The 115,343-nt window shown below is 56.0% G+C and carries 100 protein-coding genes (1 of these 100 running past the window's edge); 29 read left to right on the top strand and 71 right to left on the bottom strand.

The features are described 5' to 3' along the window. Together ppk1 and ppx are read left to right on the top strand one after the other, a co-directional pair. Positions 1–1,574, top strand: the 3' portion of a protein-coding gene (ppk1, locus tag AK59_RS0105650; RefSeq protein WP_013098243.1) for a polyphosphate kinase 1. The gene continues 487 nt to the left of window position 1, outside the view; 1,574 of the gene's 2,061 nt are visible here — the last part of the coding sequence; the start codon falls outside the window, past its left edge; it ends in the stop codon at positions 1,572–1,574. Positions 1,575–1,577: 3 nt separating this feature from the next. Then, the gene (gene ppx / locus AK59_RS0105645; RefSeq protein WP_020689986.1) at positions 1,578–3,116 is read left to right on the top strand and encodes an exopolyphosphatase; all 1,539 of its coding nucleotides are present in this window, start codon (positions 1,578–1,580) and stop codon (positions 3,114–3,116) included. Positions 3,117–3,120: 4 nt separating this feature from the next. Here the strand turns inward: ppx and AK59_RS0105640 are convergent, their stop codons facing one another. Beyond that, a complete protein-coding gene (locus AK59_RS0105640; protein WP_029882261.1) occupies positions 3,121–5,361 on the bottom strand; it encodes a bifunctional diguanylate cyclase/phosphodiesterase in 2,241 nt (746 codons plus the stop codon). 352 nt (positions 5,362–5,713) lie between these two features. On the opposite strand from AK59_RS0105640, the gene AK59_RS1000000124270 reads away from it, so the two are divergent. Beyond that, the gene (locus AK59_RS1000000124270) at positions 5,714–5,902 is read left to right on the top strand and encodes a YfgG family protein (RefSeq protein WP_154819463.1); all 189 of its coding nucleotides are present in this window, start codon (positions 5,714–5,716) and stop codon (positions 5,900–5,902) included. Between the two features lie 30 nt (positions 5,903–5,932). On the opposite strand, the gene AK59_RS0105630 is transcribed toward AK59_RS1000000124270, so the two are convergent. Beyond that, positions 5,933–6,658: an SDR family oxidoreductase gene (locus tag AK59_RS0105630; RefSeq protein WP_013098247.1), complete on the bottom strand. Its 726-nt coding sequence runs from the start codon at positions 6,656–6,658 to the stop codon at positions 5,933–5,935. Between the two features lie 212 nt (positions 6,659–6,870). On the opposite strand from AK59_RS0105630, the gene AK59_RS0105625 reads away from it, so the two are divergent. Beyond that, the gene (locus AK59_RS0105625) at positions 6,871–7,332 is read left to right on the top strand and encodes a DUF6130 family protein (RefSeq protein ID WP_013098248.1); all 462 of its coding nucleotides are present in this window, start codon (positions 6,871–6,873) and stop codon (positions 7,330–7,332) included. 11 nt (positions 7,333–7,343) lie between these two features. Next, entirely contained in the window at positions 7,344–8,087 is a 744-nt protein-coding gene (locus AK59_RS0105620) for an alpha/beta fold hydrolase (RefSeq protein ID WP_013098249.1), read from the top strand. A gap of 89 nt (positions 8,088–8,176) precedes the next feature. Here AK59_RS0105620 and iolB read toward each other — a convergent pair whose 3' ends face one another. The 10 genes from iolB to AK59_RS0105570 all read right to left on the bottom strand — a co-directional run bounded on the left by iolB (position 8,177) and on the right by AK59_RS0105570 (position 21,300). Beyond that, the gene (gene iolB / locus AK59_RS0105615; protein WP_029882259.1) at positions 8,177–9,001 is read right to left on the bottom strand and encodes a 5-deoxy-glucuronate isomerase; all 825 of its coding nucleotides are present in this window, start codon (positions 8,999–9,001) and stop codon (positions 8,177–8,179) included. A gap of 9 nt (positions 9,002–9,010) precedes the next feature. Then, positions 9,011–9,901, bottom strand: a complete 891-nt coding sequence (gene iolE / locus AK59_RS0105610; protein ID WP_029882258.1) for a myo-inosose-2 dehydratase — start codon at positions 9,899–9,901, stop codon at positions 9,011–9,013. An 11-nt stretch (positions 9,902–9,912) separates the two neighbouring features. Then, the gene (locus AK59_RS0105605; RefSeq protein ID WP_013098252.1) at positions 9,913–11,817 is read right to left on the bottom strand and encodes a bifunctional 5-dehydro-2-deoxygluconokinase/5-dehydro-2-deoxyphosphogluconate aldolase; all 1,905 of its coding nucleotides are present in this window, start codon (positions 11,815–11,817) and stop codon (positions 9,913–9,915) included. Positions 11,818–11,829: 12 nt separating this feature from the next. After that, a complete protein-coding gene (locus AK59_RS0105600; protein ID WP_029882256.1) occupies positions 11,830–12,963 on the bottom strand; it encodes a Gfo/Idh/MocA family protein in 1,134 nt (377 codons plus the stop codon). Between the two features lie 8 nt (positions 12,964–12,971). After that, positions 12,972–14,000, bottom strand: coding sequence for an ABC transporter permease (locus AK59_RS0105595; RefSeq protein ID WP_013098254.1), 1,029 nt, complete (start codon positions 13,998–14,000; stop codon positions 12,972–12,974). Positions 14,001–14,011: 11 nt separating this feature from the next. After that, positions 14,012–15,559 (bottom strand): sugar ABC transporter ATP-binding protein, encoded by a 1,548-nt coding sequence (locus AK59_RS0105590; RefSeq protein WP_029882255.1) that lies wholly within the window; start codon positions 15,557–15,559, stop codon positions 14,012–14,014. A gap of 48 nt (positions 15,560–15,607) precedes the next feature. Next, on the bottom strand, positions 15,608–16,537 hold the full coding sequence (locus tag AK59_RS0105585) for a sugar ABC transporter substrate-binding protein (RefSeq protein ID WP_029882254.1): 930 nt from the start codon (positions 16,535–16,537) through the stop codon (positions 15,608–15,610). 31 nt (positions 16,538–16,568) lie between these two features. Next, entirely contained in the window at positions 16,569–17,555 is a 987-nt protein-coding gene (gene iolG / locus AK59_RS0105580; protein ID WP_029882253.1) for an inositol 2-dehydrogenase, read from the bottom strand. A gap of 302 nt (positions 17,556–17,857) precedes the next feature. Continuing rightward, entirely contained in the window at positions 17,858–19,783 is a 1,926-nt protein-coding gene (gene iolD / locus AK59_RS0105575; protein ID WP_029882252.1) for a 3D-(3,5/4)-trihydroxycyclohexane-1,2-dione acylhydrolase (decyclizing), read from the bottom strand. A gap of 11 nt (positions 19,784–19,794) precedes the next feature. Further along, entirely contained in the window at positions 19,795–21,300 is a 1,506-nt protein-coding gene (locus AK59_RS0105570; protein WP_029882251.1) for a CoA-acylating methylmalonate-semialdehyde dehydrogenase, read from the bottom strand. A gap of 292 nt (positions 21,301–21,592) precedes the next feature. Here AK59_RS0105570 and AK59_RS0105565 point away from each other — a divergent pair, with 292 nt between their 5' ends. Beyond that, positions 21,593–22,426: a MurR/RpiR family transcriptional regulator gene (locus tag AK59_RS0105565; protein ID WP_029882250.1), complete on the top strand. Its 834-nt coding sequence runs from the start codon at positions 21,593–21,595 to the stop codon at positions 22,424–22,426. A gap of 590 nt (positions 22,427–23,016) precedes the next feature. Continuing rightward, positions 23,017–23,937, top strand: a complete 921-nt coding sequence (locus AK59_RS0105560) for a hypothetical protein (protein WP_229059873.1) — start codon at positions 23,017–23,019, stop codon at positions 23,935–23,937. 115 nt (positions 23,938–24,052) lie between these two features. On the opposite strand, the gene guaA is transcribed toward AK59_RS0105560, so the two are convergent. Next, positions 24,053–25,630, bottom strand: a complete 1,578-nt coding sequence (guaA, locus tag AK59_RS0105555; protein WP_013098264.1) for a glutamine-hydrolyzing GMP synthase — start codon at positions 25,628–25,630, stop codon at positions 24,053–24,055. 67 nt (positions 25,631–25,697) lie between these two features. Then, positions 25,698–27,164, bottom strand: a complete 1,467-nt coding sequence (guaB, locus tag AK59_RS0105550) for an IMP dehydrogenase (RefSeq protein WP_013098265.1) — start codon at positions 27,162–27,164, stop codon at positions 25,698–25,700. Between the two features lie 159 nt (positions 27,165–27,323). On the opposite strand from guaB, the gene xseA reads away from it, so the two are divergent. Beyond that, entirely contained in the window at positions 27,324–28,697 is a 1,374-nt protein-coding gene (gene xseA, locus AK59_RS0105545; protein ID WP_029882248.1) for an exodeoxyribonuclease VII large subunit, read from the top strand. Here the strand turns inward: xseA and AK59_RS0105540 are convergent, their stop codons facing one another. Then, positions 28,698–29,831, bottom strand: coding sequence for an MFS transporter (locus AK59_RS0105540; protein WP_029882247.1), 1,134 nt, complete (start codon positions 29,829–29,831; stop codon positions 28,698–28,700). A gap of 162 nt (positions 29,832–29,993) precedes the next feature. On the opposite strand from AK59_RS0105540, the gene AK59_RS0105535 reads away from it, so the two are divergent. Continuing rightward, positions 29,994–31,013, top strand: a complete 1,020-nt coding sequence (locus AK59_RS0105535) for a M4 family metallopeptidase (RefSeq protein ID WP_023620379.1) — start codon at positions 29,994–29,996, stop codon at positions 31,011–31,013. Then, complete coding sequence (locus AK59_RS0105530) at positions 31,014–31,364, top strand: protealysin inhibitor emfourin (RefSeq protein ID WP_013098269.1); 351 nt, start codon at positions 31,014–31,016, stop codon at positions 31,362–31,364. Here the strand turns inward: AK59_RS0105530 and AK59_RS0105525 are convergent. The 16 genes from AK59_RS0105525 to AK59_RS0105450 all read right to left on the bottom strand — a co-directional run bounded on the left by AK59_RS0105525 (position 31,361) and on the right by AK59_RS0105450 (position 54,616). Continuing rightward, positions 31,361–31,582 carry a zinc ribbon domain-containing protein gene (locus tag AK59_RS0105525; RefSeq protein WP_020690017.1) on the bottom strand — a complete coding sequence of 74 codons (222 nt, stop codon included), beginning with the start codon at positions 31,580–31,582 and terminating at the stop codon, positions 31,361–31,363. The two genes, AK59_RS0105530 and AK59_RS0105525, sit on opposite strands and share 4 nt — an antisense overlap. Before the next feature lie 52 nt (positions 31,583–31,634). Then, on the bottom strand, positions 31,635–33,179 hold the full coding sequence (locus tag AK59_RS0105520; protein WP_029882246.1) for a peptide MFS transporter: 1,545 nt from the start codon (positions 33,177–33,179) through the stop codon (positions 31,635–31,637). A 297-nt stretch (positions 33,180–33,476) separates the two neighbouring features. Continuing rightward, entirely contained in the window at positions 33,477–34,952 is a 1,476-nt protein-coding gene (gene der / locus AK59_RS0105515; RefSeq protein WP_029882245.1) for a ribosome biogenesis GTPase Der, read from the bottom strand. A gap of 112 nt (positions 34,953–35,064) precedes the next feature. Beyond that, positions 35,065–36,243, bottom strand: coding sequence for an outer membrane protein assembly factor BamB (gene bamB, locus AK59_RS0105510; RefSeq protein ID WP_029882244.1), 1,179 nt, complete (start codon positions 36,241–36,243; stop codon positions 35,065–35,067). 10 nt (positions 36,244–36,253) lie between these two features. After that, entirely contained in the window at positions 36,254–36,874 is a 621-nt protein-coding gene (locus AK59_RS0105505) for a YfgM family protein (RefSeq protein WP_013098275.1), read from the bottom strand. A 13-nt stretch (positions 36,875–36,887) separates the two neighbouring features. After that, the gene (gene hisS, locus AK59_RS0105500; protein ID WP_013098276.1) at positions 36,888–38,162 is read right to left on the bottom strand and encodes a histidine--tRNA ligase; all 1,275 of its coding nucleotides are present in this window, start codon (positions 38,160–38,162) and stop codon (positions 36,888–36,890) included. An 81-nt stretch (positions 38,163–38,243) separates the two neighbouring features. Continuing rightward, the gene (ispG, locus tag AK59_RS0105495) at positions 38,244–39,362 is read right to left on the bottom strand and encodes a flavodoxin-dependent (E)-4-hydroxy-3-methylbut-2-enyl-diphosphate synthase (RefSeq protein WP_029882243.1); all 1,119 of its coding nucleotides are present in this window, start codon (positions 39,360–39,362) and stop codon (positions 38,244–38,246) included. Positions 39,363–39,388: 26 nt separating this feature from the next. Then, positions 39,389–40,402 (bottom strand): cytoskeleton protein RodZ, encoded by a 1,014-nt coding sequence (rodZ, locus tag AK59_RS0105490; RefSeq protein WP_029882242.1) that lies wholly within the window; start codon positions 40,400–40,402, stop codon positions 39,389–39,391. A 291-nt stretch (positions 40,403–40,693) separates the two neighbouring features. Beyond that, complete coding sequence (locus AK59_RS0105485) at positions 40,694–41,860, bottom strand: bifunctional tRNA (adenosine(37)-C2)-methyltransferase TrmG/ribosomal RNA large subunit methyltransferase RlmN (RefSeq protein WP_013098279.1); 1,167 nt, start codon at positions 41,858–41,860, stop codon at positions 40,694–40,696. A 169-nt stretch (positions 41,861–42,029) separates the two neighbouring features. Beyond that, on the bottom strand, positions 42,030–42,461 hold the full coding sequence (gene ndk / locus AK59_RS0105480; protein ID WP_003860625.1) for a nucleoside-diphosphate kinase: 432 nt from the start codon (positions 42,459–42,461) through the stop codon (positions 42,030–42,032). Positions 42,462–42,585: 124 nt separating this feature from the next. After that, positions 42,586–43,461, bottom strand: coding sequence for a 4Fe-4S binding protein (locus AK59_RS0105475; RefSeq protein WP_029882241.1), 876 nt, complete (start codon positions 43,459–43,461; stop codon positions 42,586–42,588). Beyond that, a complete protein-coding gene (locus AK59_RS0105470; protein WP_029882240.1) occupies positions 43,461–44,249 on the bottom strand; it encodes a dimethyl sulfoxide reductase anchor subunit family protein in 789 nt (262 codons plus the stop codon). Before AK59_RS0105470 ends, AK59_RS0105475 begins: the two co-directional genes overlap by 1 nt. Further along, positions 44,242–44,871, bottom strand: coding sequence for a DMSO/selenate family reductase complex B subunit (locus AK59_RS0105465; RefSeq protein WP_013098282.1), 630 nt, complete (start codon positions 44,869–44,871; stop codon positions 44,242–44,244). The genes AK59_RS0105470 and AK59_RS0105465 overlap by 8 nt, the downstream gene beginning before the upstream one ends. Beyond that, positions 44,868–47,246 (bottom strand): DMSO/selenate family reductase complex A subunit, encoded by a 2,379-nt coding sequence (locus AK59_RS0105460; RefSeq protein ID WP_029882239.1) that lies wholly within the window; start codon positions 47,244–47,246, stop codon positions 44,868–44,870. The genes AK59_RS0105465 and AK59_RS0105460 overlap by 4 nt, the downstream gene beginning before the upstream one ends. A gap of 88 nt (positions 47,247–47,334) precedes the next feature. Continuing rightward, positions 47,335–49,662, bottom strand: coding sequence for a peptidoglycan glycosyltransferase PbpC (gene pbpC, locus AK59_RS0105455; RefSeq protein ID WP_029882238.1), 2,328 nt, complete (start codon positions 49,660–49,662; stop codon positions 47,335–47,337). A 1-nt stretch (position 49,663) separates the two neighbouring features. Next, positions 49,664–54,616 (bottom strand): alpha-2-macroglobulin family protein, encoded by a 4,953-nt coding sequence (locus AK59_RS0105450; RefSeq protein ID WP_029882237.1) that lies wholly within the window; start codon positions 54,614–54,616, stop codon positions 49,664–49,666. A 274-nt stretch (positions 54,617–54,890) separates the two neighbouring features. On the opposite strand from AK59_RS0105450, the gene AK59_RS0105445 reads away from it, so the two are divergent. From AK59_RS0105445 to AK59_RS0105430, 4 genes are all read left to right on the top strand, one after another. After that, positions 54,891–56,435, top strand: coding sequence for a PTS transporter subunit EIIC (locus AK59_RS0105445; RefSeq protein ID WP_029882236.1), 1,545 nt, complete (start codon positions 54,891–54,893; stop codon positions 56,433–56,435). A 12-nt stretch (positions 56,436–56,447) separates the two neighbouring features. Continuing rightward, positions 56,448–57,815 (top strand): 6-phospho-alpha-glucosidase, encoded by a 1,368-nt coding sequence (locus AK59_RS0105440; protein WP_023620126.1) that lies wholly within the window; start codon positions 56,448–56,450, stop codon positions 57,813–57,815. A 90-nt stretch (positions 57,816–57,905) separates the two neighbouring features. After that, entirely contained in the window at positions 57,906–58,751 is an 846-nt protein-coding gene (gene sseA / locus AK59_RS0105435; RefSeq protein ID WP_029882235.1) for a 3-mercaptopyruvate sulfurtransferase, read from the top strand. Continuing rightward, complete coding sequence (locus AK59_RS0105430) at positions 58,751–59,521, top strand: MurR/RpiR family transcriptional regulator (RefSeq protein ID WP_013098289.1); 771 nt, start codon at positions 58,751–58,753, stop codon at positions 59,519–59,521. Before sseA ends, AK59_RS0105430 begins: the two co-directional genes overlap by 1 nt. Before the next feature lie 17 nt (positions 59,522–59,538). Here the strand turns inward: AK59_RS0105430 and sseB are convergent, their stop codons facing one another. The 11 genes from sseB to trmJ form a co-directional block, all read right to left on the bottom strand. After that, positions 59,539–60,315 (bottom strand): enhanced serine sensitivity protein SseB, encoded by a 777-nt coding sequence (sseB, locus tag AK59_RS0105425; protein WP_029882234.1) that lies wholly within the window; start codon positions 60,313–60,315, stop codon positions 59,539–59,541. A gap of 111 nt (positions 60,316–60,426) precedes the next feature. Beyond that, entirely contained in the window at positions 60,427–61,713 is a 1,287-nt protein-coding gene (gene pepB, locus AK59_RS0105420; RefSeq protein ID WP_013098291.1) for an aminopeptidase PepB, read from the bottom strand. Between the two features lie 53 nt (positions 61,714–61,766). Next, a complete protein-coding gene (iscX, locus tag AK59_RS0105415) occupies positions 61,767–61,967 on the bottom strand; it encodes a Fe-S cluster assembly protein IscX (protein WP_003860650.1) in 201 nt (66 codons plus the stop codon). A 1-nt stretch (position 61,968) separates the two neighbouring features. Then, on the bottom strand, positions 61,969–62,304 hold the full coding sequence (gene fdx / locus AK59_RS0105410) for an ISC system 2Fe-2S type ferredoxin (protein WP_003860652.1): 336 nt from the start codon (positions 62,302–62,304) through the stop codon (positions 61,969–61,971). 1 nt (position 62,305) lies between these two features. Continuing rightward, a complete protein-coding gene (hscA, locus tag AK59_RS0105405) occupies positions 62,306–64,156 on the bottom strand; it encodes a Fe-S protein assembly chaperone HscA (RefSeq protein ID WP_029882233.1) in 1,851 nt (616 codons plus the stop codon). A 14-nt stretch (positions 64,157–64,170) separates the two neighbouring features. Then, complete coding sequence (gene hscB, locus AK59_RS0105400) at positions 64,171–64,686, bottom strand: co-chaperone HscB (RefSeq protein WP_020690034.1); 516 nt, start codon at positions 64,684–64,686, stop codon at positions 64,171–64,173. 80 nt (positions 64,687–64,766) lie between these two features. Next, on the bottom strand, positions 64,767–65,090 hold the full coding sequence (gene iscA, locus AK59_RS0105395) for an iron-sulfur cluster assembly protein IscA (protein ID WP_003860659.1): 324 nt from the start codon (positions 65,088–65,090) through the stop codon (positions 64,767–64,769). Positions 65,091–65,103: 13 nt separating this feature from the next. Continuing rightward, positions 65,104–65,490 (bottom strand): Fe-S cluster assembly scaffold IscU, encoded by a 387-nt coding sequence (iscU, locus tag AK59_RS0105390; RefSeq protein ID WP_003860661.1) that lies wholly within the window; start codon positions 65,488–65,490, stop codon positions 65,104–65,106. Positions 65,491–65,514: 24 nt separating this feature from the next. Continuing rightward, a complete protein-coding gene (gene iscS, locus AK59_RS0105385; protein WP_003860663.1) occupies positions 65,515–66,729 on the bottom strand; it encodes a cysteine desulfurase in 1,215 nt (404 codons plus the stop codon). A 117-nt stretch (positions 66,730–66,846) separates the two neighbouring features. Beyond that, entirely contained in the window at positions 66,847–67,338 is a 492-nt protein-coding gene (gene iscR, locus AK59_RS0105380) for a Fe-S cluster assembly transcriptional regulator IscR (RefSeq protein ID WP_013098294.1), read from the bottom strand. A gap of 239 nt (positions 67,339–67,577) precedes the next feature. Next, complete coding sequence (gene trmJ / locus AK59_RS0105375; RefSeq protein ID WP_013098295.1) at positions 67,578–68,303, bottom strand: tRNA (cytosine(32)/uridine(32)-2'-O)-methyltransferase TrmJ; 726 nt, start codon at positions 68,301–68,303, stop codon at positions 67,578–67,580. A 131-nt stretch (positions 68,304–68,434) separates the two neighbouring features. Here trmJ and suhB point away from each other — a divergent pair, with 131 nt between their 5' ends. Further along, positions 68,435–69,238, top strand: coding sequence for an inositol-1-monophosphatase (suhB, locus tag AK59_RS0105370; protein WP_013098296.1), 804 nt, complete (start codon positions 68,435–68,437; stop codon positions 69,236–69,238). 61 nt (positions 69,239–69,299) lie between these two features. Here the strand turns inward: suhB and AK59_RS0105365 are convergent, their stop codons facing one another. Both AK59_RS0105365 and AK59_RS0105360 read right to left on the bottom strand, forming a co-directional pair. Continuing rightward, a complete protein-coding gene (locus AK59_RS0105365) occupies positions 69,300–70,280 on the bottom strand; it encodes a nickel/cobalt transporter (protein ID WP_029882232.1) in 981 nt (326 codons plus the stop codon). Further along, positions 70,271–70,909: a DUF1007 family protein gene (locus tag AK59_RS0105360; RefSeq protein WP_029882231.1), complete on the bottom strand. Its 639-nt coding sequence runs from the start codon at positions 70,907–70,909 to the stop codon at positions 70,271–70,273. Before AK59_RS0105360 ends, AK59_RS0105365 begins: the two co-directional genes overlap by 10 nt. Positions 70,910–71,034: 125 nt before the next feature. Between AK59_RS0105360 and csiE the strand changes: the two genes are divergently transcribed. Further along, positions 71,035–72,312 (top strand): stationary phase inducible protein CsiE, encoded by a 1,278-nt coding sequence (csiE, locus tag AK59_RS0105355; RefSeq protein ID WP_029882230.1) that lies wholly within the window; start codon positions 71,035–71,037, stop codon positions 72,310–72,312. Here the strand turns inward: csiE and AK59_RS0105350 are convergent, their stop codons facing one another. Then, positions 72,313–73,452 (bottom strand): 3-phenylpropionate MFS transporter, encoded by a 1,140-nt coding sequence (locus AK59_RS0105350; RefSeq protein ID WP_020690043.1) that lies wholly within the window; start codon positions 73,450–73,452, stop codon positions 72,313–72,315. It abuts the gene before it with no gap. A gap of 172 nt (positions 73,453–73,624) precedes the next feature. On the opposite strand from AK59_RS0105350, the gene AK59_RS0105345 reads away from it, so the two are divergent. Beyond that, positions 73,625–74,047: a DoxX family protein gene (locus AK59_RS0105345; RefSeq protein ID WP_013098301.1), complete on the top strand. Its 423-nt coding sequence runs from the start codon at positions 73,625–73,627 to the stop codon at positions 74,045–74,047. 53 nt (positions 74,048–74,100) lie between these two features. On the opposite strand, the gene glyA is transcribed toward AK59_RS0105345, so the two are convergent. Next, positions 74,101–75,354, bottom strand: a complete 1,254-nt coding sequence (gene glyA / locus AK59_RS0105340) for a serine hydroxymethyltransferase (protein ID WP_013098302.1) — start codon at positions 75,352–75,354, stop codon at positions 74,101–74,103. A 303-nt stretch (positions 75,355–75,657) separates the two neighbouring features. Between glyA and hmpA the strand changes: the two genes are divergently transcribed. Continuing rightward, positions 75,658–76,848: an NO-inducible flavohemoprotein gene (hmpA, locus tag AK59_RS0105335; RefSeq protein WP_029882229.1), complete on the top strand. Its 1,191-nt coding sequence runs from the start codon at positions 75,658–75,660 to the stop codon at positions 76,846–76,848. A gap of 81 nt (positions 76,849–76,929) precedes the next feature. Here hmpA and glnB read toward each other — a convergent pair whose 3' ends face one another. The 5 genes from glnB to purL form a co-directional block, all read right to left on the bottom strand. After that, positions 76,930–77,268 (bottom strand): nitrogen regulatory protein P-II, encoded by a 339-nt coding sequence (glnB, locus tag AK59_RS0105330; protein ID WP_003860685.1) that lies wholly within the window; start codon positions 77,266–77,268, stop codon positions 76,930–76,932. 80 nt (positions 77,269–77,348) lie between these two features. Beyond that, complete coding sequence (glrR, locus tag AK59_RS0105325) at positions 77,349–78,686, bottom strand: two-component system response regulator GlrR (RefSeq protein ID WP_013098304.1); 1,338 nt, start codon at positions 78,684–78,686, stop codon at positions 77,349–77,351. Beyond that, complete coding sequence (gene qseG / locus AK59_RS0105320; protein WP_029882228.1) at positions 78,673–79,410, bottom strand: two-component system QseEF-associated lipoprotein QseG; 738 nt, start codon at positions 79,408–79,410, stop codon at positions 78,673–78,675. The genes glrR and qseG overlap by 14 nt, the downstream gene beginning before the upstream one ends. Before the next feature lies 1 nt (position 79,411). Continuing rightward, positions 79,412–80,839: a two component system sensor histidine kinase QseE/GlrK gene (gene qseE / locus AK59_RS0105315; RefSeq protein ID WP_029882227.1), complete on the bottom strand. Its 1,428-nt coding sequence runs from the start codon at positions 80,837–80,839 to the stop codon at positions 79,412–79,414. A gap of 529 nt (positions 80,840–81,368) precedes the next feature. Continuing rightward, on the bottom strand, positions 81,369–85,256 hold the full coding sequence (purL, locus tag AK59_RS0105310; protein ID WP_029882226.1) for a phosphoribosylformylglycinamidine synthase: 3,888 nt from the start codon (positions 85,254–85,256) through the stop codon (positions 81,369–81,371). A 267-nt stretch (positions 85,257–85,523) separates the two neighbouring features. On the opposite strand from purL, the gene mltF reads away from it, so the two are divergent. Then, positions 85,524–87,074, top strand: a complete 1,551-nt coding sequence (gene mltF / locus AK59_RS0105305; protein WP_013098308.1) for a membrane-bound lytic murein transglycosylase MltF — start codon at positions 85,524–85,526, stop codon at positions 87,072–87,074. On the opposite strand, the gene tadA is transcribed toward mltF, so the two are convergent. From tadA to murQ, 4 genes are read right to left on the bottom strand one after another with little or no spacing between them, the layout of a single operon-like run. Further along, on the bottom strand, positions 86,962–87,501 hold the full coding sequence (gene tadA, locus AK59_RS01000000123595; RefSeq protein ID WP_032618416.1) for a tRNA adenosine(34) deaminase TadA: 540 nt from the start codon (positions 87,499–87,501) through the stop codon (positions 86,962–86,964). The genes mltF and tadA overlap by 113 nt on opposite strands. A 24-nt stretch (positions 87,502–87,525) precedes the next feature. Further along, complete coding sequence (yfhb, locus tag AK59_RS0105295) at positions 87,526–88,161, bottom strand: phosphatidylglycerophosphatase C (protein WP_013098310.1); 636 nt, start codon at positions 88,159–88,161, stop codon at positions 87,526–87,528. A gap of 3 nt (positions 88,162–88,164) precedes the next feature. Beyond that, positions 88,165–89,526: a PTS transporter subunit EIIC gene (locus AK59_RS0105290; RefSeq protein WP_029882224.1), complete on the bottom strand. Its 1,362-nt coding sequence runs from the start codon at positions 89,524–89,526 to the stop codon at positions 88,165–88,167. A gap of 13 nt (positions 89,527–89,539) precedes the next feature. Next, on the bottom strand, positions 89,540–90,433 hold the full coding sequence (murQ, locus tag AK59_RS0105285; protein ID WP_029882223.1) for an N-acetylmuramic acid 6-phosphate etherase: 894 nt from the start codon (positions 90,431–90,433) through the stop codon (positions 89,540–89,542). Positions 90,434–90,551: 118 nt separating this feature from the next. Here murQ and AK59_RS0105280 point away from each other — a divergent pair, with 118 nt between their 5' ends. Both AK59_RS0105280 and AK59_RS0105275 read left to right on the top strand, forming a co-directional pair. Then, positions 90,552–91,400: a MurR/RpiR family transcriptional regulator gene (locus AK59_RS0105280; protein WP_013098313.1), complete on the top strand. Its 849-nt coding sequence runs from the start codon at positions 90,552–90,554 to the stop codon at positions 91,398–91,400. A 56-nt stretch (positions 91,401–91,456) separates the two neighbouring features. Continuing rightward, positions 91,457–91,717: a YfhL family 4Fe-4S dicluster ferredoxin gene (locus tag AK59_RS0105275; RefSeq protein WP_020690052.1), complete on the top strand. Its 261-nt coding sequence runs from the start codon at positions 91,457–91,459 to the stop codon at positions 91,715–91,717. Here the strand turns inward: AK59_RS0105275 and acpS are convergent. The 12 genes from acpS to rseD all read right to left on the bottom strand — a co-directional run bounded on the left by acpS (position 91,714) and on the right by rseD (position 101,166). Continuing rightward, positions 91,714–92,094, bottom strand: coding sequence for a holo-ACP synthase (gene acpS / locus AK59_RS0105270; protein ID WP_013098314.1), 381 nt, complete (start codon positions 92,092–92,094; stop codon positions 91,714–91,716). The genes AK59_RS0105275 and acpS overlap by 4 nt on opposite strands. Then, positions 92,094–92,825, bottom strand: coding sequence for a pyridoxine 5'-phosphate synthase (gene pdxJ / locus AK59_RS0105265; protein ID WP_013098315.1), 732 nt, complete (start codon positions 92,823–92,825; stop codon positions 92,094–92,096). The genes acpS and pdxJ overlap by 1 nt, the downstream gene beginning before the upstream one ends. A gap of 75 nt (positions 92,826–92,900) precedes the next feature. Beyond that, positions 92,901–93,608: a DNA repair protein RecO gene (gene recO, locus AK59_RS0105260; RefSeq protein ID WP_013098316.1), complete on the bottom strand. Its 708-nt coding sequence runs from the start codon at positions 93,606–93,608 to the stop codon at positions 92,901–92,903. A 17-nt stretch (positions 93,609–93,625) separates the two neighbouring features. After that, positions 93,626–94,531, bottom strand: coding sequence for a GTPase Era (gene era / locus AK59_RS0105255; protein WP_013098317.1), 906 nt, complete (start codon positions 94,529–94,531; stop codon positions 93,626–93,628). Further along, complete coding sequence (gene rnc, locus AK59_RS0105250; RefSeq protein WP_003860711.1) at positions 94,528–95,208, bottom strand: ribonuclease III; 681 nt, start codon at positions 95,206–95,208, stop codon at positions 94,528–94,530. The genes era and rnc overlap by 4 nt, the downstream gene beginning before the upstream one ends. Positions 95,209–95,430: 222 nt before the next feature. Then, the gene (lepB, locus tag AK59_RS0105245; RefSeq protein ID WP_013098319.1) at positions 95,431–96,405 is read right to left on the bottom strand and encodes a signal peptidase I; all 975 of its coding nucleotides are present in this window, start codon (positions 96,403–96,405) and stop codon (positions 95,431–95,433) included. A gap of 15 nt (positions 96,406–96,420) precedes the next feature. Further along, complete coding sequence (gene lepA / locus AK59_RS0105240) at positions 96,421–98,220, bottom strand: translation elongation factor 4 (protein WP_013098320.1); 1,800 nt, start codon at positions 98,218–98,220, stop codon at positions 96,421–96,423. 185 nt (positions 98,221–98,405) lie between these two features. Next, the gene (rseC, locus tag AK59_RS0105235; RefSeq protein ID WP_029882222.1) at positions 98,406–98,882 is read right to left on the bottom strand and encodes a SoxR-reducing system protein RseC; all 477 of its coding nucleotides are present in this window, start codon (positions 98,880–98,882) and stop codon (positions 98,406–98,408) included. Then, positions 98,879–99,832 carry a sigma-E factor regulatory protein RseB gene (gene rseB / locus AK59_RS0105230; protein WP_013098322.1) on the bottom strand — a complete coding sequence of 318 codons (954 nt, stop codon included), beginning with the start codon at positions 99,830–99,832 and terminating at the stop codon, positions 98,879–98,881. The genes rseC and rseB overlap by 4 nt, the downstream gene beginning before the upstream one ends. Continuing rightward, entirely contained in the window at positions 99,832–100,482 is a 651-nt protein-coding gene (rseA, locus tag AK59_RS0105225) for an anti-sigma-E factor RseA (RefSeq protein WP_023620106.1), read from the bottom strand. The genes rseB and rseA overlap by 1 nt, the downstream gene beginning before the upstream one ends. A 31-nt stretch (positions 100,483–100,513) precedes the next feature. Then, positions 100,514–101,089 carry an RNA polymerase sigma factor RpoE gene (rpoE, locus tag AK59_RS0105220; protein ID WP_006176728.1) on the bottom strand — a complete coding sequence of 192 codons (576 nt, stop codon included), beginning with the start codon at positions 101,087–101,089 and terminating at the stop codon, positions 100,514–100,516. Further along, complete coding sequence (gene rseD, locus AK59_RS1000000124915) at positions 101,086–101,166, bottom strand: rpoE leader peptide RseD (RefSeq protein ID WP_225368419.1); 81 nt, start codon at positions 101,164–101,166, stop codon at positions 101,086–101,088. The genes rpoE and rseD overlap by 4 nt, the downstream gene beginning before the upstream one ends. A gap of 349 nt (positions 101,167–101,515) precedes the next feature. On the opposite strand from rseD, the gene nadB reads away from it, so the two are divergent. Continuing rightward, positions 101,516–103,135: an L-aspartate oxidase gene (gene nadB / locus AK59_RS0105215; protein WP_013098324.1), complete on the top strand. Its 1,620-nt coding sequence runs from the start codon at positions 101,516–101,518 to the stop codon at positions 103,133–103,135. On the opposite strand, the gene trmN is transcribed toward nadB, so the two are convergent. Further along, the gene (gene trmN, locus AK59_RS0105210) at positions 103,120–103,857 is read right to left on the bottom strand and encodes a tRNA(1)(Val) (adenine(37)-N(6))-methyltransferase TrmN (protein ID WP_013098325.1); all 738 of its coding nucleotides are present in this window, start codon (positions 103,855–103,857) and stop codon (positions 103,120–103,122) included. The two genes, nadB and trmN, sit on opposite strands and share 16 nt — an antisense overlap. Before the next feature lie 132 nt (positions 103,858–103,989). On the opposite strand from trmN, the gene srmB reads away from it, so the two are divergent. Then, a complete protein-coding gene (gene srmB, locus AK59_RS0105205) occupies positions 103,990–105,318 on the top strand; it encodes an ATP-dependent RNA helicase SrmB (protein WP_013098326.1) in 1,329 nt (442 codons plus the stop codon). A gap of 53 nt (positions 105,319–105,371) precedes the next feature. Here srmB and grcA read toward each other — a convergent pair whose 3' ends face one another. Further along, positions 105,372–105,755 (bottom strand): autonomous glycyl radical cofactor GrcA, encoded by a 384-nt coding sequence (grcA, locus tag AK59_RS0105200; protein WP_013098327.1) that lies wholly within the window; start codon positions 105,753–105,755, stop codon positions 105,372–105,374. A 314-nt stretch (positions 105,756–106,069) separates the two neighbouring features. On the opposite strand from grcA, the gene ung reads away from it, so the two are divergent. After that, positions 106,070–106,759, top strand: coding sequence for a uracil-DNA glycosylase (ung, locus tag AK59_RS0105195; protein WP_029882221.1), 690 nt, complete (start codon positions 106,070–106,072; stop codon positions 106,757–106,759). Between the two features lie 38 nt (positions 106,760–106,797). On the opposite strand, the gene AK59_RS0105190 is transcribed toward ung, so the two are convergent. Continuing rightward, positions 106,798–107,883, bottom strand: a complete 1,086-nt coding sequence (locus AK59_RS0105190; protein WP_023620103.1) for a tRNA/rRNA methyltransferase — start codon at positions 107,881–107,883, stop codon at positions 106,798–106,800. Between the two features lie 204 nt (positions 107,884–108,087). Between AK59_RS0105190 and trxC the strand changes: the two genes are divergently transcribed. The 5 genes from trxC to AK59_RS0105165 all read left to right on the top strand — a co-directional run bounded on the left by trxC (position 108,088) and on the right by AK59_RS0105165 (position 113,809). Continuing rightward, the gene (gene trxC / locus AK59_RS0105185) at positions 108,088–108,507 is read left to right on the top strand and encodes a thioredoxin TrxC (RefSeq protein WP_013098330.1); all 420 of its coding nucleotides are present in this window, start codon (positions 108,088–108,090) and stop codon (positions 108,505–108,507) included. Positions 108,508–108,577: 70 nt separating this feature from the next. After that, positions 108,578–109,276, top strand: a complete 699-nt coding sequence (tapT, locus tag AK59_RS0105180) for a tRNA-uridine aminocarboxypropyltransferase (RefSeq protein WP_029882220.1) — start codon at positions 108,578–108,580, stop codon at positions 109,274–109,276. Positions 109,277–109,311: 35 nt separating this feature from the next. Beyond that, entirely contained in the window at positions 109,312–111,975 is a 2,664-nt protein-coding gene (locus tag AK59_RS0105175; protein ID WP_029882219.1) for a bifunctional acetate--CoA ligase family protein/GNAT family N-acetyltransferase, read from the top strand. Between the two features lie 110 nt (positions 111,976–112,085). Continuing rightward, the gene (gene pssA, locus AK59_RS0105170; protein ID WP_029882218.1) at positions 112,086–113,441 is read left to right on the top strand and encodes a CDP-diacylglycerol--serine O-phosphatidyltransferase; all 1,356 of its coding nucleotides are present in this window, start codon (positions 112,086–112,088) and stop codon (positions 113,439–113,441) included. A 44-nt stretch (positions 113,442–113,485) separates the two neighbouring features. Further along, the gene (locus AK59_RS0105165; protein WP_020685902.1) at positions 113,486–113,809 is read left to right on the top strand and encodes a YfiM family lipoprotein; all 324 of its coding nucleotides are present in this window, start codon (positions 113,486–113,488) and stop codon (positions 113,807–113,809) included. On the opposite strand, the gene AK59_RS0105160 is transcribed toward AK59_RS0105165, so the two are convergent. Further along, positions 113,806–115,101: an MFS transporter gene (locus tag AK59_RS0105160; protein ID WP_013098335.1), complete on the bottom strand. Its 1,296-nt coding sequence runs from the start codon at positions 115,099–115,101 to the stop codon at positions 113,806–113,808. The two genes, AK59_RS0105165 and AK59_RS0105160, sit on opposite strands and share 4 nt — an antisense overlap. Positions 115,102–115,343 lie beyond the last annotated feature (242 nt).

Here is a 115,343-nt window from a genome sequence, read left to right as displayed (position 1 = left end):
GCGGTGAATCCATCCGTTACGCGCTGCTGGAGATCCCGTCCGACAAGGTGCCACGCTTTGTGAACCTGCCGCCGGAAACCCCGCGCAGACGCAAACCGATGATCCTGCTGGATAACATCCTGCGCTACTGTCTGGACGATATCTTCAAAGGCTTCTTCGATTACGACGCGTTAAACGCCTACTCGATGAAGATGACCCGTGACGCCGAATATGACCTGGTGCACGAGATGGAAGCCAGCCTGATGGAACTGATGTCCTCCAGCCTCAAGCAGCGTCTGACGGCCGAACCGGTGCGCTTTGTCTATCAGCGTGATATGCCAGACGCGATGGTGGAAATGCTGCGCGACAAGCTGACTATCTCGCGCTATGACTCCATCGTGCCGGGCGGTCGTTACCATAACTTTAAAGACTTTATTGGCTTCCCGAACGTCGGCAAAGCCAATCTGGTGAATAAACCGCTGCCGCGCCTGCGTCATCTCTGGTTCGATAAGTTCCGTAACGGTTTCGATGCCATCCGTGAACGCGACGTCCTGCTCTACTATCCGTATCACACGTTTGAACACGTGCTGGAGCTGCTGCGTCAGGCCTCCTTTGACCCGAGCGTGCTGGCAATCAAAATCAATATTTACCGCGTGGCGAAAGACTCCCGCATCATCGACGCGATGATCCACGCCGCGCACAACGGCAAAAAAGTAACCGTGGTGGTTGAGCTGCAGGCACGTTTCGACGAAGAGGCCAATATCCACTGGGCGCGCCGTCTGACGGAAGCAGGTGTACACGTTATCTTCTCCGCCCCGGGGCTGAAAATTCACGCCAAGCTGTTCCTTATCTCCCGTAAAGAGGGTGACGACGTGGTGCGCTATGCCCACATCGGTACCGGGAACTTTAACGAGAAAACCGCACGAATTTATACCGACTACTCGCTGCTGACCGCCGACGCGCGCATCACCAACGAGGTGCGCCGGGTGTTCAACTTTATTGAGAACCCGTACCGCCCGGTGAGCTTCGATTATCTGCTGGTGTCACCGCAGAACTCGCGCCGCCTGCTGTACGATATGATCGACAAAGAAATTGCCAACGCCCAGAAAGGCTTGTCGTCCGGCATCACGCTGAAGCTCAACAATCTGGTCGACAAAGGTCTCGTGGACAGACTCTATGCGGCGTCCAGCTCCGGCGTTCCGGTTAACCTGCTGATCCGCGGCATGTGCTCCCTCATCCCGGAACTGGAAGGTATCAGCGATAATATTCGCGTCATCAGCATTGTCGACCGCTACCTGGAGCACGATCGGGTCTATATTTTCGATAATGCGGGAGATAAACAGGTCTATCTCTCTTCGGCAGACTGGATGACGCGCAATATTGATTATCGAATTGAAGTCGCAGCGCCGCTGCTGGATCCGCGCTTGAAACAGCGTATTCTCGACATTATCGAGATTCTGTTTAGCGACACGGTGAAAGCGCGCTATATCGACAAAGAACTCAGTAACCGCTATGTACCGCGCGGCAACCGCCGCAAAGTGCGGTCGCAACTGGCGATTTACGACTATATCAAATCACTCGAGCAACCCGATTAACCTATGCCGATAAATGATAAGACCCCACGACCACAGGAATTCGCCGCGGTCGACCTTGGTTCTAACAGTTTCCACATGGTCATCGCCCGTGAGGTGGATGGTGCGCTGCAGATCATCGGTCGTCTGAAGCAGCGCGTACACCTGGCAGATGGTCTTGATGAACGCAGCATGCTCAGCGAAGAGGCGATGGAGCGCGGCCTGAACTGCCTTTCGCTGTTTGCCGAACGCCTGCAGGGCTTCTCACCCTCCAGCGTCTGCATTGTGGGAACGCATACCCTGCGCCAGGCGCTGAATGCCCCTGAATTCCTCAAGCGTGCAGAAAAAGTGATCCCCTATCCCATTGAGATCATCTCCGGTAACGAAGAGGCGCGTCTGATTTTTATGGGCGTTGAGCACACGCAGCCGGAAAAAGGCCGCAAGCTGGTGATTGATATCGGCGGCGGCTCCACAGAGCTGGTCATTGGTGAAGACTTTGAACCGCGTCTGGTGGAAAGCCGCCGTATGGGCTGCGTCAGTTTTGCCCAGATGTATTTCCCGGGCGGTGCGATTTCGCGGGAAAACTTCCAGCGGGCGCGCATGGCCGCCGTTCAGAAGCTGGAAAATCTGGCCTGGCAGTACCGTATCCAGGGCTGGAACGTCGCGCTGGGAGCCTCGGGCACCATCAAAGCGGCCCATGAAGTGCTGCTGGCGATGGGTGAAAAAGACGGTTTTATCACCCCCGAACGCCTGACGTTGCTGACCGAAGAGGTGCTGAAACATAAAAGTTTCGACGCGTTAAGCCTGCCGGGTCTTTCCGACGAGCGTAAAGCGGTGTTTGTACCGGGGCTGGCTATCCTGTGCGGCGTATTCGATGCGCTGGCCATTAAGGAGCTGCGTCTCTCTGACGGCGCGCTGCGTGAAGGCGTGCTGTATGAGATGGAAGGCCGCTTCCGCCATCAGGATATTCGCAGCCGCACCGCGCAAAGCCTGGCAAACCAGTACAACATCGACCGCGAACAGGCGAAGCGGGTGCTGGAAACGACCGTTCAGATGTACGATCAGTGGCAGGAGCAGAATCCGAAGCTTGCCCATCCGCAGCTTGCCGCCCTGCTGAAATGGGCCGCGATGCTGCACGAAGTGGGGCTGAACATCAACCACAGCGGCATGCACCGTCATTCCGCCTACATTCTGCAAAACAGCGATTTGCCGGGCTTCAACCAGGAGCAGCAAACCATGATGGCGACGCTGGTGCGCTATCATCGCAAAGCCATTAAGCTCGACGATCTGCCGCGCTTCACGCTGTTCAAGAAAAAGCAGTTCCTGCCGATGATTCAGCTGCTGCGTCTGGGCGTGCTGCTGAATAACCAGCGTCAGGCCACTACCACGCCGCCCACGCTGAAACTCAAAACGGATGACCATCACTGGACGCTGAGCTTCCCGCACGACTGGTTTAGCCAGAATGCGCTGGTTCTGCTGGATCTGGAAAAAGAGCAGCAGTACTGGGAAGCGGTCACCGGCTGGATGCTCAAAATCGAAGAAGAGAGCGCCGACGTCGCGGCGTAACGGCTCAGGCGTCCGCTACGGACGCCTCTGCCTCCAGCAGTGAATCAAGTGCCACCGGCCGACCTATCAGATAGCCCTGCACATAGTCGATACCGAGCGCGTGAACCGCGCTACGTATCTCTTCGGTCTCCACATATTCCGCAACCACCAGCATCTTTTTCATTCGCGCTAAATGGCAAATAGAGGCCACAATCTGGTAATCCAGGCTGTTGCTGACGATATTGCGAATAAAGCTGCCGTCAATCTTGAGGATGTCTGCGTCCACGCTTTTCAGCCGCGCATAGCTTGCATAGCCGGTACCAAAATCATCTATCGCAATGCGTACGCCCATTTTTTGTAGCTGCCGGAGGGTATGCATCGCCTGCTCCGCGCTGCCGAAGGTACTGCACTCGGTCACCTCGAAGATCAACTGCCACGCCTCCACGGCGTATTTATTCAGCAGACGGCTCACCTCCAGCGGGAACTGAACCCGACAAACGGTTGAGGGCGCAAGATTAATGGCAAAGCGCTGGCCGGGCAGCCTGTCACGGTGTTCGGCCAGGAAACGCAGCGTGCGCTCCAGCACCCACAAATCGACCCGCGACGACAGGCCAAACTCCTGAGCGACGGGCAGGAACCGATCGGGAGTAAGTAATGCGCCGTCCGCATCCGGCATCCGCAGCAGCACTTCATGATAGCGATCGCCACGCAGGCCACGAACGGGCTGCGCCAGCAGGGTGAATTCGTTGTTGTCGAGCGCCTTTTGCAGGCGGCTCATCATCGCGATTTTATCCTTCAGGCTGCGCTGCAGATGGACAGCACCACGCTGCTGAAGGTTTTCCGGGTGGTTGGTTGAGAGCGAAAGATCGGCAATAACCCCTAACTCCCCCAGCACCAGATAGAGATGGTTCACGGGTGAGCGTACATAGCAGTAACTCATGCCCACCTGCGGCTGTAGCGGCATGCCATCCCAGATAAAACGGAACTGTTTGATATGCTCATCCAGCGTTTCGATTCGCTGCTGGTGCGATTCCGCGTTGAGTCGCACTGCCAGATCATACCCGGTAAGGTGATACACCCGCTCATTGGGCTGGAGTGTGCCATTAACCCACTGTGCCAGCTGCTGTTTGTACAAAATTCGCAGCAATACGCCATAATTTCGGCCCAGCACTTCCAGTTCAGGAATACGCAGTAAACAGAGCGCCGACCACGGGTTCCGGGCCAGATCGCGTAACAACGCCCGCAGGTTAGGCATATGGACAACCGGGTCGAGGAGCGCCAGCCTGCGGGAGCGCTTATTCACGGCACGCTGGCGGGTCGACAGCATCGACATATAGACCACCACAAACGAGAAGACCAGGTAGCTGGAAGAGGTGATCGCCAGTTGAATGTCGTAGCCCTGATTCACAGGGATATAACGGTAAAAATAGTGAATAGAGACCAGCAGGACCGGCGTCCAGATGAGGGATGTCAGCCTGTAACCAAAGCGCATCGCGCCCCAGAGCATCACCGGCATCAGGAGCGACAGCGTGTAGTTAGTGGTGAAGATAGAGCTGTTCTCATTCATTGGTATCAGCAGCAACAGCAGCAGCCCGCCCAGTATGATCAACCAGACCAAAAACTCGATGAGCGTCACCTTTTTATCGATCTGCGCGCGGCTCTGAGAAATCAATGTCCTGAAATAACGCGGATGGCGAATCAGCCGGATTATCAGGTAACTCAGCGGTACGCCCGTTAAGCCGCTGACCAGCAGCGCCTGATAGTTGATCAGCGTGTGAATATTAAGCGGGTTCAGCCCCGCCAGGCTCTGGCGACTCTCATACACGCCCAGATAAACCGCAAACTGAAACAGCACCAGAAACAGCGTTGCCGGACATAACACCTGCCAGAAAATGCGCTGCGCCATCAGCCGTATATCGCCGTAAGCCGTCATATTGCGTCTGGGGGCAAAGACGCGATAACCGCCCCAACTCAGCACTAAGGGAATAATAAAATGGAAGATCCCGGCAACGGTTTCAAACAGCCCAACTTGCGGGTAATAGCGAATAAACAGCGACAGCACTATTCCGGGAATCGCCCCAACGCCGAAAAAGAGCATTAAGGTGAGCAGGAAAAAGAGCGGCAGATAATAGAGTGCCACTATGCCGTCGCCCAGTTGCGTCAGGGTATTGGCCGCGCTCAGCACAGGCAGCAACACCACCGGTAAAATAAGCGGCAGCGCCCACCAGCGGTCTTTATTCTGTTTCAGGAAAGCAATAGTGTTCATAGATGCCCGGTTAAACCCCCTTTCTCCTGAGGGAAAATGAAGACAGGCATCCGACCTGACGTACGTGCTGCCCGCTAACACCCGGGGCAAGCAGTATGGAGGAGGGATTTTAAATACCACTGCGGGGAATCCGTTGACTTAAATCAAACTATTTAATTCAAAATTTCCTTTCTTCTGTTTTTTTCCGGTTAATTTTCTTCGTGTTATCAATATCGTAAATGCAATTATTATTTTTAATAACATCGGTTAATGTATATGTTGACGGTTATTTACACATCGCAGAATTGACCCACCCTTCCCGCTGTGCCTTAATATCCGCGTCGCCCAAAAGGGTATGTCCAGGAAAAACACAGTGAGTCAGGCCACACGTATGCGAAAACCACATCGATTTAACACTCGAATGACCCGCATCATATTGCTTATCAGCTTCCTGTTTTTCTTTGGCCGCTTCGTTTATTCCTCCATTGGTGCCTGGTATCACCATCAGGACAAACTCCAGTCGCAGCAAACGGGTCTGGTGGTCGACGCACCCGTGCGCTAGTCAGAATGTCGGGCTTCCCTGCCCCTGCAGTTAAAGCACGAATCCACCGTCAATCGTCAGGCTCGCGCCTGTCATATATCCAGACTCTTCTCCAGCAAGCCATGCGGCAAGTGATGCGATCTCCTCAGGCTGCCCAATCCGTTTTAAAGGGATATGTGCGGTGATCTGCTCCGCCATTCCGGCCGTCATATCCGTGGCGATGGGGCCGGGCTGGATATTGTTAATTGTGATCCGCTTCGGAGCCAGATCCAGCGCCAGGTTTTGCACCATGGCTGCCACCGCAGCTTTACTCATCGCATAAACGCTACTACCCGCATGCCCGGTTCGCACAGCGGTATTGCTGCCAATGGTGATCACCCTTCCCCCTTCCCTCATTCGTTTAACTGCCGCCTGCACAGAGAGGAAAACGCCGCGCACGTTCACCGACAGCGTGGCATCCAGATCGTCCACTGAATAATCCTCAAGCATACCCAGCCGCAGTACGCCTGCGTTCACTACGGCAACATCCAGCCTGCCGTAATGGTTGATCGTGGCATCAACCGCAGCCTGAATTGCACTTGCATCTGCGCTATCAGCGTTAATCGCCAGCGCCACCCCGCCCGCATCAGTAATGGATGAGACCAGCGCATTAGCCCGGTCCGGACGTGATACCCATGTCACGGCAACGCGATATCCTTCCTTCGCCAGTCGTGCCGCTATAGCCGCACCAATTCCACGTGCGCCGCCGAAAATCAACGCAACTTTTTCACTATTCATGATGTTTTCTCCGGGAAGTCTCCGCATCCGATGGATGCGCCTGAAGACACCATGCCAGCAAACTTCTCGTCATGCCCGGGGGAATTGTATCGCACTGTATCTCCCCCATCTGGCTTACGCATCGATACAAAAATCCCGCATCAGCAAACAGACGCGATACATAAAAATGGTCTGCTGTCTCTCGTGACATGACCCCACGAGGAGAGACCAAAATGATTCGCCAGCATCTGTTGCTTCCTTTACTCGCGCTAACGTCTTCCGTCTGCGCCGCGCCCCTGAGCGGCCTCAGCGCCGCCGACGTCAACGGTCCGGCTGCCGTTGCCCCGCTTGAGCAGCCCCAGCCGCCCGCCAGGCTGATTGTCGATCCGCCGCTGGCAGGCCCGCTGAGTAAGGGGGCTGTCTTTATTCAGTACCGTGTTGAAAACCTGCGCATAGAACCTGTCTTTGGACCCGATGCGCTGAAAGTCACTCCGCGCATCGGCCATATTCACGTTGTGGTGGATGACGCACCCTGGCACTGGGCGGACACCAGCGGTGAGCCGGTGATTCTGGTGGGACTGCCCGCCGGAAAACACAAGGTGACCATTATTCTGGCCGACCCGACGCATAAGCCTCTCGACCATAAAACCCTTGAATTCACCGTGCCGCCGCATGCGCCGGTCCACCATTTCTGAGGAGCCTGAAGATGAAAACATTATCGATACTGACGGCGGGTCTGCTGGCGATGTCGGCCAGCGCCTTTGCGCAGAGTGAAACCAGCGTGGTGCTGGTGCATGGCGCCTTTGCCGACGGCAGCAGCTGGAACAAGGTGATTTCCCTTTTGCAGAAACGCCACACCGAGGTTATAGCCGTCCAGCTGCCGCTGACCTCACTAAAAGATGATGTAGCAGCCACCCGGCGCGCCATCGCTCGCGCACACGGGGACGTGGTACTGGTAGGTCACTCCTGGGGCGGCACCGTGATTAGCGAGGCCGGCAACGATGCGCGGGTGAAATCACTGGTGTATGTGGCGGCGTTCGCGCCGGACGCCGGTCAGTCAACGGCAGAGCTGGCGAATAGCTACCCGGCGCCACCGGGGAGCGCCGGTATCGCAAAAACCGCGGACGGCTTTTTATACCTGCCGCCTGCGTCGGTCAGTAAGGACTTCGCACCGGATGTGAAACCGGGTGAACAACAGATCATCGCCGCCACACAGGGGCCAATAAAGGGCGATGCGTTTGGCGAAAAAGTCACTCGCGCGGCGTGGCACGCGAAGCCGAGCTGGTATGTGGTAAGCAAGAACGACCGGATGATCAATCCTGAGCTTGAACGCGCGATGGCGAAGGCCATCCACGCGAACACCACCGAGGTCGCGGCAAGCCACGTGTCGATGGTGAGCCAGCCGGAAGCCATTGCCCGCACGATTGAGCAGGCGAGGCAGATGCACTGAAGACAATTCGGCCAGCGGCGCTGTGCTTGCGCGAGCCTACGGTTTCGTAGGTCGGGTCAGCACAGCGCCACCCGACAAGAAAGGCCGCTTCAGCCCCCATTCTCTGCGGGATAATCCCGGTTAATCCACGCGTGGTCCTCTTCCCACGTGAACATCCATTTGCGCACCGGCCCGGCCATCACGTTGAGGTAGTAGCTGTCATACCCCGCCAGGGTTGCCACCGGGTGGTAGCCCTTCGGCACCATCACCACGTCACGGTTGTAGACCGCCATGCATTCATCCAGCGTTCTGTCGTCAGTGTAGACCCGCTGCATGCAGAACCCCTGCTCCGGGTTGAGGCGATGGTAATAGGTCTCCTCCAGATACGTCTCCTGGGGCGGATTATCCGTGTCGTGCTTATGGCTCGGGTACGAGCTGGTGCAGCCTTCGTTGGTCCAGACCTCCACCACCAGCAGGCTGTCAGCCGGTTTGTCTTCCGGCAGAATGTTGTGCACATAGCGCTGGTTATGGCCTTTGCCGCGCGCTTCAGCGTCGATATCCTGCGGTGCAATCAGCCGCGTCGGCCAGCTACCTTTACCCGGAGCGGCACAAATCGCCAGTTCCAGCTTCGTGAGCGCCTTCACCTGCACCGTCTCCTGCGGGGTAACGTACACCGCCCACGGCTTGATGCGCTCGAACGGGCTCATCCGCTCGCCAATATCGTTAAACTGCGCGGAAGGCGTGCTGATGGAGGCGCGCCCGGCCACCAGCACCAGACAGCGCTCTTCGCTGACGGCGGGTAGCGTCAACTGCTGCCCCTCCTGCAACTCATAGGCCTCAAAGCCAACATATCCCCACCCGGCGCGTTCCGGCGTGACGGACTGGGTCCGCCCTTCAGCGTTCGGCTGTTGCCAGCGTGATAGCAGACGTGACATGTCACCTCCTCAGATAAGCCCGGCGTCGCGCGCCAGACGGCTCAGGTTGTTATACCCCAGACGGGCATAGGTCAGCGGATGGGCAATCGCAGGATCCTGCTCCGCCTCCACCACCAGCCAGCCGTGATAATCCTGCGCTTTCAGCAGTTGCATGATCGGCGGATAATCCACGCAACCGTCGCCCGGCACGGTAAACACGCCGCTCAGCACCGCATCGAGGAAGCTGGTTTTGCGGTTTTTGACATCTGCCAGCACGTCGGCACGCACATCTTTGCAGTGAACGTGGTTGATGCGCGACGCCCAGCGCTGCGCCACCGTCAGCGGATCGGCCCCGGCAAAGGTCAGGTGACCGGTGTCCAGCAGCAACCCGACCTCTTCGCCGGTATGGGTCATCAGGTTGTCCACGTCGTCAGCAGACTCAATCACCGTCCCCATATGGTGGTGATAGGCAATCTGCACCCCCTGCTGCTGAGTGTAGCGGGCAAATTCCGTGAGCTTCTCGCCATACTCCTTCCAGCGTGCCTGCGGGAAGCGCGGGCGCAGATGCACCGGCGTCTGTTGCTCGCCGTGAATGCAGCCGCTCACCTCCGCAAATACCAGCACCTTTGCCCCCAGCTCACGCAGCAGCGTCAGGTGGGACTGCACGGCGGCAATCTCCTCTTCCACGCTGCGCTCCAGCAGGCGGCCGGAGTACCAGCCAGAGACCAGCTGCAGATCGTGGTGCTGCAAAATGGGGCCAAGCAGGCGCGCTTCACGCGGGAATTTGTTGCCCAGTTCGAAACCGGCAAAACCGGCCTCTTTCCCCTCGCTCAGACAGGTCTCCAGCGGCGTTTCGGCACCAAGGGAAGGCAGATCGTCGTTAGTCCACGTCAGGGGGTTAATGCCTAATTGCACACTCATTGTCGTCTCCATTATGCGTGTCCGCGCTCGCGCCACCAGGCGATAAGCTGCAGGTAATTGTCCCGGATGCGCGCCACCAGCTGCGCATCGTCGATATCGTGTTTCAGCCATGCGCGGGAAGCTTCGCCAAACAGCGTGCGCCCCACGGCAAATCCTTTCACCAGTTCGTGCCCTGCCGCGGCGTTAAACCCGGCACGCAGCTGCTCGGCAGGCGCATCCAGCCCGAGGATCACCACCCCACGGCAGTGCGGATCCCGACGCTGGATAATCTCGCTCAGTGCCGTCCAGCCATCGGACGTCAGCGGCGGCAATTTCCACCAGTCCGGGTAAATACCCAGGTTGTAGAAGCGGGAGATGGCACGCAGATAAAGTTCATCGCTGCGCGGCATGCTGGCGGGCAATATCACCTCCAGCAGCAGCTCATGCCCGGACTGGCAGCAGGCGTGGTAGACCTCGGCAATTTTCTGCTCCTGCTCCAGGCGCAGGCCGTGGGCATCTTCCGGGTGGAAAAAGACCAGGCACTTCACCACATGCTCCTGCGGCCAGCTGATAAGCTGGGTGCCGATGTTGCCGTGCTCCATCTCCAGCGGACGGGAGCCCGGCAGCTCAATGGGTCGCCCGATCCACCACCCTTCACCGGTAATGGCGTTGAGCGCGTCCTGACCAAACGTACCGTCACACAGCAGGCCCGCTTTGCCTGCCAGCCCGGCACGGCTCGCCGCCTCGCGGCTGGCCTGCAGGATCAGCTGCTTGAGCGCCGGAATACGTTTGAGCGACGCCCCGCACTGCAGCGCCATATCTTCAAGCTGGCTGCGGTGATCGAACGCCATTACGCACAATTCCGGCCATTCGCGGCGGCGGGTGGTGACCCGGTGCAGATGGTTCAGACGCGGGTCGAGATCCGGGCGTGGAACGAGCGCGGCGCGCGAGAGATAATCATCCAGCTCAATTTTGCTCGGCATCGCCGGGGCGCAGCCGTGGCGCGAGACCACCAGCGCGCCGCAGGCGTTGGCATAGCGGCACGCCTGCTCCCAGCCCTCATCGTTCAGGTAGCCGCGCAGCAGGCCAGACATAAAGGCATCGCCCGCGCCGAGGACGTTCAGCACCTCCACGCGCACGCCGGTCACCGTCAGGCCGTCATCCAGACGGGCCGGAATGGCACCGGTATAGACCGAACAGCCAAGCGCGCCGCGTTTGCAGACCAGTGTGGCCTGACTCACGGCACGCACCTGCGCCAGCGCCAGCAGGGTGTCCGTGCTGCCGCCCGCAATGTGGAACTCCTCCTCGGTGCCGACAATAACGTCGAAGAGGTGCAGCACCTCCTGAAGTTCACGGGTGACCTGATCGGCCGCGATAAAGCGCGTTTCGCCGTCGCCTAAGGAGGTCAGCCCCCACAGCACCGGGCGGTAATCAATGTCCAGCACCGTGCGCACGCCGTGACGACGGGCATAGCCCAGCGCCGTCAGCACCGCCTCGCGGGTCTGCGGATGAGAAAGGTGAGTCCCGGTGATGGCAAGACACCGTGCGGAGGCGATGTAGTTTTCGTCCACATCGCTGGCCGTAATGGCCATATCCGCGCAGTTATCGCGATAAAAAATCAGAGGAAAGGTGTCCCGGTCTTTAATGCCGAGTAGCACCAGCGCCGTGAGGCGTGTTTTATCGGTGATCAGATGGCTGGTATCACAGCCCACCTGATTTAGCTCTTCGCGCAGGAACCGGCCCATATGCTCGTCGCCCACGCGCGCCAGCATCGACGAACGCAACCCCTGCCGCGCCGTGCCGTACGCCACGTTGCCGGACGAGCCGCCGAGATATTTGGCAAAGCTCGACACATCCTCCAGACGCGCACCAATCTGCTGACTGTAGAGGTCTACCGCCACGCGGCCCATGCATATCACATCAAACTGCTTTTCCACGTTGATACCTCTTCAGACAATGTCATTCACGTTCAGCCAGCGGCCTTGCTGGTGTGAGAGTGCGATGGCGTCCAGCACGCGCGAGACCTTCCACCCCTCTTCAAAGTCCGGCCACATCGGTGCGTCGGCGGCAATGCCATCCACCAGGTCACGCACTTCCACCGTTTTTTGATCGTTAAAGCCAATACCGTGGCCTGCGCCCATACAGAACGCGCCGTAGTCCGGGTGTGCCGGGCCAACCAGCAGCGTGCGGAATCCCTGACGGTTGACCGGATCGTCATGCAGATAGAGCTTCAGCTCGGCCATGCGCTCCTGAGTGAAGCTGATGGCGCCTTTCGTTCCGGTGATCACATATGACAACCCCATCTTGCGGCCGCAGGCGACGCGGGAGGTTTCAATCACACCCTGCGCCCCGCCCGCGAAACGTACCATCGCGTGGGCCTGGTCCTCGTTTTCGACGGCAATCATCTCCGACGACCCGGCCTTCGCCGGACGTTCCGGGACCACAATCTTCAGGTCGCCGCAAACCTGCTCAATCTCCCCCACCAGGTACTGCGCCATATTGACGATATGCGCCGCCAGATCGCCCAGCGCCCCCAGCCCGGCAGTCTCTTTGAAGCAGTGCCAGTGAATGGGCGAAAGCGGGTCAGCCATGTAGTCTTCGTTGTGGGTGCCGTAGAAGTGGATCACCTCGCCTATTTCGCCGCGGGCGATAATCTCTTTCGCCAGCTGCGCCGTCGGGTTTTTCATGTAGTTGAAGCCCACCAGGGTTTTCACCCCTGCCCGCTTAGCGGCCTCGACCATCTCACGCGCGTCGTGGGCGTTCAGCGCCAGCGGTTTTTCCGAGTAAACGTGCTTGCCGTGGCGGATCGCCTCCAGCGCCATCTCTTTATGCAGATGGTTGGGCGAGCAAATATCCACTACATCAATGGCCGGGTCGGCCACCAGCGCCCGCCAGTCTCCCGTTGAACGGTTAAAGCCAAACGCCTGCGCGCGCTCTGCCGCCAGCGTCGGGTTTACCTCGGCCACCATCTCACGCACCAGCTTGCCGCGCAGGTTGAACACCGTCGGGGCCTGGGCAAAGGCGATGGCATGCGCCTTGCCGATATACCCGGTGCCAATTAATCCAATACGAACCTCTTTCATCGTGATCCTCACAGTGCGCCGCGACGGCTCTTGGCGTAGGTGTCGAACGCCACCGCCAGAACGATAATTAACCCGGTGATAATCTGCTGGTAGTAAGCCGAGACGTTCATCAGCACCAGGCCGTTAATCAGAATGCCCATAATGATGGAGCCGATAATGGTGCCGCCGATGCGTCCGTAGCCGCCCATCAGCGAGGTGCCACCAATCACCACCGAGGCAATGACGCGCAATTCAAAGGAGATCCCGGCCACCGCCTCGGCGCTCCCCAGACGCGCGCTGAGAATAAAGCCCGCCAGCCCCGCCAGACAGCCAATCAGCACATAGACGCTGACCAGTACGCGCTTTACGTTCACACCCGCCAGACGCGCCGCCTCCGGGTTGCCACCGATGGCGTAAACGAAGCGCCCCCAGCGGGTTTTGTGCAGCGCCAGATAACCGCCAACGGCGACGATGGCGAAGATCCAGATCGGAATGGAGATACCGAGCAGCTCGCCCCGTCCCCACCAGCGGTAGCCCTGATCGAAACCGGCGATTGGCGCGCCGTCGTTAATCACCAGGGTCAGGCCGCGCCAGATGGTCATCCCCCCGAGGGTGACGATGAACGGCGGCAGGCGCAGGCGGGTGACGCCCAGGCCATGCAGAAAACCAATCGCCGTGCCCATCGCCAGACAAATCCCCAGCCCTATCAGCCAGCTCATGCCGCCCCAGGCGTTCGGGTCGACGGTGGTAAAGTTGTCGCCTTTAATCACGTACGCCGCGGTCATGGCGCACACCGCCAGAATGGAGCCGACGGAGAGGTCGATCCCGGCGGTCAGGATGACGAAGGTCATCCCCACGGCCATGATCCCGTAGATGGAGACTTCGGTCAGAATGTTGAAAATGTTGCGTTCAGAGAAAAAATTGCTGTTCTGCGACTGGAAGAAGATCAGCAGCAGGATCATGAAAATCAGCACCCCAAAGCGCTCGAAGAAGGCGATGGGATCGATGCGTCCGGCGCGTTTGACCGGGGCCTGCGTTTTAGAAATCATCTGCGTCATGAGAAACTCCGTTATGCCGCGTTCAGGGCGTTGTGGTTGATGGCCATCATCGTCATCAGCCGCTCTTCGTTGGCATCATCGCCGTGGATCTCGCCGGTGACCCGGCCTTCGCTCAGGGTAATGATCCGGTCGGACACCGCCATCACTTCAGGCAGATCGGAGGAGATCACAATCACCGCCACGCCCTTTTTCGCCATGTCAAACAGCACCTGGTGCACTTCTGATTTGGTCCCCACGTCGATGCCACGCGTTGGCTCATCGACAATCAGCACCCGCGGGTTGAGCGCCATGCAGCGCGCGAGGATCACTTTTTGCTGGTTACCGCCGGAGAGCTTGCGCACCTCCTGCGCACTGTTGACCATTTTGATCTGCAGCGCCTGGCGGTAGGACTCAATCAGATCGTCCTCTTTGCGGGTATTGACGAACCAGCGCCAGTGCAGCAGTGACGAAAGGCAGGAGAGCGACAGGTTGTCGCGAATCGACAGCCCCAGCACCGCCCCCTCTTTTTTGCGATCTTCCGGCACCAGCGCCACGCCCTGATCGAGGGCATACAGCGGGTCGCGCGGCTGGTACGGCACGCCGTCAAGCTCAAAGCTGCCAGAGGTAAACGCGTCTGCGCCAAACAGGCAGCGGGCCACTTCGGTGCGTCCGGCCCCCACCAGTCCGGCGATGCCCAGCACCTCACCCGCGTGGACATGGAAGCTAATGTCATGCAGGGCAATACCGTGCGGATCCAGCGGCGGCTTTTCGCGGCTTAGCCCCTTCACGGCCAGACGGATGGGTTTATCCTCATGGTGGGTTTCACTGGCGGGACGGCGGTTAAACGCCACGTCGCGCCCGACCATCAGGCGGATCAGCTGCTCTACGTTCGTTTCTGCCACCGCGCCGGTGCCGGTGAAACGGCCATCCTGGAAAACGGTGAAACGGTCGCAGAGCTGGAAAACTTCATGCAGGCGGTGTGTCACATAGATAATGCTCACCCCGCGGTTTTTAAGCTCCCGCACCACACGGTGCAGGCTTTCTACTTCGCTGTCGCTCAGCGCGGCGGAAGGTTCATCCATGATGATCAGCCTGGCGTTGAGAGTCAGTGCTCTCGCGATCTCGACCATCTGCTGCTGGGCCACGCTCAGGCGGGCAACGGGTGTGGTCGGCGCGACGTTCAGCTGCAGGTAATCGAGAATGACCTGCGCCTCCTGGTTTACCGCTTTTTCATCGACGATCAGGTTCCGCTTGCGCGGCTCGCGCCCAAGGAACATGTTTTCCGCGACGGTCATGTTGGGCAGCAGGTTAAATTCCTGATAGATGGTGATAATGCCCTTGTTCTGTCGTTCCACCGGGGAGTCATCTACCGGCAGCGTTTCGCCGTTGAACCAGATCTCCCCGCGCGTTTGCGGCTGCGCGCCCGCAAGCGCCTTCAGCAGCGTGGATTTTCCCGCCCCGTTTTCCCCCAGCAGGGCGTGGATTTCTCCCGGCCCGACGGTCAACTGGGCATTGCTCAGCGCCCAGACGCCGGAAAAGCTTTTCGCCAGCTCGGTCACTTTCAGTAAGGGTTGCGACATCAGTCTGCTCCTCCTCATGATGAGCCGCCAAAGGCGGCTCGGGACATATTAGTTACCGGCCTCACCGATACGCTCAGCCTGCTGCAGGTTCTCTTTGGTGATAAGCGTTGGCGGGTAGTCCGCGCCGGTGATGGCTTTCTTCTCACGCACGTTGGCCACCAGCTGGCTCATTGCCGTTTGCACCGCAAAGCCCGGGCGCTGATCCGCAGTCACCGCCAGCCAGCCGTCACGCACGCGAGCCAGCGCTTCAGGAACCGCATCAAAGCCGGTTACCAGGATTTCACCGGGCTTCACGCCCTGGCTCTGCAGGGCTTCAATCGCCCCCAGCGCCATATCATCGTTGGCGGAAAGGATCACCTGCGGGCGTTTCGGCAGTGACGGCAGAACGCTTTCTACAATGCGCATCCCTTCAGAACGCATCCAGTTGCCGGTCTGATCGGCGACGATCTTGTATTTATCGCCACCCGCTTTCAGGCTTTCGCGGATCCCTTTGGTGCGTTCGATGTTGGAAGAGGAGCCCGGCTGACCGGTGAGCAGAATGATCTCTGCCCCGTCGGGGAATTTGCTTTTCACGAAGTCGCCAATCGCCTGGCCGCCTTTGTAGTTGTTGGCGCCAAAGTGCGGCACTTTCTTCTGGCTGTCGACGGAGCGGTCAAGGGTGACCACCGGCAGCTTCGCATCCTGAATTTCATCCACCGCGCTGGAGACCGCGTTCACGTCGTTCGGGGAGACGATGAACCCCTGCGCTCCGCGGGTGATGGCGTTTTCCAGGTCAGCCACCTGTTTTGGTGAACTGCCCTGCCCGTCCAGCACCTGCAACTTGACGCCCATCTCTTTTGCGGCTTTCACTGCCGTGCGCTGCATGTGAACTTCAAACGGCATCGCCAGGTTTGGCGTACTGAAAACAATTTGCTCGTTTTCGGCGAGGGCAGCCCCGGACGTCATGGCGATGAGGGCGGCTAAGATCAGCTTTTTCATTATTATGTCTCTCTGTGTAGGGTGGTTGTGTTTAGAGGACGATCTCGCGCTGGCTACGCAGCGACTCCAGCGCTTTATCCGCGAGGTACAGCGCACGTTCACCATCATCGCCGCTGCAGTCAGGCACCGCTTCGCCGCGCAATACCGCAACAAAGTGTTCCCATTCCGCGGCGTAAGCGGATTTGTAGCGCTGCAGGAAGAAGTGTTCCGGCAGCGCGCTGGTGCAGCCCTGTTTGCCGTAGTGCTGCACCTGATTTTCAAGAATATTGCCCGCGCAGAGCAGCCCTTCAGAGCCGTGCAGCTCCAGGCGCTGGTCGTAGCCGTAAGAGGAGCGGCGGCTGTTGACGATGGTCGCCATTGCGCCGGAGGCATATTTCAGAACGATAAATGCGGTGTCGATGTCCCCCGCCTCGCCAATCGCCGGATCCACCAGGTTACTGCCCTGGGCATACACTGACACCGGCTCTTCACCCATGATGAAGCGCGCCATATCAAAGTCGTGAATGGTCATATCGCGGAACATGCCGCCAGAGACGCGGACATACTCCGCCGGTGGTGGAGACGGATCGCGGGAGATGATCAGCAGCGATTCCGGTTTGCCGATACGCCCGGCCTGCGCGTCGGTTTTCACACGGCGGAACTGCGGGTCAAAGCGACGGTTAAAGCCGATGAACAGCGGCACGCCGTACTCTTTGACCACTTTCAGGCAGTCACGTACGCGGGCGAGGTCGAGGTGTACCGGTTTTTCACAGAAGATGGCTTTGCCATGACGGGCGGCCATTTCAATCAGGTCCGCATGGGTATCGGTCGCCGAGGCGATCAGCACGGCATGAACGTCAGGGTCGGTCATCGCCTCAATCAGGCTCTGCTGGCGGGCCTGATACTGCGTGGCGAGACGGGTGGCAAATTCCTGATTCGGGTCAACCACGGACCAGAGTGTGGTCGCGCTGTGGCTGGCGATGTTAGCTGCATGTACCTGGCCAATTCGGCCAGCGCCCAGTAAAGCAATGTTAAACATAACGGCTCCCGGTGTTGGTGAATGCTGTGAACTAACGACCCTTTAAATAAAACATTTATTTCATTTTTATAAATAGTGAAAATTATGTTTTTGAGTGTGGGTTAACACTTTTGAGATGAATGAGATAAATTTTGTTATCAATCTCACAACATGGGAGGGAGGACATCTTCCCCTCACCCCGGCCCTCTCCCTCAGGGAGAGGGAGGGAAAACCGCACCGAACTATCCCCTCTCCCGGTGGGAGAGGGTTAGGGTGAGGGGAAAAAGAAAAATGAAATGAAAATTTCGTTACGGCGGGAAATCTTAATACTGACGTGCTTTTTTCACCTGCGCCTGCGTCTGCGCCGCGGCTTCGCGCACGGCAGGAGACGCCGCTACCTGCGCATCGCCGGTTCGCCACCAGGAGGCGTAATCGTGGGTCATGGTCTTCGGCAGCACTTTGATGTCCAGCAGCGTCGGGCCTGGATGGGCGCGGGACGCCTCCAGCGCCGCCAGCAGGCTTTGCTCATCATGTACCCGCCACGCGCGACAGCCGTAGCTTTCCGCGTTTTGCGCGAAATCGACCTTCACCAGCGGCCCGTCAAGCTGCCCGGTCTGCGGGTTACGGTGGCGATTTTCCGTGCCAAAGCTTCCCATTCCATGTCCCATCTGCAGGTTATTAATGCAGCCAAAGCTGGCGTTATCAAACAGCAGAACGGTGATTTTAATGCCCTCCTGCACCGCGGTTTGCAGCTCGGAGTGCAGCATCATGTAAGAGCCATCCCCCACCATGGCGTAAACCGGTTGCCCGGGTCGGGCAAGCTTTGCGCCAAGCGCTGCCGCAATCTCGTAACCCATGCAGGAGTAACCGTACTCCAGATGATAGGTATCAGGCGTTTTGACCTGCCAGAGGCGCTGTAAATCTCCCGGCAGCGAACCGGCTGCGCCCACCACGATGGCGTTATCTTCAACATGCTGATTAATCAGCCCCAGCACCCGCGTCTGGGTCAGGCGGGTGTTGAGCGTCTCGCCATATTCCGTCAGCTGGGCATCAAGATGGCCCGCCACTTCCGGTGCCTCGTCCGGGCGCCACTGGCGATCCCAGAGACGGCGGCACTCGTCGTGCCAGGCGGCATTCGCCTGCGCAATCTCCTCTCCCCAGCCGCTGCGATACTCCCTGAGCGAGTGGGTTAAGGCCTGCAGTCCGGTCCGGGCATCGGCAATCAGCGCGGTGGCGTCAAGCTTCAGGGCGTCAAACTCGGCCACGTTCAGCAGCAGGAATTCCACGTCCGGATGGGAAAAGAGCGCCTTGGAGCCGGTGGTAAAATCGGTAAGACGTGTCCCCACGCCAATCACTAAATCTGCCTGCGGCGCAAGCTGGTTGGCGGCCATTCCGCCCGTCACGCCCACCCCGCCCATATTAAGTGGGTGGTCACTTACCAGCGCCCCTTTTCCGGCCTGGGTTTCGGCAAACGGCAGATGCAGCGTTTCGACAAATTCGCGCAACGCCTCATGCGCGCCGGAGTAGCGTACACCGCCGCCGCACACCACCAGCGGACGGCGTTTACGCGCAATCAACGCCTGCGCCTGCGCCAGACGCTGCGGATCTGGCGGTCGACGCTCGATGTGATGCACGCGACGCGCGAAGAAGCTCAGCGGGTAATCCCAGGCTTCGCCCTGCACGTCCTGCGGCAGGCAAAGGGTTACCGCACCGGTATCTGCGGGGTCAGTGAGCGTTCGCATCGCATTTAACATGGCGCTCATTAACTGCTCCGGGCGATTGATGCGGTCCCAGTAGCGGGAGACCGGGCGGAAGCAGTCGTTGGTGCTGATGCTGAGATCGTGATACTGCTCGATCTGCTGCAACACCGGGTCCGGCTGGCGGCTGGCGTAGATATCCCCCGGCAGCAGCAGCAGCGGAATACGGTTCGCCGTGGCGGTCGCCGCCGCGGTGATCATATTGGCGGCTCCCGGCCCGACGGAAGAAGTCACGGCGAAAATGCGCTGACGGCGATGCTGTTTGGCGAATCCCGTCGCCATGTGGGCGATGCCCTGCTCATTACAGCCCTGCATTACCTGCAGATGGCCCGGATCCTGTTCCAGCGCCTGGCCGATGCCCAGCACGTTGCCATGACCAAAAATGGTCGCCACGCCTTCCACGAAGGGCGTTTCAATGCCATCAATGCTGACGTACTGTTGATTAAGGAACCGGACCAGCGCCTGGGCCATGGTCATACGTTCGGTTTGCATAAAACCTCCTGTCAGCCCAGCGTCGGCATGGAGAACGCAGCGCCTGTCTCCTGCTGCATTTCCGGCCAGCGTGCGGTGACGGTTTTCATTCGGGTGTAGAAACGCACGCCGTCGTTACCGTGAACGTTGAGTGCACCAAAAATCGAGCGCTTCCAGCCGCCGAAACTGTGGAACGCCATCGGCACCGGGATCGGCACGTTAACCCCTACCATACCCGCCTGCACCTCTTCGCAGAAGCGGCGCGCGCAGCCGCCGTCGCGGGTGAAAATGGCTGAACCATTACCATATTCATGGCGGTTAATCAGATCCACCGCGCTGGCGTAATCTGCTACGCGCACCACAGAAAGCACCGGGCCGAAAATTTCTTCCTTATAGATCGTCATCTCCGGGGTGACGTTATCGAACAGCGTCGGCCCGACAAAATAGCCCTTCTCGTGACCCTGCACGCTAAAGCCGCGGCCGTCCACGCGCAGATTCGCCCCCTGCGCTTCCCCGCTGTCGATGTAGCCCAGCACCTTGCTGCGATGTGCGGAGGAGATAAGCGGCCCCATTTCGTTTTCTGGCGTCTGGTCCAGCCCTGGCCCAACGCGCAGCGCGGCAATCTGTTTTTCCAGACGGGCGCAGAGGTCATCGGCGGTTTTATCGCCCACCGCCAGTACCACTGAAAGCGCCATACAGCGTTCCCCCGCCGCGCCGTAGGCCGCGCCCATAATGGCGTTGGTTGCCATCTCCATGTCGGCATCCGGCATTAAAATGCAGTGGTTTTTCGCCCCACCCAGCGCCTGACAGCGTTTGCCGTGGGCGGACGCGGTCTGGTAGATATATTCCGCAATCGGCGTAGAGCCAACAAAGCTCACGGCCTGCACGCGCGGGTCGGTCAATAGCACATCAACGGATTCTTTATCCCCCTGCACCACGTTAAACACGCCGTCCGGCAGGCCGGCCTCTTTCAGCAGTTTTGCCAGCGCGAGCGCCAGAGAGGGATCTTTTTCTGATGGTTTCAGCACGAAGGTATTGCCGGTCGCCAGCGCAATCGGGAACATCCACATCGGCACCATCGCCGGGAAGTTAAACGGCGTGATCCCGGCGCAGACGCCGAGCGGCTGCATTAGCGAGTGGCTGTCCACACCGGTGCCCACGTTGGCAGAGTGTTCACCCTTTTGCAGATGCGGGATGCCACAGGCGAACTCCACCACTTCCAGGCCACGGGTCAGCTCGCCTACCGCGTCGGAGAAGACTTTACCGTGCTCTTCGCTGATAAGACGGGCCAGACGTTCCATATTCTCTTCCAGCAGCGCTTTGAAGCGGAACATCACGCGCGCGCGCTTAAGCGGAGAATGACGCGCCCACGCCGGAAACGCCTGCTGCGCGGCGGCAATCGCCTGCTCCGTTTCCTGTGCCGTACTCATCACCACCTGACGGATCTGCTCGCCGGTGGCCGGGTTGAAGATCGCCTGAACGCGCTGGCCTGAACCGGTGACACATTCGCCGTGAATAAAATTCGCTACCGTCTCCATCCTTAACCTCTCGCTGTTGATACGTGACTGTTACCTGAACACTGTGTACTGAACACTATATATGAAACAAATATTCCATTTTAAGTTGAAATAAAATAAATGATGATTATTGTGATCAAGGATGGATTTTTATGTTAACAGCCAACAACACTGACGCAGCGTGCGCTATTAAGGATTTTCAGGCGATGAAATGAGTGAAGTTTCTGTTTCATTTTTGCTGCCAGATGGATGGCCAACATTTAAAAGACGCGGTTTTGCGTTTAGAATCATAAGACTGTATTTGGGGGATAACATGACGACAGCAACCAGCCTGAACGAACTGCAGCAGCAAATCCGCGATCGCTACGATAGCCTGAGCAAGAGGCTGCAGCAGGTCTCCCGCTATGTACTGGATAATACGAACAGTGTGGCGTTTGATACGGTTGCGGTCATTGCCGAGCGTGCCGATGTGCCGCCCTCGACGCTGATCCGTTTTGCCAATGCCTTTGACTTTACCGGCTTCAACGAGATGAAACAGCTGTTTCGTATGAACCTGGTGGAGGAGACCGCCAGCTACAGCGATCGTGCGCGGCTGTTCCGCGAAATGGAGAGCGAAGCCGTGCCGGAAACGCCGCTCGATATCCTGCAGGAGTTTGCCCGCTCGAACGCGCAGGCGCTGCAGCAGCTGGCCGCCCGCGCCGAACCGGAGATGCTGGAGCGCGCCGTACAGCTTCTGGCCGACGCGGACACCATTTACATTGCCGGACTGCGCCGCTCCTTTAGCGTCGCTGCTTATCTCACCTATGCTTTAAGCCACCTGGAGTGCCGCCCGATTCTGCTCGACGGCATGGGCGGCATGCTGCGTGAGCAGATCAGCCGCATTAAGGCGCGCGACATTGTGGTGTCGATCAGCTTCTCGCCGTACGCGGAAGAGACGGTGATGGTCAGCGAAACCGCCGCCAGCGTCGGCGCGCGGCAGATTGTGATTACGGACAGCCAGATTAGCCCACTGGCGACGTTTAGCGATCTCTGCTTTGTGGTGAAAGAGGCGCAGGTGGATGCGTTTCGATCTCAGTCGGCAACGCTGTGCCTGGTGCAGTCGCTGGTGGTGGCGCTGGCGTATAGGTTGGGGAGTGGGGCGAAATAGTCTGCATTGCCTTACCCGGCCGGAAACGGCACAGCCGTCACCCGGCATTTTGGTAAGTTCTTTTATTCAAAGGGCTATCTGAGCCTTTTATTGAAGGCATTTATAGTAGAAAAATCAATCAGTTTACTATCTCGAAGGTTGCGAGATTGCGGTTTGATAGATGATGATTTGAGAGAATAATATGTCAAACAACAGGAACATCCTGTTGACATAATTCAACTAACAATTCAACAACTAAATATAATAGTTTGGCGTATTTATGTTTAAACTCTACGCTGAAATTTCTTCATTTCATTGGGACTTATGTATTGGTCTGAGATGAGCATAACCCCTAAGTCCACGAGGACAAATTCAGTGTGCCACTACACTAACGCTTACAAGACTACGCGAAATGCATACTCTTCTGGCTAATTCATTTATTGCAGTGATGTAAATATATCCTGCAGCGTTAACCATGCAGGGTTTAGAATAATCAGTCTCATAACGATCCCTAGTGGAATTTTAAAACTCTAATCCTCTGAACAATTTCCTTGATGCAGAAATGTTCAACAAAGTATAATCCTAGGACGTGGAATAATAGATGATATGTTATGGATACAATGAATATTGGACTAACTGAAATTTTATCATTTGCCGCATTAATTGTATCGGCATTAAGTATGCTATATGCAAAAAAGCAAAGTGATTTTGCGAAGAAAGATCATTTCAATGACTATCGTTCACATTTATCTCAATCTCATTTGAAATATAGAAGTGCACTAACTGAAACACAAAAAAAACATAAAAATGATCTTATTAAATTAAGTAGACTAGCTGGGGAAACATTAATAAGAATAGTTAACCACTTCGATCAATATGATACCAATCAGCATGCAGAGAGATATCTACGACATTTACTGCATGAAAGTTCAGAAATGGTTTTCCGTACATTCCAAGGGCAACTCGCTTGGCAAACCTCAGAAAACATATCACATAGATTCTACCAAATATCCTTCATTGAGGATAACCTTAATCCTATTAAAAATATATTTGGAGATTGTTCTTTCAGGGAGAAAATTCATTCAAAGTATGATTTAGATCCAAATGCATATCTAGAGGCGGATTTAGTGAATGATACTTATTTTTGCAATCTGGTTTTAGAGATGAAAGCAAGAGTTGATCAATCTAAACTGCAAGAACTGATGAGCAACGTTCAAAAAGAAATGATTAACTTTAATACGTTGCACAACAATCTAAAAGCCGATCTCTCCATAAGTGCTAATTATCTTGACGATTTAATCCTTCAGGGAAATAAAGAGCACTTCCAACTGAGAGAATCTCCACAACTTTATTCTGAAATAAAAAGAACAAAAACACAATTGAAAACGTTAGGTTATATAAATATGCCTGAGGACTTGGATAAATCTTTTAGTGGGAGGAATTATTTCTCAATATCCAAAAGTATTTATTTATGTGCTCTCCTTCATGCAATACAATGCTTACATTCATGGGGCTGGGATTATGAACAATAAGGTATTATAAATTTGATTCGGACATTTAAATCTTTAACTTTTTTAAAAAGAACACCAATAGATAAAATTTATTGGTGTTCTTTTATTAAGTCAGGCGATGAAAAAACTTACTCCATCATTCCCACTCAATCGTAGCCGGTGGCTTACCGCTGATGTCATACACCACGCGGGAAATACCGTTCACTTCGTTGATGATGCGGTTAGACACACGTCCCAGGAAGTCATACGGCAGGTGCGCCCAGTGCGCGGTCATGAAGTCGATGGTTTCCACCGCACGCAGGGAAACAACCCAGTCGTACTTACGGCCATCGCCCATAACGCCGACGGAGCGAACTGGCAGGAACACGGTGAACGCCTGGCTCACTTTGTTATACAGGTCAGCTTTGTGCAGCTCTTCGATGAAGATAGCATCCGCGCGACGCAGCAGGTCGCAGTACTCTTTCTTCACTTCGCCCAGTACACGCACGCCCAGACCCGGACCCGGGAACGGGTGACGGTAGAGCATGTCGTACGGCAGACCCAGTTCCAGACCGATCTTACGCACTTCGTCTTTGAACAGCTCACGCAGCGGTTCAACCAGACCCATCTTCATCTCTTTCGGCAGGCCGCCCACGTTGTGGTGAGATTTGATGACGTGTGCTTTACCGGTTGCGGATGCCGCAGACTCGATCACGTCAGGGTAGATTGTGCCCTGTGCCAGCCACTTCACGTCTTCCAGCTTCAGCGCTTCTTCGTCGAACACTTCCACGAAGACGCGGCCGATGATCTTACGTTTGGCTTCCGGATCGTTGACACCGGCCAGCGCGTCCAGGAAGCGCTGTTCGCCTTCCACGTGAACGATGTTCAGACCGAAGTGGTCACCAAACATGTCCATGACCTGCTGGGCTTCATTCAGACGCAGCAGACCGTTGTCCACGAATACACAGGTCAGGTTTTTACCGATAGCGCGGTGCAGCAGCATCGCGGTTACGGAGGAGTCAACGCCACCGGACAGGCCGAGAATAACTTTGTCATCGCCAACCTGCTGACGGATACGCTCAACGGCGTCGTCGATGATTTTAGCCGGGGTCCACAGCGCTTCACACTGGCAGATATCGCGCACGAAGCGCTCCAGCATGCGCATACCCTGACGGGTGTGGGTCACTTCCGGGTGGAACTGCACGCCGTAGAAGCGTTTCTCTTCGTTCGCCATAATCGCGAACGGGCAGCTTTCGGTGCTGGCAACGGTCACGAAGTCGGACGGGATAGCGGTCACTTTATCGCCGTGGCTCATCCACACGTCCAGCAGCGGTTTGCCGTCTGCGGTCAGGGAGTCTTCGATACCGCGCACCAGCGCGCTGTCGTTCACCACTTCAACCTGTGCGTAGCCAAACTCACGCTCGTTGGAGCCTTCTACGTGGCCGCCCAGCTGCATTGCCATGGTCTGCATACCGTAGCAGACGCCGAATACCGGCACGCCCGCTTCGAACACATACTGCGGCGCACGCGGGCTGTTCTCTTCGGTGGTGCTTTCCGGGCCGCCGGACAGAATAATGCCGCTTGGATTGAATTCGCGAATCTGTGCTTCCGTGACATCCCACGCCCACAGTTCACAGTAAACGCCCAGTTCACGCACGCGACGCGCCACCAGCTGAGTGTACTGAGAACCAAAGTCCAGGATGAGAATGCGATGTTTATGAATGTTTTCCGTCATTGACGCTAATTCCGAGGCAAGTGAAACAAAAACAGAGCGCCCGGCATGAGCCGGGCGCGGAAACTTATCAGGAGCCCAGACGGTAGTTCGGGGACTCTTTGGTGATCGTCACGTCGTGAACGTGGCTCTCCTGGATACCCGCACCGCTGATGCGTACGAATTCCGCTTTAGTACGCAGCAGGTCAATGGTACCACAGCCGGTCAGACCCATACAGGAGCGCAGGCCGCCCATCTGCTGGTGAATGATCTCTTTCAGACGGCCTTTATAGGCAACGCGACCTTCGATACCTTCCGGCACCAGTTTGTCAGCAGCGTTATCGGTCTGGAAGTAACGGTCAGAAGAACCTTTGGACATCGCGCCCAGAGAGCCCATACCGCGGTAAGATTTGTAAGAACGGCCCTGGTAGAGTTCGATTTCACCCGGGGATTCTTCAGTCCCTGCCAGCATGGAGCCAACCATCACCGCGGAAGCACCTGCGGCGATCGCCTTAGCGATGTCGCCAGAGAAGCGGATACCGCCGTCTGCGATGACCGGAATGCCGGTGCCTTCCAGCGCTTCAACCGCGTCAGAAACCGCAGTGATCTGCGGAACACCTACACCGGTCACGATACGGGTTGTACAGATGGAGCCTGGGCCGATACCCACTTTCACCGCGCTGCAACCTGCGTCAGCCAGCGCGCGAGCACCTGCGCCTGTCGCCACGTTACCGCCGATGATCTGCAGATCAGGATATTTCGCACGGGTGTCGCGAATACGTTGCAGAACGCCTTCGGAGTGGCCGTGGGAGGAGTCAATCAGCAGCACGTCAACGCCTGCGGCAACCAGCGCATCAACACGCTCTTCGTTACCGGCACCTGCGCCAACCGCAGCGCCTACGCGCAGACGGCCATGCTCGTCTTTACAGGCGTTAGGTTTACGTTCTGCTTTCTGGAAGTCTTTAACGGTGATCATACCGCGCAGGTGGAAGTTCGCATCCACAACCAGCGCTTTCTCAACGCGTTTTTCGTGCATTTTTGCGAAGACAACATCACGCGCTTCACCTTCACGCACGGTCACCAGACGCTCTTTTGGCGTCATATATACGCTAACCGGCTGGTTCAGGTCGGTCACGAAACGCACGTCACGGCCGGTGATGATACCCACCAGCTCGTTCTCTTCGGTCACCACCGGGTAACCGGCAAAGCCGTTACGTTCGGTCAGGGCTTTCACTTCGTGCAGGGTGGTGGTTGGCAGAACGGTCTGTGGATCGGATACGATGCCGGATTCATGCTTCTTCACGCGGCGAACTTCTTCAGCCTGACGCTCGATAGACATGTTTTTGTGAATAAAGCCAATGCCACCTTCCTGTGCCAGGGCAATAGCCAGGCGCGCTTCAGTCACGGTGTCCATTGCCGCAGAGAGCATAGGAATGTTCAGGCGAATGGTTTTCGTCAACTGCGTGCTGAGATCGGCAGTATTCGGCAGAACGGTGGAGTGAGCGGGAACGAGGAGGACGTCGTCAAACGTCAGTGCTTCTTTAGCGATACGTAGCATGGGCAATATCTCTGACCTGGGTGGTTAAATATTGCCGTGGCATTATACAGAGCGTAACCGATTGCATCCACACTTTTTTATAAAAAAACCTTGCACTCACCTCTCAGCAGGTTACTATCGACTGAATAACTTGCTGATTTAGAATTTGATCCCGCTCACATGTTATCCTCTCAATCCCCCTCAATTTATACTGTCAGCCGCCTGAATCAGACGGTGCGTTTGCTGCTTGAGCAGGAAATGGGGCAGGTCTGGATCAGCGGTGAGATCTCTAACTTCACGCAGCCCGCTTCCGGCCACTGGTACTTTACGTTAAAAGACGACACCGCCCAGGTGCGCTGCGCCATGTTCCGCAACAGCAACCGCCGCGTGACGTTTCGTCCTCAGCATGGCCAGCAGGTGCTGGTGCGCGCCAATATTACGCTGTATGAACCGCGCGGCGACTACCAGATCATCGTCGAGAGCATGCAACCTGCGGGCGAAGGCTTACTCCAGCAGAAGTATGAACAGCTTAAGGCTGCGCTTTCGCAAGAGGGGTTGTTCGACCAGCAGTATAAAAAGCCCCTGCCCTCACCAGCCCACTGCGTTGGGGTAATCACCTCGAAAACCGGTGCCGCGCTGCACGATATTTTGCACGTCCTCAAGCGTCGCGATCCTTCCCTGCCCGTTATCATCTACCCGACCGCTGTTCAGGGTGACGATGCGCCAGGCCAGATTGTGCGTGCCATTGAGCTGGCGAACGCGCGTCAGGAGTGTGACGTATTAATCGTTGGGCGTGGCGGCGGCTCGCTGGAAGATTTGTGGAGCTTCAACGACGAGCGCGTGGCGCGGGCGATTTTTGCGAGTGCTATTCCCATCGTGAGCGCGGTCGGGCATGAAACGGATGTGACGATAGCCGATTTCGTTGCGGATTTACGCGCGCCTACGCCGTCTGCTGCGGCAGAAGTGGTGAGCCGCAATCAGCTGGAGCTGCTGCGTCAGATCCAGAACGGCCAGCAGCGCCTGGAGATGGCGATGGACTACTTCCTCGCTAACCGTACCCGCCGCTTTACCCAGCTTCATCACCGCCTGCAGCAGCAGCATCCACAGCTTCGCCTTGCGCGTCAGCAAACCGTGCTGGAGCGTCTGCGCCAGCGGATGAACTTCGCGCTGGATAATCAGCTCAAGCGCGCGATGTCGCGTCAGCAGCGCGTGACGCAGCGCCTGAATCAGCAAAACCCGCAGCCGAAAATTTACCGCGCACAAACGCGCATTCAGCAGCTGGAGTATCGTCTGGCAGAAACTGTCCGGGCACGACTTAGCACCACCCGCGAACGCTTTGGCAATGCGGTGACCCATCTTGAAGCGGTTAGCCCACTTTCTACCCTGGCACGCGGCTATAGCGTTACCACCGCCACTGACGGCAAAGTGCTGAAGCAAACCAAACAGGTGAAAGCCGGAGACGTGCTGACCACCCGTCTGTCGGACGGCTGGGTGGAAAGCGAAGTGAAAGGCGTGATGCCGGTAAAAAAACCTCGCGCCCGTAAAAAGGCGTAATCAGCGATGGCTCTCTGGCGTGACGGCTAGCATCAGCCAGGACATGCCTGAAAAAATCGCCAGCGCAGCCACTGCGCTCGTTAACCCCAGAAGCAGGCCAAAAAGGATAGCCCCCACAACCTGCCCGCCTGCCAGCATCAGAAAGGCCAGGCTGACTCCAGCCGCAGGTGAAGGATGTGCGATCTCTGCCCCCTTCACCAACAATACCCCGGACAAAATCACATACCCCGCGCCGCTCATGGCCACTGCCGGAATAAGCCACCAGGAGAAACCGTGGCTTACTGTCAGAACCGCCAGAGAAATGGCCATGAAGATCTGGGATAAACGATAGACCCCCCGCATGCCGATACGCCTTGCCATACTTCCGGTAAATATGGCAATAATCCCCGCCCCGCCGCTTATCAGCCAGAGAATATTGGTCGCTGCGCTATCCAGCTCCGTGTGACGCATAAGTATTTCCGGGCCAAAGCTCCACCATGCGGCGCTGGCCATACCGCTGATAAAGGCAATCCCCAGCAGCCGAAACATGCCGGGTTTGCGTACGATAGATAGCACCTTTGGCGTTGAATCACGGGCTTTCGCCGCAGATGACGGCAGATACCGCCACAAAGCCGGCAGGCACAGCAGCGCCATAATGGCGAACACAACACAGGCTGCCCGCCAGCCCCCGGGCATGAAAAACAGAACGGGCACCGAGAGAATGATCCCACCGCTCGTTCCGGCATTGATGGTGGTATTCACATGGAGCTGACGGTCAGGGGCGATCCTGTCATTAACCGCCCCGGCAAGGGCCGGTGAGGCCAGGCCCGAGCTCAGCCCGGCAATAAATAAACCTGTCGCCAGCATCGTTGAATGCGCCGAAGTCGCGAGAATGAACAACCCCGCGGCGGCGGCGATGGCCGCCAGCAAGGCGGGCAAACGAGGCCCAACGCGCGCAATAAGGTATGAGGCCATAAATATCGACATGCAATACGCCGCATAACTACAGGAGGCTATAAACCCCGCCACCTGCGGGGTGAAAGGGATAGCCTGGCGGATATCAGGCAGCATCAGGCCCCACGAAAACCTTGCCATACCATAGGTCACCGCGATGATTGAAAACCCGGTTATGCTCAGCGAAGTCTGTCTGTTCATTACGCTCCTCTTACTTAATGCCGTTTAAAAAACCTAAACGGTGGTGAAGCGTTGCGCCAGTTTTTAAGGAGACGAATTGTCCGACTTACAACCAGCACCGGTTTAATGTTTTACACTTAAGAAGATTCTTTTTTCGGCATTGCCAGAAAACAGGAGAGTTGCATGACCCGAATTCACAGCGTGATCCCCCCTTATATTCTTCGTCGTATTATCGAAAGCGGTTCAGAGCCGCAGCAGCGCTGCGCCCGCCAGACTTTAACCCATGTTCAGACGCTGATGGCCCACATGCCTGGCAAACCTGCCGCGCCGCACGTGAGCAAAGCCGGACAGCTGGAGCGCGATATCTACGATGCGAAACAGACCCAGGAGCTGCCGGGCACGCAGGTGCGCTATGAAGGCCAGCCATCCAATGGGGATGTGGCCGTCGATGAAGCCTATGACTATTTAGGCATCACCCACGATTTCTTCTGGAAAGAATACCAGCGTGACTCGCTCGATAATAAAGGGCTGATCCTCACCGGCACCGTGCACTATGGCCGGGAATACCAGAACGCCTTCTGGAACGGTCAGCAGATGGTCTTTGGCGATGGCGACGGGGAAATATTTAACCGTTTTACCATTGCCATCGACGTTGTGGCGCACGAACTCAGCCATGGCGTTACCGAGACCGAAGCCGGGCTGATCTATTTTGAACAATCGGGTGCGCTGAATGAGTCCCTGTCGGACGTGTTTGGCTCGCTGGTTAAACAGTATCACCTGAAGCAAACCGCCGACCAGGCCGACTGGCTGATTGGCGAAGGTCTGCTGGCGAAAGGGATTAACGGCAAAGGGCTGCGCTCCATGTCGGAGCCGGGCACCGCCTATGACGATCCTCTGCTCGGTAAAGATCCGCAACCGGCGCACATGAAGGATTTCATCAAAACGCGTGAAGATAACGGCGGCGTCCATCTTAACTCCGGCATTCCCAACAGGGCGTTTTATCTGGCCGCAACGGCAATCGGCGGCTATGCCTGGGAAAAAGCGGGTTATGCCTGGTACGACACAGTTTGCGATCGCAATCTGCCACAAGATGCGGATTTTGATGCCTTCGCAAAACTGACGATAGCCCACGGCGAAAAGCGCTCGGGCAGCGACGTTGGGGCGGCGATAAGACAAGCCTGGGAACAGGTGGGAGTGCTGTAAATGCAGGTTCCGGAACTGACGGATGACGCCGTGGTTGAGCTGGCCCGGGAAGGCGGCGTCGCTTTTATTCCCAGGCTGAGCGGCCAGCGCACCATCACGCTCTCATCTCTCAATGAGGCGCAGCGTCAGCGCGTGGTAAGTATTCTGGAGCAAGCCATTCCGCGTGGGCAACCGCCTGGTCAGACGTCGTCACCAGGCAGCGGTGACCAGCGTTATTTTCGTATCCAGATCTTCTGGACCCGGCACAACGAAGCGCAGTATACCGATATTATTGTGCTGGTACCGGAGCAGGAAGCGCCCGAATCGCTGGTTGAACTCTGGCAGAAAGGCGAAGGCTGCGTGTGTGATTAAGCCCCGACAGGGACGAACTCCACGCGTTTTTTAGAGATCAGGCCGTGGCCGTTCTGGCAGAAATAGTCCACCGCACCGCAGGCCTTTAATACCTGGAGTGGCTGATGGCACTCCGGGCAGCGGGCTTCGAGCGCAATATCTTTGTGACAGTGTTCGCAGTAAGCCACGCCGTTTTGCGGCTCCAGCTCGGCATGGCAGGTTGGACAGGCGATCGACATAGTAACTCCTTAAGCAGGTTGCCGGGGCGAAGCGGTCGCCCCGGCGGATCGATTATACCGCCTCAGTGGCAGGTTTCGTCCGGGCATTTTCCAGCATGCGACGAACCGGCACAATGAGAACGATCAGTACCGCAGCACAAATCAGCAGCGCGATGGAGCAACGCGCGAAGAGATCTGGCAACATATCCAGCTGGTCGGCCTTCACGTGGCCGCCAATCAGACCGGCAGCCAGGTTACCCAACGCACTTGCGCAGAACCACAGCCCCATCATCTGACCGCGCATTCTTTCTGGTGCCAGCAGGGTCATGGTAGCCAGACCAATAGGGCTCAGACACAGCTCACCCAGCGTCAGCATCAAAATACTGCCTACCAGCCAGAACGGCGAAACGCCTGCCCCGCCGTTGCTCAGCACATTCTGCGCCGCCAGCATCATCAGGCCAAAGCCCGCCGCCGCACAGAGAATACCAATAACAAACTTGGTGATACTGCTCGGGCGAATGTTCATGGTGGCAAGCTTCGGCCACGCCCAGCTGAATACCGGCGCCAGCAGAATGATGAACAGGGCGTTGATCGACTGGAACCATACGGCCGGAATTTCGAAATCACCGATCATGCGATTGGTGTAGTCGTTGGCAAACAGGTTAAAGGAAGTCGGTTTCTGTTCAAACGCGGACCAGAAGAACGCAGCGGAAACCAGCAGGATAAAGCAGACCAGCAGTCTGGCGCGCTCTTTACGGGTCAGGCCGGCGAAGATGAACAGATAAATAAAGTAGAGCGCAACGGATGCCGCAATCACATAGACCAGCATACTGGCCACCGCGACCGGGTTAATCACAATGACCCCCTGGGCGATCAGCGTGACGAGAACCGCCACCCCAACCGCCAGCGCCATCAGCCACGCGCCCACGCCGTTGCGTTTGACCACCGGGCTGTTCCAGGTGGAATCGAGGCCCACTTCGCTGTCGTAGCGCTTCATAGACGGGACAGCAAACACGCGGAAGATAATCAGCGCCACCAGCATCCCTATGCCGCCAATACCAAAGCCCCAGTGCCAGCCGTGGGTTTTAATCAACCAGCCGGAAATCAGCGGCGCAATGAACGAGCCCATGTTGATGCCCATATAGAACAACGAGAATCCGCCGTCACGACGCGCATCGCCTTTTTTATACAGGGTGCCGACCATCACGGAGATACAGGTCTTGAACAGGCCCGATCCCAGCACAATAAACATCAGGCCGATAAAGAACAGGTTGTTCCCCATCACCGCCGAGAGCGCAATCGACAGGTGGCCGAGCGCAATCAGAATCGAGCCGTACCAGACGGCTCGCTGCTGGCCGAGCCAGTTATCGGCCAGCCAGCCACCCGGCAGCGCGGCCAGGTACATGGTACCGGCGAAGATACCGACAATCGCCGAGGCGTTTTCACGCGCCAGCCCCATGCCGCCGTCATAGACGGTGGCGGCCATAAAGAGGATCAGTAACGGACGAATGCCGTAAAACGAGAAACGCTCCCACATCTCGGTAAAGAACAGCGAACCGAGCGGATAAGGATGGCCGAAGAACGTTCGGCTTTCTTTTTGATTAACAGAGGATTGCATAATTCTCCCGAAAGGTATGTCGTTGTGCTGAAAGCACCGCGCGTACGCCGGCCAGTTACGTATCTGACCGATTTTTTACATGCGGCGAAAAATGAGTTAACCATTTGATAACCAGGCGCTAGTTTTGTCTAGTACCAGACCCTGGACTTTAAGATGAAAATTCGACGATTGTCTACTTTCTTAGATTTAAACATGGTTAAAAGCGAATAGTGATTGACTTCACACAAGGAAGGCAGGCGTTTTGTATAGGCGAAAAAAACCCGCGACAGGCGCGGGTTTTTGTGAGACAGGCAAAGTTTATTTGCTTTTCTTAATGTGCTTAATCAAACGCTTACGCTTACGCATCTGGTTTGGCGTCAGGGTGTTACGCTTGTTAGCAAACGGGTTATCCCCTTCCTTGAACTGGATACGGATAGGGGTGCCCATCACGTCCAGCGATTTACGGAAGTAGTTCATCAGATAACGCTTGTAAGAATCCGGCAGGTCTTTCACCTGGTTGCCATGAATCACCACGATTGGCGGGTTATAGCCACCGGCGTGGGCGTATTTCAGCTTCACGCGACGGCCACGTACCAGCGGCGGCTGATGGTCTTCTGCTGCCATGTTCATGATGCGGGTCAGCATAGCGGTGCTCTGACGACGGGTGGAGCTGTCATACGCTTCACGCACGGAGTCGAACAGGTTACCCACACCGCTGCCGTGCAGCGCAGAGATAAAGTGCACGCGAGCAAAATCGATGAAGCCCAGACGGAAGTCCAGCGTCTCTTTCACCTGCTCACGAACTTCATTGCTCAGGCCATCCCATTTGTTCACCACGATAACCAGTGAGCGCCCACTATTGAGGATAAAGCCGAGCAGCGACAAGTCCTGATCGGAGATACCTTCACGCGCGTCGATAACCAGCAGCACAACGTTGGCATCTTCAATCGCCTGAAGGGTTTTAATGACGGAGAATTTCTCCACCACATCGGTGATTTTTCCGCGCTTACGCACGCCCGCGGTGTCGATGAGTACATACTCACGCTCATCACGCTCCATCGGGATGTAGATGCTGTCACGGGTGGTGCCCGGCATGTCGTATACCACCACACGCTCTTCGCCCAGAATACGGTTAGTGAGCGTAGACTTACCTACGTTTGGACGCCCCACAATGGCCAGTTTAATCGGCAGATCCTGCGGGTTGAATGTCTCTTCAGGCTCTTCTTCTTCGCCTTCTTCACCGTCTTCGAACTGCGCCCAGTATGCCGCGTCTTCGTCCACCTCTTCCGGCGGGTTCACTTCGTCAACCCACGGCAGCAGAACGGTTTCCAGCAGGCTGGTCACGCCGCGGCCATGCGATGCGGCGATCGGGTAGATATCACCCAGACCTAAAGACCAGAAATCGGCGATCGCCTGATCGGCATCGATACCGTCAGTTTTGTTCGCCACCAGGAAGGTCGGTTTTTCACGCGAACGCAGATGTTTAGCAATGGCGGAATCCGCAGGCATCAGGCCAGCACGGGCATCCACCATAAACAGCACCACGTCTGCCTCTTCGATGGCCAGCAGAGACTGCTCCGCCATGCGGGTTTCAACGCCGTCTTCTGTCCCGTCGATACCACCGGTATCGATACAGATGAACTCGCGTCCTTCCACCTCTGCACGACCGTACTTACGGTCACGCGTCAGCCCCGGGAAATCCGCAACCAGCGCATCACGGGTGCGTGTTAAACGGTTAAAAAGAGTGGATTTTCCAACGTTAGGGCGCCCGACAAGCGCGACCACAGGTACCATGTTTGAAGCCTCATAAAATTCAAAATAACGTCGCTTTCGCAGCGTTTTTAAAAATGTCAAAACGGCTCCTGAGTGAACAGGAGCCGTTTAGTATACTACAACCGCCGGGTAATTAACGCGTGATCGCGTACAGCGTGCCGTCTTTTGCCTGAATCAGCAGTTTGCCGTCAGCCACAACCGGGTCGGTGAGGAAGCCAGAGCTGTCGACTTTTTGCTGCGCAGTAAAGCGGCCCGTCTCCGGATCGATCCAGTGCATGTAGCCTTCGCTATCACCCACCACCAGGCTACCGTTGTACAGCGCCGGTGCGGTCAGCAGACGGTGCAGCAGATCGCTTTGCGTCCACAGCGTCACGCCGCCATCGGTGCTCAGCGCCAGCAGACGGTCATTCTGGTCAACCATATAGATGCGGTTACCATCAACAATGAAATCATTCACTGAGCCCAGTTCACGTTTCCACATGATCTGACCACTGCGCAGATCCAGCGCGGTCAGGTTGCCGTTGTACGCCAGCGCATAAACCACACCGTTGACGATAACAGGCGTCGTGTCGACGTCGTTCAGACGGTCGATTTCAGTTGACCCCGTCGCCTGAGAGATACGCTGCTGCCAGATCATCTGACCTTGCTGCATCAGCACCGCGCTCACGCGACCGTTATCACCACCCACAATGGCAGCACCAAAGGCTGTCGCCGGGGCAGATTCGCCGCGCAGGGAGAGTGATGGCATATCCAGGTTGACGGTCCACTTCACCAGACCATCGGCTTCGTTCAGCGCCTGCAGCTGGCCGTTGCTGGTGTGGATCAGCACCAGGCCGTCGCTCACCACCGGACGAGACAGAGACTCACCGGCAACCGTGGTTTGCCAGGCAACAGAACCGTCGCTGGTGTTCAGGGCATAGACCTGTGCTTTTTCGCTTCCCACGTATACGTGACCACCGGCAACGGTCAGGCCGCCAGACAGCAGTGCAGGTTTACGGGAGAACCAGCCGTCTTTTTCCGCCAGGTTAACGGACCACACTTCTTTTCCGTCATCGGCGTTAAGCGCTTTTACGGTACCTTTACGGTCAGCCGCATAGATAACGCTGTCAGCAAAAGCCGGGTGCAGGTTGGAATAGAAATCACCAATTCCATCCCCCACGGAAGTACTCCACGCGGTTGACGGGGTAAACTGGTTTTCAACCGTCGGCAGCGGGGACATTTTCACAACGTCTTCTTCGCCACTGAACAGTGAACAGCCACTCAATAACGTAACAGAAAGCAGTCCTGGCAGAAGTAATTTACGCAATTGCATCGGGTCCCTCTCAGACGGACAAATTATTTATTTTCATCTGCATCATTTCGCTCAGCGCAGGGGATGCATTGCTATCTACACCAGCTTGCCACGCTTTACGCGCGCCCGCTTTATCACCTTTGCTCAGCAGTGCTTCACCGCGCAGATCGGCAACGATGGCAGCAAAACCTTCGCCTTTGATGGTATCGAGCGTTTTCAGCGCTTCATCAGCTTTTTTCTGCTGAACCTGGATACGGGCCAGGCGCAGATTGATAACCGCTTTCAGGTTGTCATCGCTGGCGGCCGCAAGCCCCTGCGACAGCTGGGCAGCCGCTTTATCCAGTTCGTTCTTGTCGATGTACTGCTGAGCCACTTCCAGCGCGGCCAGCGCACCGTAGGTGTTTTTGTTGTCAGCGGCAAATTTCTCTGCTGCCGTCAGCGTTTGCGGCTGATCGGCACGAATGGCGCTCACGGTATTTTCATAGGACAGAGACGCGCCGCGCGCGGAATCCGCCTGATGATTGTTCCAGTAGCGCCAGCCAATCAATGCACCTACACCTAAAATAACCCCAACAACCAGCGCTTTGCCGTTTTCAGCAAAGAAGCGTTTGATCGCGTCGACCTGGTCGTGTTCGTTCTCGTAAATTTCCACGCAGTCCTTCTCCTTAGCCCAATAGAGTGCGCAAGTGCGCCGCAACGCCGTCCTGCGTTACCGTTGTCTGCTCACCAGAGCGCAGGTCTTTCACTACCACTTCGCCGTTGGCCACTTCGGACTCACCCAGCACCAGTGCAATACTTGCGCCCCACTTATCGGCACGAGCAAACTGTTTTTTGAAGTTGCCGCCGCCATGGTTGGTCATCAGCTTAACCTCCGGCAGTGCATCGCGCACGCGTTCAGCAAGCTGCATCGCCGCAGACTGCGTTTCCGCGCCTGAGGCCACCAGGTATATATCGACAACGGAATCTGCTTTAAATTCCGGATTAACTGCCTGAACCAGCAAAACAAGTCGCTCAAGGCCCATTGCGAAGCCAACCGCAGGCGCGGCACGGCCGCCAAGCTGCTCAACCAGACCGTCATAACGGCCGCCAGCACACACGGTGCCCTGCGAACCGAGGCTGGTGGTAACCCACTCAAACACGGTACGGTTATAGTAGTCCAGACCGCGCACCAGGCGCTGATTAACGGTATAGGCAATGCCTGCTGCTTCGAGCAGTTTGCAAAGACCAGCAAAGTGTTCGCGAGACTCGTCGTCCAGATAATCGCCTAATGCAGGCGCATCGTTCAGCAGCGCCTGCACGTCCGGATTTTTGGAATCAAGCACGCGCAGCGGGTTGCTGTACATACGACGTTTGCAGTCTTCGTCCAGCTTCTCTTTGTGCTCTTCAAGGAACGCCACCAGTGCATCGCGGTAGTTGGCACGCGCTTCCAGAGAGCCGATAGAGTTCAGCTCAAGAGAGACGTGCTCAGAGATGCCCAGCGCGCGCCACCAGCGGGCGGTCAGCATGATCAGCTCAGCGTCAATGTCGGGGCCTTGCAGGCCAAACACTTCTACACCCAGCTGGTTGAACTGGCGATAACGACCTTTCTGCGGACGTTCGTGGCGGAACATCGGGCCGATATACCACAGGCGCTGCTCCTGATTGTACAGGAGACCATGTTCGATGCCGGCGCGTACGCAGCCCGCCGTACCTTCAGGACGCAGCGTCAGGCTGTCGCCGTTGCGGTCCTCAAAGGTGTACATCTCTTTTTCAACCACGTCGGTCACTTCGCCGATCGCGCGTTTGAATAACGGGGTCTGCTCTACAATCGGCAAACGGATTTCGCTGTAACCGTAGCTGCCGAGCACCTGTTTCAGTGTGCCTTCAATGCGCTGCCAGATGGCGGTTTCGCCAGGCAGATAATCGTTCATGCCGCGGATGGCTTGAATGTTTTTTGCCACGTTTATTCTCTTTCTATATACAAAAAAGAACCCAAAGAATGGGTTCAATCATACATGGGAAGCACTTCGCTTCCCATCACGTTATTTTTCAACCTGCTGAACGCTGATGCGCTGCGCTTCGTCCATCATCGACGCTTTGGCACGAATGCGCGCTTCAAGCTGGTCGATCATATCACTATTATCCAGACGATCTTTACGAACGCCATCTTCATAGAGACCACTTTTCTTGTTACCGCCGGTGACGCCCAGCGTTGACACCAGCGCTTCACCCGGGCCATTCACCACACAACCGATGATGGAGACGTCCATTGGGGTGATGATGTCTTCAAGACGCTGCTCCAGGGCATTCACGGTTCCGATGACGTCAAACTCCTGACGTGAACAGGTTGGACAGGCAATGAAGTTGATCCCACGTGCGCGGATACGCAGTGATTTCAGGATGTCGAAGCCAACTTTGATCTCTTCGACCGGATCGGCCGCCAGCGAAACGCGCAGGGTGTCGCCGATCCCTTCCGAGAGCAGCAGACCAAGGCCAATGGCTGATTTGACAGAGCCACTGCGCAGGCCACCCGCTTCGGTGATCCCAAGGTGCAGGGGCTGATCGATCTCCTTTGCCAGCAGACGATAGGACTCTACCGCCAGGAAGACATCGGAGGCTTTTACGCTGACCTTGAACTGATCGAAGTTAAGACGATCCAGATGATCAACGTGGCGCATCGCGGATTCAAGCAGCGCCTGCGGCGTGGGTTCGCCGTATTTTTCCTGCAGATCTTTTTCCAGAGAACCGGCGTTCACGCCGATACGGATGGGGATGTTCTTATCGCGTGCGCAGTCCACCACCATGCGGATACGCTCTTCGTTACCGATGTTGCCTGGGTTGATACGCAGGCAGTCGACGCCGTATTCGGCAACTTTAAGCGCAATGCGGTAGTCGAAGTGGATGTCTGCAACCAGCGGCACACTGACCTGCTGTTTGATCAGTTTGAACGCCTCTGCGGCGTCCATGGTCGGCACGGAGACGCGAACAATGTCCGCGCCTACGCGTTCTAAGGCTTTGATTTGGTTGACCGTCGCTTCCACATCCGTGGTGCGCGTATTGGTCATCGACTGGACGGCGATAGGCGCCCCATCGCCGATTGGCACATTCCCAACGTAAATCCGTTTTGATTTTCTACGTTGAATCGGAGCCTGGTTATGCATGAAAAATCTCCCGCGTAGCCCGTCTGTTACTGTGCTGCTGATTGTTCGGCATTAACGGTAAGACGTGCAACCTGGTTAGTTCTGATAAAGCGGCTCAGATCGACAGGTTTTCCTTGATACTGGATCTGTACCGCTGCCGGAGCGCCGATTTTAAGTTTATACGGTGCCTGACCGGTTAGGTTTAACGTGCCATCTTTACGCTGCAGGCCGCTGAACAGTTTTTTACCTGTTGCGTCAGTGACTTCTAACCAGCAGTCAGCAGTGAAATTCATCACCAGCGCGTTAGGGTCAACCGCGGGCGTTGCGACAGCTGCCTGATCGGTCGGCAGAGGTGCAGCGGTGTTCGCCGCCGGTGCGTTCGTTGCGGTATCCACAGGAGCCTGAGAAGGTGCAACCACCGCGTTTTGATCCTGCGCTGGAGCCTGCGTCTGAGGCGCTGACGTGTTAGCCGTTGCCGCTGGGGTCTGCGCAGCGTCGGTAGCTGGCGTATCGGTCGTCGCGGTTTGTGGCTCGCTGGACGTTGCCGCGCTTTCAGTGCTCAGTGGAACGCTCTGCGCGTTACCGTTTCCGGCCTGGTTAAGTTCGGCAGAGGATTGATCGGCCATCGTGGTGATCTCTTCCTGCTGCGCCTTGTGGTTTTGCCACCACCATGCGCCGGTCAGGCCGACCACCACAAACAGCACCAGCCAGGTGAAGCTCATCAGCCAGCCATCACGTTTTTTACGACGTTTGCCCAAAGAGAAGCTCTGCATCGGTGCAACTTTGGCTGCACGAACCGGTGCCTGCTTCTCCATCATTGGCAGTAATTCGTCTTCGGGGATGTGCACCAGTTTTGCGTAAGAGCGGATATACCCGCGCAAGAATGTTGAAGCCAGATCGGCAGGTGCCTTATCTTCTTCAATATCGCGAACCGTGGAAACCTTCAGGCACAAGCGTTCTGCAACGGCTTGCTGGCTGAGTCCGAGTTGTTCACGGGCGTTGCGAAGACGAACGCCAGTGGAGAGTGCTTCATGTTGGTCGTGAGTGGCTTCAGTATTCATTCGCTACAACTACTGGTACGTGAAAAATAAGGGTTCAGGTGCCGGTGAGTCACAATGCCACCCGCACCGCGAAACTTCTGGTCAGTTAACCTTGAACAGTCAGTATAAGACTGTCAGCCCGGAGATGACAGTGCGCCCTGCCCGTGAAGCTAAACTGTTGTTACGTCGTTACATACTGCCCGAAAGTCGTATGAAACGCACCGTAATTATTACTCAGTCATCACGAATCTGACTGATTATTCAGTAAGATTATGCTTCACGGCGCAATAATGCGCCGTGATTGCATAATAATCAAACAGCTTTGACCGCAATCGTCTCGCCCTGCATGCGTTTACGCAGGGTACGTTTGGTTCGGTCAATCACATCACCCGCCAGCTGACCGCATGCGGCATCGATATCATCACCACGGGTTTTACGCACGATGGTGGTGAAACCGTACTCCATCAACACCTTCGAGAAACGGTCGATACGGCTGTTCGAGCTGCGGCCATACGGCGCTCCCGGGAACGGGTTCCATGGGATCAGGTTAATTTTGCACGGCGTATCTTTCAGCAGTGCAGCCAGTTCATGCGCATGCTCGGTACCGTCGTTCACGTGGTCGAGCATCACATACTCGATGGTTACGCGGCCCTGGTTGGCGTTGGATTTTTCCAGGTAGCGACGCACCGCCGCAAGGAAGGTTTCGATATTGTACTTTTTGTTGATCGGCACAATTTCGTCACGGATTTCATCGTTTGGCGCATGCAGAGAGATGGCCAGTGCCACGTCAATCATGTCGCCCAGCTTATCCAGAGCCGGCACCACGCCTGACGTAGAGAGCGTCACGCGACGTTTGGAGAGGCCAAAACCGAAATCGTCCAGCATGATTTCCATTGCCGGAACCACGTTAGTCAGGTTCAGCAGCGGTTCACCCATCCCCATCATCACCACGTTGGTAATTGGGCGGGTTCCGGTCACTTTCGCCGCGCCAACGATTTTCGCGGCACGCCAGACCTGGCCAATGATTTCCGATACACGCAGGTTACGGTTAAAACCTTGCTGCGCGGTTGAGCAGAATTTGCACTCCAGCGCACAGCCAACCTGAGAAGAGACGCACAGCGTGGCGCGATCGTCTTCCGGGATATACACGGTTTCAACACGCTGATCGCCAACGGCAATCGCCCATTTGATGGTGCCATCTGAAGAGCGTTGTTCTTCCACCACTTCCGGTGCGCGGATTTCAGCCACTTCTTTAAGCTTGTTGCGCAGCACTTTGTTGATGTCAGTCATGTCATCAAAATTGTCGCTGCAATAGTGGTACATCCATTTCATGACCTGATCGGCACGAAACGGCTTCTCGCCCAACTCTTTAAAGAACTCGCGCATCTGCTGACGGTTCAGATCCAGCAGGTTAATTTTTCCATTTTTATTTGGAACCGCAGGCGTGGCGACTTCGGAGGTATTCACTAATTCAGACATAATATTTTCCGGCCTCGTTGTTACACGTTATGGCCCATGGAGGGTTGAAAAGAAACGCCCCGGAAAGCGTTCTGCTCGTCCGGGGCGTTGCATTGTACAAAGTCTGGCGCAGGGATGCCACGTTTGCACGTGGCATTTACGAAAATAATGTGTAAACGAAACCGTTAAATTAACGGGTACGTGGACACACTTCGCCTTCTGCGAAGAAGAAAGCGATTTCGCGCGCTGCAGATTCAACAGAGTCAGAACCGTGGGTGCCGTTCTCGGTGAAGCTGTCAGCGTAGTCAGCGCGCAGCGTACCTGCCAGCGCGTTATCCGGGTTGGTTGCACCCAGCAGGTCACGGTGACGCTGTACCGCATTTTCGCCTTCCAGCACGGATACAACGATCGGGCCAGAGGTCATGAACTCAACCAGACCGTCAAAGAATGGGCGACCTTCATGCTCAGCGTAGAAACCGCGAGCCTGCTCAACGGTCAGATGCAGCATTTTGGTGCCAACGATCTTAAACCCTGCTGATTCAAAGCGAGCGAAGATGCTGCCAATAACGTTTTTTGCCACCGCGTTTGGTTTGATGATGGAAAAAGTACGTTCAATAGCCATTGATAACCTCTGTAAAATGTTCTGTTGTTTTTGCATACCTGAGTATGGTGTGGCGCGGATTATAAAGAGCAATAGCGCCATTGCCTATGGTTATACATAACATTTTTTTAAAATGAGACGAAGATTAGCAACAGGACAGATTTCGCATCCCGTAGTGATGGTGGAAACAGAGCGGGCACTGCTTTTCTTCAGGCGTAAATGACCAGAACCGACGACGGCACGTCTGGCAATTGGCCTCATATGCGGGCATGGTTACCGTTTTCGCTATTCCCTCTGTTTGTGTCACTTTTATCGCCGCATGCTGGCAAACCGCTTCACAACCACCGCAACCGGTGCAATATTCGGTTTCCACCCTCAGACTGGCGCTCTCAAAACGAATCGCCTTTTCCTGACAGCTTCGCCAGCACGCCCCGCACAGCACGCACTTTCCGGCGTCGAGAGCGATCTCTGCCTCGCTAAACGCGGGAAAAGCCCTTCGCAACTCAGGCAGGCCGGGCATGACGCAACAGGCACGAACATCCTCGCGGGGAACGTGCATTAGCGCACGGCGGGCGAGATTCACCTCGTTGTGCGGGATGAGCTTAAATGCCCACGCCGCTTCACCGCGTCGGCGAAGCGTAAGATTAAGCCGGGCAAGCGTCAGCAGCCAGTCAGGATGATGCTCCACCTCAATACTGATAAAACGAACGCGGTATTGCGCGTGCCACAGTAGCAGCTCATTCACTCCAGGTGCGCGTTCCGCAAACGGCCCGACAAGCGTATCTCCACGCAAAAAGCGTTTTCGCGGTACGATGCCGGTAATGGCTCCGGCTGGGCAGACAAACAGGCAGTCACCGCATTCAATACATCGGCTGTCATCAATCAGAACGCCCGAGTCCGTAAAAGAGAACGCCTGCACAGGGCAAGCGTCCGCACAGGCGTGGCAGGAGGCATGGCGGAAACGGCGACGAACGCAAGCATGCGTCACGTCCATCGCCGGGATAAGCGTTAATCCGGCCATCAGCCAATACTGAAGAAAACGAAGCGCAGCATTAGCTCACCCACAATCAGTAATGCGCTGCCCAGCAGCACCGGGCCTCGCGCGGCCTTCAGACCGCCCGCGGCAAAACACAGCATGCCCGCAACGGAAACGCACCAGCTCAGCAGATGCACCGTGCGCAGTTGCTCCAGCATCCGTAACGGAGCGTGAGGGAGTGTCACCACGGTGTTGTCCATGGCTGTAATGTCTGCCAGCCAGACGGGCTGCATCACCAGACGCACAAGCACCAGCAGCGTAATAATCACAACCGCCGCGCGCAGGTTAATCCGGGAAGGCGCCCCAACGGCCACGCAGGCTGAGCCAATGATTCCCACCGAGCCGATGAACAGCACCAGCGTGTTGATGTGCTGCCAGGTGACAACCGACGTATGGATATAAATCTGCGCCATGCAGAACACGTCCACCAGCCCGACAAGACCCGCCACCGCCAGAAGCGGCTTCCAGCCTGGTTTTTTCGCGAACATCAGCAGCGTCGCAAGACCAAGCGCCGCAAGATAAAGGCTGGCAAATACAATCTCACGGCTCAGCCAGGAGCTGGATACGTGGCGCAGCGCGTTGAGAGCATTGAGCGGGTAGCCCATATGCAGCGTCGAGGCGAGCAGCCCCAGGCAGGCCAGCACGAATGCCCCGGCAGCAGGCAGCAGCGCGTTACGCGGCAAAGCCTGCGCGCCTCCGAGCGCCAGCCAGAGCGTAACGCCTACCGATCCCTGAAGGAACAGGGTAAAAATCAGCAACGGTAACTCATGCATGACGTGTCCCCTCTTTCTCTGCGCCCTGATGTGCTTTGATCACCAGGTTCGGTTTGGTGATGGAGGAATCAGGCAATCCCTTCACGTCACAGACCACACCGTATTTCGCCCGAAGTTCATCAATCGGCCCGAATTTGATCGCTTCAAGGGGACAGGTTGCCACGCAGACAGGTTGTTCGCCTTTCGCCTGCAGATCCACGCAAAAATCGCATTTGGACATCTGCCCGGTCTGCTCGTTGAGCTGCGGCGCGCCATAGGGGCATGACCACGCACAGTATCCACAGCCGACGCACTTATCCGTATCGACGCGCACGATGCCGTCACCCGGACGCTTATGCATCGCGGTGGTCGGGCAGTTTTTGGTGCAGACAGGATCCGCACAGTGGTTGCAGGAGACAGAAAGTGTGTAGGCAAAAACGTTATTGCTGACGCCGCCCTGGCCGGTTGGGATGAAATTCCCGCCGTTGATTTCGTACACGCGACGGAAACGACGCCCGGGTTCAAGGTTGTTTTTATCTTTGCACGCCACCTGGCAGGCCTTGCAGCCCGAGCAGCGGGATGAGTCGATATAGAAGCCCAGCTGTTTGTCGCTCACCGGCGCGTAGTGTTTAAACTGACTCATGCTTTTGCTACCTCCACCAGCATGCTTTGATGAGAATTCCCTTTCGCAAGTGCGGTAATGCGGGCGGAGCTGAGCACGTTCGCGCAGCCACCTTTATCAATGCCCCGCTCGTCCGGCTGCCACCAGGCGCCAGCCTGCATGGCAACAACGCCAGGAATGATGCGCGGCGTGACTTCGGCCGGGATTTCACATATCCCCCGTGCATTGTGAATACGCACGGTATCTCCCTGCGCAATACCGCGTTTTTGCGCGTCCTGTGGGTTAATCCATAACTTTTGCTGCTGAACCTCAATCAGCCATGGGTTGGCATACTGAGTGGAGTTGGCGCGGTTTTTCCCCTTCCAGGTAATGAGCTGTAGCGGGAACGTCTTCGCCAGTTCATCCTCCGGTCCTTCATGGGCTGGCACGTAATGCGACAGCGCAGGGATTTCCGGGTGATGCATGTCGTAAAGACGCTTCGAGAAGATCTCAATTTTTCCGGAGGGCGTCGGGAAGGGATGATTTTGCGGGTCGCGAATATTGTCCTCAAAAGCGACATACGGTGCGCTTTTGAAGAGATGTTGCCGCGTCTTTTGCAACGTCGCGAAGTCAGGCAAGTTTTCCTCTGGCATCGCCAGGCGTGTCTGCTCCCATATGTGTTCAATCCACGCCTTTTCATCCCGCCCCTGGCTGAAGGCCGGTTCGATACCCAGCTTAGCGGCTACTTCGCGCAGCCAGTCATAGTCTGAACGGCGTTCAAATTCGGGTTTGATCAGCTTTTCCGACAGGATCAGATAGCTTGCGGTCCCCCAGGTTTCACCGATATTCCAGCGTTCCATAAAGCTGGTTTCCGGCAGCAGAAGATCGGCATAGCGGGCACTCGGCGTCATGAAGAGATCGCTTGCCACGATGAACTGAATTTTCGACTCGTCTTCCAGTACCCGTGTCGCCTGGTGCAGATCGGGGTTCTGGTTAGCAAGATAGTTACCCGCCAGAGAAAACAGAATGCGGATATTACTGTCGAGCTTTTCAGCATCCTTCAGGCCGACATCCGGTGTGACCTGTGAGGCATCGTCAGCGGCCTGAACCCAGTTCATCACCGATATTTTTGCTTTGACCGGGTTATCCGGCATGTCAGGACCGACCGCAAATTTCCGGTTGGCACAACCACCATATCCTGCAGCCCACCCACCTTTTACGCCAACATTGCCCGTCAGCGTTGCCAGCAGCGTAGAGCCACGCGCGGTGCGTTCGCCGCAGTTGTGGCGCTGTGGACCCCAGCCCTGAATTAACGCGGCAGGTTTTGTTGTGGCATAGTCGCGTGCCAGCTGCCGGATGGTCTGCGCTGGCACATGGGTAATTTGCTCTGCCCATTCGGGAGTTTTCACCACTCCATCTTTCGCACCGGTCAGATAGGCGACAAGAGACTCGTTGGCGGGCACACCTTCAGGCATTGAGGCTTCATCGAAGCCCAGCGTATAGCGCTGAATAAATTCACGATCGTGCAGGTTTTCCGTGACGATAACGTACATCATCGCGTCCATCAGCGCGTTATCGGTCGTCGGTAATAAGGGGATCCATTGATCGGCAAGGGATGAAACGGTATCTGAGTAGCGTGGATCGACCACGATAAAACGCGTGCCGTTTTGCTTCATCCTCTGGAAATAGTGGTTGCTGTGACCAAAAATGGTCTCCGTTGGGTTATGACCCCAGAGGATCACCAGCCGGGTATCCTGCAGTGTATCCAGCGAACTGCCGCTGGCGGCGGTGCCGTAGGTGTAAGGCGTCGCGGCAGCTGTATTGCCCATACTGACCGAATGATAGCTTTCAAGGTATCCGCCGGTTAAGTTGAGCAAACGACGGACCATCTTATCCCCGGAAAAGGTGCCCCCGGAAACCGCCGTACCCACATGAACATAGCGCGAGGCTGCGCCATATTGTTGCGTGATCGTTTTTAACCGTTCGGCAATAAGCGTGGTAGCTTCATCCCACGAAATACGTTCAAATTTTCCTTCACCGCGCTTACCCACGCGTTTCATCGGATATTTTAAACGGTCAGGATGGTAAACAAATTTCCGGTAAGCCCGGCCACGAACGCAGGCGCGCATCACCGGCATTTGCGGATCCAGCTCATTATCCGGGCGCGTAGAAATTCGGGTCACCACGCCATCGTTGACGTGGGCCCGAATATCACACTTCCCCCCGCAGTCAAATGTGCTGCAGGTCTGAATAATGTTTTCCGCAGGCTCGTCTTGTGCGGCGGTGCCTTCACTCGCCTTTGCTTTGCCAACGCGGGCGACAAACGGCAGGGCAGCAAGCGCCGACCCGGCCTGGATAAACTGACGTCGGGATACAGCGGGTAAAAGGCCGTCTCCCTGGCTTTTTATTTTTGTCATTGCTCATTCCTTCAAATAAAAACGCATTCTCGTTTTTTCGCAGGAACGAACATTGATTATTATCAAGCTAATTAATAGGGAGTAGGGGTTAGCGGCTTAATTCAAAATTAAGCGTAGCCAATTTCCCGGCCTCATCCATGGCAACTAATTGATATTTACCGGGCAAAGATAACTGCATTGAAAAATTCCGATTTTTATGTTCAAGAGGCTCGCCATTTAAAAACCACCATCGCTGCCCTTCTCCCCCGCTGGTCGTGACGGAAATTGTCACATTGTCCTCACCCGGAAGACGTTTAATGACCGCCCCCTCTCTGACACCCGAAATCATTAGCGGTGCCGCATTGTTATCATCCAGCGGTGGACAAACCGTTGAAGGTGCCGGAAGACGTGCCGCTCTTTTTTCTGCTGCAGGCAGCCACGGCTCCAGGGGTAGCGGCCAGACGTCCAGCACTTTCTCTGTGGCATCCGGGCAATCTGCCGCAACGCGTTTGCCAGTTTTATCCAGCCAGATCGGGAAACGGATCCCGCGGATGCCCTCCTGCTCCGGCAGCAACAGCGTCGGCGGCTCACTCCCTTCCAGCAGCCAGGTCGACAGGCGTCGACGGCAGTTTTCACTGCCCTCCGGCAACGATTGCCCACCAGGCCAGCAGATCACGCCTCGCCCGACGCTTTCCGGGCGCGGATCGAGTGGCAGGCGCGCTTCGTCTATCGTTGAGCGCGACTGAAGCAGGTTATTCACCTGATTTAACAGCGGCACGGCACTGGCAAAACCAAACTGTCCCGCCACGGGCGTGCCGTCTGGCCTTCCGGTCCAGATGCCAATCACGTAACGCGCATTCAGGCCAATGGCCCAGGCATCGCGATAGCCGTAGCTGGTGCCCGTTTTCCATGCCAGCGGCGCAACCTGCGGCAGTGCGTTATCCGGTAACGGTTGGGCTTCATTCGCCAGAATACGGCGAATAATCCAGGCCGAGCCGGGTGACAACAGCGGACGTTCAACCAGCGTATCACCTGGCTGCAAGCGCAGCCTTCCCGCTTTACCGTGGCGGGCAAAAGCGCTGTAGGCAGCAGTAATATCAGCCAGCCGCGCTCCCGCCCCGCCCAGGATCAACGACAGATTTGGCTGCGCCCCCGCAGGCAAAATAAGCGGCAACCCTGCGTTGCTGAGCATGCCGGCAAAACGCTTAGGCCCGTACGCCTCCAGCACCTGCACGGCAGGCAGATTAAGGGAGCGCACCAGCGCTTCGCTCATGCTCACCGGCCCATGGAATCCGCTGTCAAAGTTACCGGGACGATAATCACCGGTTTTCCTGGGGACATCCTGAAGCAGCGAAGCGGGATGGATCAGTCCATCGTCGAGCGCCATACCGTAGATAAAAGGTTTCAGTACCGATCCCGGGGATCGAATCGCATTCACCATATCCACATGGCTGAAGCGGGTGTCATCGTTAATATCCACCGAACCGACCCAGCCGCGCACTTTCATATTGGTATGATCCACGACGATCATCGCCAGCGAACTGCGCGCCGGCAGGCGGGATTTCCAGTTCATTGCCAGCTCTTCCAGCTGCCGTTGTAAGGCGGCATCCAGAGTGGTGACAATTTTGGTATCACGGCTTTTTCCCAGCATCATGCGTGCGAAGAGCGGCGCCAGCTGGGGCATCTGCCGGGGAGCCAGCCATACCGGCTCTTCACGGGATTCGTTAACCTGTCGGGCTGACCAGACGCCCTGCGTTACCATCCGGTCGAGCACTTTGTTGCGCGCCGCCTCCGCCCGCGCTGGCCAGCGGTCCGGGCGTAAACGGCTGGGGGCCTGAGGTAGCACCGCCAGCAGGGCCGCTTCGGAATAGCTGAGCTGTGATGGCGGTTTACCCAGATAGGTCCAGCTTGCGGCACCTATTCCCTGGAGCGTCCCGCCAAACGGGGCGCGGTTGAGGTAGAGGGTGAGGATCTCGCGCTTGGAGAGATGCCATTCAAGCTGCATCGCCCGCCAGAGTTGACGAATTTTACCGCCAAAGGTGCGCGGATGCGGATCCAGCAGACGCGCAACCTGCATGGTCAGTGTACTGCCGCCGGAGACAACCTTACCGGACGTCAGATCCTGCCAGGCGGCGCGCAGCACAGAGAAAGGATTCACGCCTGGATGCTCCCAGAACCAGCGATCTTCATACTGGATCAGGGCCTCAAGATAGCGAGGAGAGACCTCTTCAATCGTGACCGGATAACGCCAGATCCCTTCGCTGTCGGCAAAACGCCAGAGCGGCGTGCCCTTCTCATCCACCACCACCCGGGCGGGGTTAACCTCTTTCAGCGGCAACGGCCAGAGGCGGTCGGCGGCGACAATCAGCCCCCATAAAATGAGAAGCGCCCCCGCCAGCCACAGCCAGCGGGAGCGTATCAGACGTGCAACTGACATATTACGGTACAACAATCAGCGGGCCACTGGCCGCACCCGTTGCCCGCCACTGCGGAACATACATGGACTCCACCAGCGGCACCGGTACCTGGTACGTTCCCGGCGTCACGGCGCGCGCCAGATAAACCAGCGTAACCGGCTGCCCTTCGTTCACCGGCACTGCGGCCACAAAGCGGTCGTCGCGGAACTCCATATGCTGAATATCCGCCTGCTGCATCTGGCTAAGCAGGTTCTGCACTTCGCTGCCGCTGTCCTGCAGGCTGGCGCTGCTGCTCGCCAGGTTCTGGTTCTCCAGCTCCAGACCCGCCGGGAGGAGATCCACCACCAGCGCATCCGGCACGTTCTGGCTGGCCTTCACTTCCAGCCATACCAGCACCAGCTCACCGCTCTTCAGCGAAGAGAGCGATTTCGAACTGCCGTCGGTTGCCAGAATATGGCGTTCAATCTGCAGAACATTCGAGGATGGCTGAGGGGCTGAGTCCGGGTAACCGGTGCTATCCAGACGCACCCACAGCGGTGCCGTGCCGGTGTTGGTCACCTGCAGCGCACCAAGCTGATCGCCATTCATATTCTGCACCAGCGCCTTGTCACCGCTCAATGCGCTACCCGAGAGTGAGGTTTCCGCCTGCCATGCTCCGGACAGAGTTTGTAGCGAACGTCCGGCCAGGAACAGCGCGTTACTCTCCTGCGTAGACAGCCAGCGCTGGCTGAAGGCCTGTTCAGACAGGGCATTCAGCAGCCTATTTTGCGCATCCGGCAGCAGCTTGTACTCCTCCAGAAGGGAGAGCATCAGCGCGTTATCACGAAGTGCGCTACCGTAATCCGCCATCCAGTTTCTGCTGTCGTTGCGCGGCGTTTTGAGGGCCAGATCCAGCGCCTGCTGGCTGCGCGGGGCATCCCCCATCAGTTTGAGTGCCATACCGAGCTGCATCAGCGGCAGACCGGAAGCCGCCTGCCCGTGACGATCCCAGATTTCACGCAACGCACCCAGCGGGGCTTTTTGCTGGCGCGCCAGTACCAGTGCGGCATAGGCCTGCACGGCAAATTTGCTGGCCTGGGTATCGTCGCTGTAGCGGATGGACATCATGCCCGGATCCTGCAGGTAGCGGAGCAGTCGGCTATTGGCATTATTGACCGCATCCGTCGGCACGCTGTAGCCCTGCTCACCGGCACGCACCAGGAAGTCAGTGACATAGGCAGTCAGCCAGTACTCTTCCGGACCGTTTTTATCCCAGAGCGCAAAACCACCGTCATCACGCTGCATCTGCAGAAGGCGGGAGATGCCAATATCAATGGCAGCACGACGTTTGTCGTCCGTGTCGCCTTTAATGCCAAGCGCCTTCAGCTGTGACGCGTTGGTATAGAGCGACGGGAACAGGCCACTGGTGGTTTGTTCAAGACAGCCATAAGGATATGCCTGCAGCTCACGGATATAGCGCGCCAGATTAAGCGGCGGTTTGCCGCTAAGCAGCAGTTGTCCCTGCAATGTAGCGGGAGAGAAGCCGTTGATATGCTGCCCTGGCGCAGTCCAGGACTCACCCGGGTTCAGCATGGCCCCGGTATTCACCGTCTGCGCCGGGAACGCAGGACGGACGCCGATTTTCCAGCTCTTCTGCTGCGGAGCGAAGGTCTCGCCAGGCAGCTGAAGTCCTGTTACCTGCGCCGTCACTTCGCCGTCACCGTAACCTTCCAGTGCACGCACCGGAATAAACAGCGTGCTGCGCGCACCCGGTGGCAGTTTGACAGGCTGCGGCTGTGCCCCTTCCAGCGACAGCTTGCCGGTCGTGGTTAAGGCCACATTTAGCGTTTGCGGCTGATCGGTCAGGTTAGTGAGATCCAGTGTCAACCGTGAGGTATCGCCGCTTGCCAGGAAGCGCGGCGTATTAAGCTCGGTAATGACCGGCGCGGCCACAATCACTTTGCTTTCGCTGCTGCCGAAATCCTCTTCCGTCCAGGCCTGCGCCATCAGACGCAGCTCACCGTTGAAGTCTCCAATTGGCAGGGTGATGGACCCTTCACCATTCGCATCAAGCGTCACAGGCTGTGCCTGCTGGGCGATAATGGTGACATGGTTCACCGGCGGCTTACCGCCGCGTTTAAGCTCATCGCCGTCACCACCAAAACGCAGCGCGGCCATACGTCCCTGGCCTTCAATCACCTGGCCGTAGATATCGTAGATATCCGCGCCATAGCGCTTCTGACCAAAGAAGGCCTGCCACGGATCCGGCGTGACGTAATCGGTAATGTTCAGCACGCCGCTGTCCACCGCGGAGACCAACACGTTCACTTTCTGTGGTACCGGGCCCTCTTTCACGCTGGCTTTTACTTTCACGGAAAGCGTCTGGTTAGGGCGCATTTTCTGCGGGTTATCCAGCGCGATATTCAGACGGCGATTTTCATCCCCCATCGGCAGATGCAGCAGGCCAACCGCCCGCTTCGGCGTGGCGGATTTGGATTTATCGCCAGGGCGAACCACCAGCGTGCTGAGATAGAGGTCGTGGCGTTTCCAGGCTTTGTCTACCGGAATAGAGAGATCCAGTCCGTTGGCCGGAACGTCGATCTCTTTCCACCACAGCGGCCCTTCGCTGGATTCGATCATCGCATAGCCTTTACCCGCGGCAGGTGCGGCGATATGCAGCTGGATGGTGTCACCCGGCTGGTAAGAAGGCTTATCCAGTTTCAGGGTCACGCGGTCGGGGCGCGCGGCTCCCGTGCCGTCACTGTTATCCTGCCAGCTGTACCCGGCCCAGAAACGTACGCTGCTGACCATGTCATCAGGCGCTTTCACTTCCAGACGATAGGAGCCCCACTCTACCGGGAACGTCACTTTGCCCGTTTCATCGGCCTTGAGGGTCAGCTCCTGCTCGCCTTCAATGAGATCTTTTTGATCAAACTGAGACTGCCAGCCATCGCTTTCTGACCAGTTCCAGTAGTAGTCGCGGCGTTCGCGGATCAGGCGCACCTGTAACCCGGACACAGCCTTTTTCGCCCCACTGGCATCGGCATAGACAATGTCGAAACTGGCGTTGCCGTTTTCATCGACAATAGGCTGGTTAACGGTGGTATCGGTGCGGTAATCATACACCGCCTTGCTGGCGAACTGAGGACGAATACCCGGTAATTCGGCTGCTGGCCAGATAGCCTGTTCAGCACGACGCGTCACCGGACGACCGCCTGATTCCAGCAGGCTGGCCTGCAGGATCAGCTGAAGCGGAGAGTGCACCTCTTTCCACTGACTTTCCGTAGAGACCTGCCCACGCCCCTGTTCATCAAGCGTAAGCTGCACTTCATCCAGGCTGCGACTCAGGTTGTCTTCGGCGATATCGCCAAACTGGAAGCCAGGCAGCGCCGGAACCGCTTCACGCAGTGGACGCAAAAAGAGCTGCCCCTGCAGGGCATTACCGTTGGCCGGTGCGCCGTACAGGTAATATCCCACCACGTTAAAGTGGACGTTATCCTGCGGTGAAACCGGCGTTTTTTGTCCGCTCAGATTCAGCGCCATACGCTCTGGCATAAAATCTTCGACATGGAAGTCCCACAGACGCTGCTGGTTATCGCCCGTATTGGCGCGGATATGCCACATGCCGGTTTGCGCCCCGCTGTCCAGCGGATAGTTAAAGCGATAGAGACCGTTCTCCGGCTGGACGACGACGGTACGCGCTACCTGCCCGTCCGGACGAAGCACATCCAGCTTCACCGGCTGCGCGGGCAGCGGTTTACCGTCGCTGTCGCGCAGTAAGCCGTTCAGGACCACCGTTTCGCCTGGGCGATAGAGGTCACGCGGGCCAAACATAAAGAATTGCTTGCTGTAACCCGGGCTACCGGCAATGTCGAACTCCGCCAGATCGAGCGCCGGCAGCTTGAGGTCAAGCAGCGTAGTCTGGCCATCTTTACTGGCAAGGATCAGCGCGGCTTCTTTGTCCGTTTCGAGCTTTGCATGGCCGTCGGCATCGCTGTTCGCCTCAGCCAGGGTCTGCCCTTTATCGTTTAACAGCGTGACGGTTACACCGGATTGCGCCGCACCGTTTTCCAGGCTCTGGGTGAAGATATCGAGACGGTTATGATAACGGTGAGCGGACAGCCCAATATCGCTTAAGGTGAAGAGCGTGGCGGCATTGCTGTAGTTGTAGTGCCCTGCCTGATTCATCACTGCAATATAGACGCCCGACTGCTGGAGCGGCTTGATATCTTTCAGCGGCAGCAGCAGTTTTTCACGCGTGTTGCGTGCCGGGTTAAGATCGAAACGACCGGTATAAACCAACTCGGCCATCTTCAGCAGATTGTCAGATTCCCAGTTGGTCAGCGAGTTACGGTATTCCCACTGGCTGACGAATGAAGCCAGCGACTCCGGTTTCACGCGATAGAAGTTCACGTCCACGTTATTGACGTTGAGCGCCATGACCGGCAAGCCTTCCACGACTTTCCCCGGCAGCAGTGACCCGCGGCTGGCGAAGCCGACCGTCGGCTCGACATCCCGGGTGGTCAGGGCTTTTTCGTAGTCGATGCCAAAAGTCGCTTTGTTTAACGCCTGCAGATCGCGTTCCACGGTGACGACCAGATTGCGGTTAGGCTCCAGATGGCGCAGACGAAGCTCTTTCAGGTTCGGCGCCAGTTCCCACGCCCCGTCAACCTTGCCGCTTTTCTTATCCACGACATGCACGGTTTTCGAGAAATCCTGATCCGGATTCAGTGGAACAGAAAATGTCAGCACCAGCGTAGCGGCGCCGTCCAGCTGCACTTCAGAGGCATCAAGCAGAGTGAGCGCTTTGCCCTGACTTTGTGCCGCCAGTTTTGCCAGCTTGTCAGCGTCTGGCTTTTCGGCCGCTTTTGGTGTGGTTGCTGTAGATGCCGCGGGAGCCGCAGCCTGAGGTTTATCGTCGCTGTTATCACAGCCGACAAGCGTAAACGTGGTGAGCAGCGCAAGAGAGAGCGCGGCTAAGCGAAACGGTTTCATCCTTTGTCCCTGGCCCATGGAGCCTGTTGGTCGTCTTCCGGATAAGTATTATCCGCAAGTTTCGTTAATACAAAAAGTCCATTTTTAGAATCTGGAAGGCGGCTCGCATCGTCAACGTGGTGATGTTACGCCGATCACAACGTCAAACGTCACATGTTACCTTTGACGTCATTTGTTTTTAAAACAAGAAGATAGCTGGATAAGCTCGCCGGGAGCCTGCTAGTTTTAAGCTCAAGACGCACCCCGAGTGCGCGGTTCAATAAGAGAGAAAGCCATGAAACGAGCCGTGAACGCCCTACAAAATTTCGGAAAATCATTGTACGGACCGGTACTTATTTTACCGATCGTCGGTCTGTTTATCGCCTTTGGCAATGTGCTGGGCAATGGCAACCTGGCCGAGTATCTGCCGTTTCTCGGCCATCCGCTGATCCAGAACATCGGCCAGCTGATCGCCAAATCTGCCGTGTCGGTGCTGGTTAACCTGGCCCTGGTGTTTGCAGTCGGCATCCCGATTGGTCTGGCAACACGGGACAAAGGCTACGCGGCGCTGATTGGGCTGGTGACGTTTGTGGTGTTTATCAACGCCATGAACGTCACGCTACAGCTTCAGGGCGAACTGGCACCCGCAGCACAGATGAAAGCCGCCGGGCAGACCATGGTGCTGGGCGTTCAGGTGCTGGAGATGGGCGTGTTCGCCGGGATCCTGACCGGCGCGCTTGCCGGATACCTGTACAACAAATACTCCGGCGTACAGTTTAACGGCGCGATGGCGATTTACTCTGGTCACTGTTTTGTCGCCATTGTGATGCTGCCCGTTTCCATGCTGCTCGGCGTAGTGATGAGCGAGCTGTGGCCGTTTGCCCAGCACGGCATTAGCGCAATGGCGCTTGCCATCAAAGGTTCTGGTCCGTTCGGCGTGGCGATCTACGGCTTCCTTGAGCGCATTCTGGTGCCCACCGGCCTGCATCATCTGGTCTATACCCCGTTCCTGTATACCGAACTGGGCGGCACGCAAGAGGTGTGCGGTACGGTTTATCAGGGCGCGCGCAACATTTACTTCGCGGAGATGGCCTGCCCGGAGGTGAAACAGCTCAGCAGCACGGTGGTATGGGATGCGCGCGGCATCAGTAAGATGTTTGGCCTGCCGGCGGCGGCGCTGGCGATGTACATGACCGCAAAGCCGGAGCGTAAAGCGGCAGCAAAAGCGATTCTGATCCCGGCGGCGCTCACTTCGCTGCTGGTCGGCGTCACCGAGCCCATTGAGTTCTCCTTCCTGTTTGTCGCCCCGCTGCTGTTCGTGGTGCACGCGGTGTTGACGGGTATCGGGATGATGCTGTTCTCCCTGCTGGGTGTTCACGCCATCGGCGCTAATGGGATTATCGATTTTATTCTCTACAACCTGCCGCTTGGCACGGAGAAGTCCAACTGGCCGATGTATATCGTGGTCGGGCTGATCATGTTTGCCCTCTACTTCGTGGTGTTCCGCTTCCTGATCCTGCGTTTCAACATGAAAACGCCAGGCCGTGAAGATGAGGACCAGGAGACGCGCCTTTACAGCAAACAGGAGTACCAGGCGAAGGGCAATAACGACGGGCTGGGTGAATCCATCGTCGTCGGTCTGGGCGGCCGGGAAAATATTGAAGTGGTGGATAACTGCTACACCCGCTTACGTGTGACGGTGAAGGATGTCGCCATCATTGATGAGCCGCGCCTGAAAGCGACCGGCGCAAAAGGGATTATCAAACAAGGTAACAACGTTCAGGTGGTCTACGGGCTGCATGTCAAAAAAATGCGAGAAGCCGTTGAGACGTTTCTCTGAAAGGAGCTAAAGATGTTTACACCCCCATTCATTCTGTCGATTGCTGGCGGCGGTAGCACCTACACGCCAGGTATTGTGAAAAGCCTGATGGTGCGTCTGCAGGACTTCCCGCTGGCCGAAATCCGCCTTTACGACATCGACGAGGCGCGTCAGAACACGATTGCCCCGGTGGTGGAAAAAGTGATCCGCGACCACAGCCAGAGCATCAAATTTACCGTCACCAATGACCCGGAAGTGGCCTTCAGCGGCGCACACTTCGTCTTCGCCCAGATGCGCGTTGGCCAGTATAAAATGCGCGAGCAGGATGAGAAGATCCCGCTGCGCCACGGCGTGGTTGGTCAGGAGACCTGCGGCCCCGGCGGGCTGGCTTATGGGCTGCGTACGATCCTGCCAATGGTCGAGCTTATCGATCTGGTGGATCGCTACGCGCATGAAAAAGCATGGATCGTAAACTACTCCAACCCGGCGGCAATCGTCGCAGAGGGGGTGCGTCGCCTGCGGCCAAATGCCCGCGTACTGAATATTTGCGATATGCCGGTTGCCGCAATGCGTAACATGGGAGCCATTCTGGGGGTCGATCGCCGCAAGCTGGAGGTGGACTACTTTGGGCTGAATCACTTCGGCTGGTTTACCCGTGTGTTGGTGGACGGCGAGGACAAGCTGCCGGAGCTGCGTAAACATATCGCGAAGTTTGGTCTGCTGACGGAAGATGCCGCCAAAACCGACCCGCAGCACTCCGATCCGTCGTGGGTGAAAACCTGGCGCAACATCAAGCCGATCATGGATAACTTCCCGGAGTATCTGCCGAACCCGTATCTGCAGTACTACCTGATGCCGAACCAGATTGTTGAGCATCAGAACCCGGACTACACTCGCGCTAACGAAGTGATGAACGGGCGTGAGAAAAAGCTGTTTGCCGCAGCCGAAGAATATAAGCGTACCGGGATCCTGCCGGATGCCTTCCACGTTGGCGTTCACGGCGAGTTTATCGTCGATGTCGCCTGCTCGCTGGCCTTCAACCTGCGGAGCCGTCATCTGGTGATGGTGGAAAACCGCGGGGCAATTACTAATCTGCCGTACGATGCGGTCGTCGAGGTTCCCGCTTATATTACCTCCGAGGGGCCAGAGCCTGTCCGCGTGGGCCAGGTGCCGCTGTTCCATCAGACGCTGCTGCAACAGCAGCTCGCCTCTGAGCAACTGCTGGTGGAAGCAACCATTGAAGGGAGCTATGAGAAAGCGCTGCAGGCATTTACCCTGAACCGTACCGTGCCGACCATGGAGCACGCGAAAGCGATTCTGGATGAGATGATCGAGGCAAACCGCGAGTACTGGCCTGCGCTGCAAAAAGCCTGGCAGAACGGCGAAGCGGTGAAAAAATAGGGGCTTGCTCGCGAGTTGAACGTGGTTTGCTTGTCGGTGTCAGAAAAAACACCGACAATCCTTTTTTACGGAAAAGAATGGAGGCAACCCATGTCCACCTCATATTTTGTCTCCGCCGACTGGCTGATTGAGCACGGCGACGATCCTGAAGTGCAGATTATTGACGCGCGTATGGCTCCTCCGGGTCAGGAGCATCGTGACGTACCCGGTGAATACCGCGCAGGGCACCTGCCGGGCGCGGTATTTTTTGATATCGAAGCCCTCTCAGATCACACCTCCCCTCTGCCGCACATGCTGCCGCGCCCGGAAGCCTTCTCCGTAGCGATGCGCGAGCTGGGCATCAGCAAAGACAAACACCTCGTTGTTTATGATGAAGGTAACCTCTTCTCTGCCCCGCGCGCGTGGTGGATGCTGAAAAACTTCGGCGTCGAGAAAGTCTCGATTCTGGCGGGGGGTCTGGCTGGCTGGAAGCGCGACGAACTGCCGCTGCAGCAGGGGGACGTGACGCTGCCGGAGGGGGATTTTGACGCGACGTTTGACGCAAATGTGGTGAAACGCCTGACCGACGTGCTGGTCATCAGCCATGAAAACACTGCTCAAATCGTCGATGCGCGTCCTGCCGCACGTTTTAACGCTGAAGCGGACGAACCTCGCCCTGGCCTGAAACGCGGACACATTCCGGGAGCATTGAACGTGCCGTGGGGCGATCTGGTGTTTGAGGGCGAGCTGAAAACCACCGATGAGCTACGCGCGATTTTTGATCGTCAGGGCGTGGATTTACACCGTCCGATTATTGCCAGCTGCGGTTCCGGCGTAACGGCCTGCGTGGTGATCCTGGCGCTCGCCACGCTCGGCGTAAACGACGTCACGCTGTACGACGGTGCCTGGAGTGAGTGGGGTGCGCGGGACGATCTGCCGGTTGAACCCGCGAAATAATGGATAACCGCCTGGCCACGCTGTTAACGCGCGGGGAATCGCTGACCCGCGCGGAGTATCGCGTACTCGCCCACCTCACGGAGCATCCGCTGCTGGTGGGCAACATCACGGTGCGGGAACTGGCGCAGGCGACATTTGTCTCTACCGCGACGATTATGCGGCTGTGTCAGAAGCTGGGGTTCAGCGGGTTTAGCGAGTTTATCTGGCACTGCAAACAGCTCCTCACCGACACGCCGCATATTACGACGCAAGGAAACGCCCTTCCGCAGTTGCCTGCGCTGTTCAGCCAGTTTATTGCCAACTATCAGCAGACATTCCAGTGGGTGACCGATGAGAAGCGCCTGCAGTTTGCCGACCTGCTGCGTCACAAAGAGAGCTTCTTTCTCTACGGAGCCGGGTTTTCCTATCTGTTTGCCGAATACCTGACCAAAAAACTGCAGGTGCTGGGGAAAACGGCGTTTATCTCCGGGCCGGGTGACAGCCGGAACATTTTCCTCAGCAACGCCGCCCGTTATCAGGTATTTATTGCCGTCTCGCGCAGCGGCGAAACAGAGCAGGTGCTGGATAAAGCGCGGATCGCCAAAAACGTCGGGATGACGATTGTCGCGTTTACCCGCGCCTCGGCCAATACGCTGGCGGGCATGGCGGACGTGCACTTCGCTCTCTATGACGAGGCGGTGCATTACGCCGCGGAAGCCGCAGGGGTGACGTCGTTTGAGTCGAATCTGGTACTGCTGATGGATTTACTGCTGCTGGAAGCAACGGGGTGACAGTCACCCCGCTGTAATCAGATGATGCGGTTGGTTTTGAGATCGCGCAGGAAACCGCCCCAGCGACGCTCATAGAACGGTGTGATGTGCTCGGTAATAAAGTGACTGATGCCCTTCTCACCGTTCTTCACCTGGCAGATATCAATTGGCTCATCGCCCGGCAACGTATCAGTGGCCACACTGCCCGTCGCCTGGATGATTTCATCGATATCGCCGTCAGCTTCAATACCAATCAACAGTACCGGCTGTTCATCCGCTTGCTCTTTAATCGAACAGAGGAACGCGCGTCTTACCGGCTTCAGGGTTTTGAACAACGTGGTCAGGGAATCGATCATCTGCGCTGGCGGTTCGGCCACTTCAGAGAGCAGCAGCGTTTCGCCCCCTTCCAGCACTTCCTGGGTACTGAGCGGGTTACCCTCTTCACCAATCAGATGGCTGATTTCACGCGGCGTGAACTCTTTCCCGGTCGGCAGTTTCGCATTAAGGAACAGCGTCTGGCCCAGCGTCATTTCGAACAGCGTGCGCACCGGCATCACCACGAACGCCTGTTCGTCTTCAACGGCGGTCTGTAGCGCTTCCAGCGAGGTAAAGAACGGGATCACCGAGGTGCCGTCGTCTTTCTCCCAGTGCAGCAGATCCAGCGCGCTATCTTCAACAACCTGCTCACCTTCCGCCGCGGTTCCTGGCACCCAGACGGTGGATTCCAGCAGCGTGCGGAAAAATGCCGGACGGTGGGCGGGCTCGGTCGCCGCCTGTTCCAGCAGGGTTTCTAATTCGTTTTTGGTTTCGGACATAACAATTCCAGATGTCGAATTTTCCCCTCACCCCGGCCCTCTCCCTCAAGGGAGAGGGAGCAAACCATCCCCTCTCCCCGTGGGAGAGGGTTAGGGTGAGGGCAAAAAGCATTACTCAGCCGTCAGCAGGTTCGCCACGGTACGCACGCCCAGGCCGGTCGCGCCCGCAGACCACTGCTCAACTGCCGCTTTACGGTAGGTTGCGGAGCAGTCGATATGCAGCCAGCCTTCGTGATAGTTCTCAACGAAGTGGGACAGGAAGCCAGCTGCGGTGCTTGCACCCGCCGGGTATGCCGCGCTCGCGGTGTTATTCAGTTCGGCAAAATTAGACGGCAGCTGGCTGCGGTGGAACTCCGCCAGCGGCAGACGCCAGAACGGTTCGTTTTCTGCCGCGGCGCTTGCCAGCAGGCGGGCCGCCAGCTTGTCGTCAAAGCTGAACAGCGCATGGTAGTCGTTACCCAGCGCCGTTTTTGCCGCGCCGGTCAGGGTGGCCATATCGATAATCAACTCTGGCTTCTGGGCAGAAGCGTCGATCAGGCCATCAGCCAGCACCAGACGGCCTTCTGCATCGGTGTTCATCACTTCAACATTTTTGCCGTTGCGGTAGCGAATGATGTCGCCCAGCTTGAAGGCGTTACCGCTTACCATGTTGTCCGCGCAGCACAGGTACAGCTTCACGCGTTTTTTCAGGCCACGGGTAATCGCAAACGCCAGCGCACCAGTGATGGTTGCCGCCCCGCCCATGTCGGATTTCATGGAGTCCATGAACGCGCTCTGCTTCAGGCTGTAGCCACCGGTGTCGAAGGTGATACCTTTCCCGACCAGGCAGGCAAACACTGGCGCGTCTTTATCGCCGGTTGGGTTGTAGTCCAGCGCCAGCAGCACCGGTGGACGCTCAGAGCCACGACCCACGGTGTGAATGCCCATGTAGTTCTGCTCGCGCAGGTCTTCACCTTTGGTGATGCGATAAGACATGTTGTCGCCAGCCACGCCGCACAGCAGGTCAACGGCGCGCTGTGCCAGCTGTTCCGGCCCCAGCTCTTCTGCCGGTGCGTTAATGGTGTCACGTACCCAGTCGATAATGGTCAGGCGGCTTTCCAGCTCTTTTTGACCGGCTTCGTCAAGGTTGGCCCACTCAATTTTGCGGGTGCCTTTTGGCCCTTTATAACCGGCCCAGAACGCCCAGCTGCGGTCGGTGTCCCAGCCCTCGCCTGCCAGAGAGACATGCTTAATGCCGAGCCCATCAATTTTACGCGCGGCGCGCTGGATCAGGCCCAGATCGTCGTTGCCCGTCAGATGCAGGGTAATACCGTCGTTGTTGATACTGTAAGTGGCTTTTTCGCCCCAACGCGCATCGGCGGGTTGCGTAGAGAGCGTAATCTTCATCGCTTCGGTCATTTTATTTATCCTTATTAGCAAACGGGCCGCCTGAAGGCAGCCCGTTACGTGATTTACTCTGCTTCATCTAACCAGACTAACAGAATCGCCTCCAGAATTTTTTCATTGGATGCGTTGGGATCGTCGTCAAAATCCTCTAAATCGCAGATCCACTGATGCATATCGGTGAAGCGTACGGTTTTTGGATCGAGATCCGGGTTAGCGTCGTAGAGCGCTTCGCCGATTTCACGGCTGTCTGTCCACTTCAGTCCCATATTAATGCTCGCGTGCGTGGTTGATGGTGTAGCGTGGGAACTCCACGACCAGATCTTCGTCGGTCACCGCTGCCTGGCAGCTTAAGCGGCTGTCGGGCTCCAGACCCCATGCTTTATCCAGCATGTCATCTTCGTCTTCGGTGCTCTCGGCAAGCGAGTCGAAACCTTCACGCACAATGCAGTGGCACGTCGTGCAGGCACAGGATTTTTCACAGGCGTGTTCCACTTCGATACCTGCACGCAGGGCAACATCGAGAATGGTTTCACCGGTCTTCGCTTCCAGAACAGCGCCATCCGGACAGAGGTCCGCATGAGGCAAAATAACAATCTTTGGCATATTAAACCTCGTCCACGGACTGGCCTTTCAGCGCGACGCGGACAGATTTGTCCATGCGGCGAGCAGCAAAGTCCTGGGTTTGTTTATCAACGTTTTTAATGGCTTCTTCTATTGCGTCAGCGTCATTGCCCTGGGCGACCACGCTTAAGTGCGTAGCAGCCTCGTCAATCACCTGACGCTCAGCGGCGCTTAACAGCGCGGCATCGGCAGCGAGCGCGCCGTTCAGGCTTTCCAGCACGCGTGCGGCTTCCACTTTTTGTTCGGCCAGCATACGCGCCTTCACATCCTGCTCGGCGTAGCTCATTGAGTCCTGAATCATGGAGGCGATTTCGCCATCGGTCAGGCCGTAGGACGGCTTCACCTGAATGGACGATTCGACACCGGTCGATTTTTCCATCGCCGTGACGCTCAGCAGGCCGTCTGCATCCACCTGGAAGGTGACGCGAATATGCGCCCCGCCCGCAGGCAGCGCCGGAATGCCCCGCAGCGCAAAGCGCGCCAGCGAGCGGCAGTCCTGCACCAGTTCGCGTTCGCCCTGCATCACGTGAATGGACATGGCCGTCTGACCGTCTTTGAAGGTGGTGAACTCCTGCGCACGTGCCACCGGAATGGTGGTGTTGCGCGGAATGACTTTCTCCACCAGTCCGCCCATGGTCTCTAAACCCAGCGACAGCGGGATAACGTCCAGCAGCAGCATTTCACTGTCCGGCTTGTTGCCGACCAGAATATCCGCCTGAATCGCCGCGCCCACGGCAACCACTTTGTCCGGGTCAATGGAGGTCAGCGGCGTGCGGCCAAAGAATTCGCCTACACGCTCACGCACCAGCGGTACGCGGGTGGAGCCACCCACCATGACCACTTCCAGCACCTCATCCGCCTCAACGCCGGCATCTTTCAGCGCACGACGGCAGGCTAACAGCGTGCGTTTCACCAGGGGGGCGATCAGATCGTTAAACTGTTCACGGGCGATCTCACCCTGCCAGCCCGCCACGTTCACACTGACTGACTCAGCATCGCTTAGCGCAATTTTGGCCTCGATGGCCGCATCCAGCAGTTCACGCTGTACGCGGGCATCGCTGCGATCGCTGATGCCCGCCTGCTCACGAATGTAATCCGCCAGCAGATGGTCAAAGTCATCGCCGCCCAGCGCGGAGTCCCCGCCGGTCGCCAGTACTTCAAACACCCCACGGCTTAAGCGCAGGATCGAGATATCAAAGGTACCGCCGCCGAGATCGTAAACCGCAATCACCCCTTCCTGACCGGAGTCGAGGCCGTAGGCAATCGCTGCCGCTGTCGGTTCGTTCAGCAGGCGCAGCACGTGCAGGCCCGCCAGACGCGCGGCGTCTTTGGTGCCCTGACGCTGTGCGTCATCAAAGTAGGCCGGAACGGTAATCACCACACCGTCTAAATCGCCGCCGAGCGTTGCCGTGGCACGCTCCGCCAGCGCTTTTAGGATGTCAGCGGATACGCGAATTGGGTTCAGCAGCCCGGCCGCAGTCGCAATCATCGGCAGGCCGTTTTCACTGGCCTGCAGCTGATACGGCAGATGCGGGTAACGGGTCTGAATATCGGCCAGCGAGCGGCCCATCATCCGCTTAACGGAGCTGATGGTATTCGCCGGATCGCGCGCGGCGTTAGTGCGGGCATCAAAGCCCACCGCGTGGCCCTGCTGCTGGTAGTGGACCACGGAAGGCAGCAGATGGCGGCCCTGCTCGTCAGCCAGCGTCTCCGCCTGGCCGCTACGCACGGTTGCCACGAGGGAATTGGTGGTGCCGAGATCAATACCCACCGCCAGACGACGCTGGTGCGGTGCGGCACTTAAGCCAGGCTCACTAATTTGTAATAAGGCCATAATTGCTTCCGAAATTAAAAATCGAGCAGCTTTTCTTCGAGTTGTTCAGCACTGCTTCGCAGTTTATCGAGAAAACGGAGTTTGCGCACAGTGTCTGCCGCCACGTCCCAGGTCTCGTTGTTCAGTTGCGCCACCATCTGCTGATGGCGGGTATCAAACATGCCCTTCACGCGCGTGATGAACCCTTCCAGACGCGCTTCGTCTTTGGCCTGTTCAATCTCATCCAGCTCTTCGCGAAGCGTAAGCTGTTCCATCAGAAACGCCGTGTCGCGTACGGTGTGTTGTTCGCTCGCCAGATCAAAGCCGTGGAGCGAAAGCAGATATTCAGCACGCGCCAGCGGATGGCGCAGCGTCTGCCAGGCCTGGTTGATGGTCGCGGATTGCGACACCGCAGCCAGTTGTTCAGCCTGAGTACCGCTGGCGAATTTGTCCGGATGATACTGACGCTGCAGGTCCTGAAAACGGATCGTCAGCGCCTGGAGATCAATCGGGTATTGAGCGGGTAAACCGAAGAGAGTGAAGTAATCCATAACAATCTCAGGGGTAGCCTGTTAGAACAAACCCCACGCGTAGCAAATAAAGCCACGGTGGGGTTTCGGATGACGCGCGATTAAACGTGGAAGCTTTCGCCGCAACCACACTCGTCTTTGACGTTCGGGTTCGTGAATTTGAACCCTTCGTTCAGGCCTTCTTTTACAAAGTCCAGCTGAGTGCCGTTGAGGAATTGCAGGCTTTTGCCATCGACCACCACCTTCACGCCCTTGTCTTCAAACACAGTGTCATCGGACGCTGGTTCGTCAACAAACTCCAGTACGTAAGCCATACCAGAACAGCCGGAGGTACGTACGCCCAGTCGCAGGCCAAAGCCTTTACCACGGTTCGCCAGAAAAGAGCTTACTCGCGCGGCAGCGCTGTCGCTAAGGGTAATCGACATACTCAAACCTCAATTATTTTGCTTCACGTTTGCTTTTGTAATCCGCAATGGCGGCTTTGATCGCGTCTTCTGCCAGGATAGAACAGTGAATTTTCACCGGTGGCAGTTCGAGTTCTTCAGCAATATCCGTGTTCTTGATTGCCTGTGCTTCGTCCAGAGACTTGCCCTTCACCCACTCGGTGACCAGGGAGCTGGACGCGATAGCAGAACCGCAGCCGTAGGTCTTGAAGCGCGCGTCTTCAATGATACCTTCATTGTTGACTTTAATCTGCAACTTCATCACGTCGCCACAGGCTGGCGCGCCAACCATACCGCTACCTACGCTCTCGTCGCTGTTGTCAAAAGAGCCAACGTTGCGCGGGTTCTCGTAATGATCGATAACTTTTTCGCTGTATGCCATGATTGAATTCTCCTTATGTACCGATTAGTGATGTGACCATTCAATGCTGTTCAGATCCACGCCCTGCTTGAACATTTCCCACAGTGGAGAAAGGTCACGCAGACGGCCGATGGAGTTGCGAACCAGCTTGATGGTGTAGTCAATCTCTTCTTCGGTAGTGAAACGACCTAAAGAGAAACGGATAGAGCTGTGTGCCAGCTCGTCAGTCATACCCAGCGCGCGCAGCACGTAGGATGGCTCCAGGCTTGCAGACGTACAGGCAGAACCGGAAGAGACCGCCAGGTCTTTCAGCGCCATGATCAGCGATTCGCCTTCAACATAGTTGAAGCTCACGTTGAGGATGTTGGGTGCGCCCTGCTCGAGATCGCCGTTCAGATACACTTCTTCCATATCTTTCACGCCGTCCCACAGACGGTTACGGAGCGTGCGCAGGCGCGCCATCTCGGTTTCCATCTCTTCTTTCGCAATGCGGTAAGCTTCGCCCATGCCCACGATCTGGTGAACAGGCAGCGTACCGGAACGCATGCCGCGCTCGTGTCCGCCACCGTGCATCTGCGCTTCAATGCGGATACGTGGTTTACGACGAACGTACAGCGCGCCGATACCTTTCGGGCCATAGATTTTGTGGCCGGAGAAGGACATCAGGTCGACTTTCAGCTGGCTCAGGTCGATAGGCAGTTTGCCCACGCTCTGAGTCGCATCAACGTGATAGATGATGCCGCGCGCACGGCACATTTCGCCGATGGTCGCAATATCCTGCACCACGCCGATTTCGTTGTTTACATGCATGATGGAAACCAGGATGGTGTCATCACGCATCGCCGCTTCGAGCTCTTTCAGGTCAATAATACCGTTGCTCTGTGGCGCCAGGTAAGTGACTTCAAAGCCTTCACGCTCGAGCTGACGGCAGGTGTCCAGCACAGCTTTATGTTCGGTTTTGCTGGTGATGATGTGCTTGCCTTTTTTCTGATAAAAGTTGGCTGCACCTTTGATCGCCAGGTTGTCGGATTCGGTCGCACCGGAGGTGAACACAATCTCACGCGGGTCGGCACCCACCAGGTCAGCAATCTGATTACGGGCGATATCCACCGCCTCTTCAGCATGCCAGCCAAAACGGTGTGAACGGGAAGCTGGGTTACCAAAGTTTCCGTCCAGGGTCAGACACTGCATCATTTTCTCGGCAACACGCGGGTCCACCGGCGTGGTTGCGGAGTAGTCGAGATAAATCGGTAATTTCATTGCTCTATAAACTCCGTACATCGCTTCAATGCAAGGAATCAGGCAACCGGCTGGATGTACGACCGAGTACACGGGGCAGCTTCGCCCCGGCCTGATTCTGAAATACTTATCTTTTTATTACGCGCGTAATTTAACGTCGATAGCGTCCTGCGCGCGGGTGCTGCGTTGAGATTCCTGGCTGTGCTGACGGCCCGATACATCCAGAACTTCCTGGTTATTCACCAGTTCACCAAGGGTGATGTTGTTCAGGAAGCCGGTCAGGCGGTCGCTCAGATCGCGCCACAGCGCGTGGGTCAGGCACTTATCGCCGCCCTGGCAGCCACCTTTCCCCTGGCAACGGGTCGCGTCAACGGATTCGTCAACCGCACTAATGACTTCGCCAACCGCAATACTGCCCGCGTCTTTACCCAGCAGATAACCGCCGCCTGGGCCACGAACGCTGGAAACCAGTCCATTTTTACGCAGTCTGGAGAACAGCTGTTCCAGATAAGAGAGGGAGATCCCTTGTCGTTCAGAAATATCAGCCAACGGAACCGGGCCCGCTTCGGAGTTGAGCGCAACGTCCAGCATCGCGGTTACGGCATAACGCCCTTTAGATGTCAGTCTCATGTCTTACTTAACCTCAAACTCGCCCCTGCCCGGGGTTTTTTATAGTAAAATGGGGTATTGCATAGCAGGGCCAAGTCTGACATTCCTGACTAAATTGGTCAACTATTTACTTGACTGTTTTAGTCAGGTATTTAACCTTCCGTGCTCTCATTGTTTTTGTCGGGTGGCGCTACGCTTACCCGACCTACAAAAGCGTAGGCCCGTGCAAGCGCAGCGCCGCCGGGCAACAACGCGCACCGTTATTCTTTATTCTTCTGCTCAATCGACGCCAGAATCCCACGCAGGATGTTCAGCTCCTGGCTTTCCGGACGCGCACGGGTGAACAGACGACGCAGCTTATTCATCACCTGCCCCGGATGGCCTTCGCGGATAAAACCGGTAGAGAGCAGCGTCTGCTCCAGGTGACCATAGAAGCGCTCCAGATCGTCTACCAGCGGATAGGCGGTCTCTTCTTTCGGTTCTGCCACTTTCTCCTGGGTCGCCAGCCAGGCCATCCGCACTTCGTAGGCAATGACCTGTACCGCCATCGCCAGGTTCAGCGAGCTGTATTCCGGGTTCGCCGCAATCGCGACGTGGTAATGGCACTTTTGCAGTTCGTCATTGGTCAGGCCGACGCGCTCACGCCCAAACACCAGCGCCACAGGCGCCTGTTCCGCTTCTGAGACACTTTTCAGGCCGCATTCGCGCGGGTCCAGCATTGGCCACGGCAGCGTACGGGAACGCGCGCTGGTACCGACGACCAGACTGCAACCCGCCAGCGCTTCGTCCAGGGTATCAACAATTTGCGCGTTGCCAATCACGTCGCTGGCACCGGCGGCCAGTGCGATGGCCTGAGAGTCCGGTTTCACCAGCGGATTAACCAGCCACAGATTCGTTAAGCCCATGGTTTTCATAGCGCGGGCAACGGAGCCCATATTGCCGGTATGCGATGTTTCGACCAGCACGATTCGAATGTTTTGCAGCATAGTTTTGGATGTCTGAATTCAGTGTCTAAAGAATATTCGGGCATATTATCATAAACGAGAGACATATTCCGATCCCGCTGCTATACTCTGCGCCGATTTTCCTGTTCTTTAACATCCAGTGAGAGAGACCGATGCATCCGATGCTGACCATCGCCGTGCGCGCAGCGCGCAAGGCGGGTAATGTAATTGCCAAACACTACGAAACGCCAGACTCCGTAGAAACCAGCCAGAAAGGCAGCAATGATTTCGTGACTAACGTCGATAAAGCCGCAGAAGCGATTATTATCGAAACGATCCGCAAATCTTACCCACAGCACACCATCATCACCGAAGAAAGCGGTGAACATGAAGGTACCGATCAGGATGTTCAATGGGTTATCGATCCACTGGATGGCACCACCAACTTCGTTAAACGCCTGCCACACTTCTCTGTGTCTATCGCAGTACGCATTAAAGGCCGTACTGAAGTTGCCGTTGTTTATGATCCAATGCGTAACGAACTGTTCACCGCTACCCGCGGTCAGGGCGCGCAGCTGAACGGTTACCGTCTGCGCTGCAGCAATGCACGCGATCTGGACGGCACCATTCTGGCGACCGGTTTCCCGTTCAAGGCGAAACAGCACGCAACCACCTACATGAATATCCTCGGCAAACTGTTCACCGAATGCGCGGACTTCCGTCGCACCGGCTCTGCCGCGCTGGATCTGGCCTACGTGGCGACCGGCCGCGTTGACGGTTACTTCGAACTGGCGCTGAAGCCGTGGGACTTTGCTGCGGGCGAGCTGATCGCGCGTGAAGCAGGCGCACTGGTATGCGATTTCACCGGCGGCCATAACTATATGTCTACCGGCAACATCGTTGCAGGTAACCCACGCGTTGTTAAAGCCATGCTGGCAAACATGCGTGATGAACTGAGCGATGCGCTGAAGCGTTAATCCCGGTAATTCCCTCTCCCTGTGGGAGAGGGTCAGGGTGAGGACATCAGACCGCACCCTACTAAAACGGCCGCAATCCCCTTCCCACCGGCACCGCACTCATCCACATCGTCACCGCCGCTACCAGCAGAATCACCCCGCCCGCCAGCGCGAGCGTCGTCCAGCCTACCTGTCGCCACAGCACCGGCGTTTTATTGCCGCTGAGTTTTACCGCCAGTTGACGGAAGCTGTGAACCAGTAATGCCAGTGACGAAATGGTCAGGGACGTTCCTGCCGCCATAGCCAGCGCAGAGAGCATGCCCCAGCCGAATACGCCAATCACTTTGCTGAACAGCAGCACCATGATCGCGCCTGAACATGGTCGCATCCCCATTGAAAGAACAATCATCACCCGCGCACGCCAGTCGTCGCCGCTCTGCAACTGCGCCTGCGTAGGCAGATGCTGATGTCCGCAGCCGCAGTGGGCATCATGGACATGATGTGGCGTAAAGGATTTGAAGGTTGGCTTTTGCAGCAGGACGCGCAATTTTTTCAGCGCCCGCCAGCAGAGGATCCCCCCCAGCACGCCCACCAGCGCATAACTTCCCTTCTCCAGCCAGAAACTGCTCAGATGCAGCTGACGAGCGGGAAGCTGTAACAGCGAGAGGACGACCACTACCAGCCCGATAGCGACGCCGCCCTGCAGAAGCGAAGAGGCCAGCGTCAGACCGATGCTCGATTTCAGCTTCGAGGGATGCGTGGCAAGCCAGGTAGCGATCACAATCTTGCCATGCCCCGGCCCCAGCGCATGCAGCACCCCGTAGACAAAACTGAATGCCAGCAGGGAACCACCTGCTTTTGTCGGGTTATCCGCCACCGCCTTGAGTAGCCCACTCATCTGCTGGTTAACGTCACGCTGCCAGAGAATGCTTTTCATCATAACCTGCGGCCAGGCCTGCCATAACCACAGCGCGCCGCACACGGCCAGCAACAAAAAGAGCACCAGCGGCCAGAGATGAAGCCAGCGACGTGGTTTGCGGGCGGAAGAGGCGATCACTGACATTGTAACGTCACCTGCTGTGCAAACTGTTTACCCAGTTCCATATCTTCAGGAGGGGCATCCTCTTTATCCAGAGAGACGGCGAAGTTGAGCGTCTCTTCGCTGGGTTTTGGCGTATGAACAGCGAGTTTGCAGGATTTTTGCAGGGTAGTCGGTAGCGTCACGTCACTCTCCTTCGCATAGCTCATATCGACGTAATAGGTGGGGTCGAAGGTGGAAAAGGTATACGTCTGTCCTGCCAGCGGCTGAGGATGCGCCAGCGGGAGAACAAACGTCAGCACCGCCTGATGACCGTCGCGCGACATGCCGTACTCCGTCGGGCGATTCATAAACTTCACCTTTTGTCCGTTATGCCAGAACTCGGTGAAGTAGTGCTGTGCCAGTACGTTGGCCATGACCTCCGCCGCCAGCTTTTTCCAGATCTCATCGCCTGGCTTTGCATTTCCCGCGTCATACAGGAGATCGGCCGAGGTGATTTCATCCATCGTCCAGCGCATTTTCAGGCCGCTCAACTGGGTTCCGTCAGTCACCAGCTCGGTTTTGAGACTGATAAAACTGTGAGGATGCGCGCCGGCGGTGAAAGTGATAACCGCCAAAAATAACGCCATCGCGCTGTGTTTAACTGTTTGCATCAATTCCTCACGTCAAAAATTCTGTGATGTTCGCCAGCAATCCTGAGTGAAAGGGCTGCCGGTACGCTTTTCAGCGTCGATCCTTTAGCTATTCTTACCAGACATTCACACTGGATACCCAACAGATGATGACAACGCTTGAAATTCCATCTGTGCTTTCCAGTTCGCAGCGCCGCTGCCAGGTGCTTTTGATGCTTTACCTGCCCGATGCTGCCGTCACCGCACAGAGCATAATCGCAACCAACGGCGTGGACGACGCCATGGCACGGCAAGATATAGCCGAGACGCGCGATGAAATCCAGCGCTATCACCGGCTGGACATTGTCACGCACCATGACGGCAGCTACCGGATTGAAGGCACGGTCCTGAATCAGCGTTTATGTCTGCTGCACTGGCTGCGCAGGGCGCTCCGCCTGTGCCCACATTTTGTTTCGCAACAGTTTACCCCGGCGCTTAAAACCGCGCTTAAACAGCAGGGCATCGCGCGTCCGCTTTATGACGATACGAATCTGCGGGCGTTGATCAGCTTCTGTTCCCGAAAGCTACAGCGCCCCTTTGACTGCCGTGACGTGCAATTTTTACAGCTCTTCTTGCAGTATTGTCTGATCCAGCATCACCTGGGCAATACGCCGCAGTTTTCCCCCGTTCAGCGCAACTGGACACAGTCGCGAGGGGAATACTTTACGGCGCAGGAAATTGTGCGTCACTGGAAACGCCGCGTGCCGCAGGGGACCCACAGCGACGAACAACTGTTCCTCGCGCTGCTGTTTATGATGCTGCGCACGCCCGATCCGGTGCTCGATAAACATCAGCAGGATCAGCGTCTGCGCCGGGCCATCGTGCGGATGATTGCCCGTTTTCGCGCCCAGACAGGAATGAACTTCAGCGATGAACAAGGGCTGACCGATCAGCTCTACGTTCATCTGGCACAGGCGCTGGACCGGTCGCTGTTTGAGATCGGCATCGACAACAGCCTGCCAGAAGAGATCCATCGCCTTTACCCCCGTCTGTTACGCACCACCAAGGAGGCGTTGTTTGAGCTGGAAACGGAGTTTGGCCTGCGTTTTTCTGATGAAGAGATGAGTCTGGTGGCGGTGATTTTTGGCGCCTGGCTGATGCAGGAGACCGATCTGCACGAAAAACAGGTGGTGTTATTAACCGGAGAGGATAAATCCTGTGAAGAGGTGATTGAACAGCAGCTACGCGAACTAACGCTGCTGCCGCTCAATATTCGTTATCTGACGCTGCAGGCTTTTCAGAAAGAGGGAGCTCCGCGCGAAGCGGCGCTGGTCATTACCCCTTACCCCACCGCCCTGCCCCTGTTCTCACCGCCGCTGATCCACGCCGTGGAATCGCTGAACGCACAGCAGCAAGAACATATTCGCGCCATGCTGGAATCGTAGTCAGGCGCGCGCGGCCACTTTCGGGCGAATAAACATCGCCGGTAGCGCGACCAGTGCCATTACCCAGAACACGCCGTGTCCCAGATGTTGATACAGGAAGCCCGCAAAGACCGTCATCACGGCAATGCTGCCGCCCATCGCCACCGCAGAATAGACCGCCTGCAAGCGAATCACATCCCCGCCTTCACGCGCGGCGATATAGCGCATGGCCGCCAGATGGCAGACGGTAAAGGTGCCGCAGTGCAGAATTTGCGCCACGATCAGCCAGGGCAGTTCGGTCGTCCAGCCCATAATGCCCCACCGCGCCACGCCACACACGGCGGAGAGCAGCAGCAGGTCGCGCGCGCCGAAGCGGCGAAACAGTTTCTTGCTGAGCGCAAAGATAATCACTTCGGCCACCACGCCAAGCGACCACAGGTAGCCCACGGCAGAGGCAGAGTAACCGGCGCCCTGCCAGTAAATGGCGCTGAAGCCGTAATACGCCGCGTGCGCCCCCTGAAGCAGGCAGACGCAGGCCAGAAAACGCCAGCTTTGCGCCACCAGGCTTCGCCAGGCGGGCCAGCCTGCGCTTTCCTGATGGCGACTTTCGCCTTGCGGCATGACTGACGGTCGCAGCAGCATGCCCAGCAACATCGAGGCGATACCGATGCTTAGCAGGGCCAGAATGGCGTGGTAATCGTAAAGGCTGACCAGTTTCCCCACCAGCGCAGAGCCAATCACAAACGCAATGGAGCCCCACAGGCGCACGCGACCGTAGTCCATGGTGATCTGCTTTTGCCAGGTGTTTGCCAGGGCGTCCGTCAGGGGAACCAGCGGGGAGAAGAACAGGTTAAAGCCGACCATCACCACCATCAGCCAGGCAAACTGATGGCTGACCCAGAAGCAGGCCACAAAGACCAGCGTTAACAGGGCAAGAATACGCACCGCTTTGATGAGTAAGGAGGGATCGCTGACGCGCGGTGCAATCAGCAGGCTGCCAAGGAAACGCGCCACCAGCCCCGCCCCCAGCAGGACACCGATGGTTTCCGGAGTAAGGCCAATTCCCTTGAGCCAGACGCTCCAGAAAGGCAGAAAAATACCGTAACTAAAGAAATAGGTGAAATAGCTGAGCGCCAGCCAGCGCGTGGAATGCAAGACCATGAATCCCTCCCGAAATGGAGGCCATAGTCTGGCGAGAATATAAAAATTAAGCAAGTAGATAGCCTGCTATAAATTAACGAAAAATTAACATTCCTTGCAGTCGTCTGGCTTATGGCAGGGAACGAAAATGTATATTACGTTTAAATTACTCCACTTGCAGAGGTTTTCTGCCATGAACTCACTTCGCTATTTCGATTTCGGTCAGTCACGCCACCTGTTGTTGTTGATTGCCCGTATCGCGCTTGTCGTACTCTTTATTATCTTCGGCTATCCAAAACTGACGGGGTTTAACGGCACCGTACAATATATGACGTCGCTTGGCGCGCCAATGCCCATGCTGGCGGCCATTATCGCCGTGGTGATGGAAGTCCCTGCCGCCATCCTGATCGTGCTGGGCTTTTTCACCCGCCCTCTCGCCGTATTGTTTGTGTTCTACACGCTGGGCACGGCAGTTATTGGTCACCATTACTGGGACATGACCGGGGATGCGGTTGTGCCGAATATGATTAATTTCTACAAGAACGTCAGTATTGCGGGCGCATTTATCCTGCTGGCGATTGTGGGACCGGGAGCAATATCCCTCGACCGACGTTAAGACATAAAAAAAGGCCGCAAACGCGGCCTTTTTATTTCTGCTAAGCAGAAGAATTATGCGTATACCGGGAAGCGTGCGCAGATATCCAGAACTTTCGCTTTTACGCGCTCAATAACCGCTTCGTCATTGATGTTATCCAGAACGTCACACATCCAGCCAGCCAGCTCTTTCACTTCCGCTTCTTTGAAACCGCGGCGAGTAACAGCCGGAGAACCGATACGGATACCGGAGGTCACGAACGGACTCTTCGGATCGTTTGGTACGCTGTTTTTGTTCACGGTGATGTTGGCGCGGCCCAGGGCGGCGTCAGCTTCTTTACCGGTCAGGTTCTTATCAACCAGATCCAGCAGGAACAGGTGGTTTTCAGTACCGCCGGACACCACTTTGTAACCACGGTTCAGGAACACTTCCACCATCGCTTTGGCGTTTTTGGCAACCTGCTGCTGGTAGACTTTGAACTCTGGCTCCATCGCTTCTTTCAGCGCGACAGCTTTTGCCGCGATCACGTGCATCAGCGGGCCGCCCTGTGCGCTTGGGAACACAGCGGAGTTCAGTTTTTTGTACAGCTCTTCATCGCCGCCTTTCGCCAGGATCAGGCCACCGCGTGGACCCGCCAGGGTTTTGTGCGTGGTGGTGGTCACAACGTGAGCATGAGGAACCGGGTTCGGGTAAACGCCCGCGGCGATAAGACCGGCAACGTGCGCCATATCCACGAACAGGTAAGCACCGATGCTGTCTGCGATTTCACGCATTTTTGCCCAGTCAACAATACCGGAGTAAGCAGAGAAACCACCGATGATCATCTTCGGCTTGTGCTCTTTAGCCTGCTTCGCCATGTCTTCGTAGTCAATTTTGCCTGACTCATCAATACCGTAAGGGATGATGTTGTACAGTTTGCCAGAGAAGTTTACCGGGGAGCCGTGAGTCAGGTGACCGCCCTGCGCCAGGTTCATACCCAGAACGGTATCGCCCGGCTGCAGCAGCGCGGTGTAGACCGCGAAGTTTGCCTGAGAGCCGGAGTGCGGCTGGACGTTAGCGTAGTCAGCGCCAAAGAGTTCTTTCGCACGGTCAATCGCCAGTTGCTCAACGATATCAACGTACTCGCAACCGCCATAGTAGCGCTTGCCCGGATAACCTTCAGCATATTTGTTGGTCAGCTGAGAACCCTGCGCCTGCATGACGCGCGGGCTGGTGTAGTTCTCGGAGGCGATCAGTTCGATGTGCTCTTCCTGACGTACTTTTTCCTGCTCCATAGCCTGCCACAGTTCGGCATCATAATCGGCAATGTTCATTTCACGCTTTAACATCCGCATCTCCTGACTCAGCTAACAAGTAAAATTTGGCCTGAAAAGGCAGTCCTGTTGGACGACGGGCAACAGTATAACTGAATAGTTCTGTGATAACAGGTCTTGACAAACGATTTTACGCAAACGTTTTCCTTCACGCCACGCAAGGGTTTGAGGAATAAAGCCCTCGTCATTTTCAACGGATTTCTTTTCAGGTTTGTGATGCATATATTTCATCTCGCAAAGAACCATTTACATCGCAGGGTTATTTTTATAAGATGCATTTAAAATACATCATTAAGTTCACATCAGAAGGACGCGCTCATGCTCGACGCTCAAACCATCGCTACCGTTAAAGCCACCATTCCCCTGCTGGTGGAGACAGGCCCTAAGCTCACCGCTCATTTCTACGACCGCATGTTCGCGCACAACCCGGAGTTGAAAGAGATTTTCAACATGAGTAACCAGCGTAACGGCGATCAGCGGGAAGCGCTTTTCAATGCCATCGCGGCCTACGCCAGCAACATAGAAAATCTGCCAGCCCTGCTGCCTGCGGTGGAGAAAATCGCGCAGAAGCATACCAGCTTCCAGATCAAACCCGAGCAGTACAACATTGTGGGCGGTCACCTGCTGGCGACGCTGGACGAGATGTTCAGCCCGGGTCAGGAGGTACTGGACGCATGGGGCAAAGCTTACGGCGTGCTGGCAAACGTCTTTATCAACCGAGAAGCGCAGATCTACAGCGAAAACGCCAGCAAGAACGGTGGCTGGGAAGGGACCCGTGCCTTCCGCATTGTTGAGAAAACGCCGCGTAGCGCGCTGATTACCAGTTTTGAGTTCGAGCCGGTGGATGGTCACCCCGTTGCCGATTATCAGCCGGGGCAGTATCTCGGCGTCTGGCTGAAGCCTGAAGGTTTCCCGCATCAGGAGATCCGCCAGTACTCCCTCACCCGTAAGCCAAACGGCAAAGGCTACCGTATTGCGGTGAAACGCGAGGACGGCGGTCAGGTTTCCAGCTGGCTGCATAACGAAGCCAGCGTGGGCGACGTGGTTCATCTGGCTGCGCCGGCGGGCGATTTCTTTATGGCCGTTGAGGCAAATACCCCGGTGACGCTGATCTCTGCGGGTGTGGGTCAAACGCCAATGCTGGCGATGCTGGACACGCTGGCGAAATCCAGCCACAGCGCGCAGGTTAACTGGTTCCACGCCGCTGAAAACGGGGACGTGCACGCCTTTGCTGATGAGGTGAAAACGCTGGGTGCTACCCTGCCGCGTTTCACCGCGCACACCTGGTATCGTCTGCCAACGGATGCCGATCGTACAGCGGCCCGCTTTGACAGCGAAGGGTTGATGGATTTACGCCAGCATGAAGGTGCGTTCAGCGCGCCAGAGATGCAGTTCTACGTCTGCGGTCCGGTGGCGTTTATGCAGTATGCCGCGAAACAGCTGGTTGAGCTGGGCGTCAATAAAGACAACATCCATTACGAATGTTTTGGTCCACATAAAGTGCTGTAATACAAAAAGCCCCTCGTTCGAGGGGCTTTTTTTGCCGGATGGCGGCTGCGCCTGACCCGGCCTGCAAAACCGCTGGCAATGTTAAATCGCAGCGTCGTCTTCTTCGCCGGTACGGATACGGATGACGCGCGCCACGTCAAAGACGAAGATTTTACCGTCGCCAATTTTACCCGTTTGCGCCGTACGAATAATGGTATCCACACAGGTATCGACAATATCGTCGCTTACCACGATTTCAATTTTCACTTTCGGCAGAAAGTCCACCATGTACTCTGCACCACGGTAAAGCTCGGTGTGGCCCTTCTGACGACCAAAACCTTTCACTTCGGTCACGGTCATACCGGTGATGCCCACTTCCGCCAGCGCTTCACGTACATCATCCAGTTTGAAAGGTTTAATAATCGCATCAATCTTTTTCATGGTGGGTCCTTAAACTCTTGCCTGTAAGCTGCGTCGTAATCGATTGCTCACAGTATCATATTCATTCGAAGTTTGCGGTACTACTCTTTAAAATCGTTGGCTTCCAGCTCATGGCGTGACAGCAGCTTATAGAACTCGGTGCGGTTGCGTCCGGCCATGCGTGCCGCGTGGGTCACGTTACCTTTAGTGATCTGCAACAGCTTACGCAGATAGTTTAGCTCGAACTGGTTACGCGCTTCGGCAAACGTCGGCAGTGCCGTGTTCTCGCCTTCCAGCGCCTGCTCCACCAGCGCGTCACTGATGACAGGTGACGACGTCAGCGCCACGCACTGCTCTATCACGTTGACCAGCTGACGCACGTTTCCCGGCCAGCTTGCGGCCATCAGCCGCTTCATCGCATCGGTGGAAAACGCCCGCACAAACGGTTTGTGGCGATCCGCAGACTGGCGCAGCAGGTGATTCGCCAGCAAAGGGATATCTTCCGCACGTTCGGCCAGCGCCGGAATTTTCAGGTTCACGACGTTCAGGCGGTAGTAAAGATCTTCACGAAACTCATTGCGCGCCATTACCTTTGGTAAATCACGGTGCGTGGCGGAGATGATGCGCACGTTAATGTCGATATCGCGGTTGCTGCCCAACGGGCGCACTTTTCGCTCCTGCAGCACGCGCAGTAATTTGACCTGCAGCGGTGCAGGCATGTCGCCAATCTCGTCCAGGAAAAGCGTACCGCCTTCTGCCGCCTGGAATAGGCCTTCCCGGCTGCTGACTGCACCGGTGAACGCACCGCGGGCGTGGCCGAACAGTTCAGATTCGAGCAGTTGTTCCGGCAGTGCGCCGCAGTTAATGGCAATAAAGGCGTTTTTGCTGCGCGGGCTGGCATTATGGATGGCCTGCGCCAGGATCTCTTTCCCGGTGCCGCTCTGCCCGTTAATCAGGACGCTGACGTCAGACTGCGCCACCATCCGGGCCTGTTCCAGCAGACGCAGCATGATGGGGCTACGCGTGACAATAGGCTCCCGCCACGCCTCATCGCTCGACGGGGCAGCATGTTCCAGCGCACTGTCGATGGCCTTATACAGCGCGTCTTTGTCCACCGGCTTGGTCAGGAAGCTGAAAACCCCCTGCTGTGTCGCCGCGACGGCATCCGGGATCGAGCCGTGCGCCGTCAGGATAATCACCGGCATGCCCGGCTGCTGCTTCTGGATCTCTGCGAACAACTGCAGGCCATCCATTTCATCCATCCGCAGGTCGCTTATCACCAGGTCAATTTTCTCCCGGGCGAGAATTTTGAGCCCCTCCAGCCCGCTTTCAGCCGTCACGACGCTGTAGCCTTCACTGACCAGACGCATTCCCAACAGCTTGAGTAAACCGGGATCGTCATCCACCAGCAGGAGATGGGCAGGTTTACGGCTCGTCATGCTTCACATCCTCTTGTTTCGGTGTATCGCTGTCCGGTGCAGCAGATGAACTCCCAGGCTGATATTTACGCGACGAGAGCTGTCTTTCGATATCGGTCAGGTTCTCCAGCTTACGGGTCGTGGTATCCAGTTGCGTACGCAAATGTTGTTGCTGCTGACGCAGGGTATCCAGCTCGCTGTCGGTTGACTGTTGCAGCTTGCTGTAACGGGAGCGCTCTTCAGACAGCTGAAGTTGTAATGTCTGCCCATCGCGCCAGAGCTGATAAACAGGGCGTACCTGAGCGGGAAGATATGCCACAAAGGTGTCGAGCCGCGTGACGTTCGTGCGTCGTTCGACAGGGGTAATTTTGGCATCCCCAAGCAATATTCCGCGCTTGAAGGCGTCCTGCCAGGTATCGTCGTCCAGCATCGCCGCTTTTGAGCGGGCTTCAACCGGAGCCAGACGCTGCGCGCAGTCTATTCCGCGTAGCCAGAACAGAGGATTGGTTTCGACGTCATGCCCCGACAGGTTCCAGATGTCGTCGCAGCGGGTTGAGAGAAAATCTGCCAGCTGATTCTCTGGCCATTTATCTTCCTGTTTATCGCTAATGGCACTTTTTGGCACATGGGAAACACACCCCGCCAGCAATAAACAAGGCAGACTCAGGCGCAACGTTTTACGGGAAAACACCGCGCATATGGCGCGGAAAAAGACGTGTGACATACTCACCAGACATAGCTTCATTTTATTGGTTTTTCCGGCTCAGGGGCAGTTCGATACGGAAGCAAACATCGGAACGTTCATCCGTGACAATGTTTAGCTCCCCCTGCATGCGTCGTATACAGTCCCGGGCGATACTTAACCCCAGACCGCTTCCTTTAACCGCACCTTTTCGCTGATGACTTCCCTGGAAGAAGGGTTCAAATATCATCTCTCTTTCGTCATCGGGGATCGGGGTGCCGGTGTTGGCGACATCAATAAAGACCCGTGAACCATTCGTATAGCTTCGGATATAAATGTTACCGGATTCAGTACCATAGTGCACCGCATTGGAATAAAGATTATCCAGAACGCTCATCAATAACATTGGTTCAGCCAGGCAGGTTGGCTCATTCAGCGTCACCCCGGTATGCATCATTTTAGCTCTTGCAGGCAAGCTGTGGGCAGAGATCACCATATCCACCAGCGGCTCAATCTCGACATTTTCAAGGACGACCGCTCCATCCGCCAGCTTGCGGTTGTAATCGAGCAGTTGCTCAATTAATTTCTGCAGATTGCGGCTACTGGCGTCGAGGATCTCAACAATCTCTTTCTGCTCCACCGTCAGCGGCCCCGCCACTTCGTCTGCCAGCAATTCCGTGCCTTCGCGCATGCTGGCCAGCGGCGTTTTAAGCTCATGGGAAATATGACGTAAAAACTGATGACGCTGGGATTCCAGCCACGACAGGCGCTCCGAAAGCCAGATAATCCGCTGCCCCACGGAACGCAACTCGCGCGGGCCTTTAAAGGCCACCGTATCGCCCAGTGATTTCCCCTCCCCCAGACGATTGATCATCCGCTGGATGCCCTTCACCGGGCCGATGATCATTCGGGTAAAAAGTAACACCAGCGCGAGGCTGACCAGGAACAGCACCAGCGCCTGCCAGCCAAAGAACTGACCGCGTTCGGCAATCTCCTGCTGCAGTTGCTGACCGCGAGAGAAAATCACCGCACGGGTAGACTGCACCATCTCAGCATTGGCATTGGCAAAGGCTTCAAGGCGAGCGGCTGCGGCGGCATCAGGGCCACTGTTCTTACACTGCAACTGGGCCAGATCGTTCAAATCCTGACGTAATGCCTGGTAGAGCTTATCGTCCGGCAACACGCCGGCATGCGCATCCAGCATCTCGCTATAGCGTTTACGCTGATTCTGGTAGACCTTTTCCAGCGTGCGATCGTCAAGCACGCAATACTGACGATAGCTACGCTCCATCTCCAGCGCGGCGTTGGTCATCGCCTCACTGCGTCTGGCGTCAATGAGCGTCGTGCGGTTAGTCAGTGCCGCCTGAGCACTGAGCGCGTTCAGGCTTTGCCACGCCTGCCAGGCCAGGATCAGTAAAGGCAGCAGGATCAGCAAAAAGGCCATCATTACGAGTTGACGCAGGGAACGGGGGAAAACGGGCCAGCGTTTCAACGCATTACTCTCTTTGAATGGGTTTGAGGAGAGCGTAACTGAGTCTGCCCTTCAGATACAACAAAGCCGGGTAAAAACCCGGCTTTGTCATGGAATGAGGCGGTGCCTAACTCGACGTTTCGCCCTGTCCTGATAAAGCAACGCTATGATCAGTAGTTGGACGGCAGGCACCTTTTTGTGCGTCATTCGAAGTTTATGTAGCACGTCCCGCAGGGGCTGACATAAGAAGGTGAATGAGCCACTGATTAATATTATGCAATAGATGTGCCAGAATGCAAATAAATATATTATCGCATTGATATTTATATAATTTATGGGTTTCCACCGTTAATTGCTCGCTGAATGATTTCCAGGCTAAGTGTCGCTAATCAGCAACACCTTAACGGGAACCGCCCCTGCCATATATAAATCAAAGAGTTAAATGTCTCCTTTTGGAGACAGTGGCATTACGGGTCTGTCGCAAAATTGCGACAGACATAAAAAAGCCCGGTAGCGCTTTCGCGTACCGGGCTTTAAAGGGCAATACCGATTAACCCAACTGTTTCCGTGCGTTGCGGAAGATACGCATCCACGGGCTGTCCTCGCCCCAGTTTTCCGGGTGCCAGGAGTTGCTCACGGTGCGGAACACGCGCTCAGGGTGTGGCATCATGATGGTCGCACGGCCGCTTTCGCTGGTGACCGCCGTGATCCCGTTCACCGAGCCGTTCGGGTTAGCCGGATAGGTTTCCGTCACCTTGCCGAAGTTATCGACAAAGCGCAGCGCCACCAGGCCTTTGCTCTCAAGCTGAGCCAGATGGGCAGCATCACGCACTTCTACCTGACCTTCACCGTGAGAAACGGCGATTGGCATCTGCGACCCTACCATTCCCTGCAGCAGCAGAGACGGACTCTGAGTCACTTCGACCAGGCTGAAACGTGCTTCAAAGCGGTCGGACTGGTTACGCACAAAGCGTGGCCACGCTTCACTGCCCGGGATCAGCTCGCGCAGGTTAGACATCATCTGGCAGCCGTTACACACGCCAAGCGCCAGGGTTTGCGGACGATGGAAGAAGTTTTCGAACTCATCACGTACGCGGCTGTTGAAGAGAATGGACTTCGCCCAGCCTTCACCGGCACCCAGCACGTCACCGTAGGAGAAACCGCCGCACGCCACCAGCGCATGGAAATCCTCCAGACCGGTGCGACCTGCCAGCAGGTCACTCATATGAACGTCGATGGCATCAAAGCCCGCACGGTAGAAGGCCGCGGCCATCTCAACGTGGGAGTTGACGCCCTGCTCACGCAGCACGGCGACTTTCGGACGCGCGCCGGTCGCAATGTACGGTGCAGCGATGTCTTCGTTGATGTCGAAGGAGAGCTTCACGTTCAGGCCAGGATCGTTGTCGTTGGCCTTGGCGTTGTGTTCCTGATCGGCACAGTCCGGGTTATCACGCAGGCGCTGCATCTGCCAGGTGGTTTCCGCCCACCACATACGCAGCGTGGTGCGGCTTTCGCTGAACACCGCATGGCCATCCGCTTCAATGACGAAACGGTCACCCTGAACGGCTTTACCCAGGTAGTGTACGCAGTCTGCCAGGCCGTGCTGAGCCAGCAGGGCTTCAACCGCGTCACGATCGGCCGCGCGCACCTGAATCACCGCGCCGAGTTCTTCGTTAAACAGTACCGCCAGACGATCTTCGCCAAGCGTTCCGATGTTCGCTTCAACACCGCAATGTCCGGTGAAGGCCATCTCCGCCAGGGTCACCAGCAGGCCGCCGTCGGAACGGTCGTGGTAGGCCAGCAGTTTACGCTGCGCCACCAGCGCCTGAATGGCATCGTAGAAGCCTTTTAACTGTGCCACATCTCGCACGTCCGCCGGTTTATCACCCAACTGACGGTAAACCTGTGCCAGCGCGGTGGCACCCAGCGCGTTGTGACCTTTACCCAGGTCAATCAGCAGCAGTGCGTTGTCTTCGGTCGAGAGCTGTGGAGTCACGGTATGGCGCACGTCTTCCACACGGGCAAACGCGGAGATGATCAGCGACAGCGGCGAAGTCATTTCGCGCTGCTCGTTGCCTTCCTGCCAGCGGGTTTTCATCGACATGGAGTCTTTACCCACTGGAATGGTCAGGCCGAGCGCAGGACAGAGTTCTTCACCCACCGCTTTCACAGCTTCATACAGGCCCGCGTCTTCGCCCGGGTGACCGGCAGCGGCCATCCAGTTCGCGGACAGTTTGATACGTTTGATATCGCCAATCTGGGTCGCGGCAATGTTGGTCAGTGCTTCACCGACGGCCAGACGAGCGGAGGCAGCGAAGTCCAGCAGCGCTACCGGTGTACGTTCGCCCAGCGCCATCGCTTCACCGTAGTAGCTGTCGAGGCTCGCGGTGGTCACGGCGCAGTTCGCCACCGGGATCTGCCATGGCCCCACCATTTGATCGCGCGAGACCATACCGGTCACGGTACGGTCGCCGATGGTGACAAGGAAGGTTTTCTCCGCCACCGCAGGCAGGTGCAACACGCGATTCACCGCGTCTGCTACGGTAATGCCCTGACGATCCAGCGCGTTGCCCGCCGCTTTGCGAGTCTGCACGTCGCGGGTCATCTTCGGCGTTTTGCCGAGCAGCACGTCCAGCGGCAGATCGATTGGCTGGTTGTCGAAATGGGTATCGCTCAGGGTCAGGTGTTTCTCTTCGGTCGCTTCACCGATTACCGCGTACGGCGCTCGCTCGCGGCGGCACAGCTCGTCAAACAGCGGCAGTTGATCGGCTGCGACGGCCAGCACATAACGCTCCTGAGATTCGTTACACCAGATCTCCAGCGGGCTCATGCCCGGCTCATCGCTCAGAATGTCGCGCAGGTTGAAACGGCCACCGCGACCACCGTCACTCACCAGCTCCGGCATGGCGTTGGACAGGCCGCCCGCGCCAACGTCGTGAATAAAGAGGATTGGGTTTGCATCACCCAGCTGCCAGCAGCGGTCGATCACTTCCTGGCAACGACGCTCCATTTCCGGGTTGTCACGCTGAACGGAGGCAAAGTCGAGATCGGCGTCAGACTGACCGGATGTCATTGAAGAGGCCGCACCGCCGCCCAGGCCGATGTTCATCGCCGGTCCACCGAGGACGATCAGCTTCGCACCGACGACGATCTCACCTTTCTGCACGTGATCGGCGCGAATGTTGCCGATCCCACCCGCCAGCATGATCGGTTTGTGGTAGCCGCGCAGCTCTTCGCCGTTGTGGCTGTCCACTTTCTCTTCATAGGTACGGAAGTAACCGTTCAGCGCCGGACGACCAAATTCGTTGTTGAATGCCGCGCCGCCCAGTGGACCTTCGGTCATGATGTCCAGCGCGGTCACGATGCGCTCTGGCTTGCCGAAATCTTCTTCCCACGGCTGTTCAAAGCCCGGGATACGCAGGTTGGAAACAGAGAAACCGACCAGGCCCGCTTTTGGTTTCGCACCACGGCCCGTCGCCCCTTCGTCACGGATTTCACCGCCGGAACCGGTCGCCGCACCCGGCCACGGAGAGATCGCCGTCGGGTGGTTGTGAGTTTCCACCTTCATCAGGATATGCGCCGGCTCCTGATGGAAGTCATAGCGCCCTGCTTCGCGATCGGCGAAGAAGCGGCCCACCTCGGAACCTTCCATCACCGCGGCGTTGTCTTTATAGGCAGACAGCACGTGGTCAGGGGTTTTCTCCATGGTGTTTTTGATCATTTTGAACAGCGACTTCGGCTGCTGTTCACCGTCAATAATCCAGTCGGCGTTGAAAATCTTGTGGCGGCAGTGCTCAGAGTTAGCCTGCGCGAACATATAGAGTTCGATGTCGTTTGGATTGCGGTTCAGCTTAACGAACGCATCCTGCAGGTAGTCAATCTCATCTTCTGCCAGTGCCAGGCCGAGACGCAGGTTAGCGTCAATCAGCGCCTGACGGCCCTGCCCCAGCAAATCCACGCTCTGTACTGGCGCAGGCTGATGGTGGGAGAAAAGTTTCTGCGCATCATCCAGAGAAGCAAATACGCTCTCCATCATGCGGTCATGCAGCTCTGCGGCCACCGCCTGCCACTGGGCGTCGCTCAGGGTGGAGGCTTCAACGTAATACACCACGCCGCGTTCCAGACGGTTAATCTGGTTCAGACCACAGTTGTGAGCGATGTCAGTCGCTTTGGAAGACCAGGGGGAGATGGTGCCTGGACGAGGCGTCGCAAGGATCAGTTTACCGGTTGGGGTATGGCTGCTCAGACTTGGGCCATACTTGAGCAGGCGTTCCAGCTGTACGCGCTCCTCTGCATTCAGGGGGGCATTCAGGTCAGCAAAATGGACATACTCAGCGTAAATATTGCTTACCGGAAGGTCGGCTGCCTGAAAACGTGCCAGCAGTTTGTTAATACGGAAGGCAGACAGTGCAGGCGAACCACGCAGAATTTCCATCATAAGTCTCTCGTCTTCGAAGCGCCGGGGCGCTTACAGTGTGCGCAAGGGGGGAAAACGGGCGTCATTATAGAGAATCCTGAGCGCCGACGAAACCGTTTGCGTCGAAATAAAATCGACGGCATCGTTTAACAATAGATGTGACCTCTCTCTCTAATTTGTTGCCAAGTGGCGTAACTTTACGCAAAATGCCGCTCAATCAATGGCAAACCTTATTTTTAACATGGCTACAGCATACTAAGGCAACCGGCGTCGCAGAGAATTAACTAATTGAAAAAATTAAAGATTAATTATCTGCTCATCGGCATTGTAACGTTGCTGTTGGCAGTGGCCCTCTGGCCTTCCATCCCCTGGTTCGGCAAAGCCGAAAACCGTATCGCCGCCATTCAGGAGCGGGGGGAGCTGCGTGTCAGCACGCTTAACTCTCCGCTGATTTACAGCGACATCAACGGCAAAACCATCGGTCTGGACTATGAGCTGGCTCAGCAGTTTGCCGATTACCTCGGCGTGAAGCTCAAAATCACCGTGCGCCAGAACATCAGCCAGCTGTTTGATGACCTGGATAACAACGATGCCGATATCCTCGCCGCCGGGCTGGTATACAACAGCGAGCGCAGCAAGAATTACCAGCCGGGCCCGACCTATTACTCCGTTTCACAGCAGCTGGTCTATCGCGTCGGTAGCCTGCGCCCGCGTACGCTGGCCTCGATCAACGCTCAACAGCTGACGATTGCCCCTGGCCATGTGGTGATTGACGATCTGCGTGAGCTGAAGGAGAAGAAATACCCTGACCTGAGCTGGACCGTTGACCCTAAACTCGGCACGACGGAGCTGCTGGACCAGGTCAAAGATCAGAAACTGCCTTACACCATCGCCGACTCCGTGGCGATCAGCCTGTTCCAGCGGGTGCATCCTGAAATCGCCGTGGCGCTGGACGTGACGGACGAACAGCCCGTGACCTGGTTTACTCATCTTGATGACGATCAGACCCTCTCTGCGGCCATGCTCGATTTTTATAACACCATTAATGAAGACGGTACCCTGGCACGCCTGGAAGAGAAGTACCTCGGCCATGGTGATGACTTTGACTACGTTGACACCCGCAGCTTCCTGCGCGCGGTAGACAGCGTCCTGCCTGACCTGCAGCCTCTGTTCGAAAAATATGCGCAGGAGATTGACTGGAAACTGCTGGCGGCTATCTCGTATCAGGAGTCCCACTGGGACACCCAGGCCACTTCCCCCACCGGCGTGCGCGGCCTGATGATGCTGACTAAAAATACCGCGCAGAGCCTCGGGCTGACCGATCGTACCGATGCGGAACAGAGCATCAGCGGCGGTGCGCGCTACCTGCAGGATATGATGGCCAAAGTGCCCGAGACAGTGCCGGAAGAGGAGCGTATCTGGTTCGCGCTGGCCGCCTACAACATGGGCTATGCCCACATGCTCGACGCCCGGGCCCTGACGGCAAAAACAAAAGGCAACCCCGACAGCTGGTCTGACGTAAAACAGCGTCTGCCGCTCCTGAGCCAGAAGCCGTGGTACAACAAGCTCACCTACGGCTATGCGCGCGGGCATGAGGCTTATGCCTACGTGGAAAATATTCGTAAATATCAGATTAGCCTGGTGGGGTATCTGCTGGAGAAGGAAAAAGAGGCGACAGAGGCGAAACAGCTGGCGCAAAGCTATCCGGTTGTGGCACCGGACGAAATTAATCGTCCGACGACTTCAATTCTGCCTTTTGTTGCTTTTTCTGCTGACGGCGCATTCGAAAGAAATCACTTAATAGCCCCGAACACTCTGGTGCAAGCACCCCACCGATAGTCTTCACCTGATGGTTCATTCCCGGGTGTCCAAGCACGTCCATCAGCGAGCCCGCAGCACCCGTTTTTTCATCCCGCGCGCCAAAAACCAGCGTACCGATACGGCTGTGCACCATCGCGCCGGAACACATGACGCATGGCTCAAGCGTGACGTACAGCGTGGTGTCGAGCAGACGGTAGTTTTGCAGTACCAGCCCACCCTGACGAAGCGCCATGATTTCTGCGTGAGCGGTAGGATCGTGGCGACCAATCGGGCGGTTCCACCCTTCTCCAATCACCTGGTTGTTATGGACAAGCACCGCACCCACGGGCACTTCTCCCTCGTCCCAGGCGCGCCGGGCAAGGGTGAGCGCATGGCGCATCCAGTATTCGTGTGAGAATTCAGGGTTGGACAACGGTTGATACTCCAGTCGAAAAGCGGGCGGCATTATACACACCCGCTATGGATAAAACTATTCGAGTTGCTGAAGTTCACCCGCAGGCGTGACGCGCCAGCGGTGCTGGCAAAAATAGAGCAGCGGGTTGTCCTGCTTACTGTCACTATAACCGCTGTACAGGCGCAGCGGCGTGCCAATGCGCATCTCCAGCTGGGCCACCTTTTCATGCCCCAGACAGCGCATGCTCAATACCCACCCGCCGTAACCACGAGAGATCTGCGTGGCGATCAAGTTCACTCTCGGCAACCACGGCGTATCAAAATAGACCTGCTCTACCAGCGACTGCGGCGAGCCGGTAATCAACCAGATATCGGCGTCGTTCGCATCGAGGTAGCTGGTCAGCCGCGCCTGCACAACCGGAAACGCCGTCACATGATCGCGAAACCAGTGCGCAAAGTCTTGCTCAAGCTGTTTGAGCCGGGCTTCACTGTGGCCAAAGGTACAGCCCCAGAGCAGCAGGCTCATTGGCCAGCGCGCTGCCCGGCCTTTCACCAGCAGCGCAAGGCCAATCACGGGTAACAAAGGTAAGACGAGCAGTGCGTTCAGGGGCTGTCGCCGCAGCAGGTAGCGCATAAACGTACCGAACATATCCTGCTGATGTAGCGTTCCATCCAGGTCGAAAAAGACAACACGACGCTCGTGATTAGCCAAACCTTACTCCTCTGGGTCGTTGAATCCTGCCAGCCAGGTAAACAGGAACCCGGCGATCACCGCTACCAGATAGCCTAACAGATAGAGCATGACTTTTCCGGTCACGATGGTGAGCGCCAGCGGTAAACCGGAGAGTCCAAAGGTGATAACGGTGGCAACTTTCCAGTAGCTGATAAGCGCCCCGCCCACCGCCCCGCCCAGACAGGCCGCGAGGAAAGGCTTACCGAGCGGCAGCGTGACACCAAAAATCAGCGGCTCGCCAATGCCCAGCAATCCAACCGGTAGCGCCCCTTTAATCACTTTTTTCAGGCGCGCGTTACGGGTTTTCATCAGCACGGCAATCGCCGCACCAACCTGACCTACCCCCGCCATCGACAGAATGGGCAGCAGCGCGTTATAACCATGAGCCTGCACCAGCTCCACGTGGATCGGTACCAGCCCCTGATGCAGCCCGGTGAGCACCAGCGGCAGGAAGGTCCCTGACAGCACAGCGCCCACTAATAACCCGCCGCGATCGATAGCCAGAGAAGCGCCGTGGGCAATCACCTCTGAGATCCAGCCGCCCAGCGGCTGCAGGGCCACAATCGCCACACAGCCGGTGATAAGCGTGGTCAGCAGCGGATTGAGGATCAGCTCAATGGAACCGGGCAGAACGGCGCGCAGCTTTTTCTCAATCCAGCACATCAGGATGACCACCAGCAGCACCGCAATCACCCCGCCGCGCCCGGGCTGGAGAGCCTCGCCAAACAGGGTTATCTGCGCAAGCTGCGGGCTGGAGAGAATACCGGCCATCACCCCGCCCATCGCCATTGAGCCGCCAAACACTTTGGCGGTGTTAACCCCAACCAGAATGTTCATGATGGCGAAGACAGCGCTACCAAAGATCCCCAGAATGCCGAGCAGGTTCGGATAGTGCGTGGCAAAATCGCCGACAATATCCGGACGCTTGAGGATATTGATGATCCCGGTGATCAAACCGGAGGCAATAAACGCCGGAATAAGTGGAATAAAGACGTTTGCCAGCTGTCGCAGCGCATCGCTCATGGGGGCTTTGTATTTGGCCTTTGCCTGCGCTTTGGTGCGCTCGGCATCGTCAACCGGCACGGCCGCCCCTCCGCCCATCAATGCACGCATGGCATCAACGACCTGTGCCGCTTTTCCCGGCCCGACGATCAGCTGATGCTGCTGCCCCTGCTTTACGTATCCGCTGACGCCTGGAAGCTGCTTAAGGTGCGCGATATCAAGCTGGTCGTCGTCATGCACCTCGACGCGCACACGCGTCATGCAGTTTTCCAGACGCTGAATGTTCTTCTCTCCGCCGATCCCCTGCAAAATATGGCTGGCGAGCGCTGCTGTTTTTTCCATACACGCCTCTGTGTTAGTTTTCTAATGCCGCCCGTAAGAATCCATTATGCTCGGCAAGCCTGGCTCGCGCGGCGGCGGCATCCAGCCCGCTCAGGATCATCAGAATGGCCGGTTTCACATCGTGATCGGTTTGTTGGAGTACGGCTTCCGCCTCTTCGCGGCTCGCACCGGTCGCTTCCATTACCATGCGACAGGCCCGATCCACCAGCTTGACGTTGGTGGCCTGCATATCCACCATCAGGTTCTGATACACCTTGCCGAACTTCACCATCGCGCCGGTGGAGATCATATTGAGCACCAGTTTTTGCGCGGTCCCGGATTTAAGGCGCGTGGAGCCGGTGAGCGCTTCGGGCCCGACGACCGGCGAAATAGCGATGTGGGCCACCTGCGCAATGGGAGAGCCTGGATTACAGGAGATAGCCACGGTAGTGCAGCCCGTCTGATTGGCATATTCCAGGCCACCAATGACGTAAGGTGTGCGCCCGGAAGCGGCCAGTCCGACCACCAGGTCGTTTGCGTTGAGGTTAAGCCCTTTCAGATCATCTTCACCGAGCTGTTTGTTGTCTTCCGCCCCTTCTACCGCCTTCAGCAGCGCGCCAGGCCCACCGGCAATGAGACCGACCACCAGCCCGTGCGGAACGCCGAACGTAGGCGGACATTCAGAGGCATCCAGCACGCCGAGTCGTCCGCTGGTTCCGGCGCCCATATAAATAATGCGGCCCCCCGCCTTGAGCGCCTGTGCCGCAGCATCGACGGCCTTCGCCACCTCTGGTAATGTCTCTTTCACTGCCAGTGCGACCAGCGTATCCTGTTGATTAAAACGGTTAACCAGCTCCAGGGTGGAGAGAGCATCCAGATCCATGGTTTGCGGGTTACGCGTTTCTGATACAAGTGAGCCAAGATTCATCTTTTTTACCTCTGGAATTTTTAATTCATAATAATCGCACTATAATGGAATATAAAATTCATTCAGGCGAGCAAAATTCGTATTTGCGCAGACAATCACATTTTCGCCAGGAGAACGTATGAACTGTTTAATTCGCATTCGCCAGCGTTATGCAGGCTTTGCTCAAAGCGACAAAAAGCTGGCGGATTTTTTGCTTTCTCAGCCCGACCATGCCCGCCATCTCAGCTCTCAGCAACTGGCAAGCGAAGCGGGTGTGAGCCAGTCCAGCGTGGTGAAGTTTGCCCAGAAGATTGGCTTTAAGGGCTTCCCGGCCCTGAAACTGGCGATTAGCGAAGCTCTGGTGAGTAACCCCAATCCGCAATCCATGCCGGTGCATAATCAGATCCGTGGCGATGATCCCATGCGTCTGGTGGGCGAGAAGTTGATCAAAGAGAACGTCGCGGCCATGCATGCCACTCTTGATGTCAACACTGAAGAAAAATTACTGGAAAGTGTGGCAATGCTGCGTGCGGCACGACGGATCATTTTGACCGGCATCGGCGCGTCCGGGCTGGTGGCGCGTAATTTTGGCTGGAAGCTGACGAAAATCGGGTATAACGCCATCGTCGAACAGGATATGCATGCCCTGCTGGCGACAGTGCAGGCCATGGATCCGGACGATCTGCTGCTGGCGATCTCCTATACCGGGGAACGCCGTGAAATCAACATGGCCACCGACGAGGCCCTGCGTGTGGGTGGTAAAATTCTGGCTATTACCGGTTTTACGCCCAATGCACTGCAGCAGCGGGCAACGCGCTGTTTGTATACCATTGCCGAGGAGCAGGCCACGCGCAGCGCGGCTATTTCGTCCACCAGCGCGCAAATGATGCTGACGGATCTGCTGTTTATGGCGCTGGTGCAGCAGGATCTGGAGCATGCGCCTGAGCGAATTCGTCACAGCGAAGAGCTGGTAAAAAAACTGGTTTGAACAACGAATGAGCGTATAATGCCCGCCCTGTTTGTGTTGTTTCTGAGAATTTCCTGATGGCGCTGTTAATCACTAAAAAATGCATCAACTGCGATATGTGCGAACCGGAATGCCCTAACCAGGCCATTTCGATGGGCGACAGCATTTATGAGATTAACACTGACCGTTGCACCGAGTGCATTGGCCACTATGAGACGCCGACCTGCCAGAAGGTGTGCCCGATCCCCAATACCATCCTGAAGGATCCGGCACACGTCGAAAGCGAAGAGCAGCTGTGGGATAAGTTTGTCCTGATGCATCACGCGGACAAACTTTAACTCTCGATAATTACCGTTGCGCTGGCATAGTGCCGTTCATCCGCGATTGTCACGTGCATGTGCGCCACGCCGAGTTTCTCTGCCAGCTTCAAGGCCTCGCCCCATAAACGCAGGCGCGGCTTACCCAGCTCATCGTTAAACACTTCAAATTGGTTAAACGCCAGACCGTTACGAATACCGGTGCCAAAGGCTTTGGCCGCTGCCTCTTTAACGGCAAAGCGCTTGGCCAGGAAACGTACCGGCTGCTGATGCGCTTCCCAGATGGCCCATTCGTTATCGCTCAGCACGCGCCTTGCCAGACGATCGCCACTACGGGCGATCACCGCTTCAATGCGGGCTATCTCGACGATGTCGGTACCTAAGCCCAGAATAGCCATTACTGACGCGCTTCCAGCATCAGGCGTTTCATTTCTGAAACCGCCTCTTTCAGGCCACTCATCACCGCACGGCCAATAATGGCGTGGCCGATGTTCAGCTCATGCATTTCCGGCAGGGCGGCGATGGCTTTAACGTTGTGGTAGGTCAGCCCATGCCCTGCGTTAACCTTCAGACCCAGGCTCGCGGCGTAAGTAGCCGCTTTCGCGATACGCTCCAGCTCTTTAGCCTGCTCGGCATCGTTTTTGGCATCGGCGTAGCAGCCGGTGTGAATTTCAATATACGGCGCGCCCACGTCAGCCGCCGCTTTGATCTGCTCCGCATCAGCGTCAATGAACAGAGAAACCAGGATACCCGCGTCCGCCAGGCGTTTGCAGGCATCGCGCATTTTGTCACGCTGCCCCGCCACGTCCAGACCGCCTTCGGTGGTCACTTCCTGACGCTTTTCCGGTACCAGGCAGCAGAAATGCGGTTTGGTGTCACAGGCAATCGTCAGCATCTCTTCCGTGACCGCCATCTCCAGGTTCATCCGGGTATCCAACGTCTGTCGCAGAATACGCACGTCACGGTCAGTGATGTGGCGGCGGTCTTCGCGCAGATGAACGGTAATGCCATCGGCGCCAGCCTGCTCAGCGATAAACGCCGCCTGAACCGGATCGGGATAAGCCGTGCCGCGAGCATTACGCAGCGTGGCGATGTGATCGATGTTGACGCCTAACAGTAATTCAGCCATGACAATCCTCGGTATTTTGATTCATTTTCCTTCCCTCTCTCCCTCCGTAAGAGGGCTGGGGTGAGGGATAAAACGTTATCGTTTCGGCATAAACTGCCTGAATAATTCGCGGCTCTTCAGGGGTTTGCCCCCAAGATACGGCTTGAGCGCAATCCGGGTAAAGCGTTTTGCAGCACGAAGGGTATCCTGGTCCGGAAATTCGCGCTCATACAGCGCCCGGAGCTGGCGTCCGGTAAAGGTGTTGTTATCAATCACGACGCTGGCGATAAACCCTTTTTCTTCCCGATACCGGTAGGTCATCCCGTCTTCGACCTCGTCTCCACTCCCCGCACAATGCAGAAAATCGACGCCATATCCCAGGTGACCCAGCAGCGCCAGCTCGAAACGGCGCAGGGCGGGTTCAGGCGAACCGGTTGCGCCAGCAAGGGCCTGGATACAGTGCAGATAATCGAAGAAAAGTTCAGAGAAGCGAGTCTCATGTTCAAGAACGCGTGAAATGAGTTCATTGACGTAAAGACCGCTGTAAAGCGTGATGCCAGAAAGGGGAAGCGCCAGAGAGACGGCTTCAGCGCTGCGCAGGGTTTTGACTTCCCCTCGCCCGCCAAAGCGGACCAGCAGCGGCGTAAAGGGCTGTAAGGCGCCTTTGAGGTTGGAACGTTTGGAACGTGCGCCTTTTGCAACAAGGCGCACGCGACCCGACTCTTCCGTGAAGACGTCCAGCATCAGGCTGGTTTCGCTCCAGGGACGACTATGCAGAACAAAAGCGCGCTGCCAGCCTTCCATTTGCGCGTCGTCTTGGTTTACTGATCTTCGCCGTAACCGAGGCTGCGCAGAGCACGCTCATCATCGGCCCAGCCAGATTTCACTTTCACCCACAGCTCCAGGTGAACCGGTGCTTCAAACATCTCCTGCATGTCTTTACGGGCTTCGATACCGATGGTTTTGATCTTGGCGCCTTTGTTGCCAATGACCATCTTCTTCTGCCCTTCACGCTCAACGAGGATCAGGCCATTAATGTCGTAACCGCCACGCTCGTTACTCTGGAAACGCTCGATCTCTACCGTCACGGAGTACGGCAGTTCTGCGCCAAGGAAACGCATCAGCTTTTCGCGGATGATTTCAGAAGCCATAAAGCGCTGAGAACGATCGGTGATGTAATCTTCCGGGAAGTGGTGAGTCGCTTCCGGCAGATGCTTACGCACGATACCGGCGATGGTATCCACGTTCAGACCGGTCTCTGCAGACAGCGGAACGATGTCGAGGAAGTTCATCTGGCTACCCAGCCACTGCAGGTGTGGCAGCAGATCGGCTTTTTCCTGTACGTTATCCACTTTGTTGACCGCGAGGATCACCGGCGTTTTACCGTCACGCAGCTTGTTCAGGACCATTTCGTCGTCCGGCGTCCAGCGGGTGCCTTCCACAACGAAAATAACCAGCTCCACGTCACCAATCGAGCTGCTCGCCGCTTTGTTCATCAGGCGGTTAATGGCACGCTTCTCTTCCATGTGCAGGCCAGGGGTATCGACGTAGATCGCCTGATACGCGCCTTCAGTATGGATACCGACAATGCGGTGACGCGTGGTCTGTGCCTTACGCGAGGTGATCGAAATCTTCTGCCCAAGCAGATTATTCAGCAGGGTGGATTTACCCACGTTCGGACGTCCGACGATGGCAATAAATCCGCAATAGGTTTTTTCTTCGCTCATTCCAGCTCCAGCATTTTTAACGCCTGTTCGGCGGCAGCCTGTTCAGCCTTACGACGGCTTGAACCTGTGCCCACCACCGGTTCACTCAGGCCACTGACCTGGCAATGGATGGTAAACTCCTGATCGTGCGCTTCACCACGCACCTGCACCACCAGATAAGATGGCAGCGGGAGGTGACGACCCTGCAAATATTCCTGCAAACGCGTTTTCGGATCTTTTTGTTTATCGCCCGGACTGATTTCATCCAGACGGGTCTGATACCAGTTCAGGATCAGTTTTTCTACGGTCTGGATATCGCTGTCCAGGAACACGCCACCGATTAATGCCTCAACCGTATCGGCAAGAATAGATTCACGACGGAAGCCGCCGCTTTTCAGTTCACCCGGCCCAAGACGCAGACATTCGCCCAGTTCAAATTCGCGTGCGATTTCCGCAAGGGTGTTACCCCTTACCAGCGTGGCGCGCATGCGGCTCATATCACCTTCATCCACACGCGGGAAACGATGATAAAGCGCATTAGCAATCACGAAACTCAAAATAGAGTCACCTAAAAATTCGAGGCGCTCATTGTGTTTGCTGCTGGCACTGCGATGGGTTAATGCCTGTTGCAACAGCTCCTGATGATGAAAAGTGTAGCCCAGCTTCCGTTGAAGCCGATTAATTACGATGGGGTTCATGCGATACCAATAAATGAATGCGTCAAAAATGCAGCACACGAAACCGACCTGAGAAAACCAACGCGGTTTCGTGTGCCGTGGCACCCTTGCAGGGCCAACCTTAAACTTCGGGGGAATATTCTATACACAACGACAGGGGATGTCGTTAGTTCGAAGAGATTTATCGCTGAAATAATTCACGTAGCCGCTAATTAAAGCGACTACGTGTTCAATTATTGAGAATTAATGGATCCCGCCAATACGATTCAGGCGTACCCCGGTCGGCCATTCGCCTTCCTGTTTCTCGAAACTCATCCAGATTGCGGTTGCTTTACCCACCAGATTCGCTTCCGGCACAAAGCCCCAGTAACGGCTGTCCGCGGAGTTATCGCGGTTATCACCCATCATGAAGTACTGTCCCGGCGGTACGATCCAGGTGGCCAGCTGCTGACCCGGCTGTTTGTAATACATCCCGACCTGATCCTGCGCAATTGGCACGGTCAGGATCCGGTGCGTCACATCACCCAGCGTCTCTTTACGTTCGACCAGACGAATACCGTTCTCTTTGGTTTCATCTTTCGGCACCTGGAAGAAACCGTTGGTCGCTTCGCCGCCGTTACGACGGGCAAAGGTCTGCACAAAATCACTTGGCTCAACGTTTGAGTAGGTGATTGGCAGCGCGTTTTCACACGCGGTACCGGAGCTGCAGCCAGGCTGAACGGTCACTTCTTTGGCAACCGGATCGTAGGTGACTTTATCACCCGGCAGACCCACCGCGCGCTTGATGTAGTCAAGGCGTGGATCGTCCGGGTATTTAAACACCACAATGTCGCCACGTTTCGGATGGCCCGTTTCGATCAGCGTTTTCTGGTAGATCGGATCTTTAATGCCATAGGCAAACTTCTCGACCAGAATAAAATCACCAATCAGCAGCGTTGGCATCATGGAGCCTGACGGGATCTGGAAGGGCTCGTAAATAAACGAACGCACCACCAGCACAATCGCCAGCACCGGGAATACCGATGCACCGGTCTCCAGCCAGCCCGGTTTCGGGCCAACTTTCTTCAGGGTTTTCGCATCAAGCCCATCACCTGTGGCTGCCTGCGCGGCAGCCTGACGTTCACGGCGTTTTGGGGCGAAAATAAACTTATCCAGACACCACAACAGACCTGTCACCAGGGTAGCGATGACCAGGATCAGGGCAAACATGTTCGCCATGCCAACTCCTTAGGGTTATTTGCCGTCTTTACCAACATGCAGAATGGCAAGGAATGCTTCCTGCGGCAGTTCGACGTTACCGACCTGCTTCATACGCTTCTTACCTTCTTTCTGCTTCTGGAGCAGCTTTTTCTTACGGCTGACGTCACCGCCATAGCATTTCGCCAGAACGTTTTTACGCAGCTGTTTCACGGTAGAGCGGGCGATAATGTGGTTGCCGATGGCCGCCTGAATCGCGATATCAAACTGCTGACGCGGGATCAGATCTTTCATCTTCTCAACCAGCTCACGGCCACGGTACGGTGCATTGTCGTTGTGGGTGATCAGGGCCAGCGCATCAACACGTTCGCCGTTGATCAGCACGTCCACACGTACCATGTTCGAAGCCTGGAAGCGTTTGAAGTTGTAATCCAGTGACGCATAGCCACGAGACGTAGACTTCAGACGGTCGAAGAAGTCGAGAACCACTTCCGCCATTGGGATTTCGTAGGTCAGCGCGACCTGGTTACCGTGGTAAACCATGTTGGTCTGAACGCCACGTTTCTCCACGCACAGCGTGATAACGTTACCCAGATATTCCTGCGGCAGCAGCATATGACACTCTGCGATTGGCTCACGCAACTCATCGATGTTGTTCAGCGGCGGCAGCTTGGACGGGCTGTCGACGTAGACGATCTCTTTGTTGGTGGTCTGCACTTCGTACACTACGGTCGGCGCGGTGGTGATCAGATCCAGATCGTATTCACGTTCCAGACGTTCCTGAATGATCTCCATGTGCAGCAGACCAAGGAAGCCGCAGCGGAAGCCGAAGCCGAGCGCCGTGGAGCTTTCTGGCTCGTAGAACAGCGAGGCATCGTTCAGGCTCAGCTTGCCGAGCGCATCACGGAAGTTCTCGTAGTCGTCAGAGCTGACCGGGAACAGGCCGGCATAAACCTGTGGTTTCACCTTTTTAAAGCCTGGCAGCGCTTTTTCTGCCGGGTTACGCGCGCCGGTCAGGGTATCGCCCACTGGCGCACCGAGAATGTCTTTAATGGCACAGACCAGCCAACCCACCTCGCCGCATTTCAGCTCGGTACGGTCAACCTGTTTTGGTGTGAAGATCCCGAGACGGTCTGCGTTATAGACCTGGCCGGTACTCATCACCTTAATTTTGTCGCCTTTACGCATGGTGCCGTTTTTAATACGCACCAGCGAGACAACGCCCAGATAGTTATCGAACCAGGAGTCGATAATCAGCGCCTGCAGTGGGGCATCCGGGTCACCTTCTGGTGGCGGAATATCACGCACCAGGCGTTCCAGCACATCGGTAACGCCCACGCCGGTTTTGGCCGAGCAACGCACGGCATCGGTCGCGTCAATTCCGACGATATCTTCAATCTCTTCCGCCACGCGCTCAGGGTCAGCGGCTGGCAGGTCGATCTTGTTCAGAACCGGCACCACCTCAAGATCCATTTCCATCGCCGTGTAGCAGTTTGCAAGGGTCTGGGCTTCTACGCCCTGCCCCGCATCCACCACCAGCAGCGCGCCTTCACAGGCTGCCAGCGAGCGAGAAACTTCATAGGAGAAGTCAACGTGGCCTGGGGTGTCGATAAAGTTCAGTTGGTAGGTTTCACCATCAGCCGCCTTGTAATCGAGCGTGACGCTCTGCGCTTTAATGGTGATACCACGTTCGCGTTCCAGGTCCATGGAGTCCAGAACCTGGGCTTCCATTTCACGATCAGACAGGCCACCGCAAATCTGGATAATACGGTCAGACAGCGTCGACTTACCGTGGTCAATGTGAGCAATGATCGAAAAGTTACGTATGTTCTTCATATAGTTAAATAATTATGCCTTACGAATTCCTGGAGGCCGCTGTTCTTAGCCTGACGTTTTTCAGTGCGAAAACGCAGCATTCTACACTACATCTCCGTTACCTGGAAATGCACTTAGCGCCAGGTATAGCGTGAAGAAATGGCGTTTTCTTTTTTAAGATGTAAATGATGATAAAGCCCGATGGATCACCGGGCCTCAGAGGAGAGCGTCTCAACACGAAGTTGGTCTGGTGCCAGCCCTACGCTGAGAATAACAGGCTGCCACGCTTCGCGGGCTGCGAGCCTTGGGGAGAAACCTTTGGCAAGCCAGAAACCACCCATACCTCCCAATGCAGCGCCGCACATAGCCGCCGCATCGGTACCAAACAGCATCTGAAACACGCCGCCCATCACAAAGAGCCCCACCAGCGGGGAGAGATAAACCAGCATTGCGGAACCCAACAGGCTGCCTTCGGCAATGCCCAGTTCCACCTTCTGTCCTGCCACCAGCGGTTGCTCACTTGGCACGGAAAGCGTGTGTGAGGTTTGCGGCCCGAGCTTATTTAGCACACGGCTGCCGCAACCTACCCGGGATGCACAACTGTTACAGGAGGCCTTTACATCACAGCTTACCAGCGCAACACCGTCCTGCCATGATACAACCGTAGCCCACTCTTTAATCATTGTGCAGCCCTGAATTTGATGCTGTCAGAAATACGCTTCGCCGTCTGAGGAGGTAATTCGCCGACGATGGTGATCTCCGCGTTATCGCGTACCGTGGTACTGACTGTTCGACGTCCGGTACGCAGCATTTGTTCGGCACTGTTTGCCGTCGCGCGATTGATGTTCACCGAGAAGCTGAACAAGCCATCGGAGTAGAGGCGCGATTCAACCGGCGTTTCAATGGTAGGCAGTTGTCGGCGGCTGCTTGATACTTCCGTAAAGCCTTGCGGGATCCAGGAAGGAACCCAGTTGAAATTCACGGAATCTCCCGCCGGAACGGAAAGCAGCGGCGGCAGGCTGGCTTTCGCCAGATTCTGCATGCTATTACCCACCTGATTATTGACGCTAAAGGAGATAACGCGGAACTGTTCCAGCGTTTCGCCATCGCGATCAAGCAGGTCTACACGCATTGGAAGCTTGGTTTCGGCATCAATCCAGACAATGTAGCTGTAACGCGTCCCGTCGCGGGCGACAACGCGGATCACTTCACACAATCTGTCAGCGATGCGCGTACGCCCTACCGAAATAAAATCGTAGTAAGGGGCAAGGCGCTTGAAGTCGGTGTAGATGAGCGATGGCAGAGAATCAACGATATAGTCGCCATTGAGGGTAAAAGGCTCCAGGCCTGGCTCGAAATAGCTGATTTCGTTACCACGCTGAACCACTTCCCGACGCGGGCCATCCATCTGTAAAAGTTGCGCGAGCGGCTGATTATCAAGACGGGCGTGGCGATAGCGTAACGACTCGACGCCCTGCTTATTGATGCTGATAAATGCCAACTCGTAATTGAGTGACTGGCTGGCCAGATTCATTTGCTGCAACAACGCCCCGGATGAAACATCAGCCGAGGCGTTGGCAGAGAAGAACAGGCTACCCGCCATCAGAGACATGGCGAACCAAAGTTGCTTCATTACTGCGATTGCGTTCCTAAAGTTTGGTTTCCTGGCACCTGCACAGCAGCCTGCTGGGTTTGTGCCTGCTCAAACTGAAGCTGTTCTGAGTGCAGACGACGCTGCAACTCATAATCCTGCAACATCGCATTAATGCGACGGCGCTGCTCCTGAACCTGCTGTTGCTGACCGCCACTGGCGGAGGCATCAGCCGGTACCCCCAAACTTACCGGGCTGGCTTTGCCCATCATCGGCAGTGTATTGAACACTGGCGCTTCTGGCTGCTGATTAGTTTCAGACTGAGTATTATAGTGCTGGACGCCAACGATAACTGCAAGCGATACGCATGCCGCCACACCCATTTGGGTAAGTTGACTGGCCCACGGACGCACCTTCTGCCAGAACGGCATTTTCTGCCACTGGTGTGGTGCAGGTTGAGCTTCAGGAATCAGCGGAGTGGTCTGATGAACAGGCTCATTCTCAATAGCCGCCATCACGCGGGCTGAGATATCGAAATGGATAACCTCGCTGGTGTCACCACGAAGGGTGTCACGGATGAGATGGTAACTCTCCCAGGTCTCTTGCATTTCGGGAGAATGAGACAACTCATTGAGCAGCTCACTATCCAGCGTTTCACCATCCATTAAAGCGGAAAGTTTTTCTTTCTGCATGCCTAATACCTTTTCCAGTATCCCGCTATCGTCAACGCCTGATAAGCGGTTGAACTTTATTATCAATAGCTTCTCGCGCACGGAAAATTCGTGAACGTACCGTGCCGACCGGACAATCCATGATAGCGGCTATCTCTTCATAGCTCAGACCATCAAGCTCCCGTAACGTAATTGCCATGCGTAAATCTTCCGGGAGTGACTCGATCGTGCGAAAAACAATTTGTCTCAGTTCTTCTGACAACATTAAGTTCTCAGGGTTCGAAATTTCTTTCAGCGCACCGCCACTTTCGAAGTTTTCGGCGTCGATTGCGTCCACATCACTTGAAGGCGGACGACGGCCCTGAGCGACCAGATAATTCTTTGCCGTATTGACCGCAATACGGTACAGCCAGGTATAAAAAGCACTATCTCCCCGGAACGAGTCCAGCGCGCGATAGGCCTTAATAAAAGACTCTTGTACAACATCAGGCACATCACCTGACGGTACATAGCGGGAAACCAGACTCGCCACCTTATGCTGGTAGCGCACCACCAGTAGGTTAAAGGCTTTCTGATCTCCCTTCTGGACCCGTTCAACCAGGACCTGGTCCGTTAACTGCTCGCTCATCCGAGGTAATGTCTCCCCAAACCAAAATTCCACGCGTTATCGAAACGCCACTCTACAAATCCCGCACTTTTGAGCAAGCACCGAGTTGGAGTGTCTATTCTTCAATAAGTTCCGTAACGCCTTTGTTTTTGTTCATCGCGTCACAGACTGTTTATTTTCTCTCATTATAAGTCTGTTCACGATACATACCCACTTTCTGACTTCAAACATCTCTTATCCGGTCAGAAGAGTAACGCAACCCAGGCTTTATTTCACCACAAAATCTGAAGCTAACGACCTGCTTCGCAAAATATTTTCCTTCTTTTACATGCCGGAAATCCGCGCATGCGCGTTTAGTCATTGCAACTGAGAATAAAAAAAACGTGCGATATCTCGCACTGAGGTGCTATTCTGCCCAAACACTGTTTAGTAAATTAAACAAAAATCATGAACACAACACCTGAACTACATTGTGATGTATTGATCATCGGTAGCGGCGCGGCAGGACTCTCGCTGGCGCTGCGTCTGGCTGAGCATCAGAGCGTAATTGTTCTGAGTAAAGGACCGATGAGCGAAGGCTCCACATTTTATGCCCAGGGCGGAATTGCCGCCGTGTTTGATGAAACAGACAGCATTGCGTCACACGTCGAAGATACGTTGATTGCCGGAGCCGGGATCGTCGATGAACATGCTGCGGAATTTGTCGCCAGCAATGCGCGTCACTGCGTCCAGTGGCTTATTGACCAGGGTGTACTGTTTGATACTCAGGTTCAGCCAAACGGCGAAGAGAGTTACCACCTTACCCGCGAAGGCGGACACAGCCACCGCCGGATCCTGCACGCTGCAGATGCCACCGGTAAAGCGGTAGAAACCACCCTGGTCAGCAAGGCGCTCAGCCATCCTAATATTCGGGTGCTTGAGCGCAGTAATGCCGTTGACCTGATTATTTCTGACAAAATCGGCCTGCCGGGCACGCGCCGGGTGGTGGGGGCCTGGGTCTGGAATCGTAATAAAGAAAAGGTCGAAACCTGTCAGGCGAAAGCCGTGGTGCTGGCAACAGGTGGCGCCTCCAAAGTATATCAATACACCACCAACCCGGACATTGCCTCTGGTGATGGTATCGCCATGGCCTGGCGCGCCGGGTGTCGTGTTGCCAATCTTGAGTTCAACCAGTTTCATCCAACCGCACTGTTCCATCCGCAGGCGCGCAATTTCCTGCTGACGGAAGCCCTGCGCGGTGAAGGCGCGTATCTGAAGCGCCCGGACGGCTCACGTTTTATGCCGGACTTTGACCCGCGAGGCGAGCTCGCGCCGCGTGATATCGTCGCCCGCGCTATCGATCACGAGATGAAACGTCTTGGCGTGGATTGCATGTATCTGGATATCAGCCACAAACCGGCTGAGTTTGTCCGTCAGCATTTCCCGATGATTTATGAAAAGCTGCTCAGCCTTGGGATTGATCTGACGCGCGACCCGGTACCGATTGTGCCAGCTGCTCACTATACCTGTGGTGGCGTCATGGTTGACGATCATGGCCGTACGGATGTGGATGGTCTGTATGCCATCGGCGAGGTGAGCTATACCGGGCTGCATGGCGCGAACCGCATGGCATCCAACTCGTTGCTGGAGTGCCTGGTTTACGGCTGGTCCGCAGCGGTGGATATAACCAAACGCATGCCGTATGCCCGCCACGCTGAGCACTTACCGGCCTGGGATGAGAGCCGCGTGGAAAACCCGGATGAGCTGGTTGTGATCCAGCATAACTGGCATGAGCTTCGGCTATTTATGTGGGACTACGTTGGCATTGTACGCACGACGAAACGTCTTGAGCGAGCCTTGCGCCGTATCACCATGCTGCAGCAGGAAATTGATGAGTATTATGCCAATTTCCGCGTTTCCAACAATCTGCTGGAGCTGCGTAACCTGGTGCAGGTTGCCGAGTTGATTGTTCGCTGCGCGATGATGCGTAAAGAAAGTCGGGGTTTACACTACACCCTGGACTATCCCGACACGCTGCCTGAATCCGGCCCGTCGGTTCTCTCTCCGCAGCGTCACATAAACAGATAAAATGCCTGGGTCAGCGCAGTGTAATCTTCGGAGTAACGCTGGTCTGGCCCACGGATAACCATCCTGTCGTTAAAACATTCACCCTCTTTTGGCGAAAGCGCCAGCAAGACCCGGTGTGGTAAACGCCCTTCCGTATCCGAGATATCGGTACGCAGCCGTAAGTTCCAGCCCATCTCCCGTGCGATCTCAATAAAGGTATTACCGGTGCTTTCGGGAAGAACCACGCAGAAGAACCCTTCTTCGGAAATTAAATTCGCCGCGCTGGTTAACAGGGCTTTATGATCGAGCGAACCGGTATAGCGAGCCTGTTCGCGCTCAGGCGTACCACACTCCACGCCGGGCGCGTAGTAGGGAGGATTACTGACGATCAAGTCGTAACGCGCCGTTTGCTCTGGAGCCCAGGCCAGTACGTCCGCGCATTCAACTTTAATTCGGGTTGCCCAGGGGGATTCGAGCGCATTTTCACTCGCCTGCCCTGCGGCCTGTGCATCCAGTTCAACCGCATCAATGGTGACATGCTCATCCGTGCGCTGAGCCAGCATTAATGCCAGCAGACCACTGCCGGTGCCAATATCCAGAATGCGCTTAACCCCTGCGACAGGCGCCCACGCTCCCAGTAGAATACCGTCTGTACCGACTTTCATGGCACAGCGATCGTGAGCAACAAAAAATTGTTTAAACGTAAAACCATCGCGGCGCAATTGCGCTTTGAGTTGAGACATGTCAGAGCAACCTTCTAAGTGAAACTGGAGTAGCATAGGGGAAAGCGAAGTGGCCGAAAAGCGATATCCATACAAACAGATGAAGATTACAGCCGTAACGTCTATAATCAGCGCCCCACACAGAGGTAGAACATGACTGTAACGACTTTTTCCGAACTTGAACTCGATGAAAGCCTGCTCAATGCACTTGAGAGCAAAGGCTTTACACGCCCGACCGCCATTCAGGCAGCGGCCATTCCGCCTGCGCTTGAGGGCCGCGATGTGCTCGGTTCTGCGCCAACCGGCACGGGGAAAACAGCAGCCTACTTGCTGCCTGTGTTGCAGCACCTGCTCGATTTTCCTCGTAAAAAATCAGGCCCGCCGCGTATTTTGATCCTGACGCCTACCCGTGAACTGGCTATGCAGGTTGCCGATCACGCACGCGAACTGGCAGCGAATACCCATCTGGATATCGCCACAATCACCGGCGGCGTTGCGTATATGAACCACGCCGAAGTGTTCAGCGAAAACCAGGATATCGTCGTTGCGACGACAGGCCGTCTGCTGCAATACATTAAAGAAGAGAACTTTGACTGCCGCGCGGTAGAAACCCTGATTCTGGACGAAGCCGACCGTATGCTGGACATGGGCTTCGCGCAGGATATCGAACACATCGCCGGCGAGACGCGCTGGCGCAACCAGACAATGCTCTTCTCTGCCACCCTCGAAGGGGACGCGATCAAAGACTTCGCAGAGCGCCTGCTGGAAGATCCGGTGGAAGTGTCGGCAACGCCTTCTACCCGTGAACGCAAGAAGATCCACCAGTGGTACTATCGCGCGGACAACCTTGAGCACAAGGTTGAATTGCTCAAGCACCTGCTGAAGCAGGAAGAGGCCACCCGCACTATCGTCTTTGTGCGTAAGCGCGAGCGTGTGCACGAGCTGGCTGAAATGCTGCGTAATGCCGGGATTAACAACTGCTACCTCGAAGGCGAGATGGCACAGATCAAACGTACCGAAGGCATTAAGCGTCTGACCGATGGCCGCGTTAACGTGCTGGTGGCAACAGATGTTGCTGCTCGCGGGATTGACATTCCGGACGTCAGCCACGTGATCAACTTCGATATGCCGCGCAGCGGTGATACCTATCTGCACCGCATCGGCCGTACCGGCCGCGCCGGGCGTAAAGGTACAGCGATCTCCCTGGTTGAAGCGCACGACCATCTGCTGCTGCAGAAAATTGGTCGCTATATCGACGAGCCGCTGAAATCCCGCGTAGTCGATGGCCTGCGCCCAACCACGCGTGCACCGAGTGAAAAAATGACGGGCAAACCGTCTAAAAAAGCACTGGCGAAACGTGCGGAGAGAAAAGAGAAAGAAAAAGAGAAGCCGCGCGTGAAGCAGCGTCATCGCGATACCAAGAATATTGGTAAACGCCGTAAGCCAAGCGGTACTGCGTCAGAAGCGAAAACTGAAGAGTAAAAAAAAGCCGGGAAATATCCCGGCTTTTTGTTCCACCCCCGTGGCTAAAAACCTTACAGGCTTTCAGTAAAGGTACGCGCGATAACGTCGCGCTGCTGTTCCGGGGTCAGAGAGTTGAAACGCACCGCGTAGCCAGACACACGAATAGTCAGCTGTGGGTATTTTTCAGGATGCTTAACCGCATCTTCCAGCGTTTCGCGACGCAGTACGTTCACGTTCAGATGCTGACCACCTTCAACACGCACTTCAGGTTTCACTTCCATTGGGATTTCGCGGTATTCAATTTCGCCCAGCTTATTAACTGGAACGATTTCATCTTCCGCAAAACCCGCTTTTGCTACCACACAGCGTGCTTCGTTTTTCTCGCTGTCCAGCAGCCAGAAAGAGTTGAGCAGATCGTCGTTTGCAGCTTTAGTAATCTGGATACCTGTAATCATGTGTTGCCTCCCTTAGGCTACATTAACTGGTGTCGGCCTTTCGCGGCCAATTGGTAAAACCATTGTTTCTTGTGTGTATATATATCATTCACACCCCAGTGATTTATTGATTTAAATCAACAAAATCACCAACCACACAAAGAGTGTGGTCTGGTTTTATTGTTTCAGATCAATTTCCCAGCCTTACCAATTCAAATCAATTTGTAATTTTTCAACCATAATTTAAGGAGTTAGGGCTAATTTCCGCATGGAATTTTGCACCGCAGGATTTAGCGGTTAAGCTAGGCGCAGAATGAGATTCGCAGGAGAGCGAGATGACGACACCGCTGACATGGCACGATGTGCTGGCAGAAGAGAAACAGCAGCCCTATTTTATCAACACTCTCAGTACCGTTGCGGCAGAGCGGCAGTCTGGCCAGACGATTTATCCGCCCCAGAAAGACGTGTTTAACGCGTTTCGCTATACCGAACTGAGCGATGTCAAAGTGGTGATCCTGGGTCAGGATCCTTACCACGGCCCTGGTCAGGCTCATGGGCTGGCCTTCTCCGTGCGCCCGGGCGTGGCTATCCCCCCTTCTCTGCTGAACATGTATAAAGAGCTTGAAGGAACGATCCCGGGTTTTACCCGGCCCAATCATGGTTACCTGGAAAGCTGGGCGCGCCAGGGCGTGCTGTTACTGAATACCGTCTTAACCGTACGAGCAGGTCAGGCGCACTCTCACGCCAGCCTTGGGTGGGAAACCTTTACGGATAAAGTCATCAGCCTTATCAATGAACATCGTGAGGGGGTAGTGTTTTTACTGTGGGGATCGCATGCGCAGAAGAAAGGGGCGATTATCGACCGTCAGCGTCATCACGTGTTGAAAGCGCCACACCCGTCTCCGCTGTCAGCCCATCGTGGTTTCTTTGGCTGTAATCATTTTGTTCTGGCGAATGAGTGGCTGGAAAAACGTGGCGAAACGCCGATTGACTGGATGCCCGTGTTACCGGCAGAAAGCGAGTAGGAAAAGAATGTGCCGGGCTGGCCCGGCACATAAAAAGCTTATGCTTTGTTCTGACGCCACCACTCCGCCAGCAGTACGCCGGTCGCGACGGAAACGTTCAGACTTTCCACATTGCCCGTCCCGTCAATAGAGACGCTCAGATCCGCACTCGAGAGTGCCGCGTCTGACAGACCATCACGTTCCTGACCTAACACCAGCACCATCTTGCGCGGCAGCGTCGCTTTAAACAGCGGCGTACCGGCATGGCTGGAGGTCGTCACAATGGAATAACCCGCTTTACGGAACTGCTCGATGGCATCCAGAACGCTGTCGCCGGTGATCGGCTGAACGTGCTCGGCACCGCCTTCCGCAGTACGGATCGCAGCACCGGATTCCAGCAGCGCAGCATCCTGCAGCAGTACCCCTTTAACGCCGAAGTGCGCGCAGCTGCGCATCATCGCCCCCAGGTTATGCGGGTTACCCACATCTTCCAGCGCCAGCACGCAGTCATCGGCACCGGCCTGGCTGACCCACTGTTGCACCGTTGTGCCGTTACGTTTTTTGATCAGGAAGCAGACACCACCGTGGTGTTCGGTGCCTGACGCTTTCGTCAACTCGGCATCATCAACCACATGATAGGCTTTACGGTTTGCCGCCATCCAGCGCAGGGCTTCTTTGAAGCGAGGGGTGACGCTCTGGATAAACCATGCACGAACGATACACTCAGGGCGGCTCTGGAACAGAGCCTGACAGGCGTTTTCGCCATACACGCGTGTCTCTTCCGCACGCTGACGGCGCAGCACTTCCGGATCGATAAAGCTTTTACCGCTGATGCCGCCGTGATCGGCTTTTTCAGGCGTCTCATCGCCAGGCGCGCGGGACACGGTACGCCATGGTGACGAACCCTCACGTGCAAAATCATCGCGTTTGCGATCGTCACGCTTGCGGTCATCACGTTTGCGGTCATCACCGCGGTTGTTTCTGTCATCGCGGGCGGGGCGACGGCCACCGTCTGCACGAGAGGACGCCGGACGCCCGCCACCTTTTCCGGTACGCGGATTTTGGGTGCGTTTATCAGAGTCATCATCACTGCGGACATACATCACTTTGACCTTGCCGCTTTTATTTTTCATTTCGTCGTTCATGCTTTTCTCCACCAGCGCTGCGCGAAGCGCGCAGATTACCCGATGTGCAAGCGCATAGCCATAATTTCGTACAAAAGCCTGTGACTATTGTTCTCATTGAATAAAACGCATTGTCGTTTCAAACAGGCTCATTGATAATATGTAACATATTAGAAACATTATCGGCATACTGCCGCTGTCCCATGGTTCTATCAGAGGTTAGTTATGAATACCGTATGTGCCAACTGTCAGGCTCTTAACCGCATTCCGGACGATCGGATCGAGGATGGTGCGAAATGCGGGCGTTGTGGCCATGAGTTGTTTGATGGCGATGTGATTAACGCTACAGGTGCTACGCTGGACAAACTCCTCAAGGACGATCTTCCGGTGGTTGTCGATTTCTGGGCACCATGGTGTGGCCCGTGCCGTAACTTCGCGCCAATCTTTGAAGATGTCGCCGAAGAGCGCAGCGGGAAGATGCGTTTTGTGAAGGTGAATACTGAGGCAGAACGCGAGCTCAGCGCCCGTTTTCGTATTCGTAGCATTCCGACCATCATGATTTTCAAAAATGGTGAAGTCATCGACATGCTCAACGGCGCGGTACCCAAAGCGCCGTTCGAGAGCTGGTTGAACGAGTCGCTGTAACATTCACAGGGCACATCTTGTGCCCTGTTCCCGCCTCTGCGAAAATGGGGTTTTTCCTGCCCTTTCGCCCATGACTAATAACGCTGTACTTCAATTACGCGCAGAACGCCTTGCCCGCGCGACTCGCCCTTTTCTCGCTCGTGGCAACCGCATCCGTCGCTGCCAGCGCTGCCTGCTGCCGTTAAAAGTGTGCCTGTGCGACACGCTGGTACCGGCCACGGCGGAAAGCCGTTTTTGCCTGGTGATGTTTGATACCGAACCGATGAAACCCAGCAATACGGGCCGTCTGATCGCCGATATTCTGCCTGATACGGCCGCGTTTCAGTGGTCGCGCACGGAGCCTCCTCAGGCCCTGCTCGACTTAGTGGCAAGCCCGGACTATCAGCCTATGGTCGTTTTCCCTGCCTCATATGCAGGCGCCGACCGTCAGGTACTGTCAGCCCCGCCATCCGGAAAACCACCGCTGTTTATTATGCTGGATGGCACCTGGACGGAAGCGCGGAAAATGTTTCGCAAAAGCCCTTACCTTGATGCGCTGCCGATCATTTCTGTCGACCTCTCTCGCGTATCGGCCTACCGCTTACGTGAAGCCCATGCTGACGGACAATACTGCACCGCCGAAGTGGCGATCGCACTGCTGGATTTAGCGGGTGATACCGAGGCGGCTGCCGCGCTGGGCAGCCATTTCTCCCGTTTTCGCGAACGCTATCTGGCGGGAAAAACCGTTCATAAGGGCAGTGTCACAGCAACCGGGACAGAAAACGTTTAAAATCATCAGGTCGCTTGCATTCACAGGAGGCCTGCATGAGCCAGCGAGGGTTAGAAGCGCTACTACGTCCTAAATCCATAGCCGTTATCGGCGCATCAATGAAACCGGATCGCGCTGGCTATCTGATGATGCGCAACCTGCTGGCCGGCGGATTTAATGGCCCCGTTATGCCCGTTACACCGGCCTATAAGGCCGTTCAGGGGGTGCTTGCATGGCCTGATGTGCAGAGTCTGCCTTTCGTACCCGATTTGGCCGTACTCTGTACAAATGCGAAACGTAACCCGGAATTACTGGAATCGCTCGGCAAGAAAGGGTGTAAGACCTGCATTATCCTCTCATCTCCTCCTGAACAGCAGCCCGAGCTTCTGGCGTGCGCCAGCCGCTATCAAATGCGTATTCTTGGGCCGAACAGTCTGGGATTACTCGCCCCCTGGCAAGGACTGAATGCCAGCTTTTCTCCAGTGCCGATCCGTAAAGGCAAACTTGCTTTTATTTCGCAGTCGGCTGCGGTATCCAACACGATCCTTGACTGGGCGCAGCAGCGTGAGATGGGGTTCTCCTACTTCATCGCCCTGGGTGACAGCCTGGATATCGACGTGGATGAACTGCTGGATTTTCTGGCGCGTGACAGCAAAACCAGTGCGATCCTGCTTTATCTTGAACACCTCAGCGACGCCCGTCGTTTTGTGTCGGCATCGCGCAGCGCGTCACGTAATAAACCCATCCTGGTCATCAAGAGCGGACGCAGCCCTGCAGCACAGAGCCTGCTGCATTCCCACTCCGGGATGGATCCCGCCTGGGATGCGGCTATCCAGCGCGCGGGTTTACTGCGGGTACAGGACACGCATGAACTTTTTTCCGCCGTCGAGACGTTGAGTCATATGCGTCCGTTGCGCGGAGAGAAATTAATGATCGTCAGTAACGGCGCAGCTCCGGCGGCGCTGGCGCTGGACGAACTGTGGTTACGTAATGGCAAGCTGGCCACGCTCAGTGAAGAGACGCTTCAGCGCCTGAGAGAGGCTTTACCCATCAGCGTTGCCCCCGGGAACCCCCTTGATTTACGCGATGATGCCAGTAGCGATCGCTATATCAAAGCCATTTCTATTTTGCTGGATAGTCAGGATTTCGATGCGCTGATGATTATCCACTCCCCCAGCGCGGTCGCTCCTGGCAGTGAGAGCGCGCGAGCCCTCATTGAAGCAGTGCGTAACCATCCGCGTGGTAAATACGTCACTCTGCTTACTAACTGGTGCGGTGAGTTCTCCTCTCAGGAGGCGCGGCGATTGTTCAGCGAAGCGGGGTTGCCAACGTACCGCACCCCGGAAGGGACTATTACCGCCTTTATGCATATGGTGGAATACCGTCGTAACCAGAAACAGTTGCGTGAAACTCCAGCATTGCCCGGCAATCTGACGGCAAATTCCGTCGACGTTCACCGGCTGTTGCAACAGGCTATCGATGAAGGTGCGACATCGCTGGACACTCACGAAGTGCAACCCATTCTTGGTAGCTATGGGATGCAGACGCTGCCCACCTGGATCGCCAGCGACAGCGCGGAAGCGGTACATATTGCCGAACAGATTGGTTATCCGGTCGCCCTTAAGCTTCGCTCACCGGATATTCCCCACAAGTCCGATGTGCAAGGGGTAATGCTGTATCTTCGAACCGCGGCTGAAGTTCAGCAAGCGGCAGATGCTATTTTCGACCGCGTAAAAATGGCCTGGCCTCAGGCCAGGATCCACGGACTGCTGGTGCAAAGCATGGCGAACCGCGCGGGCGCACAGGAATTGCGGGTGGTTGTTGAGCACGATCCGGTTTTTGGCCCGCTCATCATGCTGGGAGAAGGTGGCGTGGAATGGCGCCCTGAAGAACAAGCCGTGGTGGCCTTACCGCCGCTGAACATGAACCTTGCTCGCTATCTGATTATTCAGGCCATCAAAAGCAAAAAAATCCGTGGCCGGAGCGCCCTGCGTCCGCTCGACATTGCGGGGTTAAGCCAGTTCCTGGTGCAGGTCTCTAACCTGATAGTCGATTGCGCGGAGATCCAGCGGCTGGACATTCATCCTCTGCTCGCCTCCGGCAATGAGTTCACGGCGCTGGACGTCACGCTGGATATCGCACCATTCGAAGGCGACAGAGAGAGCCGTCTGGCAATCCGTCCTTATCCTCTGCAACTGGAAGAGTGGGTGGAGATGAAGAACGGTGAGCGTTCGCTGTTTCGCCCCATTTTGCCGGAAGACGAACCCCAATTGCGGACGTTTATCTCTCAGGTCACGAAAGAGGATCTTTACTATCGCTACTTCAGCGAAATCAACGAATTTACCCATGATGATTTAGCCAATATGACCCAGATCGACTACGATCGTGAAATGGCCTTTGTCGCCGTTCGTCGTTCCGAAAACGGTGATGAGATCCTTGGCGTGACGCGTGCGATATCAGATCCGGATAACGTCGATGCGGAGTTTGCCGTACTGGTGCGCTCCGATCTTAAAGGCCTGGGCCTTGGGCGGCGGCTACTGGAAAAACTCATCAGTTATACGCGCGATCACGGATTGTTACGCCTGAATGGCATTACTATGCCAAACAATCGCGGTATGGTGACCCTGGCGCGAAAACTCGGTTTTGATGTTGATATTCAGCTGGACGAGGGGATTGTTGCCCTCTCCCTCACTCTGAAATCGCCGGATAAACCCGAGTAAGCTACTGGAAATGTTACCCACTTTGGACGGGACTGGTGGTATCATTGTCCGCTTATGTTGTTTGCATGGTACAGACAACCCTTCAATGAACAGAGAAGAAACGCACTGTGATGTTGTCAAAATTTAAGCGTAATAAACATCAACAACACCTTGCTCAACTACCGAAGATTTCTCAGTCAGTTGATGATGTAGAGTTCTTTTACGCTCCCGCTCATTTTCGGGAGACGCTTCTGGAAAAGATTGCCAGCGCCACGCGACGCATTTGCATTGTGGCACTCTATCTTGAACAAGATGAAGGTGGCCGCGCGATCCTGAATGCGCTCTACGAAGCCAAGCGTCAGCGTCCTGAACTGGATGTTCGCGTGCTGGTTGACTGGCACCGCGCTCAGCGTGGCCGTATTGGCGCTGCTGCTTCAAATACAAACGCAGACTGGTATTGCCGCACGGCGCAGGAAAATCCTGGCGTTGATGTCCCTGTTTACGGGGTGCCGGTGAATACCCGTGAAGCGCTTGGCGTACTCCATTTCAAAGGGTTCATCATCGATGACAGCGTGCTTTATAGTGGCGCGAGTCTGAATGATGTTTACCTTCATCAGCTCGATAAGTATCGCTACGACCGCTACCATCTGATCCGTAATTCGCAGATGGCCGACATCATGTTTAACTGGGTGGATAAACATCTGGTACATGGCCGTGGTGTGAATCGCCTTGACGATCCTCATCGACCGAAAAGCCCGGAAATCAAAAACGACGTTCGCGCGTTCCGCCAGGAGCTGCGCGATGCGGTTTATCATTTCCAGGGCGATGCAAACAACGAAGAGCTGTCCGTTACACCTCTGGTGGGCTTAGGCAAATCCAGCCTGCTGAACAAAACGATTTTCCATCTGATGCCGTGCGCGGAGCAGAAGCTCACTATCTGTACGCCGTACTTTAACCTTCCCGCCGTGCTGGTGCGCAATATCATTCAGCTGCTGCGCGACGGTAAAAAAGTGGAAATCATTGTCGGTGATAAAACGGCAAATGACTTTTTCATTCCTGAAGATCAACCCTTCAAAATCATCGGCGCCCTGCCCTACCTTTATGAGATTAACCTGCGTCGTTTCCTCAGTCGCTTACAGTATTACGTAAACACCGACCAGCTGGTGGTGCGTCTCTGGAAAGATGAAGATAACAGTTATCATCTCAAAGGAATGTGGGTTGATGATGAATGGATGCTGCTGACCGGCAACAACCTGAACCCTCGTGCCTGGCGTCTGGATCTGGAAAACGCGATTCTGATCCACGATCCACAACATGAGCTGGCCGCGCAGCGTGAACGTGAACTGGAACTTATTCGTACACATACGACGGTTGTTCGTCATTACCGCGAGCTACAGAGCATTGCCGATTATCCGGTGAAGGTTCGTAAGCTTATTCGCCGTTTGCGTCGCATCCGTATCGATCGTCTTATCAGCCGTATTCTGTAATATCCAGGCCCTGCCACCCGCAGGGCTTTTTTATGGAGCTGTTGATGCGTCTTCTTCTGTTAGTCATGACCCTCTGTTTAACCGGCTGTAGCCATATGGCGAACGATAGTTGGTCCGGCCAGGATAAAGCGCAACACTTCCTCGCATCCGCGATGTTGTCCGCTGCCGGTAATGAGTACGCCCAGCACCAGGGGTATAGCCGGGATCGTAGTGCGGCAATCGGCCTGATGTTCTCAGTCAGCCTTGGGGCATCGAAAGAATTATGGGATAGCCGCCCCTCAGGGAGCGGCTGGAGCTGGAAAGATTTTGCCTGGGATGTTGCCGGTGCCACGACCGGCTATGCCGTGTGGCAGATGGCGCATTATTAAAGACGAATACCTTTCCCTTTGCGATGCAGCATCAGGGATACGATAAAGGCCAGCGCCCCCATGATCGTCACATACCAGAAGAATGTCGTTTCGCTTCCCCATGATTTCAGGGACAGCGCAACGTACTCCGCCGAACCACCAAACAGGGCATTGGCGACCGCATAAGAAAGCCCTACTCCCAAAGCACGCACCTGTGCCGGGAACATCTCGGCCTTGAGTATTCCGCTGATCGAGGTGTAGAAACTCACAATCACCATCGCCAGCATCACCAAAGCAAATGCGGCATAAGGTGATGAGACGTGCTGAAGCGCGGTTAAAATGGGGACGGTACATAAGGCGGACATACCACCAAAAATCAACATTGATGTGCGACGGCCGATCTTATCTGAGAGCGCACCGATTAGCGGCTGTATCAGCATAAAGACGAAGAGCGCGGCGGTCATGATGACGCTGGCGACGTTGGCGTGCATTCCCGTAGTATTCACCAGATACTTTTGCATGTAGGTGGTAAAAGTATAAAAACTGAGTGAACCACCGGCAGTGAAACCGAGAACCATCAGGAAAGCTTTGCGGTTTCGCCACAGTCCTTTAAACGATCCCGCTTCCTTCAGCGCCCTGACCTCTTTTTGCGAGGTTTCGTCTAACTGACGGCGCAGCCAAAGCGCCACGATCGCCAGTGCAGCTCCCATCGCGAAAGGAATTCGCCATCCCCATTCATGAAGCTGGCTGTCTGTGAGGATCTGCTGCAGGATCACGACAACCAGAATGGCCAGCAGTTGACCACCGATGAGCGTGACATACTGGAAAGAGGCGTAAAAACCCTTCCGACCTTCAAGTGCAATTTCACTCATGTACGTGGCGCTGGTGCCGTACTCTCCCCCAACGGAGAGTCCCTGGAATAAACGAGCCAGTAATAAAAGGGCGGGCGCCCAGGTTCCGATAGCGTCATACCCCGGCAGACAGGCGATGATAAGGGAACCAAAACACATCATGCAGACCGAGATCAGCATGGAGGTTTTACGCCCGCGACGGTCTGCGATACGGCCAAATAACCAGCCACCAATCGGCCGCATTAAGAATCCTGCGGCAAATACACCTGCCGTTTGCAGTAGCTGCGTTGTGGTGTTTCCTGACGGGAAGAAAATATGTGCGAAGTAAAGTGAACAGAATGAGTAGACGTAAAAGTCGAACCATTCAACCAGGTTACCGGATGAGGCACTTACGATTGCCCATACCCTTCTTCGGGTATCACTGGCAACCAGCGTCCCGTTCGATGTAATGCTTTCGGTCATTATGATTATACTCCTGCCATAAACAACGGCATGCTGAGCTCTGAAGGAACTCAATACCTTGTAAATTAAATGTTATTATTTTGTTATAAATAACATTGCGAGGGAGATCACAAATTTCGTTAGCAAGGTAAGTTCCGGAGAAAGCCCAGGAGGGGAATGGTGCGGTCTGATGCCCTCTTCCGCAGGGAGAGGGTGAGAGTGAGGGAGAAAACAAAAGCAAAAAACCCCGCACCTTACGGTAC

Origin of the sequence: Enterobacter sp. T1-1 (assembly GCF_000710795.1) — a bacterium.
Classification (GTDB): domain Bacteria; phylum Pseudomonadota; class Gammaproteobacteria; order Enterobacterales; family Enterobacteriaceae; genus Enterobacter; species Enterobacter cloacae.
This window is presented reverse-complemented; position numbering and strand designations above follow the sequence as displayed.

Excerpts from the sequence above, each read along its gene's own strand:
- ppx (WP_020689986.1), top strand. The coding sequence starts at position 1,578 with ATGCCGATAAATGATAAGACCCCACGACCACAGGAATTCGCCGCGGTC.
- AK59_RS0105640 (WP_029882261.1), bottom strand. The coding sequence starts at position 5,361 with ATGAACACTATTGCTTTCCTGAAACAGAATAAAGACCGCTGGTGGGCG.
- AK59_RS0105630 (WP_013098247.1), bottom strand. The coding sequence starts at position 6,658 with ATGAATAGTGAAAAAGTTGCGTTGATTTTCGGCGGCGCACGTGGAATT.
- AK59_RS0105625 (WP_013098248.1), top strand. The coding sequence starts at position 6,871 with ATGATTCGCCAGCATCTGTTGCTTCCTTTACTCGCGCTAACGTCTTCC.
- AK59_RS0105620 (WP_013098249.1), top strand. The coding sequence starts at position 7,344 with ATGAAAACATTATCGATACTGACGGCGGGTCTGCTGGCGATGTCGGCC.
- iolB (WP_029882259.1), bottom strand. The coding sequence starts at position 9,001 with ATGTCACGTCTGCTATCACGCTGGCAACAGCCGAACGCTGAAGGGCGG.
- iolE (WP_029882258.1), bottom strand. The coding sequence starts at position 9,901 with ATGAGTGTGCAATTAGGCATTAACCCCCTGACGTGGACTAACGACGAT.
- AK59_RS0105600 (WP_029882256.1), bottom strand. The coding sequence starts at position 12,963 with ATGAAAGAGGTTCGTATTGGATTAATTGGCACCGGGTATATCGGCAAG.
- AK59_RS0105595 (WP_013098254.1), bottom strand. The coding sequence starts at position 14,000 with ATGACGCAGATGATTTCTAAAACGCAGGCCCCGGTCAAACGCGCCGGA.
- AK59_RS0105590 (WP_029882255.1), bottom strand. The coding sequence starts at position 15,559 with ATGTCGCAACCCTTACTGAAAGTGACCGAGCTGGCGAAAAGCTTTTCC.
- AK59_RS0105585 (WP_029882254.1), bottom strand. The coding sequence starts at position 16,537 with ATGAAAAAGCTGATCTTAGCCGCCCTCATCGCCATGACGTCCGGGGCT.
- iolG (WP_029882253.1), bottom strand. The coding sequence starts at position 17,555 with ATGTTTAACATTGCTTTACTGGGCGCTGGCCGAATTGGCCAGGTACAT.
- iolD (WP_029882252.1), bottom strand. The coding sequence starts at position 19,783 with ATGCAAACCGAACGTATGACCATGGCCCAGGCGCTGGTCCGGTTCCTT.
- AK59_RS0105570 (WP_029882251.1), bottom strand. The coding sequence starts at position 21,300 with ATGGAGACGGTAGCGAATTTTATTCACGGCGAATGTGTCACCGGTTCA.
- AK59_RS0105565 (WP_029882250.1), top strand. The coding sequence starts at position 21,593 with ATGACGACAGCAACCAGCCTGAACGAACTGCAGCAGCAAATCCGCGAT.
- AK59_RS0105560 (WP_229059873.1), top strand. The coding sequence starts at position 23,017 with ATGGATACAATGAATATTGGACTAACTGAAATTTTATCATTTGCCGCA.
- guaA (WP_013098264.1), bottom strand. The coding sequence starts at position 25,630 with ATGACGGAAAACATTCATAAACATCGCATTCTCATCCTGGACTTTGGT.
- guaB (WP_013098265.1), bottom strand. The coding sequence starts at position 27,164 with ATGCTACGTATCGCTAAAGAAGCACTGACGTTTGACGACGTCCTCCTC.
- xseA (WP_029882248.1), top strand. The coding sequence starts at position 27,324 with ATGTTATCCTCTCAATCCCCCTCAATTTATACTGTCAGCCGCCTGAAT.
- AK59_RS0105540 (WP_029882247.1), bottom strand. The coding sequence starts at position 29,831 with ATGAACAGACAGACTTCGCTGAGCATAACCGGGTTTTCAATCATCGCG.
- AK59_RS0105535 (WP_023620379.1), top strand. The coding sequence starts at position 29,994 with ATGACCCGAATTCACAGCGTGATCCCCCCTTATATTCTTCGTCGTATT.
- AK59_RS0105530 (WP_013098269.1), top strand. The coding sequence starts at position 31,014 with ATGCAGGTTCCGGAACTGACGGATGACGCCGTGGTTGAGCTGGCCCGG.
- AK59_RS0105525 (WP_020690017.1), bottom strand. The coding sequence starts at position 31,582 with ATGTCGATCGCCTGTCCAACCTGCCATGCCGAGCTGGAGCCGCAAAAC.
- AK59_RS0105520 (WP_029882246.1), bottom strand. The coding sequence starts at position 33,179 with ATGCAATCCTCTGTTAATCAAAAAGAAAGCCGAACGTTCTTCGGCCAT.
- der (WP_029882245.1), bottom strand. The coding sequence starts at position 34,952 with ATGGTACCTGTGGTCGCGCTTGTCGGGCGCCCTAACGTTGGAAAATCC.
- bamB (WP_029882244.1), bottom strand. The coding sequence starts at position 36,243 with ATGCAATTGCGTAAATTACTTCTGCCAGGACTGCTTTCTGTTACGTTA.
- ispG (WP_029882243.1), bottom strand. The coding sequence starts at position 39,362 with ATGCATAACCAGGCTCCGATTCAACGTAGAAAATCAAAACGGATTTAC.
- rodZ (WP_029882242.1), bottom strand. The coding sequence starts at position 40,402 with ATGAATACTGAAGCCACTCACGACCAACATGAAGCACTCTCCACTGGC.
- AK59_RS0105485 (WP_013098279.1), bottom strand. The coding sequence starts at position 41,860 with ATGTCTGAATTAGTGAATACCTCCGAAGTCGCCACGCCTGCGGTTCCA.
- ndk (WP_003860625.1), bottom strand. The coding sequence starts at position 42,461 with ATGGCTATTGAACGTACTTTTTCCATCATCAAACCAAACGCGGTGGCA.
- AK59_RS0105475 (WP_029882241.1), bottom strand. The coding sequence starts at position 43,461 with ATGGCCGGATTAACGCTTATCCCGGCGATGGACGTGACGCATGCTTGC.
- AK59_RS0105470 (WP_029882240.1), bottom strand. The coding sequence starts at position 44,249 with ATGCATGAGTTACCGTTGCTGATTTTTACCCTGTTCCTTCAGGGATCG.
- AK59_RS0105465 (WP_013098282.1), bottom strand. The coding sequence starts at position 44,871 with ATGAGTCAGTTTAAACACTACGCGCCGGTGAGCGACAAACAGCTGGGC.
- AK59_RS0105460 (WP_029882239.1), bottom strand. The coding sequence starts at position 47,246 with ATGACAAAAATAAAAAGCCAGGGAGACGGCCTTTTACCCGCTGTATCC.
- pbpC (WP_029882238.1), bottom strand. The coding sequence starts at position 49,662 with ATGTCAGTTGCACGTCTGATACGCTCCCGCTGGCTGTGGCTGGCGGGG.
- AK59_RS0105450 (WP_029882237.1), bottom strand. The coding sequence starts at position 54,616 with ATGAAACCGTTTCGCTTAGCCGCGCTCTCTCTTGCGCTGCTCACCACG.
- AK59_RS0105445 (WP_029882236.1), top strand. The coding sequence starts at position 54,891 with ATGAAACGAGCCGTGAACGCCCTACAAAATTTCGGAAAATCATTGTAC.
- AK59_RS0105440 (WP_023620126.1), top strand. The coding sequence starts at position 56,448 with ATGTTTACACCCCCATTCATTCTGTCGATTGCTGGCGGCGGTAGCACC.
- sseA (WP_029882235.1), top strand. The coding sequence starts at position 57,906 with ATGTCCACCTCATATTTTGTCTCCGCCGACTGGCTGATTGAGCACGGC.
- AK59_RS0105430 (WP_013098289.1), top strand. The coding sequence starts at position 58,751 with ATGGATAACCGCCTGGCCACGCTGTTAACGCGCGGGGAATCGCTGACC.
- sseB (WP_029882234.1), bottom strand. The coding sequence starts at position 60,315 with ATGTCCGAAACCAAAAACGAATTAGAAACCCTGCTGGAACAGGCGGCG.
- pepB (WP_013098291.1), bottom strand. The coding sequence starts at position 61,713 with ATGACCGAAGCGATGAAGATTACGCTCTCTACGCAACCCGCCGATGCG.
- iscX (WP_003860650.1), bottom strand. The coding sequence starts at position 61,967 with ATGGGACTGAAGTGGACAGACAGCCGTGAAATCGGCGAAGCGCTCTAC.
- fdx (WP_003860652.1), bottom strand. The coding sequence starts at position 62,304 with ATGCCAAAGATTGTTATTTTGCCTCATGCGGACCTCTGTCCGGATGGC.
- hscA (WP_029882233.1), bottom strand. The coding sequence starts at position 64,156 with ATGGCCTTATTACAAATTAGTGAGCCTGGCTTAAGTGCCGCACCGCAC.
- hscB (WP_020690034.1), bottom strand. The coding sequence starts at position 64,686 with ATGGATTACTTCACTCTCTTCGGTTTACCCGCTCAATACCCGATTGAT.
- iscA (WP_003860659.1), bottom strand. The coding sequence starts at position 65,090 with ATGTCGATTACCCTTAGCGACAGCGCTGCCGCGCGAGTAAGCTCTTTT.
- iscU (WP_003860661.1), bottom strand. The coding sequence starts at position 65,490 with ATGGCATACAGCGAAAAAGTTATCGATCATTACGAGAACCCGCGCAAC.
- iscS (WP_003860663.1), bottom strand. The coding sequence starts at position 66,729 with ATGAAATTACCGATTTATCTCGACTACTCCGCAACCACGCCGGTGGAC.
- iscR (WP_013098294.1), bottom strand. The coding sequence starts at position 67,338 with ATGAGACTGACATCTAAAGGGCGTTATGCCGTAACCGCGATGCTGGAC.
- trmJ (WP_013098295.1), bottom strand. The coding sequence starts at position 68,303 with ATGCTGCAAAACATTCGAATCGTGCTGGTCGAAACATCGCATACCGGC.
- suhB (WP_013098296.1), top strand. The coding sequence starts at position 68,435 with ATGCATCCGATGCTGACCATCGCCGTGCGCGCAGCGCGCAAGGCGGGT.
- AK59_RS0105365 (WP_029882232.1), bottom strand. The coding sequence starts at position 70,280 with ATGTCAGTGATCGCCTCTTCCGCCCGCAAACCACGTCGCTGGCTTCAT.
- AK59_RS0105360 (WP_029882231.1), bottom strand. The coding sequence starts at position 70,909 with ATGCAAACAGTTAAACACAGCGCGATGGCGTTATTTTTGGCGGTTATC.
- csiE (WP_029882230.1), top strand. The coding sequence starts at position 71,035 with ATGATGACAACGCTTGAAATTCCATCTGTGCTTTCCAGTTCGCAGCGC.
- AK59_RS0105350 (WP_020690043.1), bottom strand. The coding sequence starts at position 73,452 with ATGGTCTTGCATTCCACGCGCTGGCTGGCGCTCAGCTATTTCACCTAT.
- AK59_RS0105345 (WP_013098301.1), top strand. The coding sequence starts at position 73,625 with ATGAACTCACTTCGCTATTTCGATTTCGGTCAGTCACGCCACCTGTTG.
- glyA (WP_013098302.1), bottom strand. The coding sequence starts at position 75,354 with ATGTTAAAGCGTGAAATGAACATTGCCGATTATGATGCCGAACTGTGG.
- hmpA (WP_029882229.1), top strand. The coding sequence starts at position 75,658 with ATGCTCGACGCTCAAACCATCGCTACCGTTAAAGCCACCATTCCCCTG.
- glnB (WP_003860685.1), bottom strand. The coding sequence starts at position 77,268 with ATGAAAAAGATTGATGCGATTATTAAACCTTTCAAACTGGATGATGTA.
- glrR (WP_013098304.1), bottom strand. The coding sequence starts at position 78,686 with ATGACGAGCCGTAAACCTGCCCATCTCCTGCTGGTGGATGACGATCCC.
- qseG (WP_029882228.1), bottom strand. The coding sequence starts at position 79,410 with ATGAAGCTATGTCTGGTGAGTATGTCACACGTCTTTTTCCGCGCCATA.
- purL (WP_029882226.1), bottom strand. The coding sequence starts at position 85,256 with ATGATGGAAATTCTGCGTGGTTCGCCTGCACTGTCTGCCTTCCGTATT.
- tadA (WP_032618416.1), bottom strand. The coding sequence starts at position 87,501 with ATGCCGCCCGCTTTTCGACTGGAGTATCAACCGTTGTCCAACCCTGAA.
- AK59_RS0105290 (WP_029882224.1), bottom strand. The coding sequence starts at position 89,526 with ATGGAAAAAACAGCAGCGCTCGCCAGCCATATTTTGCAGGGGATCGGC.
- murQ (WP_029882223.1), bottom strand. The coding sequence starts at position 90,433 with ATGAATCTTGGCTCACTTGTATCAGAAACGCGTAACCCGCAAACCATG.
- AK59_RS0105280 (WP_013098313.1), top strand. The coding sequence starts at position 90,552 with ATGAACTGTTTAATTCGCATTCGCCAGCGTTATGCAGGCTTTGCTCAA.
- AK59_RS0105275 (WP_020690052.1), top strand. The coding sequence starts at position 91,457 with ATGGCGCTGTTAATCACTAAAAAATGCATCAACTGCGATATGTGCGAA.
- acpS (WP_013098314.1), bottom strand. The coding sequence starts at position 92,094 with ATGGCTATTCTGGGCTTAGGTACCGACATCGTCGAGATAGCCCGCATT.
- pdxJ (WP_013098315.1), bottom strand. The coding sequence starts at position 92,825 with ATGGCTGAATTACTGTTAGGCGTCAACATCGATCACATCGCCACGCTG.
- recO (WP_013098316.1), bottom strand. The coding sequence starts at position 93,608 with ATGGAAGGCTGGCAGCGCGCTTTTGTTCTGCATAGTCGTCCCTGGAGC.
- era (WP_013098317.1), bottom strand. The coding sequence starts at position 94,531 with ATGAGCGAAGAAAAAACCTATTGCGGATTTATTGCCATCGTCGGACGT.
- rnc (WP_003860711.1), bottom strand. The coding sequence starts at position 95,208 with ATGAACCCCATCGTAATTAATCGGCTTCAACGGAAGCTGGGCTACACT.
- lepB (WP_013098319.1), bottom strand. The coding sequence starts at position 96,405 with ATGGCGAACATGTTTGCCCTGATCCTGGTCATCGCTACCCTGGTGACA.
- lepA (WP_013098320.1), bottom strand. The coding sequence starts at position 98,220 with ATGAAGAACATACGTAACTTTTCGATCATTGCTCACATTGACCACGGT.
- rseC (WP_029882222.1), bottom strand. The coding sequence starts at position 98,882 with ATGATTAAAGAGTGGGCTACGGTTGTATCATGGCAGGACGGTGTTGCG.
- rseB (WP_013098322.1), bottom strand. The coding sequence starts at position 99,832 with ATGAAGCAACTTTGGTTCGCCATGTCTCTGATGGCGGGTAGCCTGTTC.
- rseA (WP_023620106.1), bottom strand. The coding sequence starts at position 100,482 with ATGCAGAAAGAAAAACTTTCCGCTTTAATGGATGGTGAAACGCTGGAT.
- rpoE (WP_006176728.1), bottom strand. The coding sequence starts at position 101,089 with ATGAGCGAGCAGTTAACGGACCAGGTCCTGGTTGAACGGGTCCAGAAG.
- nadB (WP_013098324.1), top strand. The coding sequence starts at position 101,516 with ATGAACACAACACCTGAACTACATTGTGATGTATTGATCATCGGTAGC.
- trmN (WP_013098325.1), bottom strand. The coding sequence starts at position 103,857 with ATGTCTCAACTCAAAGCGCAATTGCGCCGCGATGGTTTTACGTTTAAA.
- srmB (WP_013098326.1), top strand. The coding sequence starts at position 103,990 with ATGACTGTAACGACTTTTTCCGAACTTGAACTCGATGAAAGCCTGCTC.
- grcA (WP_013098327.1), bottom strand. The coding sequence starts at position 105,755 with ATGATTACAGGTATCCAGATTACTAAAGCTGCAAACGACGATCTGCTC.
- ung (WP_029882221.1), top strand. The coding sequence starts at position 106,070 with ATGACGACACCGCTGACATGGCACGATGTGCTGGCAGAAGAGAAACAG.
- AK59_RS0105190 (WP_023620103.1), bottom strand. The coding sequence starts at position 107,883 with ATGAACGACGAAATGAAAAATAAAAGCGGCAAGGTCAAAGTGATGTAT.
- trxC (WP_013098330.1), top strand. The coding sequence starts at position 108,088 with ATGAATACCGTATGTGCCAACTGTCAGGCTCTTAACCGCATTCCGGAC.
- tapT (WP_029882220.1), top strand. The coding sequence starts at position 108,578 with ATGACTAATAACGCTGTACTTCAATTACGCGCAGAACGCCTTGCCCGC.
- AK59_RS0105175 (WP_029882219.1), top strand. The coding sequence starts at position 109,312 with ATGAGCCAGCGAGGGTTAGAAGCGCTACTACGTCCTAAATCCATAGCC.
- pssA (WP_029882218.1), top strand. The coding sequence starts at position 112,086 with ATGTTGTCAAAATTTAAGCGTAATAAACATCAACAACACCTTGCTCAA.
- AK59_RS0105165 (WP_020685902.1), top strand. The coding sequence starts at position 113,486 with ATGCGTCTTCTTCTGTTAGTCATGACCCTCTGTTTAACCGGCTGTAGC.
- AK59_RS0105160 (WP_013098335.1), bottom strand. The coding sequence starts at position 115,101 with ATGACCGAAAGCATTACATCGAACGGGACGCTGGTTGCCAGTGATACC.